The sequence below is a fragment of the Microbacterium sp. UBA1612 genome, assembly GCF_002321605.1.
Lineage (GTDB): Bacteria > Actinomycetota > Actinomycetes > Actinomycetales > Microbacteriaceae > Microbacterium > Microbacterium luteum.
Genome location: NZ_DCMW01000034.1, coordinates 57,672 through 170,827, shown reverse-complemented (window position 1 = coordinate 170,827; position 113,156 = coordinate 57,672). Strand labels below are relative to the sequence as shown.

At 70.6% G+C, this 113,156-nt stretch carries 102 protein-coding genes, 1 tRNA gene and 2 pseudogenes (1 of these 105 only partly in view); 40 read left to right on the top strand and 65 right to left on the bottom strand.

What is annotated here, in order from left to right:
- The 9 genes and pseudogenes from B3S45_RS12875 to prmC all read right to left on the bottom strand — a co-directional run.
- Nucleotides 1-887 (bottom strand): annotated as a pseudogene (locus B3S45_RS12875) (F0F1 ATP synthase subunit alpha); the annotation flags it as partial.
- A 73-nt stretch (nt 888-960) separates the two neighbouring features.
- On the bottom strand, nt 961-1,752 hold the full coding sequence (locus B3S45_RS12870) for a F0F1 ATP synthase subunit delta (RefSeq protein WP_286721068.1): 792 nt from the start codon (nt 1,750-1,752) through the stop codon (nt 961-963).
- Nucleotides 1,752-2,303 (bottom strand): F0F1 ATP synthase subunit B, encoded by a 552-nt coding sequence (locus tag B3S45_RS12865; RefSeq protein WP_194383432.1) that lies wholly within the window; start codon nt 2,301-2,303, stop codon nt 1,752-1,754. Before B3S45_RS12865 ends, B3S45_RS12870 begins: the two co-directional genes overlap by 1 nt.
- Before the next feature lie 28 nt (nt 2,304-2,331).
- Entirely contained in the window at nt 2,332-2,568 is a 237-nt protein-coding gene (gene atpE / locus B3S45_RS12860) for a F0F1 ATP synthase subunit C (RefSeq protein WP_071045310.1), read from the bottom strand.
- A gap of 46 nt (nt 2,569-2,614) precedes the next feature.
- Nucleotides 2,615-3,427 carry a F0F1 ATP synthase subunit A gene (gene atpB / locus B3S45_RS12855; protein ID WP_228481101.1) on the bottom strand — a complete coding sequence of 271 codons (813 nt, stop codon included), beginning with the start codon at nt 3,425-3,427 and terminating at the stop codon, nt 2,615-2,617.
- 105 nt (nt 3,428-3,532) lie between these two features.
- Complete coding sequence (locus B3S45_RS12850; RefSeq protein ID WP_286721065.1) at nt 3,533-4,030, bottom strand: hypothetical protein; 498 nt, start codon at nt 4,028-4,030, stop codon at nt 3,533-3,535.
- Nucleotides 4,027-5,178, bottom strand: a complete 1,152-nt coding sequence (locus tag B3S45_RS12845) for an MraY family glycosyltransferase (protein WP_194383434.1) — start codon at nt 5,176-5,178, stop codon at nt 4,027-4,029. Before B3S45_RS12845 ends, B3S45_RS12850 begins: the two co-directional genes overlap by 4 nt.
- Nucleotides 5,175-5,888, bottom strand: a complete 714-nt coding sequence (locus B3S45_RS12840; RefSeq protein WP_194383435.1) for an L-threonylcarbamoyladenylate synthase — start codon at nt 5,886-5,888, stop codon at nt 5,175-5,177. The genes B3S45_RS12845 and B3S45_RS12840 overlap by 4 nt, the downstream gene beginning before the upstream one ends.
- A gap of 59 nt (nt 5,889-5,947) precedes the next feature.
- Complete coding sequence (gene prmC, locus B3S45_RS12835; RefSeq protein WP_286721061.1) at nt 5,948-6,826, bottom strand: peptide chain release factor N(5)-glutamine methyltransferase; 879 nt, start codon at nt 6,824-6,826, stop codon at nt 5,948-5,950.
- Between the two features lie 138 nt (nt 6,827-6,964).
- On the opposite strand from prmC, the gene cysK reads away from it, so the two are divergent.
- Nucleotides 6,965-7,903 carry a cysteine synthase A gene (cysK, locus tag B3S45_RS12830; protein ID WP_286721059.1) on the top strand — a complete coding sequence of 313 codons (939 nt, stop codon included), beginning with the start codon at nt 6,965-6,967 and terminating at the stop codon, nt 7,901-7,903.
- A 4-nt stretch (nt 7,904-7,907) separates the two neighbouring features.
- The gene (epsC, locus tag B3S45_RS12825; protein WP_083336586.1) at nt 7,908-8,477 is read left to right on the top strand and encodes a serine O-acetyltransferase EpsC; all 570 of its coding nucleotides are present in this window, start codon (nt 7,908-7,910) and stop codon (nt 8,475-8,477) included.
- A gap of 196 nt (nt 8,478-8,673) precedes the next feature.
- On the opposite strand, the gene prfA is transcribed toward epsC, so the two are convergent.
- The 10 genes from prfA to B3S45_RS12775 all read right to left on the bottom strand — a co-directional run bounded on the left by prfA (nt 8,674) and on the right by B3S45_RS12775 (nt 22,393).
- Nucleotides 8,674-9,753 carry a peptide chain release factor 1 gene (gene prfA / locus B3S45_RS12820; protein WP_071045317.1) on the bottom strand — a complete coding sequence of 360 codons (1,080 nt, stop codon included), beginning with the start codon at nt 9,751-9,753 and terminating at the stop codon, nt 8,674-8,676.
- A 15-nt stretch (nt 9,754-9,768) separates the two neighbouring features.
- Entirely contained in the window at nt 9,769-11,820 is a 2,052-nt protein-coding gene (gene rho / locus B3S45_RS12815) for a transcription termination factor Rho (protein WP_286721056.1), read from the bottom strand.
- A gap of 158 nt (nt 11,821-11,978) precedes the next feature.
- On the bottom strand, nt 11,979-12,923 hold the full coding sequence (gene thrB, locus B3S45_RS12810) for a homoserine kinase (protein WP_194383439.1): 945 nt from the start codon (nt 12,921-12,923) through the stop codon (nt 11,979-11,981).
- On the bottom strand, nt 12,920-14,005 hold the full coding sequence (gene thrC, locus B3S45_RS12805; RefSeq protein ID WP_194383440.1) for a threonine synthase: 1,086 nt from the start codon (nt 14,003-14,005) through the stop codon (nt 12,920-12,922). The genes thrB and thrC overlap by 4 nt, the downstream gene beginning before the upstream one ends.
- Nucleotide 14,006: 1 nt before the next feature.
- Nucleotides 14,007-15,362, bottom strand: coding sequence for a homoserine dehydrogenase (locus tag B3S45_RS12800; protein ID WP_194383441.1), 1,356 nt, complete (start codon nt 15,360-15,362; stop codon nt 14,007-14,009).
- Nucleotides 15,359-16,768: a diaminopimelate decarboxylase gene (gene lysA / locus B3S45_RS12795; RefSeq protein ID WP_194383442.1), complete on the bottom strand. Its 1,410-nt coding sequence runs from the start codon at nt 16,766-16,768 to the stop codon at nt 15,359-15,361. Before lysA ends, B3S45_RS12800 begins: the two co-directional genes overlap by 4 nt.
- Before the next feature lie 225 nt (nt 16,769-16,993).
- Entirely contained in the window at nt 16,994-17,818 is an 825-nt protein-coding gene (locus B3S45_RS12790; protein ID WP_286721052.1) for an LmeA family phospholipid-binding protein, read from the bottom strand.
- A gap of 4 nt (nt 17,819-17,822) precedes the next feature.
- Entirely contained in the window at nt 17,823-19,484 is a 1,662-nt protein-coding gene (locus tag B3S45_RS12785) for an arginine--tRNA ligase (RefSeq protein ID WP_286721050.1), read from the bottom strand.
- Between the two features lie 40 nt (nt 19,485-19,524).
- On the bottom strand, nt 19,525-20,334 hold the full coding sequence (locus B3S45_RS12780) for a transglutaminase-like domain-containing protein (protein WP_286721049.1): 810 nt from the start codon (nt 20,332-20,334) through the stop codon (nt 19,525-19,527).
- 49 nt (nt 20,335-20,383) lie between these two features.
- Complete coding sequence (locus B3S45_RS12775) at nt 20,384-22,393, bottom strand: BCCT family transporter (RefSeq protein ID WP_286721047.1); 2,010 nt, start codon at nt 22,391-22,393, stop codon at nt 20,384-20,386.
- Between the two features lie 135 nt (nt 22,394-22,528).
- Here B3S45_RS12775 and B3S45_RS12770 point away from each other — a divergent pair, with 135 nt between their 5' ends.
- Nucleotides 22,529-23,326 carry an SGNH/GDSL hydrolase family protein gene (locus tag B3S45_RS12770; RefSeq protein WP_071045326.1) on the top strand — a complete coding sequence of 266 codons (798 nt, stop codon included), beginning with the start codon at nt 22,529-22,531 and terminating at the stop codon, nt 23,324-23,326.
- A 13-nt stretch (nt 23,327-23,339) separates the two neighbouring features.
- Nucleotides 23,340-23,415 (top strand) — tRNA-Arg (locus B3S45_RS12765).
- A gap of 31 nt (nt 23,416-23,446) precedes the next feature.
- Here B3S45_RS12765 and B3S45_RS12760 read toward each other — a convergent pair.
- Genes B3S45_RS12760 through B3S45_RS12745 form a run of 4 tightly spaced genes read right to left on the bottom strand, consistent with a single transcriptional unit; the run spans nt 23,447 to nt 27,153 of the window.
- The gene (locus tag B3S45_RS12760; protein ID WP_071045327.1) at nt 23,447-24,625 is read right to left on the bottom strand and encodes a sensor histidine kinase; all 1,179 of its coding nucleotides are present in this window, start codon (nt 24,623-24,625) and stop codon (nt 23,447-23,449) included.
- 49 nt (nt 24,626-24,674) lie between these two features.
- Nucleotides 24,675-25,544, bottom strand: a complete 870-nt coding sequence (locus tag B3S45_RS12755; RefSeq protein WP_286721044.1) for a CPBP family intramembrane glutamic endopeptidase — start codon at nt 25,542-25,544, stop codon at nt 24,675-24,677.
- Nucleotides 25,545-25,551: 7 nt separating this feature from the next.
- Nucleotides 25,552-26,283, bottom strand: coding sequence for a tRNA (guanosine(46)-N7)-methyltransferase TrmB (trmB, locus tag B3S45_RS12750; RefSeq protein WP_071045329.1), 732 nt, complete (start codon nt 26,281-26,283; stop codon nt 25,552-25,554).
- A gap of 9 nt (nt 26,284-26,292) precedes the next feature.
- The gene (locus B3S45_RS12745) at nt 26,293-27,153 is read right to left on the bottom strand and encodes a DUF3097 domain-containing protein (protein WP_286721042.1); all 861 of its coding nucleotides are present in this window, start codon (nt 27,151-27,153) and stop codon (nt 26,293-26,295) included.
- Between the two features lie 150 nt (nt 27,154-27,303).
- On the opposite strand from B3S45_RS12745, the gene B3S45_RS12740 reads away from it, so the two are divergent.
- From B3S45_RS12740 to B3S45_RS12725, 4 genes are all read left to right on the top strand, one after another.
- Complete coding sequence (locus B3S45_RS12740; RefSeq protein ID WP_286721041.1) at nt 27,304-29,280, top strand: TPM domain-containing protein; 1,977 nt, start codon at nt 27,304-27,306, stop codon at nt 29,278-29,280.
- 77 nt (nt 29,281-29,357) lie between these two features.
- Nucleotides 29,358-30,095: a PspA/IM30 family protein gene (locus tag B3S45_RS12735; RefSeq protein ID WP_286721039.1), complete on the top strand. Its 738-nt coding sequence runs from the start codon at nt 29,358-29,360 to the stop codon at nt 30,093-30,095.
- Nucleotides 30,096-30,620: 525 nt separating this feature from the next.
- Nucleotides 30,621-31,436, top strand: coding sequence for an arginase family protein (locus B3S45_RS12730; protein WP_286721037.1), 816 nt, complete (start codon nt 30,621-30,623; stop codon nt 31,434-31,436).
- On the top strand, nt 31,433-31,843 hold the full coding sequence (locus B3S45_RS12725) for a Fe-S oxidoreductase (protein ID WP_286721035.1): 411 nt from the start codon (nt 31,433-31,435) through the stop codon (nt 31,841-31,843). Before B3S45_RS12730 ends, B3S45_RS12725 begins: the two co-directional genes overlap by 4 nt.
- Nucleotides 31,844-31,847: 4 nt before the next feature.
- Here B3S45_RS12725 and B3S45_RS12720 read toward each other — a convergent pair whose 3' ends face one another.
- From B3S45_RS12720 to B3S45_RS12710, 3 genes are read right to left on the bottom strand one after another with little or no spacing between them, the layout of a single operon-like run.
- On the bottom strand, nt 31,848-32,321 hold the full coding sequence (locus tag B3S45_RS12720) for an SIP domain-containing protein (RefSeq protein WP_286721033.1): 474 nt from the start codon (nt 32,319-32,321) through the stop codon (nt 31,848-31,850).
- Nucleotides 32,322-32,379: 58 nt separating this feature from the next.
- The gene (locus B3S45_RS12715; protein WP_286721031.1) at nt 32,380-33,138 is read right to left on the bottom strand and encodes a tyrosine-protein phosphatase; all 759 of its coding nucleotides are present in this window, start codon (nt 33,136-33,138) and stop codon (nt 32,380-32,382) included.
- Nucleotides 33,135-33,608, bottom strand: coding sequence for a carboxymuconolactone decarboxylase family protein (locus B3S45_RS12710; RefSeq protein WP_071045336.1), 474 nt, complete (start codon nt 33,606-33,608; stop codon nt 33,135-33,137). The genes B3S45_RS12715 and B3S45_RS12710 overlap by 4 nt, the downstream gene beginning before the upstream one ends.
- Nucleotides 33,609-33,634: 26 nt before the next feature.
- Here B3S45_RS12710 and B3S45_RS12705 point away from each other — a divergent pair, with 26 nt between their 5' ends.
- The 8 genes from B3S45_RS12705 to B3S45_RS12670 all read left to right on the top strand — a co-directional run bounded on the left by B3S45_RS12705 (nt 33,635) and on the right by B3S45_RS12670 (nt 41,160).
- The gene (locus B3S45_RS12705; RefSeq protein ID WP_286721078.1) at nt 33,635-34,594 is read left to right on the top strand and encodes an alpha/beta fold hydrolase; all 960 of its coding nucleotides are present in this window, start codon (nt 33,635-33,637) and stop codon (nt 34,592-34,594) included.
- Between the two features lie 200 nt (nt 34,595-34,794).
- The gene (locus B3S45_RS12700; protein ID WP_286721028.1) at nt 34,795-36,309 is read left to right on the top strand and encodes an ABC transporter substrate-binding protein; all 1,515 of its coding nucleotides are present in this window, start codon (nt 34,795-34,797) and stop codon (nt 36,307-36,309) included.
- Nucleotides 36,306-37,256 carry an ABC transporter permease gene (locus B3S45_RS12695; RefSeq protein ID WP_286721027.1) on the top strand — a complete coding sequence of 317 codons (951 nt, stop codon included), beginning with the start codon at nt 36,306-36,308 and terminating at the stop codon, nt 37,254-37,256. Before B3S45_RS12700 ends, B3S45_RS12695 begins: the two co-directional genes overlap by 4 nt.
- Nucleotides 37,253-38,149, top strand: coding sequence for an ABC transporter permease (locus B3S45_RS12690; protein ID WP_286721025.1), 897 nt, complete (start codon nt 37,253-37,255; stop codon nt 38,147-38,149). The genes B3S45_RS12695 and B3S45_RS12690 overlap by 4 nt, the downstream gene beginning before the upstream one ends.
- A complete protein-coding gene (locus B3S45_RS12685; protein WP_071045340.1) occupies nt 38,146-38,934 on the top strand; it encodes an ABC transporter ATP-binding protein in 789 nt (262 codons plus the stop codon). Before B3S45_RS12690 ends, B3S45_RS12685 begins: the two co-directional genes overlap by 4 nt.
- Nucleotides 38,931-39,731: an ABC transporter ATP-binding protein gene (locus tag B3S45_RS12680; protein ID WP_286721022.1), complete on the top strand. Its 801-nt coding sequence runs from the start codon at nt 38,931-38,933 to the stop codon at nt 39,729-39,731. The genes B3S45_RS12685 and B3S45_RS12680 overlap by 4 nt, the downstream gene beginning before the upstream one ends.
- Nucleotides 39,732-39,770: 39 nt before the next feature.
- Nucleotides 39,771-40,841 carry a M4 family metallopeptidase gene (locus B3S45_RS12675; protein ID WP_071045342.1) on the top strand — a complete coding sequence of 357 codons (1,071 nt, stop codon included), beginning with the start codon at nt 39,771-39,773 and terminating at the stop codon, nt 40,839-40,841.
- On the top strand, nt 40,825-41,160 hold the full coding sequence (locus B3S45_RS12670) for a protealysin inhibitor emfourin (RefSeq protein ID WP_071045343.1): 336 nt from the start codon (nt 40,825-40,827) through the stop codon (nt 41,158-41,160). Before B3S45_RS12675 ends, B3S45_RS12670 begins: the two co-directional genes overlap by 17 nt.
- A 6-nt stretch (nt 41,161-41,166) precedes the next feature.
- Here the strand turns inward: B3S45_RS12670 and B3S45_RS12665 are convergent, their stop codons facing one another.
- From B3S45_RS12665 to B3S45_RS12655, 3 genes are read right to left on the bottom strand one after another with little or no spacing between them, the layout of a single operon-like run.
- Nucleotides 41,167-41,784, bottom strand: coding sequence for a GNAT family N-acetyltransferase (locus B3S45_RS12665; RefSeq protein WP_071045344.1), 618 nt, complete (start codon nt 41,782-41,784; stop codon nt 41,167-41,169).
- A gap of 9 nt (nt 41,785-41,793) precedes the next feature.
- Nucleotides 41,794-42,492, bottom strand: a complete 699-nt coding sequence (locus tag B3S45_RS12660; RefSeq protein WP_286721018.1) for a uracil-DNA glycosylase — start codon at nt 42,490-42,492, stop codon at nt 41,794-41,796.
- Between the two features lies 1 nt (nt 42,493).
- Complete coding sequence (locus B3S45_RS12655) at nt 42,494-42,979, bottom strand: phosphoribosyltransferase (protein WP_286721016.1); 486 nt, start codon at nt 42,977-42,979, stop codon at nt 42,494-42,496.
- Between the two features lie 73 nt (nt 42,980-43,052).
- On the opposite strand from B3S45_RS12655, the gene B3S45_RS12650 reads away from it, so the two are divergent.
- Nucleotides 43,053-44,537, top strand: a complete 1,485-nt coding sequence (locus B3S45_RS12650; RefSeq protein ID WP_071045347.1) for an MFS transporter — start codon at nt 43,053-43,055, stop codon at nt 44,535-44,537.
- Here B3S45_RS12650 and B3S45_RS12645 read toward each other — a convergent pair whose 3' ends face one another.
- Nucleotides 44,538-45,323: an SDR family oxidoreductase gene (locus B3S45_RS12645; RefSeq protein WP_286721014.1), complete on the bottom strand. Its 786-nt coding sequence runs from the start codon at nt 45,321-45,323 to the stop codon at nt 44,538-44,540.
- Nucleotides 45,324-45,475: 152 nt separating this feature from the next.
- Here B3S45_RS12645 and B3S45_RS12640 point away from each other — a divergent pair, with 152 nt between their 5' ends.
- Nucleotides 45,476-46,798, top strand: coding sequence for a bifunctional o-acetylhomoserine/o-acetylserine sulfhydrylase (locus B3S45_RS12640; RefSeq protein WP_071045349.1), 1,323 nt, complete (start codon nt 45,476-45,478; stop codon nt 46,796-46,798).
- Nucleotides 46,799-46,930: 132 nt separating this feature from the next.
- Here the strand turns inward: B3S45_RS12640 and B3S45_RS12635 are convergent, their stop codons facing one another.
- From B3S45_RS12635 to B3S45_RS12620, 4 genes are read right to left on the bottom strand one after another with little or no spacing between them, the layout of a single operon-like run.
- Nucleotides 46,931-47,620 (bottom strand): SDR family NAD(P)-dependent oxidoreductase, encoded by a 690-nt coding sequence (locus tag B3S45_RS12635; protein ID WP_286721012.1) that lies wholly within the window; start codon nt 47,618-47,620, stop codon nt 46,931-46,933.
- A 49-nt stretch (nt 47,621-47,669) separates the two neighbouring features.
- On the bottom strand, nt 47,670-48,635 hold the full coding sequence (locus B3S45_RS12630) for an NAD-dependent epimerase/dehydratase family protein (RefSeq protein ID WP_194385537.1): 966 nt from the start codon (nt 48,633-48,635) through the stop codon (nt 47,670-47,672).
- Entirely contained in the window at nt 48,632-51,286 is a 2,655-nt protein-coding gene (locus B3S45_RS12625; RefSeq protein WP_286721076.1) for an alpha/beta fold hydrolase, read from the bottom strand. Before B3S45_RS12625 ends, B3S45_RS12630 begins: the two co-directional genes overlap by 4 nt.
- Nucleotides 51,280-52,317 (bottom strand): 3-oxoacyl-ACP synthase III, encoded by a 1,038-nt coding sequence (locus tag B3S45_RS12620; RefSeq protein ID WP_286721074.1) that lies wholly within the window; start codon nt 52,315-52,317, stop codon nt 51,280-51,282. The genes B3S45_RS12625 and B3S45_RS12620 overlap by 7 nt, the downstream gene beginning before the upstream one ends.
- Before the next feature lie 185 nt (nt 52,318-52,502).
- Here B3S45_RS12620 and metX point away from each other — a divergent pair, with 185 nt between their 5' ends.
- Complete coding sequence (gene metX, locus B3S45_RS12615) at nt 52,503-53,705, top strand: homoserine O-acetyltransferase MetX (RefSeq protein ID WP_286721009.1); 1,203 nt, start codon at nt 52,503-52,505, stop codon at nt 53,703-53,705.
- 64 nt (nt 53,706-53,769) lie between these two features.
- On the opposite strand, the gene B3S45_RS12610 is transcribed toward metX, so the two are convergent.
- The 6 genes from B3S45_RS12610 to B3S45_RS12585 all read right to left on the bottom strand — a co-directional run bounded on the left by B3S45_RS12610 (nt 53,770) and on the right by B3S45_RS12585 (nt 60,303).
- Nucleotides 53,770-54,078, bottom strand: coding sequence for a thiamine-binding protein (locus B3S45_RS12610; RefSeq protein ID WP_286721007.1), 309 nt, complete (start codon nt 54,076-54,078; stop codon nt 53,770-53,772).
- Between the two features lie 16 nt (nt 54,079-54,094).
- Nucleotides 54,095-55,303, bottom strand: a complete 1,209-nt coding sequence (locus tag B3S45_RS12605; RefSeq protein WP_286721006.1) for a hypothetical protein — start codon at nt 55,301-55,303, stop codon at nt 54,095-54,097.
- A 27-nt stretch (nt 55,304-55,330) separates the two neighbouring features.
- Nucleotides 55,331-56,173: an ADP-dependent NAD(P)H-hydrate dehydratase gene (locus B3S45_RS12600; protein ID WP_286721005.1), complete on the bottom strand. Its 843-nt coding sequence runs from the start codon at nt 56,171-56,173 to the stop codon at nt 55,331-55,333.
- Between the two features lie 50 nt (nt 56,174-56,223).
- Entirely contained in the window at nt 56,224-57,279 is a 1,056-nt protein-coding gene (locus tag B3S45_RS12595) for a hemolysin family protein (protein ID WP_194383472.1), read from the bottom strand.
- Entirely contained in the window at nt 57,276-58,604 is a 1,329-nt protein-coding gene (locus B3S45_RS12590) for a hemolysin family protein (protein ID WP_071045356.1), read from the bottom strand. The genes B3S45_RS12595 and B3S45_RS12590 overlap by 4 nt, the downstream gene beginning before the upstream one ends.
- Nucleotides 58,605-58,845: 241 nt before the next feature.
- On the bottom strand, nt 58,846-60,303 hold the full coding sequence (locus B3S45_RS12585) for a GuaB1 family IMP dehydrogenase-related protein (protein ID WP_286721003.1): 1,458 nt from the start codon (nt 60,301-60,303) through the stop codon (nt 58,846-58,848).
- Between the two features lie 180 nt (nt 60,304-60,483).
- On the opposite strand from B3S45_RS12585, the gene B3S45_RS12580 reads away from it, so the two are divergent.
- Nucleotides 60,484-64,155, top strand: coding sequence for a multifunctional oxoglutarate decarboxylase/oxoglutarate dehydrogenase thiamine pyrophosphate-binding subunit/dihydrolipoyllysine-residue succinyltransferase subunit (locus B3S45_RS12580; protein ID WP_286721002.1), 3,672 nt, complete (start codon nt 60,484-60,486; stop codon nt 64,153-64,155).
- A gap of 90 nt (nt 64,156-64,245) precedes the next feature.
- On the opposite strand, the gene B3S45_RS12575 is transcribed toward B3S45_RS12580, so the two are convergent.
- Together B3S45_RS12575 and B3S45_RS12570 are read right to left on the bottom strand one after the other, a co-directional pair.
- The gene (locus B3S45_RS12575; RefSeq protein ID WP_071045358.1) at nt 64,246-64,488 is read right to left on the bottom strand and encodes a zf-HC2 domain-containing protein; all 243 of its coding nucleotides are present in this window, start codon (nt 64,486-64,488) and stop codon (nt 64,246-64,248) included.
- Nucleotides 64,485-65,084: a sigma-70 family RNA polymerase sigma factor gene (locus B3S45_RS12570; RefSeq protein WP_143003761.1), complete on the bottom strand. Its 600-nt coding sequence runs from the start codon at nt 65,082-65,084 to the stop codon at nt 64,485-64,487. Before B3S45_RS12570 ends, B3S45_RS12575 begins: the two co-directional genes overlap by 4 nt.
- A 120-nt stretch (nt 65,085-65,204) precedes the next feature.
- On the opposite strand from B3S45_RS12570, the gene aroA reads away from it, so the two are divergent.
- The 3 genes from aroA to bcp are packed head-to-tail and all read left to right on the top strand — an operon-like array spanning nt 65,205 to nt 68,112.
- Nucleotides 65,205-66,560 (top strand): 3-phosphoshikimate 1-carboxyvinyltransferase, encoded by a 1,356-nt coding sequence (gene aroA / locus B3S45_RS12565; protein WP_286721001.1) that lies wholly within the window; start codon nt 65,205-65,207, stop codon nt 66,558-66,560.
- 13 nt (nt 66,561-66,573) lie between these two features.
- On the top strand, nt 66,574-67,620 hold the full coding sequence (gene rsgA / locus B3S45_RS12560; protein WP_286721000.1) for a ribosome small subunit-dependent GTPase A: 1,047 nt from the start codon (nt 66,574-66,576) through the stop codon (nt 67,618-67,620).
- An 18-nt stretch (nt 67,621-67,638) separates the two neighbouring features.
- Nucleotides 67,639-68,112 (top strand): thioredoxin-dependent thiol peroxidase, encoded by a 474-nt coding sequence (gene bcp, locus B3S45_RS12555; RefSeq protein ID WP_286720999.1) that lies wholly within the window; start codon nt 67,639-67,641, stop codon nt 68,110-68,112.
- 18 nt (nt 68,113-68,130) lie between these two features.
- Here the strand turns inward: bcp and B3S45_RS12550 are convergent, their stop codons facing one another.
- The gene (locus tag B3S45_RS12550) at nt 68,131-68,544 is read right to left on the bottom strand and encodes a histidine kinase (protein WP_286720997.1); all 414 of its coding nucleotides are present in this window, start codon (nt 68,542-68,544) and stop codon (nt 68,131-68,133) included.
- A gap of 273 nt (nt 68,545-68,817) precedes the next feature.
- Here B3S45_RS12550 and B3S45_RS12545 point away from each other — a divergent pair, with 273 nt between their 5' ends.
- The gene (locus B3S45_RS12545; protein WP_036295594.1) at nt 68,818-69,066 is read left to right on the top strand and encodes a WhiB family transcriptional regulator; all 249 of its coding nucleotides are present in this window, start codon (nt 68,818-68,820) and stop codon (nt 69,064-69,066) included.
- A gap of 9 nt (nt 69,067-69,075) precedes the next feature.
- Here the strand turns inward: B3S45_RS12545 and B3S45_RS12540 are convergent, their stop codons facing one another.
- Genes B3S45_RS12540 through B3S45_RS12530 form a run of 3 tightly spaced genes read right to left on the bottom strand, consistent with a single transcriptional unit; the run spans nt 69,076 to nt 72,476 of the window.
- The gene (locus tag B3S45_RS12540; RefSeq protein ID WP_286720992.1) at nt 69,076-70,560 is read right to left on the bottom strand and encodes a sensor histidine kinase; all 1,485 of its coding nucleotides are present in this window, start codon (nt 70,558-70,560) and stop codon (nt 69,076-69,078) included.
- Nucleotides 70,561-70,569: 9 nt separating this feature from the next.
- Nucleotides 70,570-71,850 (bottom strand): AAA family ATPase, encoded by a 1,281-nt coding sequence (locus B3S45_RS12535; protein ID WP_286720991.1) that lies wholly within the window; start codon nt 71,848-71,850, stop codon nt 70,570-70,572.
- Nucleotides 71,847-72,476: an SAF domain-containing protein gene (locus B3S45_RS12530; protein ID WP_194383482.1), complete on the bottom strand. Its 630-nt coding sequence runs from the start codon at nt 72,474-72,476 to the stop codon at nt 71,847-71,849. Before B3S45_RS12530 ends, B3S45_RS12535 begins: the two co-directional genes overlap by 4 nt.
- Nucleotides 72,477-72,577: 101 nt before the next feature.
- On the opposite strand from B3S45_RS12530, the gene B3S45_RS12525 reads away from it, so the two are divergent.
- Complete coding sequence (locus tag B3S45_RS12525; protein ID WP_194383483.1) at nt 72,578-72,859, top strand: helix-turn-helix domain-containing protein; 282 nt, start codon at nt 72,578-72,580, stop codon at nt 72,857-72,859.
- Between the two features lie 9 nt (nt 72,860-72,868).
- Here the strand turns inward: B3S45_RS12525 and B3S45_RS12520 are convergent, their stop codons facing one another.
- Nucleotides 72,869-73,468 (bottom strand): hypothetical protein, encoded by a 600-nt coding sequence (locus tag B3S45_RS12520; RefSeq protein ID WP_286720988.1) that lies wholly within the window; start codon nt 73,466-73,468, stop codon nt 72,869-72,871.
- 127 nt (nt 73,469-73,595) lie between these two features.
- Here B3S45_RS12520 and B3S45_RS12515 point away from each other — a divergent pair, with 127 nt between their 5' ends.
- The gene (locus tag B3S45_RS12515; protein ID WP_071045396.1) at nt 73,596-74,036 is read left to right on the top strand and encodes an Rv3235 family protein; all 441 of its coding nucleotides are present in this window, start codon (nt 73,596-73,598) and stop codon (nt 74,034-74,036) included.
- A gap of 4 nt (nt 74,037-74,040) precedes the next feature.
- Here the strand turns inward: B3S45_RS12515 and B3S45_RS12510 are convergent, their stop codons facing one another.
- Both B3S45_RS12510 and secA read right to left on the bottom strand, forming a co-directional pair.
- Nucleotides 74,041-75,267 (bottom strand): pyridoxal phosphate-dependent aminotransferase, encoded by a 1,227-nt coding sequence (locus B3S45_RS12510; protein ID WP_071045367.1) that lies wholly within the window; start codon nt 75,265-75,267, stop codon nt 74,041-74,043.
- Nucleotides 75,268-75,347: 80 nt separating this feature from the next.
- Complete coding sequence (secA, locus tag B3S45_RS12505; RefSeq protein ID WP_286720985.1) at nt 75,348-78,152, bottom strand: preprotein translocase subunit SecA; 2,805 nt, start codon at nt 78,150-78,152, stop codon at nt 75,348-75,350.
- Nucleotides 78,153-78,340: 188 nt separating this feature from the next.
- On the opposite strand from secA, the pseudogene B3S45_RS12500 reads away from it, so the two are divergent.
- The 3 genes and pseudogenes from B3S45_RS12500 to B3S45_RS12490 form a co-directional block, all read left to right on the top strand.
- Nucleotides 78,341-78,922: pseudogene (locus B3S45_RS12500) on the top strand (PadR family transcriptional regulator); the annotation flags it as partial.
- A gap of 138 nt (nt 78,923-79,060) precedes the next feature.
- Nucleotides 79,061-80,860 carry a DEAD/DEAH box helicase gene (locus tag B3S45_RS12495; RefSeq protein WP_286720984.1) on the top strand — a complete coding sequence of 600 codons (1,800 nt, stop codon included), beginning with the start codon at nt 79,061-79,063 and terminating at the stop codon, nt 80,858-80,860.
- Nucleotides 80,861-80,953: 93 nt separating this feature from the next.
- Nucleotides 80,954-82,306 (top strand): hypothetical protein, encoded by a 1,353-nt coding sequence (locus tag B3S45_RS12490; protein WP_286720983.1) that lies wholly within the window; start codon nt 80,954-80,956, stop codon nt 82,304-82,306.
- Between the two features lie 14 nt (nt 82,307-82,320).
- Here the strand turns inward: B3S45_RS12490 and hpf are convergent, their stop codons facing one another.
- The 5 genes from hpf to mtrA all read right to left on the bottom strand — a co-directional run bounded on the left by hpf (nt 82,321) and on the right by mtrA (nt 87,916).
- Nucleotides 82,321-82,983: a ribosome hibernation-promoting factor, HPF/YfiA family gene (gene hpf / locus B3S45_RS12485; RefSeq protein ID WP_194383490.1), complete on the bottom strand. Its 663-nt coding sequence runs from the start codon at nt 82,981-82,983 to the stop codon at nt 82,321-82,323.
- Nucleotides 82,984-83,072: 89 nt separating this feature from the next.
- A complete protein-coding gene (locus B3S45_RS12480; RefSeq protein WP_286720981.1) occupies nt 83,073-83,762 on the bottom strand; it encodes a ComF family protein in 690 nt (229 codons plus the stop codon).
- 91 nt (nt 83,763-83,853) lie between these two features.
- Nucleotides 83,854-85,533, bottom strand: coding sequence for an LpqB family beta-propeller domain-containing protein (locus B3S45_RS12475; RefSeq protein ID WP_286720980.1), 1,680 nt, complete (start codon nt 85,531-85,533; stop codon nt 83,854-83,856).
- A 5-nt stretch (nt 85,534-85,538) separates the two neighbouring features.
- Entirely contained in the window at nt 85,539-87,230 is a 1,692-nt protein-coding gene (mtrB, locus tag B3S45_RS12470) for an MtrAB system histidine kinase MtrB (RefSeq protein WP_286720978.1), read from the bottom strand.
- Between the two features lie 5 nt (nt 87,231-87,235).
- A complete protein-coding gene (mtrA, locus tag B3S45_RS12465; RefSeq protein ID WP_071045374.1) occupies nt 87,236-87,916 on the bottom strand; it encodes an MtrAB system response regulator MtrA in 681 nt (226 codons plus the stop codon).
- Between the two features lie 175 nt (nt 87,917-88,091).
- Between mtrA and B3S45_RS12460 the strand changes: the two genes are divergently transcribed.
- From B3S45_RS12460 to B3S45_RS12440, 5 genes are read left to right on the top strand one after another with little or no spacing between them, the layout of a single operon-like run.
- Entirely contained in the window at nt 88,092-89,468 is a 1,377-nt protein-coding gene (locus B3S45_RS12460; protein ID WP_286720975.1) for a glycerophosphoryl diester phosphodiesterase membrane domain-containing protein, read from the top strand.
- Nucleotides 89,465-90,145, top strand: a complete 681-nt coding sequence (locus B3S45_RS12455) for a DUF4129 domain-containing protein (RefSeq protein ID WP_286720973.1) — start codon at nt 89,465-89,467, stop codon at nt 90,143-90,145. The genes B3S45_RS12460 and B3S45_RS12455 overlap by 4 nt, the downstream gene beginning before the upstream one ends.
- The gene (locus tag B3S45_RS12450; RefSeq protein WP_286720972.1) at nt 90,142-91,332 is read left to right on the top strand and encodes a DUF4350 domain-containing protein; all 1,191 of its coding nucleotides are present in this window, start codon (nt 90,142-90,144) and stop codon (nt 91,330-91,332) included. The genes B3S45_RS12455 and B3S45_RS12450 overlap by 4 nt, the downstream gene beginning before the upstream one ends.
- A gap of 38 nt (nt 91,333-91,370) precedes the next feature.
- The gene (locus tag B3S45_RS12445; protein ID WP_286721071.1) at nt 91,371-92,300 is read left to right on the top strand and encodes an AAA family ATPase; all 930 of its coding nucleotides are present in this window, start codon (nt 91,371-91,373) and stop codon (nt 92,298-92,300) included.
- 2 nt (nt 92,301-92,302) lie between these two features.
- On the top strand, nt 92,303-93,607 hold the full coding sequence (locus B3S45_RS12440; RefSeq protein WP_286720970.1) for a DUF58 domain-containing protein: 1,305 nt from the start codon (nt 92,303-92,305) through the stop codon (nt 93,605-93,607).
- Nucleotides 93,608-93,695: 88 nt separating this feature from the next.
- On the opposite strand, the gene katG is transcribed toward B3S45_RS12440, so the two are convergent.
- Both katG and B3S45_RS12430 read right to left on the bottom strand, forming a co-directional pair.
- Nucleotides 93,696-96,008, bottom strand: a complete 2,313-nt coding sequence (gene katG, locus B3S45_RS12435) for a catalase/peroxidase HPI (protein ID WP_286720969.1) — start codon at nt 96,006-96,008, stop codon at nt 93,696-93,698.
- 52 nt (nt 96,009-96,060) lie between these two features.
- The gene (locus B3S45_RS12430) at nt 96,061-96,492 is read right to left on the bottom strand and encodes a Fur family transcriptional regulator (protein WP_286720967.1); all 432 of its coding nucleotides are present in this window, start codon (nt 96,490-96,492) and stop codon (nt 96,061-96,063) included.
- 121 nt (nt 96,493-96,613) lie between these two features.
- Between B3S45_RS12430 and B3S45_RS12425 the strand changes: the two genes are divergently transcribed.
- Nucleotides 96,614-97,423 carry an aquaporin gene (locus tag B3S45_RS12425; RefSeq protein ID WP_286720966.1) on the top strand — a complete coding sequence of 270 codons (810 nt, stop codon included), beginning with the start codon at nt 96,614-96,616 and terminating at the stop codon, nt 97,421-97,423.
- On the opposite strand, the gene B3S45_RS12420 is transcribed toward B3S45_RS12425, so the two are convergent.
- Nucleotides 97,420-98,415: a stage II sporulation protein M gene (locus B3S45_RS12420; RefSeq protein WP_286720965.1), complete on the bottom strand. Its 996-nt coding sequence runs from the start codon at nt 98,413-98,415 to the stop codon at nt 97,420-97,422. The genes B3S45_RS12425 and B3S45_RS12420 overlap by 4 nt on opposite strands.
- A 16-nt stretch (nt 98,416-98,431) precedes the next feature.
- On the opposite strand from B3S45_RS12420, the gene B3S45_RS12415 reads away from it, so the two are divergent.
- On the top strand, nt 98,432-99,253 hold the full coding sequence (locus tag B3S45_RS12415; RefSeq protein WP_286720963.1) for an RDD family protein: 822 nt from the start codon (nt 98,432-98,434) through the stop codon (nt 99,251-99,253).
- Nucleotides 99,254-99,573: 320 nt separating this feature from the next.
- Here the strand turns inward: B3S45_RS12415 and ahcY are convergent, their stop codons facing one another.
- The gene (ahcY, locus tag B3S45_RS12410) at nt 99,574-101,046 is read right to left on the bottom strand and encodes an adenosylhomocysteinase (RefSeq protein WP_286720961.1); all 1,473 of its coding nucleotides are present in this window, start codon (nt 101,044-101,046) and stop codon (nt 99,574-99,576) included.
- A 52-nt stretch (nt 101,047-101,098) separates the two neighbouring features.
- On the bottom strand, nt 101,099-101,305 hold the full coding sequence (locus B3S45_RS12405; protein WP_286720959.1) for a DUF3499 family protein: 207 nt from the start codon (nt 101,303-101,305) through the stop codon (nt 101,099-101,101).
- A gap of 66 nt (nt 101,306-101,371) precedes the next feature.
- Between B3S45_RS12405 and B3S45_RS12400 the strand changes: the two genes are divergently transcribed.
- Nucleotides 101,372-101,812, top strand: a complete 441-nt coding sequence (locus tag B3S45_RS12400) for a metallopeptidase family protein (RefSeq protein ID WP_071044746.1) — start codon at nt 101,372-101,374, stop codon at nt 101,810-101,812.
- A 16-nt stretch (nt 101,813-101,828) separates the two neighbouring features.
- On the opposite strand, the gene B3S45_RS12395 is transcribed toward B3S45_RS12400, so the two are convergent.
- The 4 genes from B3S45_RS12395 to manA all read right to left on the bottom strand — a co-directional run bounded on the left by B3S45_RS12395 (nt 101,829) and on the right by manA (nt 107,876).
- Nucleotides 101,829-103,238, bottom strand: a complete 1,410-nt coding sequence (locus tag B3S45_RS12395) for a DUF5719 family protein (protein ID WP_286720957.1) — start codon at nt 103,236-103,238, stop codon at nt 101,829-101,831.
- Nucleotides 103,235-106,084 carry a glycosyltransferase gene (locus B3S45_RS12390; RefSeq protein WP_286720956.1) on the bottom strand — a complete coding sequence of 950 codons (2,850 nt, stop codon included), beginning with the start codon at nt 106,082-106,084 and terminating at the stop codon, nt 103,235-103,237. The genes B3S45_RS12395 and B3S45_RS12390 overlap by 4 nt, the downstream gene beginning before the upstream one ends.
- A gap of 83 nt (nt 106,085-106,167) precedes the next feature.
- Nucleotides 106,168-106,488: a WhiB family transcriptional regulator gene (locus B3S45_RS12385; protein ID WP_075807113.1), complete on the bottom strand. Its 321-nt coding sequence runs from the start codon at nt 106,486-106,488 to the stop codon at nt 106,168-106,170.
- Nucleotides 106,489-106,712: 224 nt separating this feature from the next.
- A complete protein-coding gene (gene manA / locus B3S45_RS12380) occupies nt 106,713-107,876 on the bottom strand; it encodes a mannose-6-phosphate isomerase, class I (protein ID WP_286720954.1) in 1,164 nt (387 codons plus the stop codon).
- Between the two features lie 63 nt (nt 107,877-107,939).
- Here manA and B3S45_RS12375 point away from each other — a divergent pair, with 63 nt between their 5' ends.
- The gene (locus B3S45_RS12375) at nt 107,940-109,340 is read left to right on the top strand and encodes an O-antigen ligase family protein (protein WP_286720953.1); all 1,401 of its coding nucleotides are present in this window, start codon (nt 107,940-107,942) and stop codon (nt 109,338-109,340) included.
- Nucleotides 109,337-110,686: an O-antigen ligase family protein gene (locus tag B3S45_RS12370; protein WP_286720951.1), complete on the top strand. Its 1,350-nt coding sequence runs from the start codon at nt 109,337-109,339 to the stop codon at nt 110,684-110,686. The genes B3S45_RS12375 and B3S45_RS12370 overlap by 4 nt, the downstream gene beginning before the upstream one ends.
- On the opposite strand, the gene B3S45_RS12365 is transcribed toward B3S45_RS12370, so the two are convergent.
- A complete protein-coding gene (locus B3S45_RS12365) occupies nt 110,674-111,414 on the bottom strand; it encodes an ABC transporter ATP-binding protein (RefSeq protein ID WP_286720949.1) in 741 nt (246 codons plus the stop codon). The genes B3S45_RS12370 and B3S45_RS12365 overlap by 13 nt on opposite strands.
- A gap of 2 nt (nt 111,415-111,416) precedes the next feature.
- On the bottom strand, nt 111,417-112,205 hold the full coding sequence (locus B3S45_RS12360; protein WP_286720948.1) for an ABC transporter permease: 789 nt from the start codon (nt 112,203-112,205) through the stop codon (nt 111,417-111,419).
- A gap of 128 nt (nt 112,206-112,333) precedes the next feature.
- On the opposite strand from B3S45_RS12360, the gene B3S45_RS12355 reads away from it, so the two are divergent.
- Nucleotides 112,334-113,156: the beginning of a glycosyltransferase gene (locus tag B3S45_RS12355; protein WP_286720946.1), read on the top strand. 1,088 nt of this gene lie beyond the right edge of the window; only the first 823 of its 1,911 coding nucleotides appear in the window; it begins with the start codon at nt 112,334-112,336; the stop codon falls past the right edge of the window.

The window sequence follows — 113,156 nt, the reverse complement described above, 5'->3', positions numbered from 1 at the left end:
TCGCGGCCCGGCGGGCGGCGCAGCAGCAGCGACACGGCGCGGTACGCCTCGGCCTGCTTCGACAGGTCGTCGAAGATGATGAGGACGTGCTTGCCGTCGTACATCCAGTGCTGACCGATGGCCGAGCCGGTGTACGGAGCGAGGTACTTGAAGCCGGCGGGGTCCGACGCGGGTGCGGCGACGATGGTGGTGTACTCCATCGCACCGGCGTCCTCGAGAGCGCCCTTCACCGAAGCGATGGTCGAGCCCTTCTGACCGATGGCGACGTAGATGCAGCGCACCTGCTTGGTCGGGTCGCCCGACTCCCAGTTGGCCTTCTGGTTGATGATCGTGTCGATCGCGATGGCCGTCTTGCCGGTCTGGCGGTCGCCGATGATCAGCTGGCGCTGGCCGCGGCCGATCGGGATCATCGCGTCGATCGCCTTGATGCCGGTCTGCATCGGCTCGTGCACGCTCTTGCGCTGCATGACGCCGGGAGCCTGCAGCTCGAGCGCGCGGCGCCCGATCGAGGCGATGTCGCCGAGTCCGTCGATCGCGTTGCCGAGCGGGTCGACCACGCGGCCGAGGTAGCCGTCGCCGACGGGCACCGAGAGCACCTCGCCGGTGCGCGTGACCTGCTGGCCGGCTTCGATGCCGGCGAAGTCGCCGAGCACGACGACACCGATCTCGTGCTCGTCGAGGTTCAGGGCGAGACCCTGCGTGCCGTCCTCGAACACGACCAGTTCGTTGGCCATGACGCCGGGCAGGCCCTCGACGTGGGCGATGCCGTCCGCGGCGTCCACGACGGTGCCGACCTCCGTCGCCGCGGCCCCGGTGGGCTCGTAGGCGGCGACGAAGTCCTTCAGCGCGTCACGGATGACGTCGGGGCTGATAGAGAGTTCTGCCATTGTCTTCCCTTTGTACTCACTACTTCTGTGTGGGGCCGTGGCCCGAAGCCTCCGCCTTGCGGCGGGAAGTCTGTTAGCCGGCCAGTCGCTGCCGGAGTTCGGCCAGGCGCGTGGACACGCTGGCGTCGATGACGTCGTTCGCGATCTGCACCCGCACGCCGCCGATGACCGCGGGGTCCACGACGGTGTTGATCGCGACCTCGGTGCCGTACCGCTTCGACAGCGTCGCCGACAGGCGCTGGACCTGGGCGTCGCTGAGCGGCGCGGCCGAGGAGACCGTCGCGACCGTGCGGCCGCGCTGGTCGGCGACCACGCGCATCGCGTTGGCCACGAGCTGTCGCACGCGGCGCTCCCGCGGCTGCTGCACGAGCGAGGAGACGATCAGCCGTGCTGCCTCGCTCGAGCGTCCGGTCAGCAGCGTGTCGACGAGGGCACCCTTGGCGGATGCGTCGCCGAGTCGGCTGCCGAGCGCCAGTTCGAGCTCCGGGTTCTCCGCCACCGTCCGCGTGAAGCGGAAGAGCTCGTCTTCGACCGGCGCGGCCGGCTCTGCGACGGCTGCGGCACGGATTGCGAGCTCTTCGAGCCCGTCGACCATGTCGGAGGCCGACGACCAGCGCTCGGAGACCGCTGCGGTCAGCAGCGACACCGAGACCGGGCGGAGCGCCGCGCCGAACACGTCGGCGACGACCTTCGCCCGCGGGGCCGGTGCCGCTGCGGAGTCGGCCAGCGCGCCGCTCAGTGCGGAGGTGTCGCCGACCGACCGAGCCGCGGCGAACAGCTCGCGCGCGACGTCGATGTCGACGCCGGACGCGGAGCCGAGCGCCGCGGTGGTGCCCGCGAGCGCCTGAGTGGTCGCGCTGCCCATTACTGCGCCGCCTTCTCGGCCTCGAGGTCGGCGAGGAAGCGGTCGACGACGGCCTGAGCCTTCGCGTCGTCGGACAGCGTCTCTCCGATCACGCCGCCGGCGAGATCGAGCGCGAGCGTGCCGACCTCTCCGCGCAGCGACACGAGCGCCGCCTGGCGCTCCGCCTCGATCTGCGAGTGCGCCGACGCGGTGATGCGCGCCGCCTCGCTCGCTGCGGAGTCCTTCGCCTCGGCGACGATCTTCTTGCCGTCCTCACGGGCGGCGTCGCGGATCTCACCGGCTTCCTTGCGGGCGTCGGCGAGTGCAGCGGTGTACTCCTGCAGCGCGGCCTCGGCCTTGCGCTGCGCCTCGTCGGCCTTGGCGATGTTGCCCTCGATCGCGGTCGAGCGCTCGTCGAGCAGCTTGTTCATCCGCGGCAGCACGACGCGCCAGAAGATGAAGAGGATGACGACGAAGCACACCGCCGACCAGGTGATGTCGTAGATCGCGGGGATCAGCGGGCTCGGCGTCTCGCCTTCTTCCGCGGCGAGTGTGACAAGAAGCTCTTGCATCCTGTCTCCTTACGTGTGCGGGGTCTGCTTAGAAGCCGAAGATGAAGCCGGTGGCGATACCGATGAAGGCGAGCGCCTCGGTGAAGGCGATACCGATGAACATCAGGACCTGCAGGCGACCGGCGAGCTCGGGCTGACGAGCCACGCCCTCGATGGTCTTGCCGACGACGATGCCCACGCCGATGGCGGGACCGATGGCGGCCAGGCCGTAACCGACGCTCGCGATGGAGCCCGTCACCTGGGCGAGAACCGTAGTTGCGTCCACGGGGGTGTTTCCTTTCGGTTGGGTGGGACGGCGTGTGCCGGCCCGCTCAGTGCTCTTCCGCAACCGCGAGCTGGATGTAGACCGCGGTGAGGATGGTGAAGACGTACGCCTGGAGGAAAGCCACCAGGAGTTCGAACAGGGTGAAGACGAAGCCGAAGGCGAGCGTGCCCGCGCCGAGCACGGTCCACAGGCCTCCGAGGGTGAAGACGAAGTACTGCGTGGCGGAGAAGAACAGCACCAGCATCAGGTGCCCGACGATCATGTTCATCAGCAGACGCAGGGTGAGCGTGACCGGGCGGATGATGAACGTCGAGAGGAACTCGAGCGGGATGATGATGATGTACAGCGGCCACGGCACGCCGGAGGGCATGAGGGAGTTCTTGAAGAAGTTGCCCGGGCTCTTGCGGATGCCGGCGTAGATGAAGGTCACGTAGGCGATGACGGCGAGCAGGAGCGGAACGGCGATGACGCTCGTGCCGGCGATGTTGATGCCGGGGATGATGCCCGTCAGGTTCATGAACAGGATCATGAAGAACATCGTCGTGAGGATCGGCAGGAAGCGCTGGCCGTCCTTCTTGCCCAGCAGGTCCTCGGCGATGTTGACGCGGACGAAGTCCAGCGCCATCTCGATGACGCTCTGGAAGCGGCCGGGGACGAGCTTCAGCCGCCGGGTTCCGACGAGGAACAGGATCACCAGGACGGCGGTCGCGAGGAACTGCGCCAGGTTGATGCGGGTGATCTCGAAGGCGGTGCCCTCGAAGAAGATCGCCGGAGGGAAGAAGTCCGCGATCGACGGCGGGTGGAATTCGTCGTCAGTGGACGTGGCGGTGGCGATCAGTGTCGCAGCTTGAGTGATCAGCGCTGGCTCCAGCTTCGGGGCGACGGTGGGTACCGTAGCGACGATGGTCGGTGAGAGTCATCCGCGAGCTGCTCACGAAGAGAGCGCGGGCGCGGAACAACACTATCAAACTCGGGGCGCCCCCGAGTCCGCGTCCGAATCGGGCCCGCCGCGGTCGTCCGCACCCGGCAACGACACATCGCTCACGTGCGGGATGCGCATCTTCAGCAGAACCACGACGTCGACGGCGAGAGAGGCCATGACGCTCACGACGAGAGCGACGAAGAACACCGCGGGCGCGACCCATGCCTGATCGCGCAGCACGAGCAGCGCCACGATGAACAGGACGAGCTTGAGGAGCCATCCGCCGAGCACGATGCCGAAGAAGACCGGCACGTAGAGCGGGTCGCCGTACCACCGGTTGGCGATGAGGATGCTCGCGGCGGTGATGCCGAGGAAGACCGCGGCGATCAGCACACCGGCCAGCCCGCTCCAGAAGCCTTCGGTTCCGGCCACCAGGAAGCCGATCACGGCGGCTGCGATCGCCAGAACGGCGGTGACGGCTCCGGACCACACCAGCGCCGTGCGCAGGATCGGAGTGCTCGAGACGGGATGAGGGCTCATACGGCTTCCTTCGGGCTGATGGCGGAGCGACGGGAGGGCAGGAGGGTGACGACGAGGCACGCGACGACGCCGACGGCGCCGAACACGACGCCGAGCAGGTAGTCTCCCGGCCACTCCTGCGCGGTGCCGATGTACATCAGGAGGAAGGCGAGGCTCACGACCGCCGTCCACGCGTAGAAGATCAGGACGGCGTCGCGATCGCTGTGACCCATGTCGAGCATGCGGTGATGGAGGTGCTTGCGATCGGGAGAGAACGGGCTCTTGCCCGCTCCCATGCGGCGGATCACCGCCAGGCCGAAATCGAGCAGAGGCAGGATCACCACGACGATCGGCAGCAGGATCGGGATGAATGCACCGAGCAGCTGCGAGCGGCCGAACACGTCGTTGTCGCCGATGATCGCCGGATCCAGCTGTCCCGTGATCGCGATCGCCGAGGTCGCCATCAGCAGACCGAGCATGAGCGCGCCGGAATCGCCCATGAACATCTTCGCGGGATTCCAATTCAGGGGGAGGAAGCCGATGCAGGCGCCCACCAGGACGGCCGCGATGAACGAGGCGAGGTTGAAGTAGCTGCTGGCGCCGGTGTCGCGCACGAGCAGGTAGGAGTACGCGAAGAACACGCCGTTGGCGATGAGGCACACTCCGGCCACGAGCCCGTCGAGCCCGTCGATGAAGTTCACGGCGTTCATGACGACGACGATCGCGAACACGGTGATGGTGAAGCTCACCCACCCCGACCAGAGGGAGATCCCGCCGATGGGGAGCGCATAGATCTGCAACTCGCCGAACCACGCGATGATTCCGGCGGCGACGAACTGCGCGCCGAGCTTGATCATCCAGTCGAGATCCCACAGGTCGTCGGCGACGCCCACGAGCACGATGAGGGCGGTCGCGGCCAGGATCGCGTAGACCGGGCGCGGATCGGCCCAGAAGATCTGGAAGAACGGATGCTGCGACGACACGAGGAACGCCGTGACGACTCCGAGGAACATCGCGATGCCCCCGAGGCGCGGCGTGGGCGTCTTGTGGACGTCGCGCTCGCGGATGCCGGGGTACAGCTTGAAGCGGAGGCTGAGTCGCCACACCGCCCACGACAGGGCGAGGGTGACGGCGGCGGTGAGCAGGACCGTGAACAGGTACTGCTTCACGAGTCGCCGCCGGAAACGGGTCCGGGCGCCTCCTCGACCTGAGACTCGTCGGGCTCGAGGAGGTCGCCGAGCACGTCGCGCAGACGCTCCCGGGAGATCGCCCCCTCCCGCAGCACGCGCACCACGGGCTCGGGACCGACGACCAGCGAGGTCGCGTCGACGATCGTGGAGGCGACCCCGGTCGCGCTCGGGCCGTCGTCGAGGTACGTGGAGACACTGTCGCCGAGCATCGCCATGGCGTCGAGCACCGCCACCGCGGCCGGCCTGCCGGTGAGGTTGGCGCTGGAGACCGCCAGCGGTCCCGTCTCCTCGAGCAGCTCGAGGGTGAGCCGATGATCGGGCATCCGGACCGCCACGGTGCCGTGGGTGTCGCCGAGGTCCCACGACAGCGACGGCTGCGCGGGAAGCACGATGGTCAGCCCGCCCGGCCAGAACTCCGCCACGAGCCGTTCGACGGCCTCCGGGACCTCCGACACGAGCGCGCGGAGCGTGTCCACTCCCCCGACCAGCACCGGCGGCGGCGACTGCCGGCCGCGGCCCTTCGCCTCCAGCAGACGCTGCACGGCGGACGCCGAGAACGCGTCGGCGGCGATGCCGTACACGGTGTCGGTGGGGACGACGATCAGATCGCCTCGGCCGATGGCCTGGCGCGCCCGGCGCATGCCGGCCAGGAGCTCGGACTCGTTCCGGCAGTCGAAGAGGGAGGACATGACGACATGATTCTAGGCGCAACTCCTGCGCACTCCCCACGGCCGGGGGCATCCACCGATCAGGGTCGGACGGCAGTGGTGGCGCGGTCGCGCATGGTCAGGTCCGGGTGGGTCGCGGCCGCACGCCAGCCATCGTTTTCCAAGACGGCGCGGATCGCCTCCCCCTGCCATTCACCGTGCTCGAGGACGATCGTGCCGCCCGGGTGCGCCAGCCGCAGGCCGACCCGGCTGATCACCCGGATGACGTCGAGTCCGTCGGGACCTCCGTACAGCGCCGCGGCGGGATCGTGATGGCGCACCTCCGGGTCTCGCGGGATCGCGTCGTCAGGCACGTACGGCGGGTTGGAGGCGACCACGGACACGGTGCCGTCGAGCTCGTGGAAGGCGTCGGCGAGATCGATGAACGCCACGCTCGCGTTGTCGCCTCCCCACCGGGCGAAGTTCTCCTTCGCCCACACGAACGCGTCGACGGAGTTCTCCGCGGCGTGCACCCGGGCGTGCGGCACCTCCGTCGCCATGGCGAGCGCGAGGGCGCCGCTGCCGGTGCCGAGATCGACCGCGATCGGCTCGGGGGCCGCGGCCGCCCGCAGGGCGTCGATGGCGAGCTGCGCGACGATCTCCGTCTCCGGTCGCGGCACGAAGACCCCGGGTCCGACGCTCAGCTCGAGGGAGCGGAACGGGGCGACGCCGGTGAGATGCTGCAGGGGAACGCGGGTCGCGCGCCGTTCGACGAGGTCCGCGAAGTCATCCGCCTGCGCGCTCGTGAGGCCGTCACCGCGGAACGCGGCCGCCTGCACTCCCCCGCGAGAGAGCGCGAGCACGTGACCGAGGAGCAACTCCGCGTCGACGATCGCGTCGATGACGCCGGCGCGCTCCAGTCGCGAGGAGGCGTGGCGGAGCGCCTCGGACACCGGGGCGGATGCGTCGGAGGAGGGCATGACCTGTACAGCTTAGGCGGGCGCGCGATGCCGCCGCGGCGACGGCGGGCGCGGTTGCGACATAATCGCGCCGTCGGGTTTCGCCTCGCCTAGGCTCGGACTGTTCCCCTCGAACCCGTCGACAGCGAAAGGCACGCAATGCCCGGCATCCACTCCGACATCACCTCCGCCTTCGGTGACACCCCTCTCGTCCGGCTGAACCGGGTGGCCGAGGGCACCGAGGCCAACATCCTGGCCAAGCTCGAGTTCTACAACCCCGCCTCCAGCGTCAAGGACCGCCTCGGTGTCGCCATCGTCGATGCCGCCGAGGCCTCGGGCGACCTGACCGCCGGCGGCACGATCGTCGAGGCCACCAGCGGCAACACCGGGATCGCCCTGGCGATGGTCGGCGCGGCGCGCGGCTACAAGGTGGTGCTCACGATGCCCGCCTCGATGTCGAAGGAGCGCCGCATGCTGCTGAAGGCCTTCGGCGCCGAGCTCGTGCTCACCGACCCGGCCAAGGGCATGAAGGGCGCGGTCGAGGAGGCCGAGGCGGTCGCGGCGAAGACCCCCGGCGCCATCCTCGCCAAGCAGTTCGCCAATGAGGCGAACCCGGCGATCCACCGCAGGACCACGGCGGAGGAGATCCTGCGCGACACCGACGGCGCGGTCGACTACTTCGTCGCCGGCATCGGCACCGGCGGCACCATCACCGGCGTCGGCCAGGTGCTCAAGGAGAAGGTGCCCGGCGCGAAGGTCATCGCCGTCGAGCCCAAGGACTCGCCGCTGCTGACCGAGGGCACTCCGGGGCCGCACAAGATCCAGGGCATCGGCCCGAACTTCGTTCCGGCCATCCTCGACCGCGACGTCATCGACGAGGTCATCGACGTCGAGCTCGACGACGCGCTGCGACTGGCGCGCGAGACCGCGGCGAAGGACGGCATCCTCGTCGGCATGTCCAGCGGCGCCGCAATCTGGGCAGCCCTGCAGGTCGCCGCACGCCCGGAGGCGGCGGGCAAGAACATCGTCGTGATCATCCCCTCGTTCGGCGAGCGGTACCTGTCGACCCCGCTGTATGCCGACCTCGTGGAGGACTGAGCGGATGGGCCTGTGGTCCGACGTTCGCGACGACCTCGCCGCCGCGAAGCTGCGCGACCCGGCCGCGCGCTCGGCGGTCGAGATCGCGCTGCTGTACCCCGGACTCCACGCCGTGTGGGGCCACCGGGTCTGGCATGCCCTGTGGACGCGACGTTTCCGCTTCGTCGCGCGCGCGGGATCGCAGCTGACCCGATGGCTCACCGGCATCGAGATCCACCCCGGCGCGAGCATCGGACGCCGGTTCTTCATCGACCACGGCATGGGGGTCGTCGTCGGCGAGACGGCCGAGGTCGGCGATGACGTCATGCTCTACCACGGCGTCACGCTGGGTGGACGTCAGCGCAACGGCGGCAAGCGCCATCCGACTCTGGAAGACGGCGTCGCCGTCGGTGCCGGTGCGAAGATCCTCGGTCCCATCACGATCGGCGCGGGAAGCGTCGTCGGAGCCAACGCGGTGGTCACCAAGAGCGCACCGGCCGACAGCATCCTCGTGGGTGTGCCCGCCAAGCCCCGCCCGAGGACGGCCGACGTCGACACCCGCGCTCTCCTCGCCGCTCCCGAGTACGTGATCTGAGCCTCCGCCGCTCCCGGTGGCGTGTCTCCGCCGTTCACAACTCCTCACTTCCGGGCCGATAGGCCGGGCGAGCGACGCCGCACGGCGCCGTCACGCCCGGATTCGAGGAGTTGTGAACCGCATCCGGGCGGCAGGTCCGGGCCCTGAGGAGTTGTGGACCGGCTCCCGGCCGGCAGGTCCGGCCGTCAGGCGTGTCTCAGGAGTCGCCGGCGAGTGACGCCAGACGCGCCTCCTCGTCGGCCGTGATCGCGGATTCGATCACCGGCTCGAGGGCACCGTCCATGACGTGGTCGAGGTTGTAGGCCTTGTACCCCGTGCGGTGGTCGGCGATGCGGTTCTCGGGGAAGTTGTAGGTGCGGATGCGCTCGGAACGGTCCATCCCGCGGATCTGCGACTTGCGCGCGTCGGCCGCCTGAGCATCGCGCTCCTCCTGCTGACGGGCGAGCAGCCGTGCCCGCAGCACGCGCATCCCCGCCTCGCGGTTCTGCAGCTGCGACTTCTCGTTCTGCATCGACACGACGATCCCGGTCGGCACGTGCGTGATCCGCACGGCGGAGTCCGTCGTGTTCACCGACTGTCCGCCCGGACCCGACGACCGGTAGACGTCGATCTTGAGATCGTTCGGGTTGATCTCGACCTCGTCGGGCTCGTCGACTTCGGGGAACACCAGCACGCCGGTCGTCGAGGTGTGGATGCGCCCCTGCGACTCCGTCGCCGGGACACGCTGCACGCGGTGCACTCCGCCCTCGTACTTCAGGTGCGCCCACACACCCTGCGCCGGGTCGGAAGACGCCCCCTTGATCGCGACCTGCACGTTCTTGTAGCCACCGAGGTCGGATTCGTCCCGCTCCAGCAGCTCGGTCTTCCAGCCCTTCGATGCGGCGTACTGCAGGTACATGCGCAGCAGGTCCGCGGCGAACAGGGCACTCTCGGCGCCGCCCTCCCCCGCCTTGATCTCCATGATCACGTCACGGGCATCGTCGGGGTCGCGAGGGATCAGCAGGCGCCGCAGCTTCTCCTGCAGCCGGGCGCGCTCCTCCTCGAGGGCCGGCACCTCCGCGGCGAAGGCATCGTCCTCCCGCGCGAGTTCGCGCGCCGCTTCGAGGTCGTCGCCCGAGGCCGTCCACGCCTCGTAGGCGCGCACGATGCGCGACAACTCGGCATACCGACGGTTCACGCGCTTCGCGCGCGCCGCATCCGCGTGCACCGCCGGATCCGACAGCTCGCGCTCGACGTCGCGGTACTCCTCGATCAGCCCCTGGACGGACTCGAACACGCCGACCTCCGCGGGTCAGCGGATGCTGTTGTCGGATCCGTGCGCGCCGTTGCCCCCGTGGGCGGGCGCGGGGATCGACTTCTGCATCTGCACGAGGAACTCGACGTTCGACTGGGTCTCCTTGAGCTTGCCCAGCACGACCTCGAGCGCCTGCTGGGGTTCCAGCCCCGCGAGGGCCCGCCGCAGCTTCCAGGTGATCTTGACCTCGTCGTTCGACAGGAGCATCTCCTCGCGGCGCGTGCTCGACGCGTTGACGTCGACGGCGGGGAAGATCCGCTTGTCGGCCAGCTGACGGTTCAGGCGCAGCTCGCTGTTTCCGGTTCCCTTGAACTCCTCGAAGATGACGTCGTCCATCTTGGAGCCGGTCTCGACGAGGGCCGTCGCGAGGATCGTGAGCGACCCGCCGTTCTCGATGTTGCGCGCCGCGCCGAAGAAGCGCTTGGGCGGGTAGAGCGCCGAGGCGTCCACTCCGCCGGTGAGCACCCGGCCCGACGTCGGCGCCGAGATGTTGTAGGCGCGCCCGAGACGGGTGATCGAGTCCAGCAGCACGACGACGTCGCGACCCAGCTCGACAAGGCGCTTCGCGCGCTCGATCGCGAGCTCGGCCACCGTGGTGTGGTCCTCGGCGGGACGGTCGAAGGTCGACGCGATGACCTCGCCCTTGACCGTGCGCTGCATGTCGGTGACCTCTTCGGGGCGCTCGTCGACCAGCACCACCATGAGGTGGACCTCGGGGTTGTTGTGCGCGATCGCGTTCGCGATCTGCTGCAGCACGATCGTCTTGCCGGCCTTGGGCGGCGCGACGATGAGACCGCGCTGCCCCTTGCCGATGGGCGCGACGAGGTCGATGATGCGCTGGGTCAGCTTCTCGGGGGCCGTCTCCAGGCGCAGACGCTCCTGCGGGTAGAGCGGCGTGAGCTTGCCGAACTCGACCCGGTCGGCGGCGTCGTCGACCGACAGCCCGTTGACCGCGTCGACCTTCACCAGCGCGTTGTACTTCTGCCGGCTCGACTGCTCGCCCTCGCGCGGCTGCTTGATGGCGCCCACGACGGCGTCGCCCTTGCGCAGGTTGTACTTCTTGACCTGGCCGAGCGAGACGTAGACGTCGCTCGAGCCGGGGAGGTAGCCGGTGGTGCGGACGAACGCGTAGTTGTCGAGCACATCGAGGATGCCCGCGACCGGGATGAGGACGTCGTCCTCGCTGATCTCGGTCTCGAACTCGTCGCCGCCGTTCTGACCGCGGCGCTTGTTGCGCTGCCGGCCACGACCGGAGCCCTGGCCGTCGTCGTCGCCGTCGTTCTGCGCGTTCTGGCCGCTGTTCTGCGAGCCGGAGTTCTGATTCTGTCCCTGGTTCGCGTTCCGGTTCCGGTTGCGGTTGCGGTTGCGGCTGCGACCGCGGCCCGAGGACTCGCCGTCCGAGCCGTCCTGCCCGTTCCCGCCCTCGTTGTCGCTCTTGGTCTGACCGGCGCCGGCGTCGTCGTTCGTCGTCGCGTCGCTCTTGCCGCCCGTGTCGCCGTCGCTCTCGGCGGCGGACTTCTGGGCTGCCTCGGTGGGCGCTGAGCCGCCCTTCGACGCGTCATCGGCCTTCGCGTCGTCGCCCTTCGGCTGCGAGCCTGTCGACTCGGAGCCCTCGGTCGACCCGGACTCTTCGGCGTCGGCCGAGGCCGCCTTGCCGCGTCCCTTGCGGGCGCGTGCCGGCTTCTTGGCCGGCTTCTCCGGGGTGTCGGACGAGGCATCCGCGTCTCCGGCGGCCGGCGAGCCCCCCGTGGAGGCAGGAGCCGCATCGTCGGACGGCGTCGGTGCTGCGTCCGGGGCGGCCTCGGCAGCCGCGGAGTCGTCGGAGGCCGGAGCGTCGGTGCTCTTCGCGCGACGCGGAGTGCGCTTGCGCGGTGCCCGGGCGGGCTTCTCGGCCGGCGCGTCGCCGGCCTGCTCCCCCGCCGTCTCTGACGCCGCAGCGTTCTCGGCCGCAGCCGGAGCAGTATCGGCCGGAGCCGACGCGGTGGATGCCGACGAGGTGTCGGCGGACGCCTCTGCGGCGTCGGTGTGGATCTCGGAGATGGACTCCACGAGTTCTCCCTTGTGAACGATTGGAATGCGCGACCGCACGCGCGCAGAGAAGGTCCCCGGCTTCCCCCGAAGGATCGGGTGCCGCGTGCCGATTCAGAGAGCCGGCAACGTACCGGGGGCTGTGCGGTGATTTCGCAGAAATGCGACGGAGGCCAGATTCACGATGACGTGGAACCCTCCGCGTTGTTCCTCACTGTACCACCCTTGAAATCCACGGCGAGCATCCGCGCATCCCACGGGGTGTCGACCGCGTCGGCTGCCAGGGCCGCCGCCTCGAGCCGCCGGCCCGGACCGTCGGCGAGCACGAGCACGCTGGGCCCGGCTCCCGACACGACGGCGGCGAAGCCGTCCGCGCGGAGCGCGCGCACCAGTCGATCGGTCTCGGGCATCGCCTGGGCACGGTAGTTCTGGTGCAGCTTGTCCTCGGTGGCCGCCAGCAGCAGTTCGGGGCTCTGCGTGAGCGCGGCGATGAGGAGGGCGGAGCGCGAGACGTTGAAGACGGCGTCCTCGCGCGGCACCTGCAGGGGCTGCAGACTCCTGGCCACGCTCGTGGACATCGTGAATTCCGGCACGAGCACGAGAGGTGCGACCCCGCGGTGCACGAGGAGCTTCTTGTGCTCGGGGACCCCCTCGTCCATCCACGCGATGGTGAGGCCGCCGAAGAGCGCGGGGGCGACGTTGTCGGGGTGCCCCTCCAGCTCGGTCGCGAGGCGCAGCAGCGTGTTCTCGCCGATCTCGACGTCTCCGGTGAGAAGGCCCTTCGCCGCCAGCAGCCCCGCGACGACAGCGGCACCGGAGGATCCCATCCCCCGGCCGTGCGGGATGACGTTCCGGGCCCGCAGGCGCACGCCGGGCATCCGTCGCCCCATGGCCTCGTACGCGTAGCGCATCGAGCGGATGACGAGGTGGGACTCGTCGCGGGGCACTTCGGCTCCACCCTCGCCCTCGACCTCGATCTCGATCGCGTCGGTGTCGAGCTGGTCCACCACGAGTTCGTCGTACACGCTCAGCGCGAGGCCGAGCGTGTCGAAGCCGGGACCCAGGTTGGCACTGGTCGCCGGCACGCGCACCACGACGGAGCGCGACCCGTCGGGTGTGGTCACGCCGAGGCCTCCGGCACGAGATCCAGCACCGAGGCGACCTCGGACGTGGTCGCGTCGACGACGGTGGGCTCCACCTGCGTGCCGTCGGCGTTGCGGAGGGCCCACTGCGGGTCCTTCAGGCCGTGGCCGGTGACCGTGAGCACGACGCGCGACCCCGCGGGTACGACACCCTGGTCGACACGGTCCAGCAGCCCGGCCACGCTGATCGCCGAGGCCGGCTCGACGAAGATGCCCACCTCGCCCGCCAGCAGCTTCTGTGCGGCGAGGATGCGGTCGTCGTCGATCGCGCCGAACCAGCCGTCGGTCGCCTCCCGCGCCTCGAGGGCGAGATCCCACGACGCGGGGTTGCCGATGCGGATGGCGCTGGCGATCGTATCGGGGTTCTTCACGACCTCGCCGCGGACGAGGGGCGCGCTGCCGGCCGCCTGGAAGCCGAACATGCGCGGCACGCGTGTGGCGGCGCCGCGCTCGGCCTCTTCGCGGTAGCCGCGGGAGTAGGCGGTGTAGTTGCCGGCGTTGCCGACGGGGATGAAGTGGAAGTCGGGCGCGTCGCCGAGCGTCTCGACGATCTCGTAGGCCGCGGTCTTCTGACCCTCGATGCGATCGGGATTGACGCTGTTGACCAGGTGCACCGGGTAGTGGTCGGCGAGCTCCCGCGCGATCTCGAGGCAGTCGTCGAAGTTGCCGCGGATCTGGATGAGGCGGCCGTTGTGCGCGACGGCCTGGCTGAGCTTGCCCATGGCGATCTTGCCCTCGGGCACCAGCACCGCCGCGGTGATGCCGGCGTGCGCGGCGTACGCGGCCGCGGACGCCGACGTGTTGCCGGTGGACGCGCAGATGACGGCCTTCGCGCCGTGCTCGACGGCGCGCGAGAGCGCGACGGTCATCCCGCGGTCCTTGAAGGAGCCGGTCGGGTTCATGCCCTCGTACTTCACCCAGACGTCGGTGCCGGTGCGGCGCGACAGCGCCGGGGCGGGCAGCAGCGGCGTTCCGCCCTCGCCGAGGGTGACCACGGTCGAGGCGTCGGTGACGCCGAGCCGGTCGGCATACTCGCGGAGGACTCCGCGCCAGACGTGTGCCATCTCAGTCTCCTTCCACGCGCAGCACCGAGACCACGCGTTCGACGACCCCGCTCGAGGCGAGACGCTCGACGGTCTCGCTGAGGTCTTGTTCTCGTGCCGTGTGCGTGCCGATGACCAGCCGCGCCGTGCCGGTCTCGCGGTACGCCGCCTCACCGGTGGGGACCACGGCGGTGTCGCCGTCGCCGGCCGGCGTCTGCTCGACCGTCGCGATCGACACGCGCCCGTCGCTGAGCAGGCCCGCGACCGTGGCGAGCACGCCGGGCTGGTCGTTCACCTCGAGGGTGATCTGGTAGCGGGTGGTCATCTGGCCGATGGGCACCACCGGCAGGTTCGCACGGGTGGACTCGCCGACGCCGACGCCCCCGGCGATGTGGCGCCGCGCCGCGGAGACGACGTCGCCGAGCACCGCGGACGCGGTCTGCACGCCGCCGGCCCCGGCGCCGTAGAACATGAGGTTCCCGGCGGCTTCGGCCTGCACGAAGACAGCGTTGTTGGCTCCGTGCACGCTCGCCAGCGGGTGCTCCCGGTCGACGAGGGCCGGATACACGCGCACCGAGATGGCGTCGCCGCCGTCCTCGGCGCCGCCGACGAGCCGCTCGCACACCGCCAGCAGCTTGATCACGAAGCCGGCGCTGCGCGCGGCATCCATCATCTGCTTGTCGATGTGGGTGATGCCCTCGCGGTGCACAGCGTCCAGCGGGACGGCGGTGTGGAAGGCCAGGCTCGCGAGGATCGCGGCCTTCTGTGCGGCGTCGTAGCCCTCGACGTCGGCGGTCGGATCCGCCTCGGCGTAGCCCAGCCGCTGAGCGTCGGCGAGCACATCGGCGAAGTCGGCGCCCTCGCGGTCCATCCGGTCGAGGATGTAGTTCGTCGTGCCGTTGACGATGCCCATGATGCGCTGCACGCGGTCACCGGCGAGGGAGTCGCGCAGCGGCCGGATGATGGGGATCGCCCCCGCCGCGGCGGCTTCGTAGTAGACCGAGGCTCCCACCTGATCGGCTGCGTCGAACAGCTCGGGACCGTGGGTGGCCAGCAGCGCCTTGTTCGCCGTGACGACGTCTGCGCCGGCATTGATCGCGGCCAGCAGCTGCGTGCGCGCCGGCTCGATGCCGCCCATCAGCTCGATGACGATGTCGGATCCGACCAGCAGGGGCTCCGGATCGGTCGTCAGCAGCTCACGGGGCAGCTCGGTGTCGCGCGGGGCGTCGGGGTCGCGCACGGCGATCCCGACCAGCTCGATGCGTGCACCGGCGCGGTCGGCGAGCTCGTCGCCGTGCTGACGCAGCAGCGCGGCGACCTGCGATCCGACGGCTCCGGCGCCCAGCAGCGCCACCCTCAATCGGCGGTAATCGGTCATTCGTTCCCTTCCGTAGTGGCCACCGGCATGCCGGCGTCTCGGGCGAGGAGGTCGTCGATGGTCTCGCCGCGCACGATCACTCGCGCAGCGCCGTCGCCGACGGCGATCACGGGAGGGCGCGGAACGTAGTTGTAGGTGCTCGACAGCGAGAAGCAGTAGGCGCCGGTGGCGGGCACGGCGAGCAGGTCTCCGGCGGTCACGTCCCCGGGCAGCCACTCGGCGTCGACGACGATGTCGCCCGCTTCGCAGTGCTTGCCGACCACACGCGCGAGCGCCGGGGCGGCGTCGCTGCGACGCGAGGCGAGGCGTGCGGAGTAGGCGGCGCCGTACAGGGCCGGACGGGCGTTGTCGCTCATGCCGCCGTCGACGCTCACGTAGACCCGCTCCAGGTCGTCACCGACCGCCACCGGCTTGACGGTTCCCACCTCGTACAGGGTGACGCCGGCGCGGCCGACGATCGCGCGGCCCGGTTCGAAGGCGAGGGGCGGGACGGGGATGCCCCGGTCGGCGCACTGCTCGGCGACGGCCGCGATGATCTCGTCCGCGAGATCCGCGATGGGCGTGGGCTCGTCGGCGTCGGTGTAGGCGATGCCGAATCCGCCGCCGAGGTTCACGGTGAGCTCCTCGCCGTCGCGCAGCAGTCGTGCGTGCAGGCCGATGACGCGGGAGGCGGACTCTGCGAAACCGGCGGCTCCGAAGATCTGCGAGCCGATATGGCAGTGAAGCCCCGTGAAGCGAAGGGACGGCAGCTCACGGATGCGCCCGACGGCGGCTTCGGCGGCGGACAGGGTGAAACCGAACTTCTGGTCCTCGTGCGCGGTGGCGAGGAAGTCATGCGTCTCGGCGTGAACGCCGCTGTTGACGCGCACGGCCACGTTCTGCACGACGCCATGCCCCGCCGCGATCGACGCGAGGCGCTCGATCTCGATTCCGCTGTCGACGACGACGGTTCCGACGCCCGCGGTCACGGCGCGGGTGAGTTCGATCTCGGACTTGTTGTTGCCGTGCAGTCCCAGCCGTGCCGGGTCGGTGCCGGCCGCCAGCGCGACGGCGAGCTCTCCGCCGGTGGCGACGTCGACGTTCAGCCCCTCGGCCGTCACCCAGCGCACCGCCTCGGTGCACAGGAAGGCCTTGCCCGCGTAGTACACCGTGGCGCGCGTGCCGTGGCGCACGGCGGCCGCATCGAACGCCTCCCGCACCTCGCGGGCGCGGTTGCGCACGGCGATCTCGTCGATCACGTACAGCGGCGTGCCGAAGCGGTGTCGAAGATCGGCGACCGGAACGCCACCGAGGGTGAGGGAGCCGTCTTCGGCTCGCCGGGCGTCCGGCGGCCACACCTTCTCGGACAGCGCGTTCACGTCGGCCGGGACGACGGGTGCGGTGGTCGGGTCAGGCGTGGCGGACACGGGTGAAGAGCCAATCGGTGGTTCGGGGAATGCGCCGGCGCCGGATCGGGCGGCCAGGGCGACGTCGATGCTTGCAGTTTAGGGCACGGCCCGGCCTCGCCCCGTCGTGTGACGATCCGCCGCGCGCCCACCCGCTCGCGTGCCCAATGCAGCGAGAAACACGTCACGGCGCGAGACATCGCGCGTTGCGGTGTGTCTCGCGCCGGATGGTGTTTCTCGGATGCGTCAGCTGCAGGTACCCGGCTCCTGCAGCGACGCGTCGGAGATGATGGCGCCGTCGACCGCGGCGTCGGCGACGATCCGGTCTCCGACGACGGCGATCTCCTCGAGTGCGACGCCCGCCGGCAGATACTCGGCGACGCAGATCGTCCAGTCCTGCAGCACCGCCGAGGCGATGAGACCGAACTGGTTCCGCACCTGGTCGGCGGTGAGCTCGGCCCCGGCGACCTCGATCCCCGCCGGCGCGAGCACGATCGCACCCTCCTCCGCGGAGGGCGTCAGGCTGACCGCGACGGGGATCTCGAGCCCGAACACGTCGAACACGGTGTCCAGGCGCACGTTCGGTTCGTCCAGGGTCACCTCCGCATCCGGGAAGCCTTCGAGACCGCTGAGCAGACCGGCGACCTGCGCGCCGTCGAGGACCAGCTCCGCGTCGATCGCTCCGGCCGGATCGTCGCCGCGCACGGGCACGTCTTCGGCGACCACGACGACATCCCCCGACAGCGGCCCCAGGGAGAGGTCGTCGCCGGAGATCGTGAGCTCATCGAGCGTGCCGGAGATCAGCTGCGGCAGCACGAAGCCCGCGACGCCGACCTCGATCGCCTGATCGGCGGGCACATCCAGCGCCTCGGCGACCTGAGCGCGAACGGTGCGGGTCACCGCCTCGCGAGCGATCCACTCCCCCGCGATGGCGGCAGCGACCGCGAGCACGAGGACGACGGCGAGCGAGACGATCCACGGCCAGAACCGGCGACGGCGGCGGACGGGCGGCTCGCCCGTCGTCATCCCCTCCGGCAGCGGCTCGGTGGGCTGGGTGTCGCCGGAGGCCATGTCGTCACATCCGTTCCGGCGCGCTCACGCCGAGGAGGTCGAGGCCGTTGCGCAGCACCTGCCCGGTCGCGTCGTTCAGCCACAGTCGGGTGCGGTGCAGGTCGCCGACGGGATCGTCGCCGAGGGGGATCACACGGCACGTGTCGTACCACCGGTGGTACAGGCCGGCGAGTTCTTCGAGATATCGCGCGATGCGATGCGGCTCGCGCACCTCGGCGGCGAATGCGACCAGGCGCGGGAACTCCTGCAGGGCGCCCAGGAGCGCGCTCTCGGTCTCGTGCTCGAGAAGCTCCGGCGCGAACGCGGACCGATCCACGCCCGATGCGTGCGCATTCCGGGAGACGTTATGGGTACGGGCGTGCGCATACTGCACGTAGAAGACCGGGTTGTCGTTGGTGCGCCGCTGCAGGATCTCGGGATCGAGCGTCAGCGGCGAGTCGGCGGGGTATCTGGCCAGCGAGTACCGCAGGGCGTCGGTGCCGAGCCAGTCGCGCAGGTCGTCGAGCTCGATGATGTTGCCCGCGCGCTTGCTGAGCTTGGCACCGTTGACCGACACCAGCTGTCCGATCAGCACCTCGATGTCCGTCTCCGGATCGTCGCCCGCCGCGCCCGCGAGCGCCTTGAGGCGATGGACGTAGCCGTGGTGGTCTGCTCCGAGCAGATAGATCTTGTGCGCGAAGCCGCGGTCGCCCTTGTTCAGGTAGTAGGCCGCGTCGGCCGCGAAGTAGGTGTACTCGCCGTTGGATCGCCGGATGACGCGGTCCTTGTCGTCACCGAAGTCCGTGGTGCGCACCCAGACGGCGTCATCCTCGTCGAACACGTGGCCCTGTTCGCGCAGCCGGTCGACGGCTTCGTCGACGAGGCTCGGCGCCCCGTCGTCGCCGCGGGCGTGCAGGACGCGCTCGGAGAACCAGACGTCGAAGTGCACGTTGAACTTCTCCAGCGACGACTGCAGCTCGCCCAGCTGGAAGCGGTACGCGGTGTCGCGGGCGATGCCCTCGGCGTCGCCGGCTTCGAGCAGGTCGGGATGCTCGACGAGCACGCGACGCGCCAGCTCCGCGATGTACGCCCCGGCGTATCCGTCCTCGGGTGTCGGCTCGCCCTTCGCCGCGGCCAGCACCGACCGCCCGAACCGGTCCATCTGGGCGCCGGCGTCGTTGATGTAGAACTCGCGGGCGAGGGTGGCGCCGCTGGCCAGCAGCAGGCGCGCGATCGCGTCGCCGAGCGCCGCCCATCGCGTGTGGCCGATGTGCATCGGGCCCGTGGGGTTCGCGCTGACGAACTCGAGGTTGATGGTGTTGCCGCGCTGGGTGTCGTTCGACCCGAACGCGGCACCCGCATCGACGATCGTCTTGGCGAGGGCGCCGGCGGCCGCGGCGTCGAGCCGGATGTTGATGAAGCCGGGGCCGGCCACCTCGACGCTCGCGATCCCGTCGACCTCGCGCAGCCGCTCCGCGATCGCCGCGGCGAGGTCGCGCGGCGGCATCCCGAATCTCTTCGCGAGCTTCAGCGCGGCGTTGGATGCCCAGTCGCCGTGGTCGCGGTTGCGCGGGCGCTCGAGCGGGAAGTCGGCGACGCCCAGGCCCTCGACATCGCCGCCCTGTCGCTCCTGCGCGAGGGGAGCGACGACGGACAGCAGTGCGGCGGAGAGGGCTTCAGGATCCATAGGGTCTCCATCCTACGATTCCGCCGTCCCGAGACCGGTGTCAGCCCAGGTGCACCGGCGTCAGGAAGTCGTCCGGCGCACCCAGCGCGGGGACCGGGTCGAGGTTCCAGGCGTCGACGTGCAGACGCGAGAGCCCGACGTTGCCGCCGTGGAAGCTGAGGAACGCGCAGTCGGCGGCATCCCGCCCCGTGGCGATGCGCACCAGGGAGCGCCGGTCCGCGAGGCGAGTCGCGTCGATGACGTACCAGAGACCGTCGTGGTATGCCTCGGCGACCGCGTGGAAATCCATCGGCTCCAGCCCCGGCGCGAAGCACGCCGCATAGCGGGCGGGCATGTCCATCGCGCGCAGGAGGGCGATGACGACGTGCGCGTAGTCGCGGCAGACGCCCTGGCCGGTCATGAGAGTCGTGACGGCGGAGTCGGTGCCCTGGCTGAGTCCCGGCGTGTAGGTGGTGCTGGCGGCGACGAAATCGGCGACGGCGCCGATGAGCTCCAGCCCCGCCAGCCCGCGGAACTGCCGGCGTGCCTGGGAGAAGACCTCGTCGGACTGGCAGTAGCGGCTCGGACGCAGGTAGCTGATGGTCTCGATGTCGCTCGTCGAGCGCGAGGAGACGCCCGCATCGATCGTCGCGTCGTAGCGCACCTCGAGGCGTCCCGCCTCGCCGGTGAGTCGATGCAGGCGGCTGCCGACGTGGTCGACGATCTCGGTCGGCGTGTACACCCGATCGCCCTGCGTGAAGGTCAGATCCTCGCTGATCACGGGCACTCCCTGCGCGGCGGTGATCTGCAGGATCAGGTCGACGGAGGACCCGAGTTCGAGGTCGAGTTCGGCGGTCACCTGGCGTTGCACCGGAGTATCCTCGCACGTCGCGAAGACACCCCGGTGCGATCCGGGCGACTCAGTCCTCGGACGCCTCCTCGCGCGCACGGCGGTGCGCACGGCGATCCTCATTCACCGTCAGCGCGTTGTCCCCCGACGCGGCGTGATCGGGCCGGTCGGGGCCCTTGTGCTGGATGTGGCCGGGATCGAGCGTGCGCCGGACGTCCTCGGCGGTCACGGTGCCGATCGGACCGGTCGCCGCCTCGACGTACCACTCCGTCAGCGCCGGATCCTCGGAGTCGAGCCACGCGCCCGCGCCGTCTCCGGCGGGCACCTCGCTGGTGCCGAACACGAAGTCGTCGCCGTGGTCGGCGATGCCCTTCCGCACACCCTCCTGGATCGCCGCCCGCGCGTACTTCCCTCGCAGGACGTAGGGATCGGTGCGCAGGTCCTTCGCCCACGCGATCATGATGCCGATCACGACGAACGAGAACGGGAGCGCCGAGACGACCATGATCGACTGCAGGCCCGACAGGGCATCCTGACCGCCCGCGAGCAGCAGCGACGCCGCCACGAGCGCGAGAAGGGAACCCCACAGGATGGTGACCCACGACGACGGCTCGGGACGGCCGTGCTGCGACATCGACCCCATGACGATCGAGGCGGAGTCGGCGGAGGTCACGAAGAAGATCACGATCGAGACCATCGCGAGAACGCTGGTGATCAGGCCGAACGGCAGTTCGTTCAGCATGCCGAAGAGCACCTCTTCGCCACCGGCGGCGTCGCCGAGCGGCACGCCCGAGGCTTGCTGGAACATCGACGTGCCGCCGAAGATGACGAACCACGTGAGGCAGACCGCCGACGGCACGATGATCACGACGGTCACGAACTCACGAAGGGTGCGGCCGCGGGAGATCTTCGCGATGAACATCCCGACGAAGGGCGTCCACGAGACCCACCACGCCCAGTAGTAAGTGGTCCAGCTCGACATGAAGGCGGCGGCGTCCTCGCCGTCATTGGCGCTGCGCGAGAGCATCACGCCGAGTTCGTCGAAGAACTCGACGGCGGCGGCCGGCAGGAAGTTCAACAGGAACACCGTTGGCCCCACGATGAAGACGAACACCGCGAGCAGGCCGGCAAGCACCATGTTGATGTTCGACAGCAGCCGGATGCCGCGCTTGATGCCCGAGACGGCAGAGATGATGAACAGTGCCGCGAGGATCGCGATGGCGCTGATGAGGAATGTGTTTCCCACCGGGCCGATGCCGGTGACGACCTCGAATCCGCGGCCGATCTGGAGCACCCCGATGCCGAGGGAGATGGCCGTGCCGAAGAGCGTCACGATGATGGCGAAGACGTCGATGGTCGCCCCGAGGGGGCCCGCCGTGCGCTTGCCGAAGATGGGCTCGAAGATCGCGGAGATGAGGGGCGCGCGGCCACGCCGGTAGGCGCTGTAGGCGATCGCGCCGCCGACGAGGGCGTAGAACGCCCAAGCGATCGGACCCCAGTGGAGCATCGCCTGCGCCATCGCCGTCTTCATCGCCGCAGCCGACTCGGGGGCCACGTCGAACCCGCTGGGCGGGTCGAGGAAGAACAGGAGCGGCTCGTACGGCCCGTAGAACAGCAGCCCGATCCCGATGCCGGCGGAGAAGAGCATCGCGATCCACGAGGTCGTGGAGAACTCCGGCTGCTCGTCGTCGGATCCGAGTCGCACGCCGCCGCTGCGGCCGTAGCCCACGACGAGCATGTAGAGGATGACGACGATCGCCAGGGCGGAGAAGAGCCATCCGAAGTTGGTGCTCACCCAGCCGAGCGCGGCGCCGCCGACCGTGCTGATGCTCTCGGGCGCGGCGAAGGCCCAGGTGATCACGCCGACGGCGACGACGGCGGCGAAGATGAAGACGCCCCAGTTCATGGGGAACACGCGCCCCGTCTTCTCGACGCCGATGCCCGGAATGAGGGCGGGGTGCACGAGGCCGGGGGTCGTCACCTCGTCGATGACGCGCTTCACCCCGTCGACCCTGCCCCCTTTCGACGTGCCGCGTGCGGGCGGATCGTCGTGGCTGCCGTTGTTCGTGGGACTGGTCATGTCGATCGGTCTCCCGGGTCATGCGCACGCGACCCGGCGGCCGCATCGACGCTGTGTGCCAGCCACGTTAGCGAGATCCGAGCGCGTTTTCGGCCGAAGCAGCGGATTGGACGCGGACCCGTTTACCCTCTATGTATGCGCGCGAGCGACCCGACGCCCCAGCGCCGTCTTCCCCTGACGGTGCTCGCGGTCGCGCTGGCGGTGATGCTCGTCTCGCTCGTCGCCGCGTGGCGCCCGTGGGGCACCGTTTCCTCGGTCGAGGCCTCGGAGGAAGGGGCCGCCGGCGCCGCCACCGCGCTCGCGCCTCTGACGATCCCGGACTCCCCCACCGTGCTGATCTTCGGCGATTCGTGGGTCTACGGCTCCGCCGCCGAGGTGCCGACGCTCGGCTTCGCGTACGTCGTCGCCGACGCCCTCGGCTGGCAGGCGACCGTCGACGGCGTGCGCGGCAGCGGGTACCTCAAGGCAGGGATCGACGGGCCCGACTACGGCACGCGCATCGCGGACCTGGATCCTGCCCTCGACCCCGACCTGATCATCGTCGAGGGATCGATCAACGATCGTCGCCTCTACCCTGACGGATACCGCGACGCGGTCACGACGGCCTGGGAGACGCTGGCGAGCACCTACCCCGAGGCTTCCGTGGTCGTGCTCGGGCCGGCCCCGCAGGTGCTTCCCGTCGAGGAGGCCACAGCCGCGATCGACGCCGACCTGGCCGACCTCGCAGCCATGCGCGGCTGGTGGTACGTCTCCCCGATCGCGGAGGGCTGGATCCAGCCCGCGAATTACTTCGACGTCATCGACACCGGTGTGGGAAACGACCATCCCTCCACCGCCGGTCACGCCTACCTCGCCGAACGGCTCGCCGCCTCCCTCGCAACCCTGTCGACCCTGCCGGAGGTGTCGGCGGAGGCGCCCCTCGGAGGGTGGTAGTCTCGATCGGCACGCCTCCGTAGCTCAGGGGATAGAGCGTTGGTTTCCGGTACCAAAGGTCGCAGGTTCGATTCCTGTCGGGGGCACCACTTCCACTCACGGCGATGACCCGCGCCGAGATTACGCCGCGATGTCGGGGATCACGATCCAGACGCTCGCGCCGCCGGTCTCGGCCTCGTCGATCCCGATCCGGCCCCCGTGCGCCTCGACGATCCGACGACACGTCGACAGCCCGATCCCGAGCCCCGGCACGTCGTCGACGCCGCCGCGGTCCATGAGCTCGAAGACCGCCTCGCGACGCTCGGCGGGAACCCCGGGACCGTTGTCGTCGACGGTGAGCCGCCACCCGCCCGTGAGCCGATGGGAGCGGATGACCACCCGCGGCGTGATCCCGGTCGCGGCGGTGAACTTCACCGCGTTGGCGATGAGGTTCTGCAGGAGCGCCCGCAGCAGCGTCGGGTCGCCGTGCAGTGATGCGTCGACGTGCGCCTCTATGCGTGCGCCCGTCTCGGCGAGGGCCGTGTCGAGGTCGTCCCCGACCGCGGCGATGAGGTCGCCCAGATCCACCGTCTCGCGGCGCGGTCGGGAACCGCCCAGGCGAGCGTAGGCGTACAGGTCGCCGATCATCGCTCCCATGCGCTCGGCAGCGGACTCGGCGCGCGAGAGGGCGCGCGCGGCCTGCGGGGCTCCGGCGAGTTCGGGACTGTCGGCGGCGAGCTCGATGAAGCCGGCGAGCGCCATCAGCGGGTTGCGCAGATCGTGGCTGATCTGACCGGCGAATCGCTCGAGCTGTTCGTTGGACTGACCGAGTTCGTGCGTGAGTCGACGAAGCTCGAGCACATCCACCACCTGGTGGGCGAGAAGGGCCAGCGCCCGACTGTCCTCCGGCGCGAGCTCTCCCACCTCCTCGTCGAACACGCACAGGGTGCCGATCGGAATCCCCTGGGGGGTGATGAGCGGGCTCGAGGCGTAGAAGCGCACGTCGGCGATCTCGCCGGTGACGAAGGGATTGTCGCGGAAGCGATCGTCTTCGCGAGCGTCGGGGACCACGACGTGACCGGGATGCTGGAACACCACCGCGCACATGGAGTCCTCTCGCGCGCACACGGCGGGGGTGAACCCGACGGCCGCGATCTGATGCTGGAAGCGGTCGTCGATGATGTTGATGACGGCCGTCGAGACACCGCACACGGTCGCGGCGAGCTGCACGAGTCCCTCGAGATCGGGCTCGGGCGGTGCACCGATCACGCCGTAGGACGCGATCATCTCGCGTCGCGTCACGTCCTGCACCGTCGACATCGCGCTCCCCCGTCTCGCGTCCGTTCTGTTGAGAAGATAGCCGACCGACTCAGACCAGGAAGACGCCGTCGAGCAGACCCGGATTGTGCGCGTGCACGAGCACGCCGAACACCACCGCGTCGAAGAGCAGGTGCACGGTGACCACGTAGGCGAGCGACCGGGTCTTGACGAAGATGAATCCCTGCAGCAGCGCGAACGGGATCGTCAGCACGGGGCCCCATGCCTGATAGCCGAGCTCCCACAGGAACGACACGAACACGATGGTCTGAAGCACGTTCGCCTGCCAGAACGGGAAGTGGCGCAGCAGCAGCGCGAAGCACGTGCAGATGAAGAACAGCTCGTCCCAGATGCCGACCGCGCCGACGCCGACGAACAGACGGGCGATGAGGTCGGGGGTGTCGACGACCGGCCAGTTGAGATAGACACCGGAGGTGATGAAGTAGAAGGGCAGGATGAGCCAGCCCAGCGCGAGCACCAGCACGAGCCAGGACCACTGGAACCGCGTCCACCGGCCGCCGCCGCGCCAGGGGAAGCGGATCGCGCGGTCGCGGTAGACGAATCGCGACACGAGGTACGGCACGAGCACCGCGCCGCCGAGCGCGACGGTGAAACGCAGCATGCCGGCGTTGTCGAGTTCGGCCTTCAGCGGGATGGCGCTGACGATCAGCAGTCCGAGGGCGATGAGCGAGAGGTCGCGCACCAGCGACGGGATGCGGCGATCCGGCTCCGTGAGGCGGGCGGTCTTCCGGGTGAGCATCCAGCCGGACGCGAGCCCGGCGGCCAGGAGCGCCCAGCCGAGCCACGGCAGCAGGAGAACGAAGAACGCCGGGGCCGCCAGGCACACCAGCAGTGCGGGGACCAGATGCCCCGTGGAGGTCGGGTGGTCACGCACGGTCGCGGACCTGGCGACGTTCGGCATGGCCGTCTCAGCCGCCGATGCCGTCGCGACGGTAGGCGAGATCGCGGATCTCACGACCCACGCGCGTGCCCTTGCGCTCGAAGGCGGTGAGCACGCGACCGCCGAAGCGCTCCGCCCACTCCCCCGGGAAGTCGCGGACGAAACCGGGCGCCGCATCCATCACCTCGCGCATCTGCCGCGCGTAGTCCTCCCAGTCGGTCGCCAGCCGCACCACCCCGCCCGGACGCAGCGCCGCTGCCAGCACCGGCGGGAACTCCGGTGCGAGCAGGCGCCGCTTGGTGTGCCGCTTCTTGTGCCACGGGTCGGGGAAGAAGATCCAGATCTCATCGACCGAGCCGGCGGGAAGCAGGTGCTGCAGGACCTCGGGGGCGTTTGCCTCGACGAGACGCAGGTTGCCGATGCCGGCACGGTCGGCGTCGAGCATGGTGCGGGCCAGGCCCGCGCGGAACACCTCCACGGCGAGGAAGTCGGTGGCGGGGTCGGATGCGGCGGCGTGGACGATCGCGTGACCCTGACCCGAACCGATCTCGACCACGAGCCGTGCCGAACGGCCGAACGTGGCGCCGGGGTCGATCGCCGAACCGGGCAGGATGCTCGTCGCCGCGACGTCGCGCGCGACGGGGACCACGAAACGCGGGGAGAGCTCGCGCCACGCGCGCTCCTGCGCCTCGGACATGCGGCCGCTGCGCCGCACGAACGACACCGGACGTTCGCGGAAGCCGCGGGAGGGTTCCGTCATCCCCTCAGCCTACGAGGCGCGATCGGCGGTGACGAAGTCGATGAGCTCCTCGACGCGACCGAGCAGCGACGGCTCGAGGTCGCGATAGGTGTGCACGCGGCCGAGGATCCGCTGCCACGCCCGGGCGAGATCGGCCTGATCACGAGCCGGCCAGCCGAACGCGCGGCAGATCCCCACCTTGTAGTCGACGCCGCGCGGGATCCGGGGCCACTGCTGGATGCCCATCGCCTTCGGCGTGACGCACTCCCAGACATCGACGTAGGGATGTCCGACGATCAGCACGTCCGCACCGTGCGGGCCGCGCGAGACGGCCTCGGCGATACGGGACTCCTTCGACCCGGGAACGAGATGGTCCACCAGCACGCCGTAGCGGCGACCGTCCGACGGCGGCTCCTCGTCGAGGACGTCGGCCAGCACATCCACCCCCTGCAGGTACTCGACCACGACGCCCTCGGCTCGAAGATCGTCGCCCCACACCTTCTCGACAAGTTCGGCGTCGTGTCGCCCCTCGACGAGGATCCGGCTCGCGCGCGCCACCCGGGCGCGCTGCTCGGCCGCCGCGAAGGATCCGGACGCGGTGCGGGCGCGAGACCGCTCGGGCGACGGCGCCGGAACGGTGAGCACCACGTCGACGCCGTCGAGGAGGAATCCCGCCCCGAGCGGGAACAGCCGACGTCGGCCGTGCCGGTCCTCGAGTTCGACGAGACCCCGCGCGACGTCGGTCACCGCGCCGCAGAAGCCGTCGCCGGCGACTTCGACGACGACGCCGAGCTCCGCCGCGACCTGCGCGATCTTCGGGGCTGTACGCGCCCGCCAGCCGTCAGCGAGCACATCCGACCCGTACCGATCGTCGATGGCGTCCCTGTTCATCGGTCCTCCTCACCAGCGCGTCAGAATACCGTCGCGACCCGCACCCGCCGGTCAGCGGCACGCTCGGCGCGGCCGATGGCTCCCACGATCTACCGCCGCATGTCGCCGCCTGCATAGACTCGGTCCGGGACTGGCCGAGAGGGGAACCGGATGCGTGCTCGATCAGCGTGGGCGTTCGCGCTCGCCGCCGCCCTCGCTCTGGGCGGCACCGCGTCGGTCGCGTCGGCCACCGACCCCGTCGAGCTCGGTTCGGGATACATCGTCGACGCCGTCGACGTGCTCTCCGGTGACGAGGAAGCCGCCCTGTTCGACCGCCTGAGCGAGCTGTACGACACGACCGGCGTGGACCTGTACGCCGTCTTCGTCGACGAGTTCACCAATCCCGCCGACGCGCAGTCCTGGGCGGACGAGGTCGCGTCCGGCAACGGCCTCGGACCACAGCAATACCTGCTGGCCGTCGCGGTCGACGGACGGCAGTACTACATCTCCGCCGACACCACCGGCCCCCTCACCGACGAACAGGTCGCGGCCATCGAGGAGTCCATCGTTCCCGACCTCCGCGACGGCGACTACGCCGGCGCGGTCGTCACCGCCGCCGACGGCATGCAGGAGGAGCTGGAATCCGGCATATCACCCTGGGTCATCGTGCTCCTCGTCGCCACGGCGGTGTCGATCGTGGTGCTCATCTGGCTCGTGGTGCGGAACCGTCGCGCGAAAAGCGCCGCCGGGCGCCCGAAGGCTCCCCCGGTGGTGCCCCTCGCCGATCTCGAGCGGGAGGCGTCGTCGGCCCTCGTGCAGACCGACGACGCCCTGAAGACGAGCGAACAGGAGCTCGGGTTCGCGCGTGCCCAGTTCGGCGACAAGGCGGCGACGGAATTCGTCGAGGCGCTCTCGACCGCCCGGCGCCTGCTTGAGAAGGCCTTCACCCTCCGGCAGCGCCTCGATGACGAGACGCCGGATTCCGACGAGCAGAAGCGCGCCTGGAACCAGCAGATCATCCAGCTGTGCGCGCAGGCCGACGCCGGCCTCGACGACAAGGCCGAGGCCTTCGACGAACTGCGACGCCTGGAGCAGGATGCCCCGGAGGCGCTCGCCCGAGTGCGCGATGCGCATCGGCGCGCCGCAGACGCCCTCGAGGAGGCCGACGCACGGCTGACATCGCTCTCGGCCTCCTACGCCCCCGACGCCCTCGCGACGATCGCAGACAACCCCGCACAGGCCCGCGAGCGGCTGAGCTTCGCCGACGAGCAGCTCACCGCCGCCGACGCCGCCATCGCCGACGGCGAGCGCGGTGACGCCGCGGTGTCGATCCGCGCGGCCGAAGACGCCGTCGGGCAGGCCGAGCTGCTCGAACAGGCGGCGCACAAGCTCGCCGCCGATTTCGCCGAGGCCGAGCGCGGCGCATCCCACCTGATCGCCGACCTCGAGAACGACGTCGCCACCGCGAGCGCGCTGCCGGATCCCGACGGCCGGATCGCCGCGGTCATCGCCGCCACGCGCGCCGAGATCGACCGAGGCAGAGGCATGCTCACCGGCACCGACAGACGCCCGCTGATGACGCTGCAGGCGCTGGAGGCCGCGAACACGCAGATCGACGACACCGTGCGGGCCGTTCGCGACGAGCAGGAGCGGGCGCGACGTGCCGCACAGCTGCTCGATCAGCAGATCCTGCAGGCGCAGGCGCAGATGTCCGCCGCCGAGGATTTCATCACGGCGCGGCGCGGAGCGGTCGGTGCGCAGGCGCGCACCCGGGTCGCCGAGGCCGGCGCATCCCTCGTTCGCGCGCAGCAGCTTCGGGCGAGTGATCCGGCGCAGGCGCTCACCCACGCGCAGCGGGCGGATCAGCTGGCCGCCCAGGCGATTCGCTCTGCGCAGGCCGACGTCGGATCGTTCTCCGGCTCGATGCAGAGCACACGTTCGGGTGGCGGTGACATGATGGGCGCCGTGCTCGGCGGTATCGTCATCAACTCGCTCCTCGGCGGTGGCTCAGGTGGTCGCCGCAGCGGCGGCGGGTTCGGCTTCCCGCGCGGCAGCGGCTCACGCGGGCGCTCCTCACGCGGCGGCTTCCGTCCCGCCAGCTTCGGTGGCGGAGGCACGCGCGGCCGACGGGGCGGAGGCCGCTTCTGATCCGACCCCGACGTCGCCCCTCGACTCCCGTCCCCTCCGCATCCCGACCAGAACCATCGACAGGAAGGAACCTCGTGATGGCAAAGCAGTCCATCTTCGGCCGCATCTCCACCCTCATCAAGGCGAACGTCAACGCCCTGATCGACTCGGCCGAAGACCCGCAGAAGATGCTCGACCAGCTCGTGCGCGACTACACGAACAGCATCGCCGACGCCGAATCGGCCATCGCCGAGACCATCGGCAACCTGCGCCTGCTGGAGCGCGACCACCAGGAGGACGTGCAGGCGGCCGCGGAGTGGGGCAACAAGGCCCTCGCGGCGAGCAAGAAGGCCGACGAGCTGCGCCAGTCCGGCCACACGGCGGATGCCGACAAGTTCGACAACCTCGCCAAGATCGCGCTGCAGCGCCAGATCAGCGAGGAGAACGAGGCGAAGGCGATCGCGCCGACCATCGCCACGCAGACCGAGGTCGTCGACAAGCTCAAAGACGGTCTGAACGGCATGAAGCAGAAGCTCGAGCAGCTGAAGGCCAAGCGCAGCGAGCTGCTCGCCCGCGCGAAGACGGCCGAGGCGCAGGTGAAGGTCCACGACGCGGTCCGGTCCATCGATGTGCTGGATCCGACGAGCGAGCTGGGACGCTTCGAGGACAAGGTGCGCCGCCAGGAGGCCCTCGCCGCCGGCAAGCAGGAACTGGCCGCCTCGAGCATCGACGCGCAGTTCGAAGCGCTCGAAGACGTCGGGCAGCTCACCGAGGTCGAGGCGCGCCTGGCCGCGCTGAAGACCCGCGGCTCGTCACAAGGCGCGATCGGCTCCTGAGCATTCGAAGGCGCTCGGCTGCGGCCGGGCGCCTTCGGCATGCCGGCGGGACCGCCGCCCCTCCGGCAGGTTCCTGCACCGCCATCGCCGCCTCGCCGCCTGGTGCCGCCGCCGAGCTGGCAGGTGCCGCCGCCGCGCTGGACACCAACTCAGGCTGGCTGTCCATCCACCGCGCCGGGTACGCCGGAATCCCGCCACCCGCGCCCGCTCAGCCTGAGTTCGGGCACACCGGGTACTCCATCGCGCCCACCGCCGCGCCCACCGCCGCGCCGCCGCCCCGACGCCGCGCCGGCAGGTGCCGGCAGCGTGCCGCACACCAACTCAGGCTGGCTGTCCATCCACCCCGCCGGAGACGCCGGAATCCCGCCACCCGCGCCCGCTCAGCCTGAGTTCGGGCACAGCCTGAGTGCGGCACGGCGACAGAGTTCGGGCACGGCCGTGGCGTTCGATCGGGAGGCGGTGCACGCGGGGACCCGGCTGCGGCGGTGGATGCGGCGACGATCTCACGTGCGAGAGGATGTGGCGATGAGCCGTTTCGTGGTGGTGCCGCAGTGGCAGGGGTCTGGTTCGTCGCGCGCGATGCAGCTGGTCGATGGGGCCGCGGCGATCGCCGGTGACCTTCCGCGGGCCTCCTGCACACCGCTGGAGGTGCCGCTGGAGGCCGGCGAATCGCTCGGAAGCGGCGTGCGCCGACTCAGCTCCCTGGTCCGCGTGCGCGAAGCGCTCGAACGCGAACTCGCCGACGGCTCCGAGCCGACGATCGTGGTCGGCGGCGACTGCGGCGTCGCCCTCGGCGCCGTGTCGGCCATCGCTTCCTCCGACCTCGCGCTGGTCTGGTTCGACGCCCACGCCGATCTGAACACGCCCGAATCGTCGCCGAGCGGCGCCTTCGGCGGCATGGTGCTGCGCGCCCTCCTGGGCGACGCTCCCGCGCGGCTGGCCCTCCCGACAGGCACGATCACGACCGATCGCGTCGTCCTCGCCGGCTCGCGCGATCTCGACCCCGCAGAGGTCGACTTCCTGGCGGGCTCGGCCATCCGCACACTGGCTCCGGACGCGTTCGCCGAGCCCGCCCGCTTCGGCGAGGCCGTCGCGGCGACGGGTGCGACGCGCGTGCACATCCACGTCGACCTCGACGTGCTGGACCCCGCGGCGATGAGCGGCGTCTCACAGCCCGTGCCCTTCGGACCGTCGGTTGCGGAGGTCGTGGCCGCCATCCGTGCGGTGCGGGAGGTGCTCCCCTGTGCGGGGGCGACGCTCACCGGATTCTCGCCGGTGTCGCCGGATGCCGCCGTGGACGACCTCGGGGCGATCCTGCGTATCATCGGAGCCCTCGCGTGAGCGAGCAGATCTCGCGCCGCATCGAGCGGCGTCTGCCGTCGTTCCTGCTCGATTCGCCCGTGAGCGCGGTCGGGTACGCGTACGGCACCGCGGTCGGGATGCTGTGGGGCTTCCTCTGGAGCACCGGTCCGATCGAGCGCCGGGGCGAGCTGTGGGTCTTCCGGGGGATGCCCGCGTGGACGTTCCCGCGCGGCGGAGTGTGCATGGGCGCCTGCTATCTGACCGGCTCATTGCCGGTGGATGCCGGCATCGTGCGGCACGAGAGCGTGCACGCGAGGCAGTGGCGTCGATTCGGCTTCCTGATGCCCGTGCTCTACACCCTCGAAGGTCGAGACCCGCTCCGCAATCGATTCGAGATCGATGCCGGCCTCGCCGACGGACGATACGTGCGGCGCCGCCGTCGGTGACGACTCAGCGAGCGGTGGCGAGGCCGAAGCGTTCGGGGGTGCGGATGGACGTGGCCGGGATGCCGCGCACCTCGGTGAGGTGGTCCACGATGTCGGCGGTGCCGAGGTAGCCGCCCAGAAGGATGATGCGGGTGTCGTCGGCGTCGGCGCAGAGCATCTCGTCGGCCCACGCGACCACGGCGCGGTGCACTGCGGCGCCGGGAGCGCAGGAACGCCCGGTGCCGGGCTCCCCAGACCTGCGCGCCCGCGCCAGCCACGTCACCGTCATACGGGCGGGGGCGCTCACCGCGGCGATCCATGATTCGTCGGGAACCTCGATGAACACGCGGCCCGTCGAACAGATCGGAAGCCCGGCCAGGACGACCTCGAGTTCGGTCAGCGACGCCTCATCGGCGGCGATGAGGTGCTGCACGCGGGAGTGCCGGGGCGTACGGCACGCGGCGGCGCCGTGCTCGGTGGAGGCGATGCGGGCAGTCATAATGACGCCAGTATACCCCGAGGCAAGGCTTGCCTAACCGGTTCGGCGGAGATCGTCCTCAGCGCGCGGTGACCAGGACGCGCTTCACCTCGTGCACCTCGTCATCGGTCATGCCGTGAGCACGCAGGTAGTCCCCCGCCGATCCGTAGCGGCGGTCGATGTCGGCGAGGAGGTCTGCCATGACCGACGCCGGCGACTTCGAGGCGAGATCCTCGAGGTGGCGCGCGTGAGGATGCAGCCGCCGGAGGTGCGCGACCACCGACGTGCTGCGCCACTCCGGCAGCAGCGCCTCGGTGCGCGCGTAGTCGGCGACGACGTCGTCGCGCTCGACATCCGCGGCGGCGAGCGCGAGCGCGACCGTGACGCCGGTGCGGTCCTTGCCCACCGTGCAGTGCACGAGCACGGGCTGCTGCGTCACGATGCCGCGCACGACCTCGACGACCCGGTCCGCCGAGTCTTCGACCAGCAGTCGATACAGCTCGGCGAGCGAGACGTCGCGGGCGAAGAAGGACTCGACCGAGCCGAGGAACAGCGGCACGCGCAGGGTCTGAACGTCCGGCGATCCGACCGGACTCGGCGCCTGGGCGACCTCGTCGTCATCGCGCAGGTCGATGATCCGTCGAATGCCGAGGGCTCCGAACGCCGTCACCCCGGCACCGTCGATTCGCGCCAGGTTGCCCGAGCGGAAGAGCACGCCCGATCGCGTCACCCCGTCGCCGGCGCGCAGGCCGCCGACGTCGCGCAGGTTGACGGCGCCGGGAACATCCGGCAGTGCGGGGACCCCGGATGCACCGGGGCCGGCGGATGCGCCGCTCACCCCTCGTCACCTCGCGGCGGCACCGGGTAGCGCCCGGCGATGGCGACGCGGTTGAAAGCGTTGATCGACACCAGCAGCCAGCTGAGCGCGACGTACTCCTCTTCGGAGAGCACCCCGCCCACACGGTCGTACACCGCGTCGGAGACGCCGCCGTCGTGGATGTACACGTGCGACTCGGCGAGCTCGAGCGCCGCCCGCTCCCGCTCCGAGAACACCCCCGACTCCCGCCACGTGGCGATCTGAGCGATCGTGTCCGCATCGATCCCGACCCCCAGCGCCCTGTCCACGTGGACACGCACGCAGTAGGCGCATCCGTTGCGCTGCGACACATGGATCTGCACGATCTCGGCCAGCCGCGCGTCGACCCCCGACTCGCGCGTGAGCTCGCCCACCGACTTCGAGAACGCCGCGAGCGCCTGATACGCCTGCGGCGCCGACCGGGACAGGTGCACGCGACGCTCTTCGCTCATGCGCCCAGGGTATCCCGGGGTGCATGATGGAGCGCGTGAGCGACCCCTCCGACGAGTTCTCGTTCCTGCCCGCCCAGTCCGCCGAAGCCGGGATCCCCGGCCCGCTTCCCCACGGTGAACGCGTGCGGCTGGAGCTCGCCGACGGCCGGACCCTGTCGGCGCTGGCCTTCGGATGGGAGGACGCCGAGCCGGGGCCGGCCGTGACGTTCCTGCACGGCGCGGGCCTGAACGCCCACACGTGGGACACGGTGGTGCTGGCCGCCGGCATCCCGGCGCTGGCGATCGACCTGCCCGGGCACGGCGACTCGTCCTGGCGAGATGATGCCGCGTATGTCGCCCGCGTGCTCGCCCCCGACGTGGCGACGGCTCTCGAGCGCTGGACCGACCGGCCGCAGCTGGTGGTGGGCCATTCGCTCGGCGGTCTGACCGCCGCGGCGCTGGCGGCCTCGCACCCCGACCTGGTGCGCGACCTGCTCATCGTCGACATCACGCCGGGTGTGGATCCGGACGGCGGCCCATCGGAGCTGCGCGCGTTCTTCGCCGGCCCGACGGACTGGGCCTCCCGGGACGAACTCGTCGACCGCGCGCTGTCGTTCGGCCTCGGGGGCGGATCCCGTGAGAAGGTCGCGCGGGGCGTGTTCTTCAATTCCCGGGTGCGTGAGGACGGGCGTGTGGAGTGGAAGCACCACTTCGCGCACCTCGCGTCCGCCGCCGCAGCCGATCCCGAGGCTGGGCGAGAGATCGCTGCCCGTCAGGATGCCCTGAGAGCGGTGCTCGGCGCGTCGGGATGGGAGGATCTCGCCGCGGTGACCGCCCCGATCACGCTCGTCCAGGCGAGCCGAGGATTCGTCACGGACGCCGACGCCGATCTCTTCCGCACCCGGCTGCCCGCGGCGGAGGTCATCCGGCTGAACGCCGGCCATAATGTGCAGGAGGACGCGCCGCTGGATCTGGCCGCACTCGTGCGCGGGCGCCTCGGAGAATGACCGAGGTATCGAACAGCGCATCGCCCCCACAGCGCTTCGGCTAACAACACTGCGTCTAACAACTCTGTTGCGGTGCGAGGCGACGAGTGTGCACCGGGCGCGACGGTTGCCTAGGCTGTTGTGTCGCACGAGGATCCTCGTGTCCACCGCGGTCGCTCGCAACCGGCGACCTCGCCGCGGATGCCCCCGAAAGGACCACCATGCCCCGTCGTCCCCTGCGCGCTGCCGGTGCGCTGCTCGTCGCCGGCGCCCTCGTGCTCACCGCCTGCACCGGCGGCTCCGATGAGCCGGCTCCGACGAGCTCGGCCGCTGCCGACCCCGACGCCTCCGTCGTCATCCGCCTCGTGCTGGAGCCGGGAAACCTCGACATCCGTCAGACCGCGGGGGCCGCTCTCGACCAGATCCTGATCGACAACGTCTACCAGGGCCTGGTCGCCCGAACCGCCGACCAGGAGATCGTGCCCTCTCTCGCCAGCGACTACGAGGTCTCCGAGGACGGTCTGACGTACACGTTCGAGCTGCGGGAGGGCGTCACCTTCCACGATGGACAGGAGCTGACGCCCGACGACGTCGTCTGGTCTCTCGAGACCCGTCGCGACACGCCGGAGTGGCGCGACTCGTCGCGCCTGGCGAACGTCGAGTCCATCACTGCCGACGGCCAGACGATCACCCTCACACTGTCCGAGCCGGACTCGACGCTGCTGTGGAATCTCACCGGACGCGCCGGGATCGTGCTGAAGGAGGGCGACGAGGTCGACTACCAGACCGACGCCAACGGCACCGGCCCGTTCGTCCTCGACGACTGGCTGCAGGGCGACAGCATCACCTTCGTGCGCAACGAGACCTACTGGGGAGAACCCGCGGGCGTCGCCGAGGTCGTGTTCGACTACATCCCCGACAATCAGGCCGCGCTCAACGCCGCCCTCGCCGGCGAGGTCGACGTGCTCACCGGGTTCGACGCCACCCTCGGCGACCAGGTCGAAGAGGGAGGCGACTTCGAGCTGGTGCTCGGCGAGTCGACCGACAAGGGCACGCTCGCGTTCAACCAGACCGAGGACAGCCCGCTGGCCGATCAGCGCGTGCGCCAGGCGATTCGCCAGGCGATCGACCACGAGGCGTTCATCGAAGCGGCCCAGTCCGGCCAGACGCTGTACGGTCCCATCCCGCCGCTCGACCCGGGACACGAAGACCTGTCCGACGTGGCGCCGTACGACCCCGAGGCGGCTCGGGAGCTGCTCGCCGACGCCGACGCGGAGGATCTCGAGCTGACCCTCACGATCCCGAACTTCTACCCGACGACGATCCCGCAGATCCTCGTGTCGAACCTCAACGAGGTCGGCATCACGCTCGAGGTCGAGTCGGTCGATTTCCCGACGTGGCTCAACGACGTGTACACGAACAAGGACTACGAGCTCAGCTTCGTGCTGCACACCGAGGCGCACGACTTCGAGAACTGGGCGAACCCCGACTACTACTTCACCTACGACAACCCCGAGGTGCAGGACCTGTACGCGCAGTCGGTCGCAGCAACGGACCCCGCCGAAGCCGAGGCGCTGCTCGCCGAGGCGGCGCGCATCGTGTCGGAGGATGCGGCGGCGGACTGGCTGTACAACGGCGCCTCGGTGCTCGCGGTGGGGACTAACATCTCGAACATGCCCTCGACGAACGTCAACGAGCGCCTGGGACTCGCAGAGATCACCAAGAGCGACGGGTGATCCGCTACGCGCTGACACGGCTGGCCCTGCTGCTGCTCGGGCTGTTCGTGGCCAGCGTGGTGATCTTCCTCACGCTGCGCGTGCTGCCCGGTGACATCGCACAGGTGATCGCCGGGCAGAACGCGACCCCCGAACAGGTCACCGCCATCCGAGCGAGCCTCGGCCTGGATGCCCCGCTTCCCGCCCAGTACCTGGACTGGATCGGCGGCGTGTTCCGCGGCGACCTCGGCTCGTCGCTGCTGACCGGCACGCCGGTCGTCACGGAACTGGCGGAGAAGGCGCGTGTCACGGTCCCGCTCGGGATCCTGGCCATGACCTTCGCCCTGCTCATCAGCGCTCCCCTGGGCGTGCTGTCGGCGTTGCAGCGCGGTCGCGCCCTCGGCACGGGCCTGACCGTGGGCGCCCAGACCATCGCTGCGGTCCCCGTCGTGTGGGCGGGCATGATGCTGGTCGTCGTCTTCGCCGTCTGGCTCGGATGGCTGCCGGCCCAGGGCTTCCCTCGCGCGGGGTGGGCCGACCCGGCCGCAGCGCTGCGCGCGCTCCTGCTGCCGGCACTGACGATCGGCGCGGTCGAGGGCGCCATGCTGATGCGCTTCGTGCGCTCGGCGACGCTGCAGGCGATCGGACAGGACTACGTCCGCACCGCCGCGGCGAAGGGGCTCACCCGCACAGACGCTCTGCTCCGGCACGGTCTGCCCAACGTGGGCCTGTCGGTGATCTCGGTCCTCGGCCTCCAGGTCGCCGGCATCATCGTCGGCGCGGTCGTCATCGAGGAGCTGTTCTCACTGCCCGGCATCGGCCGGATGCTCGTCGACGACGTGCAGAATCGCAATCTGCCGATGGTGCAGGGTGAGCTGCTCGCCCTCACCGGGTTCGTGCTCATCGTCGGGTTCCTCGTCGACCTGCTGCATCGGTCGATCGACCCGCGACAGCGGGAGGCGGCATGACCTCCCCGACCCGACGCGGCGCGCTCGCCCGCCTGTGGGCACTGTCGACCGGACGCTTCGGACTGGCCGTGGCGGCCGCGGTCGTCGTGACGGCGGCGGTGTCGCTGTTCTGGACCCCGTTCGATCCGCAGCAGGTCGACATCCCCGGGCGGTGGGCAGCTCCCGGATGGCCCCACGTGCTCGGCACCGACGCTTCCGGCCGCGACATCCTCAGCCTCATCATGGCCGGAGCACGCACCACCGTCGTCGTCGCGGTCGGGGCGGGCGTGATCGCGACCGTGATCGGCATCGCCCTCGCGGCGCTCGGGGCCCTCACCGCCCGGTGGATCCGCGAATCCACCGCCGTTCTCGTCGACGTCATGATCGCCTTCCCTGTGCTGCTGATCGCGATGATGATCTCCTCGGTCTGGGGCGGGTCGCTCGCGGTGGTCGTGTGGTCCGTCGGGATCGGATTCGGCGTCAACGTCGCGCGGGTCACCCGTCCGGAACTGCGTCGCGTGCTGCACAGCGACTTCGTGCTCGCCGGCCGTGCCGCAGGCCTCACTCCGCTGCAGAACCTCGGCATCCATCTGCTCCCCAACGTCGCCCCCGTGTTCATCGTGCAGCTGTCGTGGGCGATGGCGGTGGCCGTGCTCGCCGAAGCGGGCCTGTCGTACCTCGGGTTCGGTGCGCCGGTCACCGAACCCAGCTGGGGCCTGCTCCTGGCCGAGCTGCAGAGCTACATCACGGTGTATCCGCTCTCGGTCGTGTGGCCGGGGCTGGCGATCACGATCACGGTGCTCGGGCTCAATCTGCTCGGCGACGCCCTGCGCGAGGCCACCGACCCGACGCTCGCCCGACGCGGCGGCGCTGCGCGCGAAGCGCACTCCCATGTGCCGGAGGTGGTCGCATGAGCCTCGAGGTCACCGGCCTGCAGATCGAGATCGACGGGCGCCGCGTCGTCGACGACGTGAGCTTCGCCGTGCCCACCGGGGCGCGGCTGGGGCTGATCGGCGAATCCGGGTCCGGCAAGTCCCTCACGGCACTGGCGATCCTCGGGCTGCTGCCGGAGGGGGCCGTCGCGAGCGGCAGCGTGCGGTGGAAGGGAGAAGAGATCCTCGGGATGCCCGATCGCGAGCTCGCGCGCCTGCGGGGCGACGAGATCGGCATCGTGTTCCAGGAGCCGCGCACGGCGCTGAATCCGATCCGCACGATCGGGCGACAGATCGGCGAGCCCGCGCGCATCCATGAAGGCCTCTCTCGACGCGCGGCGGCCGCGCGCGCGGTGGACGAAGCACGACGCGTGTCGTTGGCGGATCCCGAGGGCATCGTCTCCCGGTACCCGCACCAGCTGTCCGGCGGCCAGCGGCAACGCGCCGCGATCGCCATGGCACTCGCGGGCCGTCCCGCACTGCTCATCGCCGATGAACCCACGACGGCGCTGGATGTCACGATCCAAGCCGAGATCCTCGACCTGCTGCTCTCTCTCGTGGAGCACGACGGCATGTCGCTCGTGTTCATCACCCACGACCTGGCCGTCCTCGCGCAGATCGCGAGCTACGGCGTCGTGCTCGAGCGCGGGCACGTCGTCGAATCGGCGCCGGTGGCCGACCTGCTCTCCCGCCCGGTCTCGGCGGTCACGCAAGGCCTGCTGCGCGATGCCACGGCCACCGTGTGGCGCCCGGGAGCCGGCGCATGACCACACCGACATTCCGTGCCCGCGGGCTCGTGCGCCGCTTTCGCGGACCGCGCCCGGCACCGTTCGCCGCGCCGACCTGGACGACCGCCCTCAACGATGTCGACATCGACATCGACGCCGGAGCGCGCGTGGGCATCATCGGCGAGTCGGGCTCGGGGAAGTCCACCCTCGTGCGCGTGCTTCTCGGCCTCGACGCCCCCACCGCGGGAACCGTCGAGTTCGACGGCCGCCGGGTCGACGCCCGGGGGCGCGCGCGGCAGCTGCACTGGCTGCGCCGTCAGACCGGCATCGTGTTCCAGGATCCCTATGGCTCCCTCGACCCGCGGATGAGCGTCGGGCGGATCGTCGGCGAACCGCTGTTCGCACTCGGGATCGACGGCGACCGGCGTGCGCGGGTGCGCCAGACGCTGGAACGGGTGGGGCTCGACCCGGCCATGGCCGCGCGGTATCCCCACGAGTTCTCCGGCGGACAGCGCCAGCGGATCGCCCTGGCGCGTGCGATCGTGCATCGACCTCGCGTGCTCGTGGGCGACGAGCCGATGAGCGCCCTCGATGTCACGGTACGCGCGCAGATCCTGCGCCTGATCGACGACCTGCGCCGCGACGAGGGCTTCACCCTCGTGATGGTCTCCCACGACATCGGCGTCGTGCAGAATCTCTGCACCGACGTGGTCGTGATGAAGGACGGCCGAGTCGTCGAAGAGGGACCCACCGAGAAGGTGCTTCTTCAACCGCAGGTGGCGTACACACGGCGGCTGCTGGCCTCCATCCCCACGATCGAGCCCCCGCGATCCTGATCGCTTCCGCCTGTCGGAGCATCGCCCTAACCTCGGGACATGTCCGTAGATCGCCGTGTCCCGTCCGCGCCGGGGATCGTCCCGCCGTATCTCCTCGCCCGCATCGCCGCCGTGCCCGAGACACGATGGGAGCGGGCCGCCCACGCCGCACGCGCGACCCTCGAGGTGCACCGGGAGTACCGACCGGCCCCTGCGGCTGCCCCGCGCATCCGCTCAGCTGTCTCGTCGACTCCGGCCGCCCCACGCGAGATCGCCGACGCGCAGCACCGCGAGGAGCTCCCCGGCGTCGTGGTGCGACGGGAGGGCGAACCTCCGACGGCCGACGCCGTGGTCGACGAGGCCTACGACGGGCTGGGCGCCACGGCGTCGTTCTTCCGCGACGTCTACGGCCGCGCCGGCATCGATGCCGAGGGCGGCAGGCTCCTGGCGAGCGTGCACTACGGCCGTGCCTACGACAACGCGTTCTGGAACGGCGAGCGCATGGTCTTCGGTGACGGAGACGGCGAGGTGTTCCGAGGCTTCACGGGTTCCCTGTCCGTCATCGCCCACGAACTCGCGCACGGCGTCACCGAAGACGAGGGCGGGCTCGACTACGTCGGTCAATCTGGTGCTCTCAACGAATCCCTCTCCGACGTGTTCGGGGTGCTCACCGAGCAGCACGCCCGTTGGCAGACCGCGCGGGAGGCGAGCTGGCTCATCGGCGCCGAGATCTTCACCGAGCAGGTGCAGGGGATGGCGCTGCGCTCGCTCGCGCAGCCCGGCACCGCCTACGACGACGATGTGCTCGGTCGCGATCCCCAGCCCGGGCACGTGCGCGACTTCGTCGTCACGGCCGACGACAACGGCGGCGTGCACATCAACTCCGGCATCCCCAACAAGGCGTTCCACCTCGTCGCGACCGCACTCGGCGGATGGGCGTGGGAGCGCGCGGGCCGCATCTGGTACGACACCCTCGTCTCCCGCGTCCTCCCCCGAACGTGCGATTTCGTCACCTTCGCACGCGCCACGATCGCCACCGCCGCCGCGGTGTACGGTGAGGTCTCGGAGGAAACCGATGCCGTGCGTTCGGCCTGGTCCGGCGTCGGTGTGATCGATGACAGCACCGGATGAGCCCGACACGGCAAGCGATGCGACCGCGCCGCATCTCGTCGCCGTCGTGGTGCGACGAACCGGCGGGATCGCGGGCGTTCCGCGGCAGTGGGCCGCGCATCCCGCACCCGACGACGGACGCCTGACCGATCTCGTCGCCCGGTGTCCGTGGCACGAGGTTCCCCCCGAGGAGCCGTCGGGTGCCGATCGCTTCGCCTGGCAGGTCACCGTTCGGTGGGATACCGACGACGAGCGGCATGCCGCGCTGCCCGACCGAGCGGTCCTCGGACCGTGGCGCGACCTCATCGAGGCCGTGAGGAACGCCGGCGGCAGCGCGTGAGCGCGGTCAGCGTGAGAACAGGCCGCGCTTGGCCTTCTTCCGGGGCTTGAGCGATTTCTGCAGGTAGACCGTGCCGAGCCAGCGGCCGAACTTGAAACCGACGCGGCCCATGCGCCCCACCTCTTCGAAGCCGAGCTTCTCGTGCAGCGCGATCGAGGCCTCCGCCCCCTTGTCGCTGATGACGGCGACGATCTCTCGGATGCCCTGCTCCTCGCACGCGGCGATCAGGGCTTCCAGCAGCGCGCGTCCGAGGCCCTTCCCGGCTGCGGCCTGGCCGAGGTAGATGGAGTTCTCGACGGTGTAGCGGAAGGAGGACTTGCCCGACCAGGGCGCGACGAGCGCGTATCCGAGCACCTGCCCCGACGGCGACTCGGCAACGAGGAACGGAAGACCGAGCTTGGTCAGGTGGTCGTACTTCTCCCGCCACTGCCCGAGCGTCCACCGCTTCTCGTCGAAGGTGACCACGGAGTTCGTGACGTAGTAGTTGTAGATCTCGCGGATGTCGGGGATGTCGGCCTCCCGCGCGGGCCGGATCTCGAAGCTGAAGGGACGCTCGCGGTCGGCGCGGCGCCGCAGGTGGCGGGGCAGCGAACGACGGCTCTTGTCGTATTCCTCCTCCAGCATGCGGCCAGCCTACGCGCGTTCGGCCAGACGCCAGTCGATCGGATCGGCACCGGCCTCCCGCAGGAGCTCGTTCGTGCGGGAGAACGGGCGCGATCCGAAGAACCCGCGGCTGGCCGACAGCGGCGAGGGATGCGCGGAGGCCACAACGGGGGTGTCGCCGAGCAGCGGCCGCACGGTGGCCGCATCGCGCCCCCAGAGAATCGCCACCAGCGGCGCATGTCGATCGACGAGGGAGCGGATGGCGTGCTCGGTGACCTTCTCCCATCCCCAGCCGCGGTGCGAACCCGGCGCACCCGGAGAGACCGTGAGCACGCGGTTCAGCAGCATCACGCCCTGGTCGCTCCATGCCGTGAGGTCACCGTGCTCGCTGGGCGGGATGCCGAGGTCGTCGTGCCGCTCGCGGTAGATGTTGGCGAGGCTTCGCGGCAGCGGGCGCACGTGCGCGTCCACGGCGAACGACAGTCCGATGGGGTGACCCGGCGTCGGGTAGGGATCCTGCCCGACGATCAGCACCTTCACGTCCTGGAGCGGGCGGGAGAACGCGCGGAGCACGTGATCCCCGGCCGGCAGGTACGAGCGCCCCGCCGCGGTCTCGGCGCGTAACCGGTCGCCGAGTCGAGCGATGTCGGCGGCGACGGGAGCCAGGGCCTGCGCCCATCCCTCGTCGATCAGCCCGTCGGCGGCGAGTTCGTCGAGCGTCCGTGGCACGTCAGGCCGCGTCTTCCTCGATCACCGAGCCCTGGGCCGACCACGGGAAGTCGATCCACAGCGCGGTGTCCTTCCACGCATAGTCGGGCTGGATGACGGTGGACGGCTTGGTGTAGATCGTCACCGACCGCACGTCGGCACCCTGCGTCGCGAGCAGGTCGACCGCGAGCGCGAGCGTGCGGCCACTGTCGGCGACGTCGTCGACCAGCAGCACGCGGCGTTCCGCGAGATAGGCCATGTCCAGTTCCGGAGGCAGCACCTCGGGTGCATCCAGAACGGTGCCGATGCCGGTGTAGAACTCGACGTTGATCGCCCCGCAGTTCTTCACCCCGAGCCCGTAGGCGATCGCCCCGGCGGGCAGCAGCCCGCCGCGTGCGATGGCGACGACGACCTCCGGCACGAAGCCGTCCGCGACGATGCGACGACTGAGGTCCCGGCACGCCTCTCCGAATCCGTTCCACGACAACGTCTCGCGCTCGATCTCCAACGGGTCTCCCTTCCTGGAGTCTCCAGCCTATGGCCCGCCGTCGCGCGCCTGGAGCGAGGTGTAGTCTCGCCCCGTGCCCGACCCGACTCCCGTGCTCCGCCGATCAGCGCTCGGCATCACGGCCGGCCTCATCGGCTGGTTGATCGTCGTCGAGATCACCAGCGGCATCCTGCAGGGGTACTACGTGCCCCTCTTCAGCGACATCGTCGTGCATCTGGGCATCACCGACGCCGACGTCAACTGGTTCGAGGCGGCCCAGCTGCTGCTGTCGTCGATCGTCGTGCCCGTGCTCGCCAAGCTCGGCGACATGTACGGGCACAAGAAGGTGCTCCTGATCGCGACCGTGCTCACCGCGGGCGCGACGTGGTGGGTCGCCTTCGCCGACAACTTCTGGGTCTTCCTGATCGCCTGGGCCCTCCAGGGCTTCTATGTCGTCTGGCTGCCCCTGGAAGTGGCCCTGATCTTCGAACGCGGCCGCCGCGCGCGACACGGCGTCTCCGCGACCCGCCGCGCCGCCGGCCTGCTCGTCGTGGGCCTGCAGGCCGGTGCGATCCTCGGCGCCCTGGCCGCCGGACGCATCTTCGCCGCCACCGCCGAGAACCTCACCGTCACCCTCGTGATCCCGGCCGTGGCGGTCACCGCATGCTTCTTCGTGATCCTGTTCGGCGTACCCGAGTCCGAGCCGCTTCCCGGACGCCGACTCGACACGCTCGGCTTCGTCATCCTCACCATCGGACTGCTGCTCGTCACCGGTTCGCTCACGTTCCTCCGCCTCAGCGGCCCGTCGTTCGTCTGGACCTGGGTGCTGCTGGCCGCAGGCGTCGCCGCACTCGTGCTCTTCGTGCGCTTCGAACTGCGCCAGAACGATCCCGCCATCGACATCCGCGTCTTCCGCCGCCCGGAGATGTGGCCCGTGCAGGTCACGGCCTTCCTCATCGGCATCAGTCTGCTCGGCGCCCAGGGCCCGCTCTCGACGTACGCCGGCACCGACAGCGCGCTCGGGTACGGACTCGGGCTCGACGCCACCGCGCGGTCGAACCTCATCGGGGTGTATCTCGTCTCCCTGATCGTCGGCGCGGTGCTCTTCGCTGCCACCTCCCGGCGTGCGAGCCCCCGGATCGTCCTCATCGGCGCATCCGCCCTCGTGGGCGTCGGGTACCTGCTGTTCATCCCGCTCCACGTCGAGCTGTGGCAGGTGCTGATGAACATGGTGATCGCGGGCATCGGATCGGGCGCCCTCGTCGCCGCGATGCCCGCCGCAGCGGCCGCGGCCGCTCCCCGAGGTCAGACCGGCGTCGCATCCGCCCTGACCAACACCACCAAGACCATCGGCGGCACCTTCGCCTCGGCCGTCTTCGGCGTCGTGCTCGCCGCGGGTGTCGGGGTGGCTGCGAGCTCCACCGCGGCCTCGCTCGGCGGTTACATCACGGTGTGGGCGATCTGCGCCGGTGGCGGCCTCCTGGCCGCGGTGCTGCTGTTCTTCGTGCCCAAGGTCGCCTTCGCCGACGAGGTGCCCGAGTCCGCCGACGCGGTCGCCGGCGAGTCGCAGATCATCTGATCAGGCGTCGGCAGGCGGGCGCACCCGGAGCGGGCCGCGCGCCAGCAGGTGCTGCGCGGACTGCGCCACCGGTCGCATGGTGATCAGGTCCAGGTTCACGTGCCCGGGCGTGCCGAGCGCGTAGGCGATGACGTCGGCGACGTCATCGGCCACCAGCGGGGCTTCGACACCCTCGTAGACGCGGTCGGTCGCCAGCTGGTCGCCGCCGAGCCGGTTCAGCGTGAACTCCTCGGTGTAGACCATGCCGGGTGCGACCTCCACGACGCGGATCGGCTCTCCGTTCAGCTCCAGCCGGAGGGCGTGCACGAGCATCGACTCTCCTGCCTTCGCGGCGTTGTACCCGCCACCGCCCGCATACGCGGTCTGCGCGGCGGTCGACGTGACGAACAGGGTGTCCGCGTGACCGGAGGTGTCGGCGGTCTCCCGCAGGAGGGGAAGCAGCCGCGCGATCAGACGCTGTGCCGACATGACGTTCGCCTCGAACATCCATCGCCAGTCGTCGGGTGAGCCGTCTTCGACGCGGTCGGTGCCGCGCGCGCCACCCGCCACGTGCACGAGGGCGTGCACGGGCCCGGAGGTGGCCAGGAACGAGGCGAGCGCCGCGACGTCGCTCTCGCGGGTGAGGTCGGCCGCGAACGCCGTGGCGCCGATCTCCGCCTCGAGCGCCTCCAGCCGCTCGGCGCGGCGGGCCACGGCGACGACGTCCCAGCCCGCCGAGCGCAGCGCCCGGGCTGTCGCCTTCCCGATCCCCGAGCTGGCACCTGTCACCACTGCACGCCTGGTCATGTCCCCACCGTATCGCCGCCGAGAGGGCGCCCGCGGCCAGCCGGAAGGTTACGTCACATTTCCCGACCGTTGTCACGGGGCACGGCTGTCCGTAGTCTCGCAATCGGCCCGCGACGCCCGCCGCGAGCCCCTCACGACCACAGGAGCGAGTGATGTCCGCACCCGAGAATTGGCGCTTCGAGACCAAGCAGGTCCACTCCGGAGCGCAGCCCGACCCCACGACGAAGGCGCGCGCGACCCCGATCTACCAGACCACGTCGTACGTGTTCGACAACACCGATCACGCGGCGAACCTCTTCTCGCTGGCCGAGTTCGGCAACATCTACACGCGCATCATGAACCCGACGCAGGACGTCGTCGAGCAGCGCATCGCCGCTCTCGAGGGCGGCACCGGCGGGCTCCTGCTCGCCTCGGGTCAGGCCGCGTCGACCTTCGCCGTGCTCAACATCGCCCAGGCCGGGGATCACTTCGTCGCCTCCAGCTCGATCTACGGCGGCACCTACAACCTCTTCAAGTACAGCCTCGCCAAGCTCGGCATCGAGGTGACCTTCGTCGAGAACCAGGACGACATCGAGGAGTGGCGCCGCGCGGTGCGCCCGAACACGAAGCTCTTCTTCGCCGAGACGATCGGCAATCCCCAGATCAACGTCCTGGACATCCGCGGCGTCGCCGACGCCGCCCACGAGGCCGGGGTGCCGCTGATCGTCGACAACACGATCGCGACGCCCTATCTCATCCGTCCGCTCGAGCACGGCGCCGACATCGTCGTGCACTCGGCCACGAAGTTCCTCGGCGGCCACGGCACCGTCATCGGCGGCACGATCGTCGACGGCGGCAGCTTCTCCTGGACCGACCACGCCGAGAAGTTCCCGGGCCTGACCACGCCCGACCCGTCCTACCACGGCGCGGTCTTCACGCAGGCGGTCGGCGACGGCCTCGCCTACATCATCAAGGCGCGTGTGCAGCTGCTGCGCGACCTCGGAGCGTCGATCTCGCCGCAGAGCGCATGGCAGCTCATCCAGGGGATCGAGACCCTGTCGCTGCGCATCGAGCGTCACGTGCAGAACGCCCAGGAGATCGCGGAGTGGCTGGACGCCCACGACGACGTCGCCTCGGTGAACTACTCGGGTCTGCCGAGCTCGCCGTGGTACGCCGCCGCGAACCGCTACGCCCCGAAGGGCGTCGGCGCGGTGCTGTCCTTCGAGCTCAAGGGCGGCGTCGATGCGGGACGCGAGTTCGTCAACTCGCTGGAGCTGTTCAGCCACCTCGCCAACATCGGCGACGTGCGCTCGCTCGTCATCCACCCGGCCTCGACCACGCACTCCCAGCTCTCCCCGGAGCAGCAGCTCACCGCGGGTGTCACCCCGGGTCTGGTGCGGCTCTCGGTCGGGATCGAGAACGTCGCGGACCTCAAGGCCGACCTCGACCAGGCTCTCGCGGCCGCCCGCCGCGTCTCCGAGGCCGCCCGCGCCTGATCTCTCGTTCCGTGCGCCCGTCTTCACCGGACGGGCGCACGGTCGTTTGCACCCTTCGAGAGGAGTTCCTCGTCCAGGAGGACGGCACTATCGGTGGCTGTCCTCCTGGGGCGGAATCTCCTCTGCTGCGGCTCAGGCGCGCGGGCGAGGGCGGAGCGAGCCGAGGCCGCCGTCGACGCCGAGCACCTGCCCGGTGATCCACGAGTTCGCCGGATCGAGGAGGAACGCGACGGCGCGGGCGACATCGGCCGGCTCCCCGAGACGGCCGAGCGCGTGCATCGCCTCGGAGACCTTGCGCGACCCCTCGTTGGCGGTGAGGGATGCCGTCAGCGGCGTCTGGGTCAGTCCCGGCGCGACCGCGTTCACCCGCAGGCCCGACGACGCGTAGGTCGCCGCAGCCGACAGCGTCAGTCCCATCACCCCGGCCTTCGCCGCGGCGATGGCCTCGTGGTGGGACAGGCCCGCCATCGCGGCGGCCGATGAGACCAGCACGACCGACCCGCCGTTCCGCAAGTGGCGCCCGGCGGCGCGCACCGTCGCGAAGGCCGTCGTCAGCGACGCCGCGACCACCCCGTCGTACTGCTCGCGCGACGTGAGGTGCGCGGGCTTCAGCAGCATCGACCCGGCGAAGCACGCGACGCCATCGAGGGGACCAGCCTGCTCGACCGCCCGGTCGACGGCGTCGAAGTCCGTCGCGTCGAGGGCGATGTCCGCGCCGGGCGAGCGCGCCGTGGTGACGACCTCGTGACCGGCCTCGGTCAGGACGTCGGCGGTCGCGGCGCCGATGGCGCTGGATGCGGCGATGAGGAGGAATCTGGCCATGACCTCATCCTCACCGCACCGGGCACCCCCGGGGGTCGATTGCGCGATCTCACGCGAATGAGGCCGCGAGGCGCGCGAATCCCTCGTCGAGCGAGACCGCGGGAGACCAGTCCAGCGCGGCGCGCGTCTCACGCAGGTCGAACCAGTGCGCGGTGGAGAGCTGCTCGGCCAGGAAACGGGTCATGGGCGGTTCGTCGGCACCGGGTCGCACCGCCCAGACGCGCTCCACCACGCTCCCCGCTCCGCGGGCGAGCCACCCCGGCACGCTCCACGACGGCGGGGCGACCCCCGCCGCACGGCACATCCCCGCGATGAGCTCGCCGACCGGCCGCGGCTCGCCGTTGGTCACGACGAAGGCACGTCCGTGAGCGACATCGGCACGATCGGCACCGGCGATGATCGAGGTGACGGCGTTGTCGATGTAGGTCGAGTCGATCAGCGCCGTCCCGCCGTCGATGAGCGGCAGCCGTCCCGCCCGGGCGCGGGCGACGATCCGAGCGACCAGCTGAGGGTCGCCCGGCCCCCACACGAGGTGAGGTCGGATGGCGACCACACGCAGACGGTCGTCGTCGGCTGCCAGTGCGAGGAGTTCCCCCCGCGCCTTCGTGCGGGCATAGTCGCCGCGAGCGTGGTCGGGTGAGGCCGGCTCGGTGCCGACTCCGGTGAGCGCGGCGCCCGCGTGCGCCACCGACGGCGAGGACACCTGCACGAACCGGTTCACGCCGGAACTCTTCGCCGCGGCGAGCAGCGCGCGCGTGCCGTCGACGTTCACGCGGGCGAAGTCGCGGGTCTGCCCCGCCAGCGACACCTTCGCCGCCAGGTGCACCACCGTGTCCACGCCCTCGAGGGCACGCGAGACGAGCGCGGGATCCTCGATCGACCCGAGGTGATCCTGGGCTCCGGGAACACGCGAGGGGCGCCGCTGCAGCGTCCGCACCTCGTCACCGCGCGCGACCAGAGCCGTCGCGACGGCGCCGCCGAGGTATCCGGATGCTCCCGTGACGAGCACGCTCACGGCGCCACCGGCTTCCGCCCGGCGCACACCGCATCCGCCCACACCGACAGCCGAGAGCGATCGATCTTGGAGTTGTGCCGGATGTCGGTGGGCAGCTCCGGAACGACGAGCACCGCCGCGAGCGGCAGATCGACGCCCGCGCGGACGCGTGCCGTCAGCTCCGGATCGGCGAGCCCGGCGCGCGTCGCCGGGTCGGTCGTCTCCACGACGGCGACCGGGCGCTGCAGACCCGAGGGACCGACCCCCACGACCGCCGCGCGGCGCACACCGGCGACCCGTTCGACCTGCTGTTCACCGCCGACCGGGGCGAGCGGCCCGTGCTCTGTGGTCAGCACGTGCGGGAGCCGTCCCTCGACCCACAGCCTCCCCCGCTCATCGAGGTGCCCGACATCGCCGGTCCGGTGCCACCGCAGGCCCTGCTCGTCGTCGTCGGCGGTGTCGCGCACCGCGTCGGCGTCGGTCAGCGCGAGACGGTCGTAGCGGGACTTCAGGTGCGGCGCGGCGACGATGATCTCGCCGAGCAGACCCGGGGTGTGCCCGGGCGCACCACTCGCGCGACCGGCGGCGTCGAGCGCGCTCACGCGCACGCGCACACCGTCGATCGGCGTTCCGACACACACCCCGTCGTCCGGGGCCTCGGCGGCTTCTCGGATGCCGGCGAGCGTGATGTCGGTGACCAGCAGGCACTCGGTCATGCCGTATGGGGTGTGCGGCTGCGCGTTCGGGAAGACCCGCTGGGCCGCCCAGAGCAGCTCGGCGCCGATCGGTGCGCCGGTGGACAGGAAGGTCTCGACTCCGGCGAGCGCCGCCCGGTCGTCGGCGGTGAGGTCACCGGCGGTGGCGACGACATTGAGGATCGCCGCGGGCGACAGGAAGACGATGCTCGCGTGCGCGGCTTCGACGGCGGCGGCCACGGCTCGTGCGGTGAGGGTTCGCGGGGCGGAGACATCCATATCGGGTGTCACCGAACGGGTTCCGAGGGCGGGCCCCAGCAGGGCGAACGGCGCGAAGCCGGTGACCAGGCCCGCCTGATCGGTCACGTCGAAGTGCGCACCGAGCACGTCTCGCAGGGCGGCGAGCTGACCGTGGGTGTAGACGACCCCCTTGGCCGGACCGGTCGATCCCGACGTGAACAGCACCGCTGCCACGTCGTCGGGGCCGGGTTCCGGCAGAGCATCGCCGTCGGAGCCGAGCTCGGCCACCTCCGCGAGGCTCCGGGCGACGCCGAGCGCCCTCGCGGTCAGGGACGGCAGACGATCCACGGAGATCTTCGTACCCGGCCACCCGAGGGTGCGGGCCGCGGCGAGCGCGACCGTCTCGCCGATCAGCACGTCGGGGCTCGCCCCGCGCACGGCCCGGGTGAGGCCGGCGACGCCCAGGCCCGCGTCGGCCACGACGACGACCGCTCCGATGCGCAGGCAGGCGTAGACGACGGCGGTGAGCGTGGGCCCGGGACGCACGAGCAAAGAGACGCGGTCGCCCGGGCGCACCCCCAGGCGGTGCAGCCCCGTCGCCAGGACGGTGACCCGGTCGTGCAGCCGGCGCCAGCTCACCGTCTGCGGCGGCGTGCAGGTCATGTCGATCGCCGCGACCGTGTCGTCGTCGGCGCGCTCGTCGAGGCGATGCCACATCGGCACGAAAGCCCCGGTGGCGCGGGGCGCCGGCTCGGAGGCCGTCGGCACGGGCGGCGACGCGTCGACACGCCGGTCGAGCCAGTCGAGCACCGCCGTCGCGTACGGCCGGTCCTCGGCCACGAGGTGTCCGGCGCCTTCGAAGCGGTGCACGTCGGCGTGGGGCATCCGGTCGATGAGATCGTCGAGATAGCGCTGCTGGAACACCGGGTCGCGCGGTCCCCAGAGCAGCAGCGCGGGAACCCGCAGGTCGCGCACACCCGCGGCGATGCGGGTGAGCTCGGCGTGACTGGGATGTGCCGGGCCCACCGGGATGTCGGCGACGAAGGCGCCGACGCCGCGGCGGCGGTCGGCGGTGAGATAGGGAGCTCGGTACCCCGCTCGCACGTCGACCGGAAGACGGGACTCGGCCAACGCGAGGGTCGTGTCGAGGAAGGCCGTCGTCTGCACGGTCGAGGCGGCGAGCACGCCCCGCGCTCCCGCCACCCGCAGCGCTGCGGGGATGGGGCGGTCGTCGGGATGATGGACGGCGGTGTTGAGCGTGACCACCCCGGCGAGCTGGTCGGGATGATCGACCGCCCACCCGAGCGAGATCACGCCGCCCCAGTCGTGCCCCAGGGTCACGACCGGTCCGTCGAGGCCGATCGCGTCGGTGAAGGCGCCGAGGTCGGCCACACGCTGCTCGAGCGTGCGGGTGAGGTCGGTGCGGTCGGAGAATCCCATCTCGAGCTGGTCGACGGCGACCACGCGCCACGTCGGTTCGCCGCGCTCGGCCCGCCGCACCGACTCGTCGGCGATGCGCCGCCAGTGGAACGACCACGTCGGGTTGCCGTGCACCGCGAGGATGGTGCCGACGGGCGCGGCGCCGAGATCGGTCAGCGTGTCTGCGGTGTCCAGATGGTGCCACGAGCGCGTGCGGCCCGCGTCGGCGAGGACGCCGGGAACCTCGAGGGTGCGCCGGAAGCGGTCGTCGAGCCCGCGGACGGGGGGAAGGGTGGTCTCGGCGGGCGAGATCACCAGGCGAGTTCCATCATCGCCGTGTTCAGGCCCGACCCGACGCCCATCAGGAGCACCCGGTCGCCGCGCGAGAGGTTGCGCTTCTCCTGATCGAGGGTGATCGGGATGGACGCGGGTCCGACGTTGCCGTATTCGGGGAAGGTCGTGGGCACCTTGGCGCGGTCGAGCCGCGCGGCCTTCACGATCGCGTTGGTGTGCACCGACGAGACCTGGTGGGTGATGTAGCGGTCCATGCCGGTCCAGTTCCAGTCCGACGCCGCATCCTTCCACGCCGACACCACGAGCTCGAGGCCCCCGCGCAGCAGGGCCTTCGCGTCGGTGAACATGCCGTCGACGCTGCCGACGCACAGCTCGTGGAACTGGGTCGCCGCACGGGTCACCCCACCCAGGATGCGGTGGCCCTCGGGATGCTCGTCCGCCCGTCCGAGCACGGCCGCCGCCGCCCCGGAGCCGAGCGTGAGCGAGGCGAACTCGCTCATGAACGCGTCGCGCCCGATCCCCTCGCCCTTGAGGCGCTCGATGGTGTTGACCTGGATGTCGTCGGCATCCTCGCCGTTGACGATGATGGCGTAGCGGATCTGCCCGGACTCGATCATGCTCGCGGCGAGGTTCATCCCGCTCACGAAGCCGAGGCACGCATTGGCGACGTCGAAGTTCACCGCCGACGTCGGCAGCCCGAGGCCGTGGTGCAGGGTGACGGCGACGGAGGGCTCGAGATGCTTGCGGCTGACCGAGGTGTTGATGAGCAGACCGACCTCGGACACGTCGACGCCGGCCTCGCGGAGTGCGCGCTCGCCCGCGGCGATGGTGGCGGCGTCGGACGATTCCCCCGACGCCCAGTTGCGACGCTCGAGGACCCCGGCGACGCGCCGTAACAATCCGGGCCGCAGCTTCAGCCGCTGCAACGCCGGACCCAGGCGCGCTTCGATGTCGTCGGAGCTCGTGACCCGCGTCGGCAGCACGCTCGCCACCGACAGCAGGGAGACGTTCGAGAACCGGGTCGTCGCGTTTCCAGCCAACGGCACCCTCCTCATCACGAGCACGCCGGCTCGATCGGTCGAAGGACAAGTTTAGCTCCGGAACATAACGAGCCTGGCATACGGGCTCAGGTCCACGTCGCAGCCTCACGGGTCGCGGTGTCGTCATACGCGCGATCCCGCGAGGCGGAGCGGATACCGTGAGAAGACACGGCCGACCGCTCGATGAAAGGACCGCCGCGATGGACTGGCAGACCTCCGAGGACACGGTGCCCTCGGCACCGGTGACGGAGGCCGACGCGCGCCTGCTCCTGGGTCGACCGCCCGCCACCGGAGCGTGGCAGGACGGCGATCCCGTCGGAGACCGCCGATTCGCGGCGTTCGGACCGTTCCGCACCGAGGGCGGCGACGAGCTGCCCGGATACCGGCTGGCCTACGAGGCCTGGGGGGAGCTGTCCCCCACCCGCGACAATGCGGTGCTGCTGCTGCACTCGGTGACCGGCGACAGCCACGTTCGAGGGCCCGCAGGGCCGGGGCACCCGACCGCCGGCTGGTGGGACGACATCGTGGGGCCCGGTGCCGCGATCGACACCGACCGCTGGTTCGTCATCGCCCCGAACATGCTCGGCGGCTGTCAGGGGTCGACCGGCCCCGCCAGCATCGCGCCCAACGGGGCGGAGTGGGCGGCACGCTTCCCGTACCTGACGGTCCGCGACCAGGTCCACGCGATGACGCGGCTCGCCGACGCGCTCGGCATCGAGCGCTGGGCCGGCGTCGTGGGCGGCTCGATGGGAGGGATGCACGCACTCGAGTGGGCCGTGATGCATCCCGAGCGGGTGGAGCGCCTCGCCGTCATCGCCGCGCCCCCGGCCAACACCGCCGACCAGGTCGCCCTGAACTCCGTGCAGCTGGAGGCCATCCGCATGGACCCGCGCTTCGCGGGCGGCGACTACTACGACGCCGGCGACGGCAACGGACCGACGCGTGGGCTGTCCCTCGCGCGACGCATGGCGCTTCTGAACTACCGCTCCCCCACGGAGCTCAACCAGCGGTTCCAGCGATCATGGCAGTCCGGGGTGAGCCCGCTCGGGCACGGCGGCCGGTTCGCGGTCGAGTCGTACCTCGACTTCCACGGCAACAAGTTCACGCGACGCTTCGACGCCAACACCTACATCACGCTCGTCGAGGCGATGAACTCGCACGACGTCGGCCGGGACCGCGGCGGCATCGACGCGGCGCTCGCGCGCGTGACGGCGACGACGCTGGTGCTCGGCATCGACAGCGACCGCCTCTTCCCCGTCGACGGTCAGCACCGCATCGCCGCGGGCATCGCGAACGCGCTCGACGGCGATCGCGCCGCGGTGATCACGAGCGACTTCGGCCACGACGCCTTCCTCATCGAGACGCCCGTCGTCTCCGCGCACCTGCGTCGCCTCCTCGACTGACATCTCCGGCCCATCGAGCGTGCGTCGCGCACGGCGGTCCTGCGGACATCCGCCGGCGTGAGTCCTACTCCGCGTCGTCGATCGCGGACTCGAGGCGCTCGATCTTCGCGTCGAGCTCGCCGGAGTACCCGGGCCGGATGTCGGCCTTCAGCACGAGCGAGACCCGTGATCCGAAGGGCATGACGGCCTCGGTGGCGGCTTTCACGACGTTCATGACCTCGTCCCACTCCCCCTCGATCTCGGTGAACATCGAGGTGGTGCGGTGAGGCAGTCCGCTCTCGCGGACGATCCGGACCGCCGCGGCGACGGCGTCGTGCACCGAGCCGTCGACGTTTCCGGTGCCGCTCGGCGCGACGGAGAAGGCGATGAGCATGGGAGTCTCCAGACGGTCAGGTCGCCGCGACGGTCACGGCGACGGACGTGCGGACGCGGGCGGTGCGGATGACCGCCCACGCGAGCAGAACGATGAGGAGCACATTGCGCAGTGTCAGCACCGTCACGGACATGGGCTCGGCGACGAGGATGCCGCCGTAGACGAGCGGATACACGACCTGCGTGAGACCGGCCGCGGCGACGGCGAGCGCGGCGGGCCCCATCCCGCGGCGCCGATCGACCACGAGCCAGAGCACGAGCGGGGGGATCAGCCACGCGAGGAACTGCGGGGATCCGACCTTGTTGACGACGATCAGCGTGAGGACGAGGGCGAGCGAGAACGGCGGGAAGAGCGCCGCGAACGACGCGCCGCGCCACATCTTGACCGCACCGAGGATCACGACGGCACCGGCGACGAGCACGAGGAGCGGCGTCATCGCCGCCGAGACCGCATCGACTCCCGGGCCCTGCACCTGGAAGGTGAGGATGTCGCGGTCGTACACGATCGCCGCGTCGGCGGAGCCGGTGGCGACCTGCCACAGGAACCATCCGCTCACCGGCGCCTCGATCTGCAGGCCGCGCCCGGTCTGTCCGGCGACGAACCCGAAGGCGTGGGATGCGCCCCCGAGGACGGCGATCGCCCCCAGCACGACCGCGCTGGTCGCCGCCGCCGCGCCGAGCACGACCAGACGCCGCCGGAGCGCGACGACCGCTGCCGCCAGGAGCGCGGCCGGCCAGACTTTGATCCACGTCGCGGCGGCCAGCAGGATCGCCGCGATCACCGGGCGTCGGACCAGCCACAGCAGCCCCGCGATGGCGATCGGCACGGTGACGCCGTCGAGGCGATACATGCCCACCGGGCCGAGCGCGACGGCGAAGACGAGCCAGAACACCGCTGCGGTCGTGCGGCCGCGCGAGCGCGCGGCACCCACCAGCATCGCGAAGGCGGCCGCGTCGAGCGCGGTGACCAGCACCGCCCACGCGACCTCGTATCCCGCTATCCACGTCAGGGCGTGCGCTGCGAGCATGGGCAGGAGGGCGAGCTGCGGATACACCCACGCCTCGTCGACGCCGACGAGGGACTCCCCCGACAGCGCCTGGAGCGACCACGGCTCGTAGACGAGATAGACATCGCCCATCGGCTGGTTCGGCAGCACGAAGCCCGCCGCTGCGATGAGCACGTGAACGACCGCAAAGCCCGCCCACAGCATCCCCCGCCTCGACACCGCTCCATCCTAGAGCGACGCGGCTCCTCAGGCCGGGGCGGCGGCGATGACCTCGCCGACGGCGGCCGGCAGGGCGTCGGCCACGTCGAGCGCGGTGATCGGGCCTCCCGCGAGGCCGTATCGGCCGGCAGCCACGTTGGCGGCACGCCCGTGCAGCCACGCCCCCGTGGCGGCGACGGGTCCCCACTGGGCCGCCGAGGTGAGGTCTTCCGCACCCGCCGCGAGGGCGCCGATCGCCCCGGCGAGCACATCCCCCGTGCCCGCTGTCGCAAGCCACGGCGTGGCATCCGCGACCACCGCGATGAATCCGCCCGGCGCGGCGGAGACCGTGCGCGCCCCCTTGAGCAGCACGGCGGCGCCGAGCGCCTCCGCGGTCTCGAGGGCGGCGTCGTCGCGCTCCGCGAGGTCGGCGTCGGGGTCCACCGGCGGCATGCCGAGCCTGGAGCGCAGACGACCGAACTCGCCCGCGTGCGGGGTGATGACAACGGGAGCCGCGGGATGATCGACGAGGTCGAGCGCTCCGGCATCGACCACGACCGGCACGGTCCCGGCGAGGATCTCCCGCAGCAGGGCGGTCTCGGCATCGTCGCGGTGGGCCGGGTCGGTGCCCGAGCCGATCACCCAGGCGTTGACACGGCCTTCGGAGAGCACGGTCTCGGGGCGACGGGCCAGCACCTCCGCGCCGGCCGGTCCGACGTAGCGCACCATCCCGACACCGGCGCGCCAGGCGGCCTCGACACCCAGTACGGCGGCACCTTTGAACGACGGTGATCCCGTGCGGATGCCCACCACGCCGCGCGTGTACTTGTCGTCGTGAGAGGTCGGGGCCCGAAGGCTTCCCGCCGCGTCGGTCGCCGTCCATCTGCGCATGCCGCACACCCTATCCGGGCGAAGCGGCGCGGCGGCGACCGACGGGCGGATCAGCGCCGACGGCTCGTGGCGTCCTGCACCTCGCCGATGAGCTCCTCGATGATGTCCTCGAGGAACAGCACCGCCGTGGTCTGCCCCGAGGTGTCGCGCACCTGGGCGAGGTGGCGGCCCGCATTGCGCATCAGCGCGAGGGCATCCTCCAGGTCCGTCTCCTCTGTCACCGGCACCATGTGATGGATGCGCTTGGACGGGATGGGGCGCGTCACGTCGGCACCGCCGTCGGGGCCTTCGGCCGCGCGCAGCACGTCCTTGAGGTGCACGTAGCCGGTCGGCACGCCCTCCCCGTCGACGATCACGTACCGCGAGAAGCCGTGCTTGGCGACCGCCCGCTCGATCTTGTGGGGCGTGGTGCGCTCCGGGAGGGTCACCAGGTCGCCGAGGGGCACGGCGATGTCCTTGGCCTTCTTGTCGGTGAACTCCACCACGGCCGCCACGGTCCCCGCCGAGTCGTCGAGCACGCCCTCGATGCGCGACTGCGTCACGATCGTGGCGACCTCCTCCAGGGTGAAGGTCGAGGCGGCCTCGTCCTTCGGCTCCACGCGGGCCAGCCGGACGATGTGGTTGGCGGTCCAGTTGAGCGTGACGATCACGGGGTGGAACACCTTGGAGACCCACACCAGCGGCGTCGCGAGCATCAGCACGGCCCGATCGGGCACCGAGAACGCGAGGTTCTTCGGCACCATCTCGCCGAACACGACGTGCAGGTACGACACGGCCAGCAGCGCGATGACGAACGCGATGGTGTCCACGAGCGCTTCGCTCAGCCCGGTGAGCCCCAGCGGCACGGCCAGCAGATGGTGGATGGCCGGCTCGGAGACGTTCAAGATGAGCAGCGAGCAGATCGTGATGCCCAGCTGGCTGGTCGCCAGCATGAGCGTGGCGTGCTCCATGGCGAACAGCGCGGTCTTGGCGCTGCGCGAACCGCGTTCGGCCAGCGGCTCGATCTGCGAGCGGCGAGCGGAGATCACGGCGAACTCGGCGCCGACGAAGAAGGCGTTGGCGACCAGGAGCACACCCAGCCACGCGAGCCCGGCCCAATCGCTCATCGGCGCTCACCTCCCTCGGCGGCCGAGGCGACCGGAACGGCCACCGGCGTGAACCGCACGCGATCGACGCGGCGGCCCTCCATGCGCTGCACCTCGATGACGCCCTCCTCGAGCTGGAGTGCGTCGCCGGCGGTGGGGATGCGCTCGAGCACGCTCATGATGAACCCGCCGACGGTGTCGTAGACCTCGCCCTCGGGGATGCGGATGCCGGTGCGATCCAGCAGCTCATCGGGGCGCAGCTCTCCCGGGAAGATGATGGACCCTGATGCGCGGACGATGCCCGCGCGACGCCGGTCGTGCTCGTCGAGCACCTCGCCGACGATCTCCTCGACGATGTCCTCGAGCGTGACGACCCCCGCGGTGCCGCCGTATTCGTCGACGACGACGGCCATCTGATAGCCCCGCGTGCGGAGTTCGGCGACCAGCGCATCCAGATGCACCGCCTCGGGGACTCGCAGCGGCTCGCTGCTGATCGCCCCCACCGGCACCTCGGCGCGCTTGGCCCGCGGCACGCTGACGGCCGCCTTGAGGTGCACGACGCCGACGATGTCGTCCATCGAGTCCTCGTAGACGGGGAAGCGGCTGTGCCCCGTGCGGCGCGCCAGCTGGATCACGTCTTCGACGGCGTCGCCGACGGCGACGGCGTGCACGCTCGGTCGCGGCGTCATCACGTCGGCGGCGCTCAGGCGCGAGAAGGTGAGGCTTCGATCCAGCAGCGACGCGGTGTCCTCCTCGAGCACGCCGGCGCTGGCCGACCGGCGCACGAGGCTCGAGAGCTCCTCGGCGGTGCGCGCGCCCGACAGCTCCTCCTTGGGCTCGATGCCGATGGCCCGCAGCACGCCGTTCGCGCTGCCGTTGAGCACGAGGATGGCGGGCCGGAAGACGGTGGTGAAGGCCACCTGGAACGGCATGACGAGCTTGGCGGTCTGCCGCGGCACGGCGAGCGCGAAGTTCTTGGGCACGAGCTCGCCGATGATCATCGAGAAGACCGTCGCGATCGCGATGCCGATCGTCGCCGACAGCGGCGTGACCAGCGCATCCGGCCAGCCCCACGAGGTGAGCACGGGGCGCAGCAGGTTGGAGATCGCCGGCTCCATCGTGTATCCGGTCAGGAGCGTCGTCAGGGTGATGCCCAGCTGCGCGCTGGAGAGGTGGGTCGAGGTGATCCGCAGCGCGCTGATCGTCAGCGCCAGCCGGGATTCACCCGCCTTCTGCCGCGACTCGAGGTCGGCACGGTCGAGGTTCACCAGCGCGAACTCGCTGGCCACGAACAGACCGGTGCCGATGGTCAGAAGGAGCCCCACGCCCAGCATGACGTAGTCCATCACGCGTCACCCCCGCTCATGCGGTGGTCGGGTCGGTGGGGCGAGCGTCTGCAACTGGGAGGGTCGTCCATCGTGGAGAAGATCTTACGGCAGTCTCGCGCGCCCGCGCGCGGGCTCCTCCCAGCTTCTCGCGCCGCTCACCTGGCGCTCGCGCCGTTCACCTGGCGCTCGATGTCGCATAGACCGCGCGATAGCGCATCCCGTGACAAGCGAACGGATGCGTCCCGGCCGGGAGGCGGCGTCACCAGCTGACCGGCAGCGCCTTGCCCTCGTCGTAGCCGGCGGCGGACTGCAGCCCGACGCGGGCGCGGGCGTGGAAGTCCGCCACGGTGGCGGCCCCCGCGTAGGTGAACGAGGAGCGCACGCCCGCCGTGATCATGTCCAGGAGATCCTCCAGGCCGGGCCGCAGCGGATCGAGGTAGATCTTCGACGACGAGATCCCCTCGGCGAACAGCTCCTTGCGCGCGCGCTCGTAGGGGTCCAGCCGGCCGAACCGATCCTGCACGGCCTTCGTGGAGGCCATGCCCCACGACTCCTTGAACACGCGACCGTCGGCGTCGGTCTGCAGGCGCCCGGGCGCCTCGATGGTGCCGGCGAACCACGAGCCGATCATGACGGATGCCGCCCCCGCCGCGAGCGCCAGCGCGACGTCGCGGGGGTAGCGCACTCCCCCGTCGGCCCAGACGTGCGCGCCGGCGGCGCGCGCCGCCTCCGCCGTCTCGAGCACCGCGGAGAACTGCGGGCGTCCGACGGCGGTCATCATCCGCGTCGTGCACATCGCGCCCGGACCCACGCCCACCTTCAGGATCGTCGCGCCAGCGTCGACGAGGTCGTCGACCCCGGCGGCGGTGACGATGTTGCCGGCCGCGATGGGAAGTCCGAGGTCGAGGTCGGCGACCGTGCGCAGCGCCCGCAGCATGCCCTCCTGGTGCCCGTGCGCGGTGTCGACGACGAGAACGTCGACACCGGCCGCCGCGAGGGCCCGCGCCTTGGCGGCGACGTCGCCGTTGATCCCGACCGCCGCGGCGACGCCGAGCCGCCCGTCGCCGTCGACGGCGGGTCGGTACAGCGTCGAGCGCAGCGCACTGCGCCGCGTCAGCGTGCCCACCAGGTGGCCGTGGTGCAGCACGCAGACCGTCTCGACGTCGGCGGCGACCATCAGGTCGAATGCGTGCCGGGCATCCGCGACGTCGTCGGCGTCGATCGACGAGGGGCGGCCTCGGGCGAGATCGCCCAGGCGCGCGTCGGGGAGCGCGGTGCCGAGCCGAGCCGCCGGCACGATCCCCTGCACGTCATCGACGAGGATGTCGCCGCCGTCGGCGTCGCTGACGACGATGCCGTGCCCCTCCGTTGCCGGCACGATCTGCGCGGCCTCGGCGACGGTCATGTCCGGCGGCAGCACGAGCGGGGTGTCCCACGTCACGGGCTGCGCCTTCACCCATCGGATGGCCGCGTCGAGGTCCTGCAGGGGCATGTCCTGCGGCAGCACCCCCAGGCCGCCGCGACGGGAGAGGGTGGCCGCGAGTCGCGGACCGGTGACGGAGTTCATGTTCGCCGCCACCAGCGGGAGCGTGGCGGGGGTGCCGTCGTCGGGCGCGAGGTCGACGTCGAGGCGGCTCGCCACCTCCGATCGACGGGGGACGAGGAAGACATCCGAATAGGTGAGATCGACCTCGGGCTGGGCGCCGTAGAACTCCATGGACCCAGCGTAACGAGCCGCCTCCGGGGAGAGCCGCCCCGGGGGTTCGGAATCGTTCTGGCAACCTTCGCGCGCGTGGCGAACGCCCAGCCAGAAAGGACTACGCTTGATCCTCGAGCGTGCGAGCCGCTGACGGTTCGTCGTATTCCACACGATCTTCACGAAAGCGGGCGATAAGGCGTGTCGAGCCAGGTGACGGGCGTCGGGGTTTCGAGCGAAGGGGAGTTCGGGGCCAATGAATGGCTCGTCGACGAGCTGTACGAGCAGTTCAAGGTCGACAAGAACTCCGTCGACAAGGCCTGGTGGCCGATTCTCGAGGAGTACAGCCCCGTCAAGGGCGAGGTCCCGGCCCCGGATGGAGCCGCACCGACCGCACACCCGGTGACCGCGCCGGTTCCCGTCATCGGCGCACCGCCGGTGGCGCGCACCACCGCGAAGCCGGCTGCGGCGCAGCCGATCCCCGCCCAGGCGCCGAAGGTCGTGCCCTCCTCTGCCGAGGAGTCGACCGAGGAGGACACGGTCACCGCGCTGCGCGGCATGCCGAAGGCCCTCGCGGCGAACATGGACGAGTCGCTGACGGTGCCCACCGCCACGAGCGTGCGCACCATCCCTGCGAAGCTCATGATCGACAACCGCATCGTGATCAACAACCACATGTCGCGCACGCGCGGCGGCAAGGTCAGCTTCACGCACCTCATCGGCTGGGCGATCATCCGGGCGCTCAAGGAGATCCCGAGCCAGAACGTGTTCTACGCCGAGATCGACGGCAAGCCCTCGGTGGTGGCGCCGGCCCACATCAACCTGGGCATCGCGATCGACATCCCCAAGCCCGACGGCACCCGCGCCCTCCTGGTGCCCTCGATCAAGCGCGCGGAATCCCTCTCCTTCGGCGAGTACCTCGCCTCCTACGAGGACCTGGTCGGCCGGGCGCGCAAGAACAAGCTCACCGCGGCCGACTTCCAGGGCACGACGATCTCGCTGACCAACCCCGGCGGCATCGGCACCGTGCACTCGGTGCCGCGACTGATGAAGGGTCAGGGCTGCATCGTTGGCGCCGGCGCGCTGGACTACCCCGCGGAGTTCCAGGGCGCCAGCTCCAAGACGCTCAACGAGATGGCGATCGGCAAGACGATCACGCTCACGAGCACTTATGACCACCGCGTCATCCAGGGCGCCGGCTCGGGCGAGTTCCTCAAGCGCGTGCACGAGCTGCTGATCGGCGAGCGCAGCTTCTACGACGACATCTTCGCCGCACTGCGCATCCCCTACGCCGCGATCCATTGGGCCAACGACATCAATGTCGACCTGGCGGAGCGCGTCGACAAGCAGTCCCGCGTCCAGGAACTGATCAACTCGTTCCGGGTGCGCGGGCACCTCATGGCCGACATCGACCCCCTTCAGTACATCCAACGCACCCACCCCGACCTCGAGATCGAGCAGCACGGTCTGACCTTCTGGGACCTCGACCGCGAGTTCGTCACCGGCGGCTTCGGCGGCAAGCGCGTGATGAAGCTCCGCGACATCCTCGGGGTGCTGCGCGACTCGTACTGTCGCACGATCGGCATCGAGTACATGCACATCCAGGATCCCGATCAGCGTCGCTGGTTCCAGGACAACGTCGAGGTCAAGTACCAGAAGCCGACGCACGACGAGCAGCTGCGCGTGCTGAAGAAGCTGAACCAGGCCGAGGCGTTCGAGACGTTCCTGCAGACGAAGTACGTCGGCCAGAAGCGCTTCAGCCTCGAGGGCGGCGAGTCGCTGATCCCGCTCCTCGACGAGATCCTGCAGGGTGCGGCCGAGGCGGGGCTCGACGGCGCCGCGATCGGCATGGCGCACCGGGGTCGCCTCAACGTGCTGACCAACATCGCCGGCAAGACCTACGGGCAGGTGTTCCGCGAGTTCGAGGGTTCCGTCGCGATCGGCTCCAAGAGCGGTTCGGGCGACGTGAAGTATCACCTCGGAACGTCGGGGACCTTCGTCGCCGACGGCGGCGAGGAGCTGCCGGTGTACCTGGCCGCGAACCCGTCGCACCTCGAGACGGTCGACGGCGTGCTCGAGGGCATCGTGCGCGCCAAGCAGGACCTCAAGCCCATCGGCTCGTTCTCGTGGCTGCCGGTTCTGGTCCACGGCGACGCGGCCTTCTCCGGCCAGGGCGTCGTCGTCGAGACGCTGCAGATGTCGCAGCTTCGCGGCTACCGCACCGGCGGCACCATCCACGTGGTGGTCAACAACCAGGTCGGCTTCACCACCGTGCCGCAGGACGCCCGCACCTCGGTGTACGCGACCGACGTCGCCAAGACCATCCAGGCTCCGATCTTCCACGTGAACGGCGACGACCCCGAAGCGGTCGTGCGCGTGTCCCAGCTGGCGTTCGCCTACCGCGAGAAGTTCCACAAGGATGTCGTCATCGACCTCGTCTGCTACCGCCGTCGCGGTCACAACGAGGGCGACGACCCGTCGATGACGCAGCCGCTGATGACCAACCTCATCGAGGCCAAGCGCTCCGTGCGGCGCCTGTACACCGAGTCGCTGGTCGGTCGCGGTGACATCACCCAGGAGGAGTACGAGCAGGCCAAGCAGGACTTCCAGGGCCGCCTCGAGGTCGCCTTCGCCGAGACGCACGCCGCCGAGACGGGCACCAACGAGGTCGTCAACACCGATGCGGCACCGGATGCCTCGGTCGGCGAGCCCGAGTCGACGGCGGTCTCGCGCGAGGTCGTCCACATGATCGGCGACCGCTTCGTGAACAAGCCCGAGGGCTTCACGGTGCACAGCAAGCTGCAGCAGCTGCTCGACAAGCGCCACGACATGAGCCGCAACGGCGGGATCGACTGGGCGTTCGGCGAACTGCTCGCCTTCGGCTCGCTGCTGGTCGAGGGCACGCCGGTGCGCCTGGCGGGTCAGGATGCCCGTCGCGGCACCTTCGCGCAGCGCCACAGCGTGCTGCACGATCGCGCCAACGGGCAGGAGTGGCTGCCGCTGACGAACCTGTCCGACAGCCAGGGCAAGTTCTTCGCCTATGACTCCCTGCTCAGCGAGTACGCCGCGATGGCATTCGAGTACGGATACTCGGTCGAGCGCGCCGAGGCGCTCGTGCTGTGGGAGGCGCAGTTCGGTGACTTCGCCAACGGCGCACAATCGGTGGTGGACGAGTTCATCTCCTCGGCGGAGCAGAAGTGGGGCCAGCAGTCGAGCGTGGTTCTGCTTCTCCCCCACGGATACGAGGGTCAGGGACCCGACCACTCGTCTGCCCGCATCGAGCGCTTCCTGGCGATGTGCGCGCAGGACAATATGACCATCGCGCGCCCGTCGACGCCGGCTTCCTACTTCCATCTGCTGCGCCGACAGGCCTACGCGCGGCCGCGTCGCCCGCTCGTCGTGTTCACGCCGAAGGCCATGCTGCGCCTGCGCGGCGCGACCAGCCCCGTCGACGCGTTCCTCACCGGGCGGTTCGAACCCGTGCTCGACGACGACCGCGGCATCGACAAGAGCGCCGTACGCCGCGTGCTGCTGCATGCGGGAAAGATCCATTGGGATCTGCGCGCCGAGCTCGATAAGAACCCGAATCCCGCCGTCGCGCTGGTGCGCCTCGAGCAGTACTATCCGTCACCGGTCGAGGCCCTGCGGTCGGTGCTGGCCTCCTACCCCGACGCGGAGCTCGTGTGGGTGCAGGACGAGCCGGAGAACCAGGGTGCGTGGCCGTTCATCGCGCTCGAGCTGTCCAAGCACCTCGATGGCCGCACCGTCCGCCGCGTCTCCCGCGAAGCCGCCGCCTCCACCGCAACCGGTTCACCGAAGGTGCACGCGCTCGAGCAGGCCGAGATCATCAAGACCGCTCTCACGCTGCGCTGAACAGCGCACGGAGCTGTGACGAAGCCCGCCGCACCGCATGGATGCCGCGGTCTTCGTCACACGCCCTGACCGTGGTGGTGCCGTGAACGATCAGTGACCGGCCTGGATGGCCCTCACGCGGGCGAGAACCTGATCGCGCAGATCCTCGGGCGCGGTCTCCCGGCACGCCCGCGCCACCACGTCGGTCAGGGTCGTTGCCACGAGCGCCTCATCGCGACACGCCGGGCAGTGCTCCAGGTGCTCCTTGATGTCGGCGTGCTCGGTCTTGCAGACCTCGTTGCGCAGGTACTCCTCGAGGTCGCGCCGCGCCTTCTCGCAGCCGCAATCGGTCATTTCTCACTCCTCGTCGGCGCGGTCTGGATGCCGCGCTCCCGTGCGTACTCCGCCAGCAGATCACGCAGCATCCGCCTGCCTCGGTGCAGGCGGCTCATGACCGTGCCGATCGGGGTCTTCATGATGTCGGCGATCTCCTGGTAGGCGAACCCCTCCACGTCTGCCAGGTAGACCGCCATCCGGAAGTCCTCCGGGATGGACTGCAGCGCATCCTTTACCGCCGACGCCGGCATGTGGTCGATCGCCTCGGCCTCCGCCGACCGGCTGCTCGTGGCGGTGGTGGACTCGGCGCCGCCGAGCTGCCAGTCCTCGAGTTCGTCGATGGTGCCCTGATACGGCTCGCGCTGCTTCTTGCGGTAGGTGTTGATGTAGGTGTTGGTGAGGATGCGGTAGAGCCACGCCTTGAGGTTCGTCCCCTGCGTGAACGACGACCACGAGGCGAACGCCTTCACGAACGTCTCCTGCACCAGATCCGCGGCGTCGGCGGGGTTCCGCGTCATGCGCATGGCCGCCGCGTACAGGGGGTCCATGAACGGCAGCGCCTGCGCCTCGAATTGGGTGCGGGCCTCTTCCGCCGTCTCGGCCTGATCGCTCATCACGGAGAAGTCTACGTCGGCCCCGTGCGAGGTCTCCGAGGCGCCGATATGCGTCGTCACGGGACGACTCAGCGTCGTGATCATGCGGCTCCTCTCGAGGGTTCAGTAATCTAGGAACCGATGACCACCGACGGGTATTCCCCCACGTCCACTCCGGCCGCGACCGGAGCCTGGCAGGCGCCCGTCGCCGACGGGCCGCTGGATTCGACGTTGTCCGTGCCCGGCTCGAAGTCACTGACGAACCGCGAGCTCGTTCTCGCGGCTCTCGCCGACGGCCCGAGTCGTCTGCGTGCCCCGCTCCATTCCGACGATTCCGCCCGCATGGTCGACGCCCTGCGCTCGCTCGGGGTCGGGATCGAGACGGAGGCCGGTGACAGTCCGTTCGGAGACGATCTGGTGATCACGCCGCGCTGGCCGCTGTCGGAGGGCGGCGTCGTGGATTGCGGTCAGGCGGGGACCGTGATGCGGTTCGTCACGCCGTTGGCGGGCTTCACCGGAGGCGAGATCACCGTCACCGCGCACCAGAGCGCGCTGCATCGACCCATGGGAGCGATGATCAAGGCGCTCCGCGACGTGGGGGTCGATATCGACGACGGTGGTCGCTGGTCGCTGCCGTTCTCGGTGCGCGGTCACGGGCACGTGCGCGGTGGCGAGATCACGATCGACGCCAGCGCGTCGAGCCAGTTCGTCTCCGGCCTCCTGCTGGCCGCACCCCGCTTCGACGTCGGCCTGCACCTGGTGCACGCCGGCGATCGGCTGCCGAGCATGCCGCACATCGACATGACCGTCGAAGCACTCGCGCATCGCGGCGTGCACGTCGAGCGTCCGTCCGTCGGCGAGTGGATCGTGCCGGCGGGCCCCATCCGCGGCAAGGACATCGCCGTCGAACCCGACCTGTCCAACGCCGCACCGTTCTTGGCCGCGGCGATGGTCGCCGGCGGCCAGGTCACCGTGCAGGGGTGGCCGCCCCACTCCACGCAGCCGGGCGCGATGCTCGCGGACATCCTCGCCGTCATGGGGGCGCGCGTGAGCCGGCGCGGCGGCGCGCTGACCGTCGGGGCCGGCAACGGCATTCACGGCGTCGAACTCGACCTTTCTGCCGCGGGCGAGCTCGCCCCGACGATCTTCGGTCTCGCGGCCTTCGCCGACGGCGAGAGCGTGCTCCACGGCATCGGGCACATCCGCGGTCACGAGACCGATCGCATCGCCGCGCTCATCGGGGAGCTGCGCGCCCTCGGCGGCGAGGCGCACGAGCTCCCGGACGGCATCCGTATCGTGCCACGCCCGCTGCATGCCGGCGTCTGGCGCGCGCACCACGATCACCGCATGGCGACGACGGGAGCCCTCATCGGCCTCGCCGTGCCGGGTGTCGAGGTCGACGACATCGGCACGACGGCCAAGACCCTGCCGCAGTTCCCCCAGCTGTGGCGAGCGATGATCCACGGCGACGACGTGTCGGCGTCACTGGCCTCGTGACGGCGGAGGCGCGGTGAGCTGGCTCGACGACGTCGACGAAGACGACGAGCCGGAGTTCGACGAGTCCGATGTGCGCGTGCGACCGAATCCGAAGGCCAATCGCCCACGCACCAAACGGCGGCCCGCGCACGAGGACGCCGTGGTGTGCCGCGTGCTCGGCGTCGACCGCGGCCGGTACACGGTGCTCGTCGACGAAGACGGACCCGACGAGCATCCCGCACTGGCCACACGCGCGCGGGAGCTGCGCCGCACCGCGATCGTCACCGGCGACCGCGCTCGCGTGGTGGGCGACACCTCGGGCACGGCCGGAACCCTCGCCCGCATCGTCGGCATCGAGGAGCGCACGTCTCTCCTGCGCCGCAGCGCCGACGACACCGACCAGGTCGAACGCATCGTGGTCGCCAACGCCGATCAGATGCTCGTGGTGGTCGCCGCCGCCGACCCAGAGCCGCGCGAGCGGCTCGTCGACCGCTACCTCGTCGCGGCCCTCGACGCGGGCATCCGCCCGCTCATGGTCGTGACCAAGACCGACCTCGCCGATCCGACGCGCTTCCTCCAGCATTTCGAAGGGCTGGACCTGCGGGTGTTCACCAGCGCCCGCGGACTCATCCCCGTCGACGACGTCGGCGCCGCTCTCGTGGGCCACTCCACGGTGTTCGTCGGGCACTCGGGCGTCGGCAAGTCGACCCTCGTGAACGCCCTCGTGCCCACGGCCGGACGCGCCACCGGACACGTCAACGAGGTGACCGGTCGTGGCCGGCACACCTCGTCGTCCACGGTGAGTCTGAGATACCGCGCGGCGGCGGGGAACGGGTGGGTCATCGACACTCCCGGCGTGCGCTCTTTCGGTCTCGGCCACGTCGATCCCGCGAACCTGCTCCAGGGTTTCACCGATCTCGCCGAGATCGCCAGGGACTGCCCACGCGGCTGCACGCATCTTCCCGACGCGCCGGATTGCGCGATCGTCGAGGCCGTCGCAGAGGGACGCCTGGGCGCGCGCGGCGCGGCTCGCCTGGACTCCCTTCAGCGCCTGCTGTCGACCTTCGCCGACCGCGCCTGAGACACCTACGCTGGAGGCATGACGACCACGCGCCTCGAGCCCGGCACGCCCGCACCCGATTTCTCCCTCACCGACCAGGACGGCAGCACCGTCACCCTCGCCGACCTGCGCGGCACCGGCGCCATCCTGTTCTTCTACCCAGCTGCGATGACCCCGGGGTGCACGACGGAGGCGTGCGACTTCCGCGACTCGATCGGTCCGATCCAGGCCGCGGGGTACCGCGTGCTCGGCGTCTCGCGCGACGACCTCGCGAAGCTGCGCGAGTTCCGCGAACGCGACGGTCTCACCTACGACCTGCTGAGCGATCCGGATCATGCCGTCCACTCGGCCTACGGCGCCTGGGGCGAGAAGGTGAACTACGGCAAGAAGATCGAGGGAGTCATCCGCTCGACGATCGTGCTCGACGGCGAGGGAATCGTCGAACACGCCCTCTACAACGTCAAGGCGACCGGCCACGTCGCGCGGATCCGCAAGCTGCTCGGGCTCGACTGAGTCCGGCTGGACCGGCCGTCAGACGGAGTCGTCCGCAGCGGCGTCGTCGTCAGCTGCGGCCAGCCGCGCCGCCTGACCGGCGGTGACGATCAGCAGCACCAGTTCCACCACTGCCGGCACCGCGATCGCGGCGGCCGTCAGCGGATGGGCGTACTCGCCCGTGGCCGCGCCGAGCGCGACGGCCAGGATCAGCACCTGCGCGACGATCCCTCCCGATCGCGCCATCGACGAGCCGCGGTGCACCGCCACCGCGAACGCCCCCAGGCCCACCGCGCCGACCGCGGTCAACACGGCCAGAGCGACGGCCGACACCGTGGATGCGGTGTCGCCGGTCGCGAGCGCAACGATCTGCCAGCCCACCAGCGCGGCGACACCCAGCGCTTCGAGCGCAAGACCGGCCGCGGCGAACGGCGCCATCACGAGTCGGGACATCGGTCTTCACCACTCCTTCTCATTCGTCGCCGACGGCTGCGCATCTGCTCGCCGTGCAGCACCCGTGGCGACCTTCGAGGCGTCTTGGAGGAAACCTCCGCGAAACCCCACGGTAAACCCTTGATTCGACTCGTGTGCTATGGGAGGATCTTCGGAGCCGTGTGCTCCCACAGCGCCGTGGGGCGAGCGATCCGCTCGCATCCCTCCACAGGGTATCGGAACCCGATCCGGGCTCTGGGACATCCCCCACCATCCGTCGCAAGGAGCACCACCATGGACTGGCGTGACAAGGCCGCCTGTTTGACCGTCGACCCCGAGCTGTTCTTCCCGGTCGGCAACACCGGCCCCGCGGTCGACCAGATCGAGAAGGCCAAGGCCGTGTGCGCCCGGTGCACCGTCACCGAGATCTGCCTGCAGTACGCCCTGGAATCCGGCCAGGACTCGGGCGTGTGGGGTGGGCTCAGCGAAGACGAGCGCCGGGCTCTGAAGCGACGCGCCGCTCGCGCGCGCCGCGCCAGCTGACGCTCCGGTTCATCTCGCTGCGCGACCGATGTAGCGCAGCGGGATGTCGATCGTGACCTCGGTCCCGCTTCCCACGAGCGTGTGCCAGTCGATCGCTCCGCTGAGCTCTCCCTGAATCAGCGTGCGGACGATCTGCGTCCCGAGGCCTCGCCCGACCTGCCCCTCGGGCAGTCCGGATCCGCTGTCGCGAACCCGCACCGCGAGTCGCTCCTCGGTGCGCTCGGCGATGATCTCCACCTCGCCCTCGCGGCCCGCGAGGCCGTGCTCGACGGCGTTGGTGACCAGCTCGGTCAGTGCCAGCGCGAGCGGGGTGGCGTACTCGCTGGGAAGCGTGCCGAAGCGCCCCGACTTGCGGGTGCGTGCACGAGTGCTGGGTGACGCGGCCACCTCGGCGACGAGCTTGAGGACGCGGTCGAAGACGTCGTCGAAGTCGACCACTTGCGTGAGGCCCTCCGACAGGGTGTCGTGGACGACGGCGATGGCCGAGACGCGGCGCATCGCATGCGTCAGGGCGTCGCGCGCCTCGTCGGTGTGGGAGCGCCGCGCCTGGATCCGCAGCAGGGACGCCACCGTCTGCAGATTGTTCTTGACGCGGTGGTGGATCTCGCGGATCGTCGCGTCTTTGGTGATGAGCTCCTGCTCCTGGTGACGGATCTCGGTGACGTCGCGGCAGAGCACGATCGCGCCGATGCGCGTGCCGCGATCGCGCAGCGGAATCGTGCGCAGCGACACCGTCACGCCGCGCGCCTCGACATCGCTCCGCCACGGCGCACGGCCGGTGACCACAAGGGGAAGCGACTCGTCGAACTGTCGCTTCTCCGGAATGATGCGCGTTGTCACCTCGACCAGCGGCTCCCCCTCGAGCTCGTCGTCGAAACCGAGCCGGTTGAACGCCGACAGGGCGTTGGGGCTGGCGAAGGTGACGATGCCGTCGACATCGAGTCGGATGAGCCCGTCCGAGGCACGTGGCGCCCCTCGCCGCGGAGCGGTCGGGGCCGACAGGTCGGGGAAGTCTCCCGACGAGATCATGCCGAACAGTTCGTCGGCGCAGTCGTTGAAGGTGATCTGCTGGCGGGACGGGGTTCGCGCTTCGCCCAGGTTGGTGTGACGGGTCAGCACGCCGATGGACACCGAGCCGCCGTCCTTGGCGCGCACGATCGGCACCGCCCGCACCCGGGTCGGCGTCTCCTCGAACCAGTCCGGCGATGCCGAATCGACGATCTCGCGGGTGCGATGCGCGTCGCGCACCTGGGTGCGCCACTGCGGCCGCACACGGTCACCGACGATGTCGCGGTAGAACAGGGTCGCCGCGCCGCTCGGGCGGGCGTGGGCGATCGCGACGAAGGAGTCGTCAGCCGTCGGAACCCAGATCACGATGTCGGCGAAGGCGAGGTCTGCCAGCAGCTGACCGTCGCCGGCCAGACGATGCAGCCACTCGACGTCGGCGTCGTCGGAAAGGCCCTGGGAGTAGACGAGATCGCTGAGGGTCGACACGCCTCTAGCCTAAGAGGTCGCTCCGACCGCGCTGTGCCTGCGTCGTCCGCGACGGGTCGCACGCGCAGCCGGCGCGGCCGCTGCCGGCGTGGGTGGGAGCACCGCCTCCCCCACGATTCGACGAATCCCCGCGATCAGCGGCGAGCGCGGCGCAGCGAGGGCGATAGGACGCGCGGCCAGCAGCGCGGCGTCGGCCGAGCGGGCGTCGGCCGGCAGGAAGCGCACGTCGGAGATGCCGCCGAATCGATCGAGCGTGCGCCGCACCTGCCCGCGCGCGTCGATGCCGAGCGCGCCCGGGCGGAGTCGATTGGCCACCGTGAGCACCGGAGTCGCCCCCACGACCGCGCGCAGGTCCGCATAGCCGCGCAGGAATCTCGCGACACCGACCGGGTCCGTCGCCACCGCGACGACGAGATCGGCCGAGCGGAGGGCGGCGAGGGTCGCACCGTTGCGGCGCGGCGCATCGAGGTCGCTCATGATCTCCTCGTCCTGCTCCAGAGAAGCGGACACGTCGACGACGGTGTGATCGACCCATTCGCGGCAGGCCTCGAGGGCCGAGGACACGCGAGACTCGGCCAGTTCCGGCCATCGCGAGGGGCGGTTGATTCCGGGCAGGACCTCCACACCGGTGCGTTCCAGGGGCAGCGCGATGCGGGTGAGTTCCCGGGCGTCGAGGGTGCCCAGAGCCGCCTGCCGGCACGCGGCCGCGAATCCCGGGCCCTCGTCGGCGAGGCCGAGGGAGAGCGCGATCGACGGCGCATGCGAGTCGGCGTCGACCAGGGCCACATGGCGATCCCCGCGCGCAAGCTCCACGGCGAGCTCGATCGCGACCGTGGAGCGCCCGGGTGACCCGTGCGGGCCCCACACCACGATCGTCCGGGGCCCCGCCGTCGCGGGACGGGACTGCTCCCCCGCGGCGACCGCGACGCTCGGCAGCGCGTCCGCCACGGCGAACGCCTCCGCCGTGGCGGGCAGGATGGTCAGCAGCCCGAACGACTGCGCGACGCGCTCGTCGTCGTCATCTCCGACCAGCGCCACGATCCTCACGGCGCGGCGGTCGCACAGTCCGACGAGGCCGTCGGTGAGGGTGCGCCGGCGCACTCGCAGGATGAGCACGTCGACCTCGGCGAGCGCCCCGAAGAACGCGTCACCCTCGTCGCCGAATGCCCCGTCGGCGGCGGCACGCGCCGGGGTGTCCGCCGAGACGACGGCGACGACGTCGATTCCTTCCTCGCGCAGGTGCGACGCGGCCGTGCTCCCCTCGTCATCGACCGCGAGGATCGCCCTCATCGGCCGCCTCCGACCGCGGGCACGACCGACAGGGCGGACTGGTCCGCCATCGCCGCGAGCGCGACGGAGACATCCGCTCGCGGGATCACGACCTCGAGCGCGACATCGGCAGTGCCGACGACCGCATCGTCACGCGCGACGGACACGACGGTCGCGTCGGGAACCAGGATGCGCGGGGTGTCGTAGCCGCCCTCCTCCGTCAGCGGAGCCGCCCACACCTCCACGACCGACCCGGCGCTCACCGAGGCCGGAACGTCGGTCGCCGTGTGCAGCACGATCGTCGTGCTCGCCGCGTCTTCACCGGCACCGACGGCGTCGTGCGGGACGAGTTCGCCGGCGGCCACCGTGCGGGTGGTCACCGCCCCGAGCTCGAGCTCCTCCGGCGACAGATACGCCTCGTCGAGGGTTCCGAGTGCCACCTCGACAACGCGCACGTCGGTCGCCGAGATCACGTCGCCGGGCACGAGCGTCGTCGCGGCCGCGATCGCAGGGGCGGTCTGACGCGCAGCGCTCACCACGAACCACACGCCCGCGACAGAGGCGAGGATGAGGACGATGCCGAGCAGGAAGCGCACGTCCACCCAGGGTGCGCGACGGCGGGCGCGCACGGTTTCGGAGCTGGTCATGTGCACCATCGTGTCGCAGCGCGCCGGCCGGGCCCGAAGGTTATCCACAACACGCTCGCGACACCCGCTGACGACACACGGTCGGGGTCGATAATGGGGTCATGCCCGATTCGCCCACCGCCGGAGGCCGGCTTCTCGCGCCGGCCCAGGTCGCCGAGGTGCTCCAGATCGAGGTGGGCGAAGTGCTGGCACTCGTCGAGCAGGGCCGACTGTCGGGGATGCGCGTGGGCTCTCCCGCCCGGTGGCGCATCGAGGAATCCAGCGTGGCGGCGTACCTCGACGATCAGGCCGAGGAAGCGCGACGTATGGCGCTGTGGCGTCAGTCCAATGCGGCGAGCTTTCCGGAGCTGTGGGGCACCGGCGTGGTGCGAAACCCCGACTGAGGAGCCCCGTCAGCCGAGGGGGACGGGAGTGGTCGCGTCGACCTGCACACGCGCGATCGTGCCGTACGGCACGATCCGATACCCGGTGATCGCCGCAGCTCGCCGCGCGCTTCCCGCGTCGTGCAGCGCCAGATCGAGATGGTCGGCGCCCGCGCGATCGACGGTTCCGTGAAGCAGGCGACCGGCATGAAGGTGCACGCCGACGGCGACGCGTCGTCGCACCAGATCGCGCATCGCGAATCCGAACGTCATCTTCTCGGCCAGGGCGGAGCCCTGGGCAGCCGGGCGCGCGGATCGAAGGAGATCGGCGTGGGAAGCCGCCAGCTCCGTGATGGCTGCGAGCGGTACGAGCGCCGCACCGCCGCCGTCGCCCTCGAGCGCAGAGAACCAGTCGGCGCCGACGCCGGCGACAGTCGCGTGAAGACGCGCACCGTCGACGAGAGCGACCGTGACCGAGGCCCGGTCAGCGGCGAAGCAGAGCAGTCTCTCGCGCAGCGACACCCGCGACAGACGCAGCCTCTCGGCCTCGGTGTCCAGCGCGGCGCGCTCGGCCTCCCACTCGGAGGCGAGCTGATCTTCGAGGTCGTCGAAGAAGCGATCCCAGCGCACGAGACGAGGCTAGCCGCGACATGAGGGTTCGATGAGAAGTTATCCACAGGGGCCTCCCGGGCGGTTCCTGAACATCCGCTGTGTGCTCTACTTCTGGCAGATCGACCGACAGGAGAGCAGGGGGGCCATGGTTCAGAACTCTTCAGGCGCAGCCCGCGCCGCATCCGGACCGTGGAGCACCACGGCGGTCTCGGAGTATTTCGCACCGCAGCCGACGTCGACGAGCGACCTTCCCGAGCCCACGCAGCTGCTGCGCAATCTCAGCGTCGGGGTGCTCGAGGTGATGTCGGGCGTGCGCGAGATCGAGCAGCTCGCACGATGGATGACCGAAGACGTCTTCCGCGTGCTCCTCACCCGCGCCAACCTCGCCACGCGTGCCCGCAGCGCCCGCGGCGTTCCCGCGTCGCGGCCGGTGCACACCGTGCTCTCGGTGCGCCACACCTCGCCCGCCGACGGCGCGGTCGAAGCGGTCGTCGTGGTCCGCGGTCCGGCGCGCACACGCGCCATCGCCATTCGCCTCGAGGGCATGGACGGGCGCTGGCGCGCGACGTCGCTCGCACTCCTCTGAAGCGCTACTGCTTGTAAGAGGCCAGGAAGTTCCCCAGGCGCTCGATCGCCTCCGTGAGCACACGAGCCTCGGGGAGCGTCACGATGCGCAGGTGGTCGGGGGTCGGCCAGTTGAACCCGGTGCCCTGCACCAGCAGCACATGCTCGGCGACGAGGAAGTCGTACACGAGCTTGAGATCGTCGTGGATCTCGTACACCTCAGGGTCCAGCCGCGGGAACGCGTAGAGCGCACCCGACGGTTTCACACACGTCACGCCCGGGATCGATTCGAGCGTCTTCCACGCGGCATCCCGCTGCTCGTGGAGGCGCCCGGAGGAGGCGATGAGGGCATCGATCGACTGCACACCCGACAGGGCGGCCTGCACCGCGTGCTGCGCCGGCACGTTGGGGCACAGGCGGGTCGAGGCCAGCAGGGTGATCCCCTCGAGGAATCCGCCGGCGTGGGTCTTCGGGCCGGTCACGACCAGCCAGCCCGACCGGTAGCCGGCGACGCGATACGTCTTGGACAGTCCGTTGAAGGTGAGGCACAGGAGGTCGGGGGCGACCGACGCCATCGGGATGTGCTGGGCGTCGTCGAACAGGATGCGGTCGTAGATCTCGTCGGCGAGCAGCAGCAGCGAGTTCTCCCGGGCGATCTCGGCGATCCCGTCCAGCACCTCCCTGCTGTAGACCGCACCGGTGGGGTTGTTCGGATTGATGACCACGATCGCCTTGGTGCGGTCGGTGACCTTCGAGCGGATGTCCTCGAGGTCCGGCTGCCAGCCGTTCTGCTCATCGCACACGTAGTGGACCGGGTTCCCCCCGCCGAGGCTCGTCATCGCCGTCCACAGCGGGTAGTCCGGCGCGGGGATCAGCACCTCGTCGCCCTCGTCGAGCAGGGCCTGCATCACCATCGTGATGAGCTCCGAGACGCCGTTGCCGAGGTACACGTCGTCGGGATCGAACGCCGGGAACCCGGGGATCTCCTCGTAGCGGTACATCACGGCTCGTCGCGCCGACATGATCCCGCGACTGTCGCTGTAGCCGTGCGCGTGCGGGACGGCCTCGATCATGTCGCGGACGATCTGATACGGCGCGTCGAATCCGAAGACGGCGGGGTTGCCCGTGTTGAGCTTGAGGATCGTGTGACCCTCGGACTCGAGCCGGTCGGCCTCGACGAGCGCCTGTCCGCGGATCTCGTACAGGACGTTCTTGAGCTTGCTCGACTGGTCTAGGGGGCGAAGCGGACTCATCGGATCACTCTATCGCCGCCCTCGCGGCGCCACCGTCCGGGCCGTGAGGCCAATCGGATGCCGGTGGCACCGCCGGGCGATCAGTTCTTCTTGCCGGCCGCGCGACGCTGCGCGCGGTTCTGCGGGGCGGCCGCGGGCGCATCCGCGCCGTCGGTCTTCTGCCCGAAGGCTCCGCGCGGAGCCTCGGCAGCGGGGGGCTGCGCCGCCTGAGCTGCCTGGCGCACACGGGTGGTCTCGGCCTGCTGCACCTGACCGCGCTCGTTGCGCACCTCGACCTCGCCGGCGTCGTTGGCCGCGGAGTACTGCAGGCGCTGCCCGTCCGACGGCGTGGCCGACAGGCCCTTCGCCTCCACCTGGGTGACCTGCTGCCCGTCGGCGGCCTTGCGCACCTCGACCTCGAGGTTGAAGAGGTAGCCGACGCACTCCTCCTTGATCTGCCCCATCATCGACTGGAACATCTGGTAGCCCTCGCGCTGATACTCGATCAGCGGGTCGCGCTGGGCCATCGCACGCAGTCCGATGCCGTCCTTGAGGTAATCCATCTCGTAGAGGTGGTCGCGCCAGCGGCGATCGAGCACCTGCAGCACCACCCGCCGCTCCAGTTCGCGCATGGCTTCGGAGCCCAGGGCCTCTTCGCGGGACTCGTAGGCGATCCGCGCATCCGAGAGCACCTCGCGCTTGAGGCCCTCCGAGGTGATGCCGCCCTTGCGACCGGCGCCTTCGGCGACGACCTCGTCGATCGTCACGCCCACCGGATAGAGCGTCTTCAGCTCGGTCCACAGGGCGTCGAAGTCCCAGCTCTCGTTGTGACCGGCGCCGGTGTGGTCGTCGATCACGGCACCCACGGCGTCTTCGATGAAGTGCTGCACGCGGTCGGCGATGTCGTCGCCGTGCAGGATGTGACGGCGGTCGGCGTAGATCGCCTCGCGCTGGCGGTTGAGCACGTCGTCGTACTTCAGCACGTTCTTGCGCACCTCGGCGTTGCGTGCCTCGACCTGGGACTGCGCGCTCTTGATCGCGCGCGAGACCATGCCGGACTCGATGGCGACGTCGTCGGGGAAGTTCGTGCGCGACAGGATCGCCTCGGCGGCCCCGGACTGGAACAGACGCATGAGCGTGTCGGTCAGCGACAGGTAGAAGCGGCTCTCGCCGGGGTCGCCCTGGCGCCCCGAGCGTCCGCGCAGCTGGTTGTCGATGCGGCGCGACTCGTGGCGCTCGGTTCCCAGCACGTAGAGACCGCCGGCCTCGCGCGCGGCCCGTCCCTCTTCGGCGACCCGCTCGCGCGTCGCCTCGTAGACCTCGTCCCACGCGGCCTCGTACTCGTCGGGGGTCTCGTGCGGGTCGAGCCCCTTCGCCTTCATCTCCTGCACCGCGAGGAACTCGGCGTTGCCGCCGAGCATGATGTCGGTACCACGGCCGGCCATGTTGGTCGCGACGGTGACCGCGCCGGGACGCCCTGCTCGGGCGACGATCTCGGCCTCGCGAGCGTGATTCTTCGCGTTCAGGACCTCGTGCTTGATGCCCTTCTTCGCCAGCAGGCGCGAGAGGTACTCGCTCTTCTCGACGCTGACCGTTCCGACGAGCACGGGCTGACCGGCCTTGTGTCGCTCGGCGATGTCTTCGGCCACCTGCACGAACTTGGCCTCCTCGTTCTTGTACACGAGGTCGGACTGGTCCTTGCGGATCATCGGCTTGTTGGTGGGGATCGGCACGACGCCGAGCTTGTACGTCGACATGAACTCGGCGGCCTCGGTCTCGGCCGTACCGGTCATGCCGCCGAGCTTGTCGTACAGGCGGAAGTAGTTCTGCAGCGTGACGGTGGCGAGGGTCTGGTTCTCGGCCTTGACCGGAACGCCCTCCTTCGCCTCGATCGCCTGGTGGATGCCCTCGTTGTAGCGACGCCCGACGAGGATGCGCCCGGTGTGCTCGTCGACGATCATCACCTCGTCGTTCATCACGACGTAGTCGCTGTCGCGCTTGAAGAGCGCCAGCGCCTTGATCGAGTTGTTGAGGAACGAGATGAGCGGGGTGTTCGCCGACTCGTAGAGGTTGTCGATGCCGAGGTAGTCCTCGACCTTCTCGATGCCCGGTTCGAGCACGCCGACGGTGCGCTTCTTCTCGTCGACCTCGTAGTCGACACCCGACTCGAGGGTGCGGGCGATCTTCGCGAACTCCACGAACCAGCGGTTCGCCTCCCCGGACGACGGCCCCGAGATGATCAGCGGCGTGCGGGCCTCGTCGATGAGGATCGAGTCGACCTCGTCGACGATGGCGAAGAAGTGGTCGCGCTGGACCATGTCTTCCTTGCGCCACGCCATGTTGTCGCGCAGGTAGTCGAATCCGAATTCGTTGTTGGTGCCGTAGGTGATGTCGGCGGCGTACTGCTGGCGACGCACGTCGGGCGTCTGACCCGACACGATCGTGCCGGTGGTCATGCCGAGCGCGCGGAAGACGCGGCCCATGATGTCGGACTGGTACGACGCGAGGAAGTCGTTGACGGTGACGATGTGCACGCCGCGGCCGGCGATGGCGTTGAGGTAGGCGGGCAAGGTCGCCACCAGGGTCTTGCCCTCGCCGGTCTTCATCTCGGCGATGTTGCCGAGATGAAGCGCCGCGCCGCCCATGATCTGCACGTCGTAGGGGCGCTGCCCCAGCGTGCGCTTGGCCGCTTCGCGGACGGCGGCGAAGGCCTCCGGCAGCAGCTGGTCGAGCGTCTCGCCCTTCTCGAACCGCTCGCGCAGCTCGGCCGTCTCGCCGCGCAGCTGCTCATCGGTGAGATGCGTGTAGTCCTCCTCGAGCGCGTTGACGGCCTTCACCGTCTGCTGGAGGCGCCGCAGGATGCGGCCTTCTCCGGCACGAAGCAGTTTCTCGAGGGCGTTTGCCACGGAATGTCTCCATCTCTCGGGCGGGCGACTCCCGCGCACGCCATCGGGCGCCCGGCGGGCATACCCGACCATGTTATCGGCCCGTGACCTTCGCGTGCGCTGGGTACTCCGATACTCGACATGCATATGCTCGGCATGTACATACTCGGTATCCATCGAGCCGGTTCGCCCCGGAGGTGGGAGGACACATGTCCGTTCGTCAGAGCCTGCTCGCGATCCTCGATCAGGGCCCGTGCTACGGATATCAGCTGCGCACCGAGTTCGAGCGCCGCACCGGATCGACGTGGCCCCTGAACGTCGGCCAGATCTACAACACGCTGGACCGTCTCGAACGCGACGGCCTCGTGATCAAGGGCGACAGCGACGAGCACGGCCACGTCTACTGGTCGATCACGCGGGCCGGCTCGACCGAGGTCGCCGCGTGGCTCGGCTCCCCCGTCGATCGCGGACAGGGCCCTCGGGACCAGCTGGCGATCAAGCTGGCCGTCGCGGCGACGCTCCCGGGGGTGGACGTCGGCGAGGTCATCCACACGCAGCGACACGCATCGCTCGCGCAGCTGCAGTCGCTCGAGCGTGCGAAGAAGGCCGCGGGCGACCCCGCGGGGCCGCAGGAGCTCGCCCGGTCGCTCGTGGTCGACTCGATGATCTTCGCCGCCGAAGCCGAGGTTCGCTGGCTCGACCACACCGAGCAGCGCCTGGCACGCCATCCGGAGCATGCCATGTCCCTCGAGGTGTCAGCCGAGCGGCCCAAGCGGGGTCGCCCCGCCAAGAACCGCGACGCTTCCAGAGGAAAATCCGCGCCAGGAGGACGAGAACGCGCGGATGCATCCTCTGCAGACGGGATCTCCTCTGCGGCGGCCGGGCTCGGCGTGGTGGCGCCCACCCATCCGGGCCGCCTACCCTGAACTGTGACCGAAACCGACGCTCCCGCCGCATCCGACGCCGCCGCCGAGACCGCCGCGCCGACCTTCTCCGACCTCGGCCTGAGCGATCCGGTGCTGAAGGCCCTCCGCGAGATCGGGTACGAGACGCCGTCGGCGATCCAGGCCGCGACCATCCCGACCCTGCTGTCCGGCCGCGACGTGGTCGGCATGGCGCAGACCGGAACCGGCAAGACCGCGGCGTTCGCCCTGCCGATCGTCGACCGCCTCGACCCTGCGCAGAAGAACCCGCAGGCGCTCGTGCTCGCACCGACCCGCGAGCTCGCGCTGCAGGTGTGCGAGGCGTTCGAGAAGTACGCCGGTCACCTCAAGGGCGTTCACGTGCTCCCGGTCTACGGCGGCCAGGGATACGGCGTGCAGCTGTCGGCACTCCGGCGTGGCGTGCACATCGTCGTCGGAACGCCCGGCCGCATCATCGACCACCTCGAGAAGGGCACGCTCGACCTCTCGGAGCTGAGCTACCTCGTGCTCGACGAAGCCGACGAGATGCTCAAGATGGGCTTCGCCGAGGACGTCGAGACGATCCTCGCCGAGACGCCCGACACCAAGCAGGTCGCCCTCTTCTCGGCGACCATGCCCGCGGCGATCCGCCGCATGTCGAAGCAGTACCTGCACGATCCGGAAGAGATCACGGTCAAGACGAAGACCACGACCTCGGCCACGATCTCCCAGCGCTACCTGATCACGGCCTGGCAGCGGAAGATGGATGCGCTCACCCGCATCCTCGAGGTCGAGAACTTCGACGGCATGATCGTCTTCGGACGCACCCGCAGCATCACGGAGGAGATCGCCGAGAAGCTCCGCGCCCGCGGCTACTCCGCCGCCGCGATCAACGGCGACATCGCGCAGGCGCAGCGCGAGAAGACCGTCAATCAGCTGAAGTCCGGCAAGCTCGACATCCTCGTCGCGACCGATGTGGCCGCGCGCGGCCTCGACGTCGAGCGCATCTCGCACGTGGTCAACTACGACATCCCGACCGACACCGAGTCCTACGTCCACCGCATCGGCCGGACCGGGCGCGCGGGACGCACCGGCGACGCGATCTCGTTCGTCACGCCCAAGGAGCGCTGGCTCGTGCGGGCGATCGAGAAGGCGACCCGTCAGGAGCTCACCGAGATGAGCCTGCCGAGCGTCGACGAGGTCAATGAGACGCGGCTGTCGCGCTTCGACGACCGCATCACCGCGGCGCTCGCGGAGAGCGAGCGCGTGGACCGGTTCCGCGACATCGTCGCTCACTACGTGCGCCACCACGACGTGCCCGAGGTGGACGTCGCTGCGGCCCTCGCGATCGTCGCCCAGGGCGAGACACCGCTGCTGCTGGACCCCGACGTCGAGCCGGCGCGTCCGCCCCGTGACCGCGACGACCGACGCGACCGGAGCGACCGGCGCGAGAGCGACCGTAGCGAGCGTGGCGACCGCCCCGAGCGGCGCGCGGGTCAGTATGCGATGTACCGCATCGAGGTGGGCAAGCGGCACCGGGTCGAGCCGCGCCAGATCGTCGGCGCGCTGGCGAACGAGGGTGGACTGCGACGCGACGACTTCGGACGCATCCAGATCCGTCCCGACTTCTCGCTGGTCGAGCTGCCCGCCGACATGTCGCGCGACACGCTCGACCGGCTGTCCGACACCCGTATCTCGGGGCGACTCATCGAGATCCGGCCGGACACCGGTGGCCCGGCGCGACGCCGCAGTGGTGGCGACGAGCGGCGCCCTCCCCGCGACCGCGACGCGCGCGGCGAGCGCAAGCCGCGTCGTCGCGACGGCTGACCTCGGCTCCACCGCGACGCGGCGCCGGCACGACGACGAGCGCTCTCAGCGAACCCGCATCGAGGGCATCCGTCGCGCTCGTAGGATCGAGTCATGGCCGGATTCTGGGGCAGACGCAAGCGCGAACGCGAAGAACTTCACGCCCAGGACGTCGACCTCGCGCGGGATGCGCAGCGGGCTCTGGTCGAGGTGGACGAGCGCATCCGCGTCACCACCGACGAGCTCGCCTTCGCCGTGGCGGAGCTGGGCGAAGGGCCCACGGGTGATCTGCGAGACGCCCTCGACGCGGTGCGCACGCATCTCGCCGAAGCCTTCCACCTGCACCAGCTGAACCACGACGAGATCCCGGACACCCCGGAGGAGCTGCGCACGCGCAATGCGCGCATCGTGCAGCTGTGCACGTGGGCCGACGAGCTGCTGGATGACCGCACCGACGCCCTCGCCGAACCGATCGAGCGCGCACGGCGTGCCCCGGAGATCATCGCCGGCGTGCGACGGGATGCGGAGCGCCTGCGCACCCGGATCCCCCACGCCCGAGAGACGGTCTCGCGCCTCGCGGAGCGCTACAGCGCCGCCGCGCTCGGCCAGGTCGCCGACAACGCGGCCGAGGCCGACCAGCTGCTGCGCTTCGCCGAGCACAGCGCCGACGTCGCCGAACGCCGGCGCGACGCCGGACAGCGCGAACAGGCCAATCTCGCTCTCGAGACGGCGACCGAGGCGGCCCGTCGGGCGGCGACGCTCGTCGATGCCGTCGAGACCTTCGAGATCGAGGCGCTGCGAGCCGAGTCGACGCTCGCCGCGATCGTGGAGGACTCTCGCGGCGACCTGGTCGCCGCGCTGTCCGCGCCGCAGGTGCCGACGGTCGCCGAGGCGATGACCGCCCTGCAGTCCGCGCTGGCGGCCCTCCCCGCACCGGGCGCCAAGACCGACCCGTTCGGCGACCTGTCCCGGCTGCGCGAGGCGAACACCGGCCTCGACGCGGCCATCGCGGCCGCCGAGGAACGGGCACGGCGCGTCATCCCCGACCTCGCCCACGTGCGGCACGCCATCGACGACGCGGACCGGCAGCTGCACGTGGCCCGCGACGTGATCGCGGGTCACCGCGGATGGATCGGAGCCGACGCACGAACCCGCCTCGCCGAGGCCGACCGGGTGCGGCAGGACCTGGACCGCCTCGTCGGCGGATCGGCCGCGACCGCGAGCGACATCGCGGAGGACGATCGCGAGCAGGCAATGGTCCTGTCCCGCCGCGCAGCGACCCTCGCCGGCGAATCGCTCCAGCTCGCCCAGCGCGACATCGACTCCTCCCGCCCGCCGGGCGGACCCGATCAGTGGAACGGCGGCTGGGGCGGACCTCAGCGGGGCGGCCGCGGTGGTGGCGATCTCATGGGCGGCATCCTCGGCGGCCTCGTCATCGGCGGCCTGCTCGACGGCATGTTCGACTGATCCTCAGCGCTCGGTCAGGACGCGACCGCCACGGGTGCTGCCTGCGTCGTCAGCGAGATGACACCGTAGTCCCAGCCCTTGCGGCGGTAGACCACGCTCGGGTGGTCCGTGCGCGCGTCGATGAACAGGAAGAAGTCGTGCCCGACGAGCTCCATGCGGTCGACCGCGTCTTCGACGGTCATCCACTCCGGCTCGAACTCCTTGGTGCGGATGACGACGGGGCTGTAGTCCTCCTCGTCGGTCGCGGCGCCGCCCACGGTCGGGATCTCACCGGTCGAGACGGCGTGGATGGCCTCCGCCGACGCCGGCTGCAGGTCGATGCCCTGCAGTGCGCCGCTCTCCTTGGCGAACTTCGCACCGCGGGGGTGGTTGCGCTGGTCGACCCGCTTGTCCTTGGCGCGACGCAGCTGCTCGCACAGCTTGTCGACCGCGAGATCCAGAGCCGCGAACTTGTCGCCGTCGGTCGCCTCGGCCCGCACGATCGGTCCCTTGCCGGTGACCGTGAGCTCGACCGTGTCGTCTTCCATCCGACCGTTGTGATACGCCCGGTGGGTGACCTTCACGTCGACGCGCTGCGCGCGCGTGGCGAGGTGCTCGATGCGGGTGGTCTTCTCTTCGACGATCGAGCGGAAGCGATCCGTCACGTTCACTCCCACGCCGACGATGCTGGTTTCCATCCCTGACCTCCTTGTTCCGGTCCGCCCGGTTCAAGGGCGGACCATCAGTCGCCTTGGTCCCCCCACCGTAGACCCCGGCGCGGGAAGTGTCACGCAGGAATTCCGGATGCGTCCGATTCGGATCCGCTGTGCACCGCGCGGCGGGGTGTGGCCGCCACCGTCACCGCGCCGCGGACGGTCGCGCCGGCGACACGCAGGGCCGTGATCGCCTCATCCAGCGTCGCGCCGGTGGTCACGACGTCGTCGACGACGATCACGTCGCGGCCCGCGACGCGGTTCGCGTGGAAGGCACCGGAGACGTTGGCGGCGCGCGCGGCGACGTCGAGCCGGCGCTGATCGGCGGTCATCCGGGTGAGGCGGAGCGAACGCGACACCGGCAGCGACGCACGGGCCATGAGGAGCTCGACGGGCCGGAAGCCGCGGCGGCGGAACGCGGACCGCGACGACGGCACCGGCACGAACAGGGTGTCGGCGGGCGCATGCGCCCGCACCCGCTCGATCGCACCGGTGGCGGCTGTCGCGAGCGGCCGGGCGAGCGCGGTGCGTCCGTCCTCCTTCAGGGTGCGGATGACGCGCGCGGCCACCCCCTCGAACAGCAGAGCGCTCCACACGGGCACGTCGGCGATCCGACGCGACACCGGGTCACCCGTCAACTCTTCACGACAGCCCGTGCAGAGGGAGACGTCCCACGCCCCGCACCCTGCGCAGGCGACCGGGAACACCAGCGCGAGCACATCGCCGAGTGCTTCGCGGAACATCTCGATCTGCACTGTGGACACCCGGTCATCGTGCCGCGCCCGCGCGGCGCCTGCCGCCATCCCCGCCGGCCTGTGGACGCCGCTGCGGCGTGCGCACACCGGGGAGGGGAGGTCACGGCCCGGCGGGCGAGCCCTGCTGCGTCGCGAGCACGAGGATCTCGGACGCGGTCTGCTCCCAGTTCGCGCCGCGTCGCACGTACAGAAGGCCCTCGTCTGAGCGCAGGCGCACCGACGCATCGGTGTTGGCACCGGCCACCGAGACCGTTCCGGAGGGCGCCGCGCCGGACACGGCCGCTCCCCCGACCACCTGCTCCACGAGCGTGAGATCGGTGCCGGACCGGGTGACCGCGGCGACCGTGGTGTCATCGAGCCAGGCGAGCGAGAGGCCGGAACCGGTGATGGGACCGAGCTCGAACGGGTCCGTCAGCCGCAGCGGCGCGCCGTCGGCGTCGCGGACGATGCCGGCGATCCAGATACCGGATCTCCCGTTCGAGGACACGATCGCGGCGAGGCGCGCACCGTCGCGCGAGACGGCGAACGCCGCCAGCTCCGCGGCCTCGGGGAACGCCTCCGAGATCTCCAGCGGCACGCCGTCCTCGCCGGTCGCCCGCAGCCCGCCGGGATTCTGCGCCGGCACGCTCCAGACGTACCCGCGCGGATCGATGGACGGGTCCAGGAGGCCCGCGCGCTCATCGACGAGGAGGACCTCGCCGTCTGCGGTCACCCGCACCACCGCCCCTCCGGAGGTGCGGACCGCGGCCGCATCCCGGTCCGGGGCGACCTGCACCGCCGCCGCGTCGACCTGCGTCATGGCCGAGGACAGCCCCTCGATCGGGGTGAGTTCGTCTCCCGAGAGAAAGCCGAATCCTTCGGCCGTGAGCACGAGAGGGCTCGTGGCGACGCGTGTCGAGCGCACGGACACCGTGTCGGCGGACAGGGGCGTCGAATCCGCGGTGAGGCGCACATCGGTCACTCCGGCGGAGGCGAGACTCGCCTGCAGCTGGGTGTAGATGCGGTCGACGCCGTCCTGCTCCAGGCCCAGGGCCGACGGCGAGAGGTCGATGTCGGCGACGCCGCCGCTGACGGGCACCGACGGCCGCGAGAGCGTCACACTCTCGGGGATCGCGCTGACGACGGCCTCGGCGAGCCACGGGCTGGGCGATCCCCCGACGAGGGCGTCGGAGATCCAGGTGGGGGCGTTGATGGTGGGGAACCAGCGCACGTCGGGCACGAGGTACGTCCAGCTCGGATCGAAGTACATCAGCGAGTACTCGCCGTACACGTTCGGGAACTGGTCCGTGCCGAGCACGATGCCGTCGGGGGCTTCCGTGATCCGCCACTCTCCGTCGTCGCGCTGCGCGAGGCGGAAATCGAGCATCGTCACTCCGCTGCCGCCGGTCTCGTACGCACCCGCGGCGCTCACGGTCGCGTCGGCCTCGACGGTGAGCGACACCTGATTGGTGGTCGGGTCGGCGTACGTGCGATCGCCGCGATCGTCGATCGTGACACCGGCGGTGGGATCCCACGCCTCGGCGAGACTGGTCGAGAGGAAGAGCCTCGCCGTCGCCCAGTTGTCGGCCGGACCCGTTCCCGCCTCGATGAACCCCCGCACGATGTCCTCGGGCGACGCCCCCGGCTGAGGCCCTTCGGGGAGGTAGAAGAAGTCCGGCGTCGGCGGCTCCTCGCCGGGCTCGATGCCGGGATTGACCGGTCCGGTCATCGGAAGTCCGGAGCACGCCGCGAGGGCGAAGAGCAGGAGCGCGGCCACGGCGGCGCCGAGAGATCGGGTCATCCGCGTCACGATCGCTCCCCCATCGCGTCCGCGCCCGAGGCGATCGGCAGGTCTATCGGCTGCGTGAGGCCGAGGGCATCCATGGCCGGCGACTGGTCCTCACCGGCTTCCACGGGAATCGGCGACGAGGTGACGGTCTCACCGGGCAGCCGCGGCAGCGTGAGCACGAAGTGGGACCCCCGGCCCGGCTCGGACCACACCGCCAGCTCCCCGCCGTGCAGGCGCGCGTCTCCGAGAGCGATCGACAACCCGAGACCGGTGCCGCCGATGGTGCGGGTGCGCGACGGATCGGCCCGCCAGAAGCGGTCGAACACCCGATCCACGTCTTCGGCGCGCATGCCGAGCCCGAAGTCCCGAACTCCCAGCGCGACGGCGTGCTGATCGCTGTCGACGGTGACCACGATGGGTCGCCCCTCTCCGTGTTCGATGGCGTTTCCGAGGAAGTTCCGCACGATCCGGCGCACCCGCCGCGGGTCCATGTCGACCGGGGAATATCCTCCCGGCGCGACCAGCCGCACATCGGATCCGTGCTGGTCGGCGAGCTGCTGCATCGAGGCGATGACGTCTTCGGCGAGGTGCGCCAGGCTCGTCGGCTCGAGTTCGAGCTGCACCGATCCGGCGTCGTAGCGGCTGATCTCCAGCAGGTCGGTCAGCAGGGTCTCGAAGCGCTGCACCTGCGCATTCAGCAGCTCGGCTGCCCGCGCGGTGACGGGATCGAACTCGTCCCGCTGGTCGTTGATCATGTCGGCGGCGAGGCGGATCGTCGTCAGCGGCGTGCGCAGCTCGTGCGAGACGTCGGAGACGAAGCGCTGCTGCACGAGCGACAGATCGGCCAGCTCCTTGATCTGCGACTCGATGCTGTCGGCCATGGCGTTGAAGGACCGTCCGAGCGTCGCCAGCTCGTCTTCGCCATGCACGTCGAGCCGCACGTTCAGTTCGCCGGCCGCGAGCTTGGCACTGGTGTCGGCCGCCTCGGCGATCGGCGTGGTGACCGAGCGCAGCACGAACCAGGCGATCCCCCCGATCATCACGAGCAGGAACACGCCGACGATCCAGAGCGTCGCCTGCACGAACAGCAGGGTCTCGGATGCGGCGGCGAGGTCGTAGGCGAAGTAGAGCTCGTAGTAGCCGACGTCGGGCATCTCGAACTGCTGCCCGACGATGATGCCCGGAACCTCTCCTTCGGCGCCGGGAAGCCCCGCGTACTGCCACCACTGCAGGTCGGGGTCGGACTGCACACGGTCGCGCAGGGCCGTGGAGATGATGTCCTCGTCGACGAGGACGCCCGAGGTGAAGTCCTGCGGGGCGATCGAGGACGGCGGGCCCACGCGGAACACCGCGAACGAGTCGCTCTCGGACTGCTGCGTGAGGTCGCTCTGCACGCTTCCCATGAGGGTCGACAGCTGCGCGGGACTCCCCTGCGGCTCAGCCGAGTCGAGGGTGCGCTGCACCTCCGACGTCGCGCGCCGGGCGTCTTCGAGCACCTGCTGCTGACGGGACTCCAGGAGATCGGACTGGATGGCCAGGGCCATCCACACGCACGCGATGACGATCGCGAGCGCCGACAGCGCGAGGGTCAGCACGACCGTGCGGAAGCGCAGCGAACGGCGCCACAGCACCGTGACGCGGTCGGGCCAGGACCGCCAGTCGACGATGGCGATGCGGCCCGTCGCCGGAGCCGTGCGCGCCGGGGGCACGCGGCCTACTCCAGGGCGCCGGCGCGGTAGCCGACGCCGCGCACCGTCGTGACGATCTTGGGGTTGTCGGGGTCGATCTCGACCTTCGCGCGCAGGCGCTGCACGTGCACGTTCACCAGACGGGTGTCGGCCTTGTAGTGGTAGCCCCACACCTGCTCGAGCAGCATCTCGCGCGAGAACACCTGCTGGGGCTTGGAGGCGAGTGCGACCAGCAGCTCGAACTCCAGCGGGGTCAGCGGGATGGGCGTCTCGCCGCGTCGCACCTCGTGAGCGGCGACATCCACCGACAGATCGCCGATGCGCATGATCTCCGCGCTCGGCTGCGAGGCCGGGCGGAGTCGCGTCTTGATGCGGGCGACGAGCTCCTTCGGATTGAAGGGCTTGACCATGTAGTCGTCGGCACCGGACTCGAGGCCCTTGACCACATCGGCGGTGTCGGTGCGCGCCGTGAGCATGATGATCGGCACCCCGGATTCGGCGCGCACGCGCGTGCAGACTTCGATGCCGTCCATGCCGGGGAGCATGAGATCGAGGAGCACGAGATCGGGACGCTCGGCGCGCCACGTCTCGACGGCCTGGGCGCCGTCTGCGCAGAAGACCGTGTCGAAGCCTTCCGTGCGCAGCACGATGCCGATCATCTCGGCCAGGGCCGTGTCGTCGTCGACCACCAGGATGCGGGAACTCATCGCGCGTTCGTCCTTTGCTCACCGTGGGGGCGATGCCGGGTCGGCGCTCCCCCGAGCGCTCCCGCCAGAGTAGTCGAGATGAGCCGTGCATTCGCCGAGCGGCGTGCCGTGAACAGCACGGGTCGCCCGCCGGACCCGTGTGACACGATGGGAGCAGCGTCTCTCAAGGAGGACCGTGACCTCGTATCCCCAGTGGACGCCCGCATCGCGTCCGGGCATCATCCCGCTGCATCCGCTCACGTTCGGCACCATCCTGGGTCGCTCGTTCGCGGCCCTGCGCCACAATCCCAAGGTGCTGCTCGGCTTCGGCCTGGTCGTGCAGACCGTCGCCTACCTGCTGGTGCTCCTGGGCGTCGGCGGTGTCGCCGTGCTCACCTTCTCGCGGCTGGACAACGTGCCGGCGTCGAGCGACGACTTCGAGGCCATCTTCATCGGCTCGACCGCGATCACGGCGATCGTCGGGTTCGTGCTGGGGCTCGCCGCTGCGGCACTCGGCGTGATCGTGCAGGCGGTCGTGGTGAGCGAGGTGGCCCACGGCGCCCTCGCCGAGAAGCTGTCGCTGGGGATGCTGTGGCGCCGCGTCAAGCCGGTGATCTGGCGCGTGATCGGCTACTCGTTCCTGCTCACTCTCGCCGTCTCGGTGCTGATCGCCGTGGTCGTCGGCGTGCTCGTGCTGATCGGCTTCGCCGCCCTTCCGATCGCGATCGCCCTCGGCGTGCTCGTCGTCCTCGGCGCGATTCCGCTCGCGCTCTGGCTGAGCGTGAAGCTGCTGCTGGTGCCGTCGGCGATCATCCTCGAGAACGCCGGCATCGGTGCCGCGCTCGCGCGCTCGTGGCGGCTGACCCGTGGCCGGTTCTGGCCGGCACTCGGGGTCATCGTGCTCATCTCCTTCACCTTCGGCGCGATCGCTCAGGTGGTGAGCCTGCCGTTCTCGTTCCTCGGCACCGGGCTGAGCACCCTCTTCGCCCCCACGGGCGACCCCGGCGTGTCGACGATCGTGACGATCGTCGTGACCTCGATCGCGGCGCAGATCCTGACACTGATCGTGCAGGCGGTCGCGGTCGTCGTGCAGTCCACGTCGGCGGCGATCATCTACATCGACTGCCGGATGCGGCACGAGGCCCTCGACCTCGATCTGCTCGCCTACGTCGACAAGCGCGACGCCGGGGAGCAGGATCTGCCCGACCCGTACCGGATCGGGATCGGACGCGAGGCCCCACCCCGCCCGGCATGGATTGCGCCGCAGCCGTATGCACCGCCCGCCTACGCACCGCCGGCGTACGCACCGGTGGCCGACGCACGGCCGCCGTACGCCGCACCGGCGACGCCCGCACAGGCGGGGCCCCCGCCGCAGGGCGCCCCCGCGGCGCATCCGTCCCAGCAGCCGTACGGCCAGCCCGCCCCGGGCGTCGCACCGCCTCCGCCCTACGTCCCCCCGGCCGCGCCGGCTCCCGCCGACGCCGCCGGCGATGCGCCCAACCCGGGCGCGCCGGGACAGGACCCTGCGGCCGACGACGATGACGGCGCCGCCTCCGGCCCCCGCCCGTCGTGATCCACGCCGCCGGCTCCCTCCCGCAGGCCCTCACGGCGGCAGTTCCGCCGCTGACGCCCGACCCCGATGAGGCGCGCCGCTGGGCGGAGCAGGAGCTGACGAATCCCGTCTACGCCGAGGCGCAGCCCACGCCGTTCGATCTGTTCGCCCGTGCGGTCGCCGATTTCCTCGGCGACCTGCTGAACCCGCAGCTTCCAGCGGGTCTCGAATCGGTCTTCGCGATCGTCGCCGTCGCGGTGGTCGTCGTGCTGATCATCGTGGCGTTCGCGATCTGGGGCGTGCCCCGCGCGACTCCCCGCGGCACGCCCGCCTCAGCCGTGCTCTTCGGCGAGGCCGAGAGCCGCACGGCTCGCCGGCTGCGCACCGACGCCGAGGAGGCGGCGGCGCGCGGCGCGTGGGACGACGCCGTGGTGCTGCGCTTCCGCGCCCTGGCGCGGAGTCTGACCGAACGGGGCGTCGTGGATGCTCCGCCCGGCGCTACGGTGCACGCCTTCGCGCGGGCGGCCGCCGTGGCGTTCCCCGACTTCGCCGCCGCGCTCGAGACCGCAGCCGACGGGTTCGACGACGTGCGGTATCTGCGCCGGCCCGGTACGGCGGAGCTGTACGCGAGCGTGACCCGCCTCGACGACGAGATCGCCGCATCCCGCCCCGCCGTGCTCCCGGGGGTGCCCGCGTGAGCGCACCCGCAGCGACGAACCGACGCGCATCGGTGAGCTCGTCCTCACCTCCCCGCAGGCGCCGCGCCGCGATCACGTGGGTCGCGATCGCCGCCGGATTCATCGTCGTCGGGATCGTCGGCTCGCTGCTCGCCGGCATCGGCGAGCGCGCCGCCCGCGGATCGCTCGACCCCGAGTCAGCAGGCCCCGGCGGAACCCGCGCGCTGGCCGAGGTGCTGAGGAACAACGGTGTCGAGGTGGTGGTGGAGCGCTCGTGGCAGAACGCCCGGGATCTGCTCGAGGAACAGGATGCGACCCTGTTCCTGCCCGACACCCCGAACCTCTCCGCCGAGGCCGTCGAGTCCCTCGTCGAAACCGCAACCGCCACCGTGTTCGGCGACCCCGCATCCCGGGTGCTGCGCACGTACTTCGACGGCGCCGTGCCCACCGGCTTCGCCACCGAGACGCTGGCTCCGGCGTGCGCGCTGCCGACGCCCGCGCGGGCCGGAGACGCGACCATCGGCGGATTGTTCAGCGCCGGTGGCGCGCAGGCGACGTGCTATCCCGATGGAGAGGCGTATGGCCTCCTCGGCAGCGGCTCGGTCACGGCCATCGACGCCGACGGCGTCTTCACCAACGACGCCCTGGCGGACGAGGGCAACGCGGCGCTCGCGATCGGGCTGCTCGGCGCGCACGAGCGCGTGGTCTGGTACGTCGCCTCGGCCGGCGACACCGACCTGCCGGTCACCGACCCGACGCTCGGCGAACTGACCCCGCCGTGGGTCACCCCCGCGATCACCCTGCTCGTGCTCGCCGGCCTGGTCGCGGGCATCTCCCGCGGGCGCCGGTTCGGGCCCCTCGTGGCCGAGCGGCTTCCCGTCACCGTGCGGGCCGGCGAGACCGACGAGGGCCGCGGGCGCCTGTATGCGGCCGCCCACGACGCCCCGCACGCGGCGGCGCAGCTGCGCCGAGGCGCCGTCCGCCGCCTCGCCGGCATGGTCGGCCTCGGTCCCGGGGACCCCGCCGATCGCGTCGCCGATGCCGTCGCCGACCTGCTCGGTGCCGACCGTCGCGCCGTGCGCGGCATCCTTCTCCTCGACGTTCCGCGCACGGACCGGCAGCTCGTCGAGCTCTCCGACCGCCTGCGCGGCCTCGAATCCGCCGTGCGCGCACGGCTGCACACCCCTGGCGAAAGGACCCGGACGTGACCGACGAGACCCCCCGCGACGACGACCTGCGCGCGGCGATGAACCGCGTGCGCCTCGAGGTCGGCAAGGCCGTGATCGGTCAGGACGGCGTCGTGACCGGCCTGCTCATCGCGCTGCTCGGCCGTGGGCACGTGCTTCTCGAGGGGGTGCCGGGCGTCGCCAAGACGCTGCTCGTGCGCGCCTTCAGCCGCGCACTCGGACTGGACACCAAGCGCATCCAGTTCACCCCCGACCTCATGCCCGGAGACGTCTCCGGGTCGCTCGTCTACGATGCGCGCACCGGCGAGTTCGAGTTCCGGGAGGGCCCGGTCTTCACCCACGTCGTGCTCGCCGACGAGATCAACCGCACGCCGCCCAAGACGCAGTCGGCCCTGCTGGAAGCCATGGAGGAGCGTCAGGTCTCCACCGACGGCGTCTCGCGCGCCCTGCCCGACCCGTTCCTCGTCGCCGCGACGCAGAACCCCGTCGAGCACGAGGGCACCTACACCCTGCCCGAGGCGCAGCTCGACCGGTTCCTCCTCAAGCTCATCGTCGACCTGCCGCAGCGCGACGCCGAAGTGGCCGTGCTGCGCCGTCACGCCGAGGGCTTCTCTCCGCGCGACCTCGACGCCGCGGGTCTCGCACCGGTGGTCACCGTGGACGAGATCCACGCCGCCCAGCGGGCGGCTGCCGCGGTGTCCGTCGCCGACGACGTGCTCGGCTACGTGGTCGATCTCGCGCAGGCGACGCGGCGCAGCCCGTCGGTGCAGCTGGGCGTCAGTCCCCGCGCGACGACCGCGCTTCTGGCGGCCGCGAAGGTATGGGCGTGGCTCGGCGGCTATCCCGCCATCACGCCCGACCATGTGCAGACGATGCTCGTGCCGACCTGGCGGCACCGCATCCGTCTGCGCCCCGACGCGGAGCTCGAGGGGGTCTCGGTCGACTCGGTGCTGGCCTCGGTCGTCCAGCAGACCCGCGTTCCGGTCTGACCGTGTTCGTCACCTGGCGCCTGTCTCTGCTGGTCGCCGTCGGCGTCGTTCCGGTGGTGGCGGCGTCGGCTCTGGGCGGCGTCGACGCGTGGGTCGCGGCGGCGCTGTGGGTCATGCTGTGCGCGCTTCTCACAGTGGTGGATGTGGCCACCGCCACCTCTCCGCGGGTGCTGCGCGTCTCCCGCGACGCACCGGCGAAGACCCTGCTCGGTGCGCAGACGTCGGTGCGGCTGCGGATCGCCAACACCGGCTCCCGCCGCATCCGCGGACGGCTGCGCGATGCGTGGCAGCCGACGGCGGGCGCCCCCTTCGAGCGTCTGCCGCTGGAGATCCCACCCGGTGAGCGGCGTGACCTCGTGGTGCCGCTTCTCCCCCGTCGGCGCGGCACGCTCGCGAGCGAGATGGTGGTGGTGCGCTCGCACGGGCCGCTCGGACTCGCCGGACGCCAGCGCGCGATCCCGTCGCGGGGCGAGGTCCGCGTGCTGCCGCCGTTCACCTCTCGGCGTCATCTGCCGTCGCGGCTGGCACGCCTGCGCGAGCTCGACGGCAACACCAGCATCCAGGTGCGGGGGCAGGGCACCGAGTTCGACTCGCTGCGGGAGTACGTGCGCGGCGACGACGTGCGCTCGATCGACTGGCGGGCGACCGCGCGTGCCGGCACGACGATGCTCCGCACGTGGCGGCCGGAGCGCGATCGGCACGTCGTCATCGTCGTCGACACCGGTCGCACGGCGGCCGCCCGCGTCGGCGACGGCATCCGGCTGGATGCCGCGATGGAGGCGTCGCTCCTGCTCGCGGCGCTTGCGGCCCGGGCGGGCGACCACGTGCACCTGGTGATGTTCGACCGCGTCACCCGCGCACGCGTGACCGGCGTCGACGGCCCGGGGCTGCTGGCGACGATGGTCGAGGCGATGGCGGGCGTCGAGGCGCAGCTGATCGACACGGACTGGGACGCCGCGCATGCTCAGGTGCGAGCCCTCACCAATCGCCCGGCGCTGGTCGTCCTGCTCACCGCGCAGGACGACGTCGACAGCGCGCGGGCGTTCCTCGGATCGCTGCCCGCACTGACCGCGCGGACGCGGGTGGTCGTCGGCACCGTCACCGACAGCGCCGGGAACCGACCGGATCGAGAGGACGCCGTCGATGTCTACCGCGCCGCGGCGCGGGAACGCGGCGCCTTCGAGGCGTCACGTGTCGCGGAGGCCATCGCCCGTGCCGGGGGCGACGCGATCGCCGACACACCAGACGGGCTGCCGCCGCGGATCGCCGACCGCTACCTCGCGCTGAAGGCCGCCGGCCGACTGTAGACGCCGGCCCCACCCACCGGCAGAGCCCGCACACCAGCAGGGCCCGCCGCCGCGCGAGGCGGTGACGGGCCCTGGAATCACCCGGGTGTCAGACGAGATCGAACCGGTCGAGTTCGGTGACCTTGCCCCAGGCTGCGACGAAGTCGCGCACGAACTTCTCGTTCGCGTCGTCGCTCGCGTACACCTCGGCGAGCGCGCGCAGCTCGGAGTTCGAGCCGAACAGCAGGTCGGCGCGGGTGCCGACGCCGACGGGTGCGCCGGAGCCGTCCTTGGTGCCCATGAACGCGTGACCGCCCTTGTCCAGCGGCTTCCACGTCGTGCCGAGGTCGAGCAGGTTCACGAAGAAGTCGTTCGACAACACGCCCTTGCGGGTGGTGAGCACACCGTGATCCGAGCCGTCCCAGTTCGCACCCAGCGCACGCATCCCTCCGACGAGCACCGTCATCTCCGGTGCCGACAGGGTCAGCAGGTTCGCCTTGTCGATGAGGTGGTACTCACCGGGCATGGTCGCCTTCGGGCCGTAGTAGTTGCGGAACCCGTCGGCGGCCGGCTCGAGGAACTCGAACGACACCGCGTCCGTCTGCTCCTCGCTGGCGTCGGTGCGGCCCGGGTGGAACGGCACCTCCGCGTCGACACCGCCGTCACGCGCCGCCTTCTCGACCGCGGCATTGCCCGCGAGCACGATGAGGTCGGCCAGCGAGACCTTCTTGCCGTCGGTGCGGCCGTCCTCGAACGAGGCCTTGACACCCTCGAGCACGCTCAGCACCTTCTGCAGCTGGGCGGGGTTGTTGACCTCCCAGTCCTTCTGCGGGGCCAGGCGGATGCGCGCGCCGTTGACGCCGCCGCGCTTGTCGCTGCCGCGGAAGCTCGACGCGGCGGCCCACGTGGTGCCGACGAGTTCGGCGACGGTGAGCCCGGCATCCATGATCTGCGCCTTGAGGGCCCGCGCGTCGTCGGCGTCGATCAGCTCGTGGTCGACGGCCGGAACGGGGTCCTGCCAGATGAGGTCCTCGGCGGGCACCTCGGAGCCGAGGTAGCGCACCTTCGGTCCCATGTCGCGGTGGGTGAGCTTGAACCACGCCCTCGCGAACGCGTCGGCGAAGGCCTTCGGGTCGTCCTTGAAGCGACGCGAGATCCGGTCGTACTCGGGGTCGGTGCGCAGCGCGAGGTCGCTCGTGAGCATGCGGGGCTCGCGGCGCCCGTCGGAGTGGGCCAGCGGCACCATGTCGGCCCCGCCGCCGTCCACCGGACGCCACTGGTGGCCGCCTCCGGGGCTCGTCATGAGCTCCCACTCGTACGCGTACAGGATGTGGAAGAACTCGTTGTCCCAGCGGGTCGGGTGGTAGGTCCAGGTGACCTCGAGCCCGGAGGTGATGGTGTCATCGCCCTTGCCGGTGCGGAAGTTGTTCTTCCAGCCCAGCCCCTGCTGCTCGAGGCCGGCAGCCTCGGGGTTGTCCTCGATGTTGGTGTCGGGCGCCGCGCCGTGGGTCTTGCCGAAGGTGTGGCCGCCGGCGATGAGCGCGACGGTCTCCTCGTCGTTCATCGCCATGCGACCGAAGGTCTCCCGGATGTCGCGCGCCGACGCCATCGGGTCGGGGTTGCCGTTCGGGCCCTCGGGGTTGACGTAGATGAGGCCCATCTGCACGGCGGCGAGGGGCTTCTCCAGCTCGCGGTCGCCGCTGTAGCGCTCGTCGCCGAGCCACGTGGTCTCCGGGCCCCAGTACACGTCGGCGTCGGGTTCCCACACGTCGGCACGGCCGCCGGCGAAGCCGAAGGTCTCGAAGCCCATGTCTTCGAGGGCGACGTTTCCGGCGAGGATCATGAGGTCGGCCCACGACAGGTTCTGACCGTACTTCTTCTTCACCGGCCACAGCAGGCGGCGTGCCTTGTCGAGCGAGACGTTGTCGGGCCAGCTGTTCAGCGGCGCGAAGCGCTGCTGGCCGGCGCCGCCGCCTCCGCGACCGTCCGTGATGCGGTAGGTGCCGGCGCTGTGCCAGGCCATGCGGATCATGAGGGGTCCGTAGTGACCGAAGTCGGCGGGCCACCAGTCCTGCGACGTGGTCATCACCTCGGCGATGTCGGCCTTCACTGCGGCGAGGTCGAGGCTTCCGAAGGCGGCCCTGTAGTCGAAGTCCTCGCCCAGCGGGTTGGCGACGGCCGGGTTCTTCGCGAGCACCTTGAGGTTGAGCTGGTTGGGCCACCACACGCGGTTCGCGTCGCCCGTGGTCGGATGCGGCTGGTCGCCGTGGATGACGGGGCAGGTGCCCGCAGCGGCGTCGTTCGGGCTCGGTCGGGTCTCGCCGTCGGCGCGCTCGCTCTCGGGGGTGTCGATGTCGGTGACCGACTGGTCGATCTCGGTGTCGGAGCCGATGCCGGCGGGGTTCTCGTCAGCGTTCGTCATGGGGTTCCTTCCTGGGGACGAGGGTGGACGGAGAGGGGTAGGTCTTCGTAAGTCATGCGGCGGCGGCGCACCGGGCGCACACGCCCCAGAACGTGACCTCGGCGGTGTGCACCGCGAAGCCCCGCGTGTCGGACGGGTGCAGGCACGGCGCGGCGCCGGTCACGCAGTCGACGTCTTCGACACGTCCGCACTGGGTGCAGACGAGATGGTGGTGGTTGTCGCCGACGCGGAGTTCGTAGAGGCCGGCCTGGCCCGCCGGCTCGATCCGGCGCGCGATGCCCGCCTCGACGAAGTCGCCGAGAGCGTTGTAGACGGACTGCTTGCTCGTGCCGGGGAGACTCTCCCGCACACGATCGAAGAGCGGTTCGGCTGCGATGTGCGCGGCGCCGTGAAGGGCGGAGAACACAGCGCGCCGCGTATCGGTCACCCGCAACCCGGCTGCGCGCAGTGACGCTTCGACATCATGCGCTTCGGGGCTCGTCATACCCCCACTCTACCGTTCTTTTGACAAATTCAAAACAACGAGCGGCTGTCGCGCAGGTGGCGCGCTCTGGTCGGCGCCGGGGCCTGCCAGTACCCTGAGCGCATCGGAAAGGAGGCGCGCGATGAGCAACGATCCGCGTCCTGAGAAATCCATCCCACCCACCGACCTCGAACACACCCCGCCGCCGGGCGGACCGACCCTCGGCGCCAAGCTCGCCGCGGAAGGGTTCGGAACCTTCCTGCTCGTCTTCGGACTCATCGGAACAGCGCTGTTCGCGAACCACTTCGCCGATGCCGAGCGCGTCTTCGCCCCCGGGATCGTCTATATCGCCGCCTCGTTCGCCGTCGGACTCGCGGTGATCATCGGCGCCTACGCGTTCGGTCCGATCTCGGGCGGGCACTTCAACCCCGCCGTCACCCTGGGCCTGGCCGCCGCCGGCAGGTTCCCGTGGCGCGGCACACTCGCCTACATCGGCGCTCAGATCGTCGGCGGCCTCGTCGCCACCACCGTGCTGGTGCTCATCGGCCTCTTCGGCCCGGCGGGCTGGCTGCCCGCCGCGCAGGACAGCGGATTCGCCAGCAACGGATGGGATGCGCTCTCGCCCGGTGGGTTCGGCATGCCGGCGGCGATCATCATCGAGATCATCCTCACGGGGCTGTTCCTGCTCGTGATCCTCGGTGTCACGCACCCCACCCGCGGCACGAAATTCGCGGGCCTCGCGATCGGGCTGTCGCTCACCCTCATCCACTTGGTGAGCATCCCCGTGGACAACACCTCGGTCAACCCGGCGCGGTCCCTGGCGACGGCGGTGTACGGCGGCGGCGAGGCGCTCGTGCAGCTGTGGGTGTTCCTTCTGTTCCCCGTGGTGGGTGCCGTGCTCGCCGGCTTCGCCTATCGCGCGCTCTTCGACAGCGAGGTCGGCGGCTCCTAGCCCGCGTAGAGGGTGGGCGTGCCGGCCTCGTACTCGGTGAGGTCACCGGTCTCCCCGGCACGGCGGGCCCGCCCTCCCACGACGACCATGTAGAACACGAAGGCGCCGAGCGCGAGCGCTCCGATGCCGATCTTGACCGGCCACGGCCAGGGCTGCGCGGTGACGAAGCCCTCGATGAGACCGGCGACGGCGAGCGCCAGAACGAGCCCGAGCGCGACGGTCGCCAGCGAGCGCCCCGCCTCGGCGAGCGCCTGCCCACGGGAACGCCGTCCGGGCGCGACCCAGGCCCAGAAGATGTGCAGCCCGGCGGCGCCCGCGACGAAGATGCAGGTCAGCTCCAGCAGGCCGTGCGGGAGGATGTAGAGCACGAACACGTCACCACGGCCGAAAGCGAACATGATCGCGGCGGCCGTGCCCACGCCCACCGCGTTCTGCACGAGCACCATGATCGGCCAGATGCCGGTGATGCCGAACATCACGCACTGCGCCGCTATCCACGCGTTGTTGGTCCAGACGGTGCCGGCGAAGACCGCCGCGGGGTTCTCGGAGTAGTACTCGGCGAAGTCGTTCTCGGCGTACTGCTCCAGCGCCGCCTGAGGTCCGAGACTTGCGACGAGCGCCGGGTCGGCGGCGACCCATGCCGCCACGATCGCGCCCACGGCGACGAAGGCGACCGCGATGACCAGCGTCGTCCATCGCAGCCGGTGGAGCGCCGCCGGCAGCTGCAGGGCGAAGAAGCGCGGGATCTGCCGCAGCACGTTCTCGGGAGCACCGGTCAGGCGCAGACGCGCCCGGGAGAGCATCGTCGAGACGTGGTCGCCGTGCGGGGTGCGACCGGCCGAGGTCTTGATGTCGGCGAGATCCGCGCTCGCCGATCGGTATCGCGTGACGAGCTCGTCGACCTCGTCGCCGGTGGGCCGGCGCATGCGGCTGAGCGCATCCAAACGGTCCCATTCCTCGCGCCGGGCGGCAGTCAGGGCGTCGAGGTCCACCTGGTTAACTGTACCCATGAGCACGCCGGCGCCGACCGTGGTCGAGATCCACCAGGACGAGGTGCTCACCGGTGAGGCCGTCGCGCTCGATGTGCAGCCGGTCGGCTTCTTCCTGCGGGCGCTCAGCGCCCTGATCGACGTGCTCGTCGGTATCGCGGTGCTTCTGCTGTTCGTGGCGATCGTCGGATGGCTCGGGAGCCTCGGGATGCTCGACACCGATGTGCTCCCGATCGTGACGATCGTCGTCGCGGTGCTGGTGATGGTGGTGATCCCGACCACGGTCGAGACGGCCACGCGGGGTCGCAGCCTCGGCCGGCTCGCCGTCGGCGCGCGGGTCGTGCGCATCGACGGCGGCGCATCCGGATTTCGCCAGGCCTTCATCCGCGCTCTCACCGGAGTGCTGGAGATCTGGCTCACCGTGGGTGCGCTCGCCGCCGTCGTCGGCGCGTTCACACCACGCTCCCAGCGCCTGGGCGACCTGCTGGCCGGCACCTATGCGGAGCGCACGCGCACGCCGCCGCTGCCTGCGCCGGCACCGGGCGTGCCATCCTCGCTCCTGTCGTGGGCCGAGACCGCCGACGTCGCTCACCTTCCGCCCGGCCTCTCCCGGCGCATGGCGCAGTTCGTGCGGCAGGCCGAGCACATGATGCCGGGCGCGCGCAGCCGCGTCGCCCTGTCACTCGCCGAGGAGGCCGCCTCGCACGTCTCCCCCGTGCCGCATGCCGACCCGGAGACGTTCGTGCGCGCCGTCGTCGCCGTCCGCCGCGACCGCGAGCTGCGCGCTCTGGAGCTGCAGGCGCAGCGCGTGGCCCGCCTCACCCGCGGCCTCGGCGCCTGACGGCTACGGCGACCCCCGGCCCGGGCCCCAGCGGGCGCCCGCCCCGGCCCGGGCCCCATCCGTCCCTCCCCCATGTCCCACTTTCTGCGCTCATTCGGCGCCAAACCAGCAGAAACTGGGACACGCTCCAGGCCGAACCACATCCATGTCCCAATATCTGCGCTCATTCCGCGCCAAACGGACAGAAAGTGGGACATGCAGCGGCAGCGGCGTGGAGGCCGGAGCCGCATGCACGGCAGCGGCGCGCTCCCCGCGGCGCGCACCGCGGCAAGCGCACCCGCGCGGGCCTCGACCTGCGGCACCACCCCGGGCGGGGCAGGTCAGTAGCGGTAGTGGCCCAGCTTGTAGGGGCCCTCGACCGGAACCCCCAGGTAGGCGGCCTGCGCCTCGGTCAGCTCGGTGAGCTCGACACCGAGTGCGGCGAGGTGCAGGCGAGCGACCTTCTCATCGAGCACCTTCGGCAGCACGTAGACGCCGAGGGGGTACTGCTCCGGGCGCAGGTAGAGCTCGATCTGCGCGAGAACCTGGTTGGTGAACGAGGCACTCATCACGAACGAGGGATGCCCGGTGGCGTTGCCGAGGTTCAGCAGGCGCCCTTCGCTCAGCACCAGCACGCTGCGGCCGTTCGGCAGACGCCACTCGTGCACCTGCGGCTTGATCTCGACCTTCTCGACGCCCTCGAGAGCCTCGAGCCCGGCCATGTCGATCTCGTTGTCGAAGTGACCGACGTTGCCGACGACGGCGAGGTGCTTGAGGCCGAGGAGGTGCTCCGCCGTCACGACGTCGCGGTTGCCGGTGCCGGTGATCACGATGTCGACGTCGCCGAGGACGGTGTCCAGGCGCGCGACCTGGTACCCGTCCATGGCGGCCTGGAGCGCGCAGATGGGGTCGACCTCGCCGATGATGACGCGGGCGCCCTGACCACGGAGGGCCTCGGCGGCGCCCTTGCCGACGTCGCCGTAACCGGCGACGAACGCGACCTTGCCGCCCATGAGCACATCCGTCGCCCGGTTGATGCCGTCGGGCAGCGAGTGGCGGATGCCGTAGACGTTGTCGAACTTCGACTTCGTGACGGAGTCGTTGACGTTGATCGCGGGGAACAGCAGACGATCGGATGCGGCCAGCTCGTAGAGACGGTGCACCCCGGTGGTCGTCTCCTCGGTCACGCCGAGGATGCCGTCGGCCATACGCGTGAAGCGCTGCGGGTCGCGGGCGAGGCTACGACGAAGCGTCTCGAGCACGACGCGGTACTCCTCTGAGTCGCCCGCGACGGCGTCGGGCACCGCACCCGCCTTCTCGAATTCGACGCCCTTGTGCACGAGCAGGGTCGCGTCGCCGCCGTCGTCGAGGATGAGGTTCGGCCCGTCGAAGCCCTCCGCCGACCAGTCGAAGATGCGGTCGGCGAGGTCCCAGTACTCTGCGAGCGTCTCGCCCTTCCAGGCGAACACCGGAACCCCGCGCGGCTCGTCGACCGTGCCGTCGGGGCCGACGACGACGGCGGCGGCGGCTTCATCCTGCGTGGAGAAGATGTTGCAGCTGGCCCACCGCACCTGCGCACCCAGCGCGACGAGGGTTTCGATGAGCACCCCGGTCTGCACGGTCATGTGCAGGGAGCCGGCGATGCGCGCACCCTTCAGCGGCTGCGACGCGCCGAACTCGTCGCGAAGGGCCATCAGGCCCGGCATCTCGTTCTCCGCCAGCCGCAGCTGGTGGCGACCGGCGCCGGCGAGCGAGAGGTCGCGGACGGCGTGATCGGGAACGGTGCGGGTCGGCGCGGCGGTGTCGGAGGACATGCCTTCCATCATCCCACGTCGCCTGCGGGCACATGCCGAGGCGGACCGGCGGTCAGCCCTGGAGCGTCTCGTGGCGGATGACGACCCACCCGCGCGGCACGGAAAGCCGATCGGTGTGGGCGGCGCACAGATCGTGCGCGTGCGGATCGTTCGCGCGACCCAGGGGTCCCAGGGCGGCCATCTGGTCGCCGTAGTCGTAGGTCAGGGTCGACACCGCCTCGCGGGCGCATCCCACTTTGGAGCAGAGTCTCTCGCGCATCGGTCTCACCCTAGTGAGCTGTTCCGACAGCATCCGGATGCCGCGCCGCGCACCTAGGATGGGGCCATGGCGTGGAGACGTGCGAAGCCCTCGGCGACACCGGCCCGCCGGCCCGCCCGCCACGGCCGCCACGGGCGCGTCGGCCGCAGCCCGATCGTGCGCCCGCCGCTTCCTCCCATCGACACCCGCATCGAGCGATTCGACCTCGCCGTCGGTGCGGCGGCGGAATTCCTGCGCTCGGCGTGGGACGACCTGCGCGACGTGAGCTTCGAGATCGGCGATATGCCCGGAGAGACCGGTGATCGCGGCATTCCGCGGTGGACGGTGGACACCACCCGCAAGCGCATCATCGTGTGGCGACTGCCCATCGAGCGGCTGAGCCACCTGCACCGCGACGACGACCTGCACCGGCGCATGATGATCGAGAGCTGCGTGTTCCGCGCGGCCGCGGAGTATCTGGACATGGATCCGTGGGATCTCGGCCCCGAGCGCTTCCGCTACTTCTGAGCCGCCGCCCGCGGGCTCACGGGTAGACGGTGATCGCGTCGGAGGCCGCCTCGGACGGCCACACCGGGTAGCCGGCGAGAGCACCATCACCACTGAAAGACAGGCCGGCGTGGATGCCGTCGCCGCCGTCGTCGATGCTGTAGACCATGCGCGCGGTCAGCCGGAGCGTTGTCGACGTGCGCGCGGCGACGACGACCTCCTGCTCGTCCGAGCCGTCGATCGCGGCGATCGCGACGGTCATCTCCGTATCGGTGACGTTCGCGAGGGTGAGCTGCGGCTCGGGACCCGCCGGGGTCGCGAACGTGCTCGGCGTGCCGAGCTCGGGCGCCGGCATGTACCACGCGAAGTCGGCCGCCTCGCCCGATCCCGTCGCCTGCCACACCGAGGCGAGCAGCTCGACCTCACCGGTCACCTCGACGGTGTACTGACCGACCTCGAGGCCGCCCAGCTCCGCCTCGGTCGGGATGCCCGCCGTCAGCTCGATCGTGCGCTCGACCACGACCGACTGCAGGGCGTCGGATGCGGTGACCCGCACCGTCGCGGTCGTGTCGGTGACGGGCGCGAGCAGGCGGAGCACGGTGCCCGGCTCGTCGTCCTCCGGCTCGTCGGCGACGCCGACACCGGTGATGACCTGGCTCGTCTGCGGAGCGGAGACGGCGGATGTCTGCTCGACCCCTCCGGCGATGAGGCCCCGCGTGATGCTGGACTGCACGGATGCGTGCACGGGCGCGCCCACGGCGGTCACGCGCACGACGGGGCTGGCTTCGCCGAGGATGAGCCCGGCGAGGGGGATGATGCGCTGGCTGCCGGCTGCCACGACGACGTCGGCGCCGCCGGGGGGTTCGATCGCGCCCTGTGCGCCGTAGGCGGTCAGCTGCACGGTCGCCGCGACATCGCCGGGGTTGGACAGCAGCACGAGGTCGGCGGATCCGGTGGCGGTGGATCCCGCGACGAGCCAGGATTCCATCAGCGCCGGCCGGCAGGGCGAAGCGGCGTAGCCGCGCAGGTCTTCGTCGGCGACGGTCGCGGAGCCGGCGGCTGCGACGTCGACGCGGTCCTCGCCGTCGGGCTCCGCGACCAGGGCGACGGCGCTCTCCTCCTCGCCCAGGGTGGGGGCGGGAAGCGCGGTGAGTTCGGGATCGGCGTCGGCTTCGCTCGTGCCCAGCGTGAAGGTGGAGTCCGCGGCGGAGACGATGCCGGCCGCATCCTCGACGTCGCGCCCGGTGGCCAGCAGATCGCCCGTGCACGCGGCGATGCTCTCCTCCGCCGCGGGACGCTCCTGGATCGACGGCGCCGTGCGGTCGATCTGCGGCCACGGCACCGACACCGCGGTGACGACGGCCACGACGAAGCCGATCCCGACCAGGGTGCCCACGAGCATCCGGGCGCTGGTGGTCGCCCAGCGGAAGGTGCGCTTGTCGCTCATGTGCCCTCCTGCCAGTACGGGCCGACGATGCGCGAGGTGCGTCGCGCGCCACGGCGGGATGCGGCGGTCGGCAGCGCGAGCAGCAGCGCGATGACGACGACGAGCAGCTGCGCGGCACCGACGACGACGGCGATCTGCGCGACCCACGCCGGCGCGGCTGCGCGCGGCGCGACCTCGTCGGAGACGCGCCACAGCACACCCTTGCTGGTGTCGCCCACCGGGTCGAGGCCGTTGCGCTGGTCGAGCGCGGTGGTCGCCGACAGCTGCAGTTCGCGAGCGCCGGATGCGTCGGGGTCGGCCGGGGGCGCCAGCAGCACGAAGCCGACGCCGTGCGCGGCGAGCCGGTCGACGGCGTCGTCGGCGGTGGAGGTCACGAGGTCGACGGCGATGTCGGCGAGTTCGCGGTCGGCCGCCGTCGGCACGGCGCGGGTGGACAGGAGGGTCGTCTGCCCGCCGAGCGTCTCGCTGCCGCCCCACACGACCTCCGCTGACAGTCCGCCGTCGGACTGCGGAGTGAGCAGGATGGTTCCCACGTCGGGGTCGTCGCGGCCCTCGGCGGCGACATATGCCGGCAGGGTGCTCTCGGGGCCGTTGGTGAGCAGGCTCGCCTCACGGGCGAGGGCGGTCAGCGACGGCACCGCCAGCACCACGATCGCGAGCGCAGCGGCGATCGCGATCGATCCGCGAGCGGACGACAGCCGTGGCGCGAGCCCGGCGTCGAGGGCGACCGCCGCCGCGCCGACCGCGCCGATCCACGCCAGACTGAGCCCGCTCCCCGGCCACACGGCGATCGTGAGCGCCTGGTCGAAGACGACGACGATGCCGACCGCGACGAAGGCGGTGCCGAATCCGAGCGCAGAGATCACCAGCAGGGTCACGCCGGCGGCCCAGCGCTGGGTGAGCGGGGCGAAGAGCGCGAGCACCGCCACCGGGGCCGACAAAAGCGGCACCCACCAGGTGGCGACGCCGGGGAGGAACTCCTGCCAGCCCGCCATGTCCGGGGTCGGGATGCCGGCGGCGAGGAGGCCCCGACCGGTCGGATCGGCCGCCACCTGCGGGCCCGCCCACGGCACCCCGGGATCGGCGAATAGGCCGAACACGTCGCCGGTGCGCACCTGGTCGATGATCAACGGCGCGAAGAGCACGACGGTCGGGATGACGAGCCAGATGAGCCGGGCGACGCCGTTTCCGCCGCGCATCACGACCGACAGGATGATCGCGCCCGTCCACACCACGGCGAAGGCGGGGGCGAGCGACGGAGCGCACGCGACCACCGCGGCCAGCAGCAGCGAAGCCACCCCGGAGGCGACCCAGGTGCGATGCGCGATGGAGCCGGCGTAGAACAGCCACGGCAGCAGCAGGTGCACGAGGACGGCGGTGGGCCGCCCGTCGACGAGAGCGACGAGGAACATCGGCGCGAGCGTCCACAGTGCCCCCACCATCACCCGCAGCGAACCGCGATCGGTCACGCGCACCGCCGCGAACCAGCCCCCGAGGGCGGCGAGCGGCAGCGCGAGGATCCACAGCACGACGATCGCGTGCGACGGCTCGAACGGCGACAGCGAGCCGATGACGGCGATGACGGCCGAGAACGGGTCGGCAGCGCCGATGGTCTCCCAGCCGAGCGGGCGCAGGCCGAAGGCCGCATCCGCCCACAGCTGCGCGACGGTGGCACGGAGGGGCTGCAGCGCTCCCCCGCCGAGCACGGGCCACGCCAGCAGGCTCGCGAACGAGGCGACCGAGACCACGAGAGCGGCGAGCACGAGCCACGCGCCGCCCTTGGTGAAGAAGCCCAGCTCACCGCGCACCGGCGCCGAGTCGACGACGCCGCGGTCTTCGTCCAGGCGCTGGCGCAGCTGATGTCCGGTGAACCGCAGCGGCGCGATCTGCGCCCACGAGGCCCGCCGGCTGCGGCGGATGCGGCCGCGTGACCGTGCGATCGCCGGCACGCGCAGGGCGACGACGACCGCAGCGGCCCACTGCGGCCACACCAACCCCGGCTGCTTGCGCACGAGGAACACGGCCGACAGCCACAGGGCCAGCGGCAGCAGCGAGAGCCAGTGCAGGAACACCGCCGGCGCGGGAGCGTAGGCGAGGCGTCGATGCAGCTGGGCGGTGCGCACCGCGCGCGCCCCGCGGCGCCGGGCTCGGCCGTTGCGCGGGGCGGGCAGGCCCGCGACCCCGTCGCCGGCGACGGCCACGAGCGCGGTCGGAACGAGCGAGATGCGCGAGCCGGCGAGGCGCGCGCGCACCGCGAGGTCGAGCCCCTCGTCGGCGCCGCCGAGGGCGGGATCGACCCCCTCGAGGGCACGCCACGCGTCGGATCGCACCAGTACGCCGCGCACGTCGGAGCCGAGCACGTCGTGCGTCACGTCGTGCTGCCCCTGGTCGAGCTCGTCGTCGGCGAGACCCACCGAGCGCCCGGTGGCCGTCATCGACACCCCGAGCGAGACGATCTCGGAGCGGTCTTCCCACCGCACGAGCTTCGGAGCGACGAACGCGACGGAGGGCGCCAGTTCGAGGGCGCCGGCGAGGCGGGTGAGCGCATCGGGCTCGGGGGCGGTGTCCTGCGCGAGCAGCCAGACCGCGTCTCCGTCGAGGCGGTGGGTGCCCAGGGCGGTGGCGGCGGCGAAGGAGGTGCCGGCGGAGGCGGTGATGACCGATTCCGCGCCGGATGAGGCCGCGAGTTCACGAACGGCGGCGTCTTCACCGCAGATCACGATCGTCAGCGCGTCGACGGGGCGCCGCTGCTCGTTCAGCGCCGCGAGGGTGCGCCGCAGGTGGAACGCGGCCGACGGACGACCGTCGGGGCGCACCACGAGGAGGGCATGGACACGGGCGGGCATGGCCAGGTAAGCCTATGCGGGCGGCGCGACGAGGGTCGCGCGCACGCGCCGGGAGCGCCGCATCCCGCGGCGGCAGTGGCGGATCAGCTCGCGCGGCGCTTGAGCTTGCGCCGTTCGCGTTCGGACAGGCCGCCCCAGATACCGAACCGCTCGTCGTTCTGGAGCGCGTACTCGAGGCATTCGTCACGCACATCGCACGAGGTGCAGATGCGCTTGGCGTCGCGCGTCGAGCCGCCCTTCTCCGGGAAGAACGCCTCCGGGTCGGTCTGGGCGCACAGCGCGTCTGTCTGCCACGCGAGTGCATTCTCGTCGTCGGTCTCGGCTGGACGTCGCACGCCCGGCACGCCGAGCTGTACGGGATCGACGAACCAATTCTCGGGAACGCCGGAACGGTAACCCGTCATCTTGCTCTCCCACCTCGTGGTTTCCCCCCACGCCGGTCCGCGTGTTGGGAATAATTACACAGGTGTAGTTCCCCACGGTCAAGTCGCAGATCGTAAAGCCTCACCCCCGGGTTGAAGCTTCGCGACGCGCCGTCGGCGTGTCGCGGCAGATCACGATGCGGCCACGAAGCCGGGCGCTCGAATGCGGCTACGCGGCCGAGCCGTCGGGTGCGACGAGATCGGGTCTACGCGATGAACCCCGTTGAGGCGATGAACACCGTGCCCGTGCCGCGCAGCACCGCGCCTTCGGCGTCGGGGGTGACGAGCACGGCCCGACCGGGCGTGAGGGCGAGGTCGTCTCCCGCGGACTCGACCGTGACCTCGCCGGCCGTCGCGAGCAGGATCGCGGTGTCGGAGACGGGCACCCGCACCGGGGTGTCGGCCCCCACATCCGCCCGTCGCAGCGTGAAGTCGGGCGCGGGGGTCGGATAGCGCCACAGGCCCTCGCCGACCTCGTGCGCGTCGACGCGGGGCGCCGGGCCGGGCGACGGTGTCAGCACCGAGACGAGTTCGCCGACGTCGATGTGCTTAGGGGTGAGACCGCCGCGCAGCACGTTGTCACTGGCGGCCATGAGTTCGACCCCGAGCCCCGCGACGTAGGCGTGCAGCACGCCGGCGGGCACGTAGAGTCCCTCCCCCGGTGCGAGCGAGACGAGGTTCATGAGCATCGCCACGATCACACCCGGGTCGGACGGATAGGCCTGCGCCAGGTGGGCGACGAGATCGAGCTCGGCGTCGAAGCCGGCGCCGCGGGGTGCGTCGAGGGCCGCACGGATCAGCGCGTCGACCTCATCCTGAGCCTCGCCGGAGAGCAGCCAGGCGATCACGGCGGAAAGGGACGCCTCCGCGTCGGCGTCGTCGAGGCGGGCGGAGAGCACCGCGCCCGTCGGGCCGAGCAGCGCGAGCAGCCGGCGGGTGTCGGCGAGCGCGCGCAGGCCGGCGAGCGCCAGGAACTCGTCGCTGACGGCGACGATCAGCTCGGGCTTGTGGTTGTCGTCGCGGTAGGTGCGGTGGCCCGCGTCGCGCGGGATGCCGGCCCGCTCCTCCCGCGCGAAGCCGGCCTCGGCCTGCTCCTTCGACGGGTGCGCCTGAATCGACAGCGGCGATCCGGCCGCGAGGAGCTTCATCAGGAACGTCAGCTTCGCCGGGGCTCCCGCGGCGCCGCCTTCTTCGGCGAGCCACGCGTCGAGGGTGCGGCCGTCGGCGGTGATCGCCGGGTTGCCGGGGTGGTCGCCGAGCCAGACTTCGGCCTCGGGTCGTCCGGTGGGCTCGCGACCCTCGAGGCGGGCGATGAGATCGGTCGAGCCCCAGGCGTAGTCGCGGGGGGTGTTCGTCAGGGGAACCAGCACGCCTCCAGACTAGGGCGACGCGCACCGCGTCTTCACCGGCGATCCCGGTACCCTGAACACCTGATGGCCGTCCACACGAAACACCCGGTGTCGGCGCCGCCGGCCGCCCCCGCCCGCGAGAAGACCGGTCACCTGCTGCTGCGCGCGTGGTGCATCTTCGTGCTCACCCTCGCCATCGGCGGCGTCTCGTGGGCGAACGCGTTCGGCGTGCCCATCGCCTCGGTGATCACCGTGCTCGCCGCGCTGGTGTCGGTGGCGCTGTGGTTCACGATCCGCCCGCCGGTGCAGTGGCGGCGCCTGCCCTGGTACGCGCTGGTCTACGTCGCGTTCGCGGCGGCGTCGGTGCTGTGGTCGGCGTGGCCCGCGGCGACGGCGATCACGTGGTCGCTCCTGGCTCTCACGACCTTCCAGGCGCTGTTCGTCGGGGGCGTGCTGACCTGGCAGGAGCTCGTCCGCGCGATCTCGTCGGCGCTGCAGTGGGTGCTGTCGGTGTCACTCCTGTTCGAGCTGTTCGTGTCGGTCGTGCTGCAGCATCCGGTCATGCCGCAGTTCGCGGAGGCGCCGGAGGGGGTCGATCCGATCGTCTACTGGTCGCGCGACAACCTGTTCGACGGCGGCCGCATTCAGGGGGTCTTCGGCAACGCGAACCTGCTCGGGATCGTCGCCGCGCTCGCGATCATCGTGTTCGCCGTGCGCTACGCGTCGCAGACGCCGAAGCGGCACGGGCAGCTGTTCTGGGTCGTGCTCGCGGGCTACCTGCTGCTTCGTGCCGGCTCGGCGACCGCCTACCTCTGCCTCGCCGGCGCAGCATTGGTGCTGGCGACCGTGCTGCTGATGCGCACCGCGAAGCGGCCGGGTGAGCGCACCAAGTACTACGTCGCCTACGCGGTGATCGGCCTGGGCGGCGGGCTCACGCTGTGGTTCGGCCGCGACCTGATCTTCTCCGCGCTGGGGCGCGACTCCGACCTGACCGGCCGCGAGATGATCTGGGATGCGGTGCTGACGCGTGCGGGCGAGCGCCCGTGGGCGGGGTGGGGCTACTCCACGCCGTGGGTGCCGTGGGAGGCGAGCATCGACGGGTGGATCATCGATCACGACCAGACGGTGATGCAGGCGCACAGCATGTGGGTGGATGTGCTCTTCCAGCTCGGCGTGATCGGGCTGCTGCTCATCGGCCTCGCCTACTTCGCCTTCGTGTGGCGGTCGTGGTTCTTCGCCGTCGACCGTCCGCGCTGGGACCTGCGGGCCGACCGGCCCTACTCGGCGCTGTCGCTGCTGCCGACCCTCACCGGGGCGGTGCTGCTGGCGCAGGGCTTCTCGGAGTCGAATCCGCTCATGCTGTGGGGCTGGATGTTCGTGGTCATGTTCGCGTTCAAGATCAAGCAGTCGCCGCACATCGGCGAGGGGCCGATCGAGCAGCGCCTCGCGATCGAGCGGGGCGAGCTGATGAAGCAGGAGCCGTGACACCGGCCGCGCGCACCGCGTGGCTGACCGGCCTGCTGGCCTCGGCGCCCTTCGCGCGCGCCTATACCCTGGCCGCCCTCGGGGCGGTCTTCTCCTCCTTCGCGATCGAGCGCACCGCCGGTCTCGTCTCGTACGTGACGATCATCGTGGGCCTGTGCGTGCTCGGGCTCGGGATGCTGCTGGCGCGGCGCCGCGAGATCTCGCTCCTGCGACTGGTGCCGGTGTCGGTGGTGCTCTTCGTGGCGTGGGCGCTCGCCAGTACGTTCTGGAGTTCGGATTCCTCGGAGACGTGGTGGAACTGGGTGGCGCTCGCCGGCATCGCGTTCCTCGCGATCGTGATCGGCCACGTGCGCGACACGCTGCAGACCGTGCGGGCGCTCGGCGATGTGCTCCGCGTGCTGCTGGGCGCCTCCCTCGTCGTGGAGATCCTCTCCGGCATCCTCCTCGATGTGCCCTTCCGGTTCCTCGGCGTGCAGGGCAACATCGCCACCGAGGGGTCGATCCAGGGCATCTTCGGCACGCGCAACCTGCTGGGGTTCGTGGCCGTCATGGCGCTTGTGACGTTCCTCATCGAGTACCGCACGCAGTCGGTGCGGGTCGGCGTGTCGGTCGTGTCGGTGGTGCTCGCGGGGGCGCTGGGGTTCTTCAGCGACTCCCCCACCGTGCTCGTGCTCGCCGTCGGCGTGGGAGCCGCCGTCGCCGCCCTCGCATGGGTTCGGCACACACGAGCCGAGCGTCGCGGCGCGGTGCAGTGGTTCCTCGGTGGCGTCGTCATCATCGGGCTTGTGATCGGATACGTCGCGCGGCATCCGATCGTCGCGTTCCTCGGCGCGGGCACCGACTTCTCCACCCGCGTGACGCTCTGGAACACGATGGTCGACTACGTGCGGTTCGCCCCCATCGAAGGTCAGGGGTGGTACGGGCCGTGGGATGACACCGAATGGCCCTTCAACGCGCTCAACTACGTGCTGAACGCCGACCACGCGAGCGGCCTCAACGCGTACCTCGACGTGCTGCTGCAACTGGGCTGGGTGGGACTGCTGATCTTCCTCGCGCTGTGCAGCACAGCGCTGGTGCGCTCGTGGCTCGACGCGAGCGAGCGACGCTCGGTCGTCTACGCCTGGACGCCGCTCATGCTCGTGACGCTGCTCATCGACTCGATGTTCGAGTCGTTCACCCTGTCGGGCCTCGGGTGGCTGATGCTCGTGCTGTGCGCGGTGCGCGCCGGCCAGTCCCGCTCGTGGCGCGCTCGACTCCGCAGCGGCGAGGGATCTCCCGGGCTCGACCCCGAGGGTCTTCCCGATCTGGGGTCAGATCCAGGGCCCTCCGGAGGTCAGGCGGGGTAATCGGCGTTGTACCGGTCGAGCACCTCATCGAGGCTCGCATCCAGCTCGAGGCGCCCCTTCCTGAGGTAAAGACCGCGGTCGCAGAAACGCCGAAGGTCGCGCTCGTTGTGGCTGACGAAGAAGAGCGTCCGCCCTCCCGCCAGAAGCTCGTCGATCCGCGCATAGCACTTCTCCCGGAACGCTTTGTCGCCGACGGCGAGAACCTCGTCGACGAGCAGGATCGGCTCGTCGAGCTCGGAGACGACTGCGAAGGCCAAGCGGACCTTCATCCCGTTCGAGAGGTGCTTGTACGGCGTGTCGATGAAGTCCTCGAGTTCCGCGAACTCGATGATGCCGTCGAACCGGCGGTTGACCTCGGAGCGAGGCATGCCGTGCAGCCCGGCCGTGAGTCGTACGTTCTCTCGGACAGTGAGGTCACCGACGAAACCGCCGGTGATCTCGATGAGGGGAGCCACCCCCCCGTCGACGGTGACGGACCCCTCGTCCGGAAGCAATACTCCGGCGACGAGCTTCAGGAGCGTGGACTTCCCTTGCCCGTTCCGGCCGACGACCCCGATCGCCTCGCCGGGTCGCACGTGGAAGGACACGTCGCGCAGAGCCCAGAACTCGTTGGGGCGGCTGCGCCGCGAAGCGCCACCGAACAGATCCTTCAGACTCCGGCGACCCCGACGATTCCGGCGGAACCGCACGCCGAGCTCGTCGACGCGGATGGCGGACTGCTCGCTCATCCTCACAGCTCCTTTAGCACAGCCGGCTCGAGGCGCCGGAACACCAACAGACCTGCGACCAGGAACGCGAGGCACATGGCTGCCGAGACGATGAACGCGAGAGGGTCCCACTGGTCGGGAAAGAATGCGACTCGGTAGAGCGAGAAGATCCCGGCCAGCGGATTGAACGCCGCGAGGGTGGGGAAAACCCCCGGCAGATCGTAGATGCCGTAGATGATCGGCGAGGCGTAGAACAGGGCGCGCAGGATGAGACGCGTCGTTCGCTCCAGATCCCCCCACAGCATGCACAGGGGCGCGACGAGAAGTCCGAGTCCGACCAGGAGCACAAGCTGCATGATGACGGCGATCGGGAAGAGCAGCACGCCCCACGTCAGGGTCGCTCCGCCGAGGATCGCGAAGAAGACGATCACCGGAAGGGAGAAGAGAAATTCGATCCCCTTGCTCAGGATGATCCGTGTGACCCAGATCGAACGAGGGATGGACGTTGAACGGACGAGCCGTGCGTCCTTCGAGAAAGCCTTGGTGAAGTCGGTGACCGACGCGTTGAACCAGACCCACGGCAGGAGCGCGGTGATGAGGAAGACGATGTACGGCTCCGTCCCCACGGTTCGTTCGAACACCTGCGTGAAGACGAACCAGTAGATGAGGCTCATCACGAGAGGATCGAGGATCGACCACAGGTATCCCAGCGCACTCGTCGAGTAGCGAACTCTGAGGTCGCGCGCCGACAGGAGCCAGAGCGAGTGGAAGTACCGGCGAGCGCTGCCCGGCGCACCGACGGTCTGAGTCATCACAGGCATGATCCTATGGCGCACGGAGACATCGAATGCAGAACGACGTGCAGGGATCGGCGAGGCGGCCCGGGTAGGATCGACGGCGGCTTCGCCGCAGCGTCCAGCCCAGCGCGATCGGAGATATCTTGCCGCAGGTTCTGCAGAACGTCGTCTTCCCCACCGAGCGGGATCCCGACATCCTTCCGCTGTACGCGGACCCGGAAACCTGGGCGACCATCGACGAGGAGCCCGTGCGGGTCACGAGCGTTGCCCACCTCGCCAACGTGCTGGATCGGCGACGCGCGACTGTCCCGGCTGGCCGTCGCGTGTCGTTCGCTTCCTATTTCAATGCGTTTCCCGCGTCGTACTGGCAGCACTGGACGACGGTGCGGTCGGTGATGCTCACCGTGCGAACGGCCGGCCGCGGCACGGTCCTCGTCTACCGCTCGAATGGCAGTGGGGTGAAGCAGCGCATCCTCACGAACGAAGTCGACGGCGCGGCGACGACATCAGTCGAACTCGTGCTCAACCAGTACAGCGATGGCGGCTGGATCTGGTTCGATCTCGTGGCCGACGCCGAGGACCTCGCCTTCGAAGGCGCCGAATGGACCACGGACGACGTTCCCGCCCGCGCGGGAAGAGCGTCGCTCGGGATCACCACGTTCAACAAGCCGGACTACTGCGTCGAGACCCTCGCGAACCTCGCCGACGCTCCCGAGGCGCTCGAGCTCATCGACCGCATCTTCGTCATCGATCAGGGCACCGACCTCGTCGGCGACCGTCCCGAATTCCCCGGACTGGTTGAGCGTCTGGGCGAGCAGCTCGTTGTGCTTCGTCAGCCGAACCTCGGGGGCTCCGGCGGCTTCTCCCGAGCCATGGTCGAGACACTCGCGCGAGAAGACAGCGACTTCGTGCAGCTCCTCGACGACGATGTGCGCATCGAGCCCGAGTCGATCCGCCGGTCCATCC

What these genes read in the sequence shown, in the direction of transcription:
- B3S45_RS12515 (WP_071045396.1), top strand. Translation starts at nt 73,596, where the DNA reads ATGGTTCAGAACTCTTCAGGCGCAGCCCGCGCCGCATCCGGACCGTGG.
- mtrA (WP_071045374.1), bottom strand. Translation starts at nt 87,916, where the DNA reads ATGAGTTCCCGCATCCTGGTGGTCGACGACGACACGGCCCTGGCCGAG.
- B3S45_RS12790 (WP_286721052.1), bottom strand. Translation starts at nt 17,818, where the DNA reads ATGGCCTCCGGCGACACCCAGCCCACCGAGCCGCTGCCGGAGGGGATG.
- ahcY (WP_286720961.1), bottom strand. Translation starts at nt 101,046, where the DNA reads ATGTCCTCCGACACCGCCGCGCCGACCCGCACCGTTCCCGATCACGCC.
- cysK (WP_286721059.1), top strand. Translation starts at nt 6,965, where the DNA reads ATGCCCGGCATCCACTCCGACATCACCTCCGCCTTCGGTGACACCCCT.
- B3S45_RS12510 (WP_071045367.1), bottom strand. Translation starts at nt 75,267, where the DNA reads ATGAGTCCGCTTCGCCCCCTAGACCAGTCGAGCAAGCTCAAGAACGTC.
- B3S45_RS12375 (WP_286720953.1), top strand. Translation starts at nt 107,940, where the DNA reads ATGGCCGTCCACACGAAACACCCGGTGTCGGCGCCGCCGGCCGCCCCC.
- B3S45_RS12535 (WP_286720991.1), bottom strand. Translation starts at nt 71,850, where the DNA reads ATGAGGGCGATCCTCGCGGTCGATGACGAGGGGAGCACGGCCGCGTCG.
- B3S45_RS12490 (WP_286720983.1), top strand. Translation starts at nt 80,954, where the DNA reads ATGGCCGGATTCTGGGGCAGACGCAAGCGCGAACGCGAAGAACTTCAC.
- bcp (WP_286720999.1), top strand. Translation starts at nt 67,639, where the DNA reads ATGACGACCACGCGCCTCGAGCCCGGCACGCCCGCACCCGATTTCTCC.
- B3S45_RS12675 (WP_071045342.1), top strand. Translation starts at nt 39,771, where the DNA reads ATGTCCGTAGATCGCCGTGTCCCGTCCGCGCCGGGGATCGTCCCGCCG.
- B3S45_RS12740 (WP_286721041.1), top strand. Translation starts at nt 27,304, where the DNA reads ATGCGTGCTCGATCAGCGTGGGCGTTCGCGCTCGCCGCCGCCCTCGCT.
- B3S45_RS12690 (WP_286721025.1), top strand. Translation starts at nt 37,253, where the DNA reads ATGACCTCCCCGACCCGACGCGGCGCGCTCGCCCGCCTGTGGGCACTG.
- prmC (WP_286721061.1), bottom strand. Translation starts at nt 6,826, where the DNA reads ATGCCCTCCTCCGACGCATCCGCCCCGGTGTCCGAGGCGCTCCGCCAC.
- B3S45_RS12415 (WP_286720963.1), top strand. Translation starts at nt 98,432, where the DNA reads ATGAGCACGCCGGCGCCGACCGTGGTCGAGATCCACCAGGACGAGGTG.
- B3S45_RS12775 (WP_286721047.1), bottom strand. Translation starts at nt 22,393, where the DNA reads ATGACCAGTCCCACGAACAACGGCAGCCACGACGATCCGCCCGCACGC.
- B3S45_RS12595 (WP_194383472.1), bottom strand. Translation starts at nt 57,279, where the DNA reads ATGAGCGATTGGGCCGGGCTCGCGTGGCTGGGTGTGCTCCTGGTCGCC.
- aroA (WP_286721001.1), top strand. Translation starts at nt 65,205, where the DNA reads ATGACCACCGACGGGTATTCCCCCACGTCCACTCCGGCCGCGACCGGA.
- B3S45_RS12770 (WP_071045326.1), top strand. Translation starts at nt 22,529, where the DNA reads ATGCGCGCGAGCGACCCGACGCCCCAGCGCCGTCTTCCCCTGACGGTG.
- B3S45_RS12610 (WP_286721007.1), bottom strand. Translation starts at nt 54,078, where the DNA reads ATGCTCATCGCCTTCTCCGTCGCGCCGAGCGGCACCGGAAACGTCGAC.
- B3S45_RS12680 (WP_286721022.1), top strand. Translation starts at nt 38,931, where the DNA reads ATGACCACACCGACATTCCGTGCCCGCGGGCTCGTGCGCCGCTTTCGC.
- B3S45_RS12430 (WP_286720967.1), bottom strand. Translation starts at nt 96,492, where the DNA reads ATGACGAGCCCCGAAGCGCATGATGTCGAAGCGTCACTGCGCGCAGCC.
- B3S45_RS12475 (WP_286720980.1), bottom strand. Translation starts at nt 85,533, where the DNA reads ATGACCCGATCTCTCGGCGCCGCCGTGGCCGCGCTCCTGCTCTTCGCC.
- B3S45_RS12840 (WP_194383435.1), bottom strand. Translation starts at nt 5,888, where the DNA reads ATGTCCTCCCTCTTCGACTGCCGGAACGAGTCCGAGCTCCTGGCCGGC.
- B3S45_RS12400 (WP_071044746.1), top strand. Translation starts at nt 101,372, where the DNA reads ATGGCGTGGAGACGTGCGAAGCCCTCGGCGACACCGGCCCGCCGGCCC.
- B3S45_RS12735 (WP_286721039.1), top strand. Translation starts at nt 29,358, where the DNA reads ATGGCAAAGCAGTCCATCTTCGGCCGCATCTCCACCCTCATCAAGGCG.
- B3S45_RS12445 (WP_286721071.1), top strand. Translation starts at nt 91,371, where the DNA reads ATGAACCGCGTGCGCCTCGAGGTCGGCAAGGCCGTGATCGGTCAGGAC.
- B3S45_RS12800 (WP_194383441.1), bottom strand. Translation starts at nt 15,362, where the DNA reads ATGACCGATTACCGCCGATTGAGGGTGGCGCTGCTGGGCGCCGGAGCC.
- B3S45_RS12730 (WP_286721037.1), top strand. Translation starts at nt 30,621, where the DNA reads ATGAGCCGTTTCGTGGTGGTGCCGCAGTGGCAGGGGTCTGGTTCGTCG.
- B3S45_RS12425 (WP_286720966.1), top strand. Translation starts at nt 96,614, where the DNA reads ATGAGCAACGATCCGCGTCCTGAGAAATCCATCCCACCCACCGACCTC.
- B3S45_RS12590 (WP_071045356.1), bottom strand. Translation starts at nt 58,604, where the DNA reads ATGGACTACGTCATGCTGGGCGTGGGGCTCCTTCTGACCATCGGCACC.
- B3S45_RS12865 (WP_194383432.1), bottom strand. Translation starts at nt 2,303, where the DNA reads ATGCAAGAGCTTCTTGTCACACTCGCCGCGGAAGAAGGCGAGACGCCG.
- B3S45_RS12685 (WP_071045340.1), top strand. Translation starts at nt 38,146, where the DNA reads ATGAGCCTCGAGGTCACCGGCCTGCAGATCGAGATCGACGGGCGCCGC.
- hpf (WP_194383490.1), bottom strand. Translation starts at nt 82,983, where the DNA reads ATGGAAACCAGCATCGTCGGCGTGGGAGTGAACGTGACGGATCGCTTC.
- B3S45_RS12525 (WP_194383483.1), top strand. Translation starts at nt 72,578, where the DNA reads ATGCCCGATTCGCCCACCGCCGGAGGCCGGCTTCTCGCGCCGGCCCAG.
- B3S45_RS12390 (WP_286720956.1), bottom strand. Translation starts at nt 106,084, where the DNA reads ATGCCCGCCCGTGTCCATGCCCTCCTCGTGGTGCGCCCCGACGGTCGT.
- B3S45_RS12745 (WP_286721042.1), bottom strand. Translation starts at nt 27,153, where the DNA reads ATGAACAGGGACGCCATCGACGATCGGTACGGGTCGGATGTGCTCGCT.
- B3S45_RS12640 (WP_071045349.1), top strand. Translation starts at nt 45,476, where the DNA reads ATGTCCGCACCCGAGAATTGGCGCTTCGAGACCAAGCAGGTCCACTCC.
- B3S45_RS12550 (WP_286720997.1), bottom strand. Translation starts at nt 68,544, where the DNA reads ATGTCCCGACTCGTGATGGCGCCGTTCGCCGCGGCCGGTCTTGCGCTC.
- B3S45_RS12365 (WP_286720949.1), bottom strand. Translation starts at nt 111,414, where the DNA reads ATGAGCGAGCAGTCCGCCATCCGCGTCGACGAGCTCGGCGTGCGGTTC.
- B3S45_RS12405 (WP_286720959.1), bottom strand. Translation starts at nt 101,305, where the DNA reads ATGCGCGAGAGACTCTGCTCCAAAGTGGGATGCGCCCGCGAGGCGGTG.
- B3S45_RS12635 (WP_286721012.1), bottom strand. Translation starts at nt 47,620, where the DNA reads ATGGCCAGATTCCTCCTCATCGCCGCATCCAGCGCCATCGGCGCCGCG.
- B3S45_RS12385 (WP_075807113.1), bottom strand. Translation starts at nt 106,488, where the DNA reads ATGACGGGTTACCGTTCCGGCGTTCCCGAGAATTGGTTCGTCGATCCC.
- B3S45_RS12545 (WP_036295594.1), top strand. Translation starts at nt 68,818, where the DNA reads ATGGACTGGCGTGACAAGGCCGCCTGTTTGACCGTCGACCCCGAGCTG.
- metX (WP_286721009.1), top strand. Translation starts at nt 52,503, where the DNA reads ATGGACTGGCAGACCTCCGAGGACACGGTGCCCTCGGCACCGGTGACG.
- thrC (WP_194383440.1), bottom strand. Translation starts at nt 14,005, where the DNA reads ATGGCACACGTCTGGCGCGGAGTCCTCCGCGAGTATGCCGACCGGCTC.
- B3S45_RS12720 (WP_286721033.1), bottom strand. Translation starts at nt 32,321, where the DNA reads ATGACTGCCCGCATCGCCTCCACCGAGCACGGCGCCGCCGCGTGCCGT.
- B3S45_RS12705 (WP_286721078.1), top strand. Translation starts at nt 33,635, where the DNA reads ATGGAGCGCGTGAGCGACCCCTCCGACGAGTTCTCGTTCCTGCCCGCC.
- epsC (WP_083336586.1), top strand. Translation starts at nt 7,908, where the DNA reads ATGGGCCTGTGGTCCGACGTTCGCGACGACCTCGCCGCCGCGAAGCTG.
- B3S45_RS12620 (WP_286721074.1), bottom strand. Translation starts at nt 52,317, where the DNA reads ATGAGGAGGGTGCCGTTGGCTGGAAACGCGACGACCCGGTTCTCGAAC.
- B3S45_RS12645 (WP_286721014.1), bottom strand. Translation starts at nt 45,323, where the DNA reads ATGACCAGGCGTGCAGTGGTGACAGGTGCCAGCTCGGGGATCGGGAAG.
- katG (WP_286720969.1), bottom strand. Translation starts at nt 96,008, where the DNA reads ATGACGAACGCTGACGAGAACCCCGCCGGCATCGGCTCCGACACCGAG.
- B3S45_RS12710 (WP_071045336.1), bottom strand. Translation starts at nt 33,608, where the DNA reads ATGAGCGAAGAGCGTCGCGTGCACCTGTCCCGGTCGGCGCCGCAGGCG.
- B3S45_RS12600 (WP_286721005.1), bottom strand. Translation starts at nt 56,173, where the DNA reads ATGCGCAGATGGACGGCGACCGACGCGGCGGGAAGCCTTCGGGCCCCG.
- B3S45_RS12395 (WP_286720957.1), bottom strand. Translation starts at nt 103,238, where the DNA reads ATGAGCGACAAGCGCACCTTCCGCTGGGCGACCACCAGCGCCCGGATG.
- B3S45_RS12665 (WP_071045344.1), bottom strand. Translation starts at nt 41,784, where the DNA reads ATGCTGGAGGAGGAATACGACAAGAGCCGTCGTTCGCTGCCCCGCCAC.
- B3S45_RS12850 (WP_286721065.1), bottom strand. Translation starts at nt 4,030, where the DNA reads ATGAGCCCTCATCCCGTCTCGAGCACTCCGATCCTGCGCACGGCGCTG.
- B3S45_RS12785 (WP_286721050.1), bottom strand. Translation starts at nt 19,484, where the DNA reads ATGGATCCTGAAGCCCTCTCCGCCGCACTGCTGTCCGTCGTCGCTCCC.
- trmB (WP_071045329.1), bottom strand. Translation starts at nt 26,283, where the DNA reads ATGACGGAACCCTCCCGCGGCTTCCGCGAACGTCCGGTGTCGTTCGTG.
- B3S45_RS12530 (WP_194383482.1), bottom strand. Translation starts at nt 72,476, where the DNA reads ATGACCAGCTCCGAAACCGTGCGCGCCCGCCGTCGCGCACCCTGGGTG.
- B3S45_RS12575 (WP_071045358.1), bottom strand. Translation starts at nt 64,488, where the DNA reads ATGACCGATTGCGGCTGCGAGAAGGCGCGGCGCGACCTCGAGGAGTAC.
- B3S45_RS12360 (WP_286720948.1), bottom strand. Translation starts at nt 112,205, where the DNA reads ATGACTCAGACCGTCGGTGCGCCGGGCAGCGCTCGCCGGTACTTCCAC.
- B3S45_RS12755 (WP_286721044.1), bottom strand. Translation starts at nt 25,544, where the DNA reads ATGCCGAACGTCGCCAGGTCCGCGACCGTGCGTGACCACCCGACCTCC.
- B3S45_RS12700 (WP_286721028.1), top strand. Translation starts at nt 34,795, where the DNA reads ATGCCCCGTCGTCCCCTGCGCGCTGCCGGTGCGCTGCTCGTCGCCGGC.
- B3S45_RS12760 (WP_071045327.1), bottom strand. Translation starts at nt 24,625, where the DNA reads ATGTCGACGGTGCAGGACGTGACGCGACGCGAGATGATCGCGTCCTAC.
- B3S45_RS12585 (WP_286721003.1), bottom strand. Translation starts at nt 60,303, where the DNA reads ATGGAGTTCTACGGCGCCCAGCCCGAGGTCGATCTCACCTATTCGGAT.
- B3S45_RS12570 (WP_143003761.1), bottom strand. Translation starts at nt 65,084, where the DNA reads ATGAGCGATCAGGCCGAGACGGCGGAAGAGGCCCGCACCCAATTCGAG.
- B3S45_RS12870 (WP_286721068.1), bottom strand. Translation starts at nt 1,752, where the DNA reads ATGGGCAGCGCGACCACTCAGGCGCTCGCGGGCACCACCGCGGCGCTC.
- B3S45_RS12670 (WP_071045343.1), top strand. Translation starts at nt 40,825, where the DNA reads ATGACAGCACCGGATGAGCCCGACACGGCAAGCGATGCGACCGCGCCG.